This window comes from Caloranaerobacter sp. TR13, assembly GCF_001316435.1.
Lineage (GTDB): Bacteria > Bacillota > Clostridia > Tissierellales > Thermohalobacteraceae > Caloranaerobacter.
This window is the reverse complement of the sequence record NZ_JXLL01000001.1, coordinates 461,371-576,713: the sequence shown is the minus strand read 5'-3', so window position 1 is coordinate 576,713 and position 115,343 is coordinate 461,371. Positions and strand designations below refer to the sequence as shown.

Sequence of the window (115,343 nt, the reverse complement as noted above, 5' to 3'; positions counted from 1 at the left end):
ATGGGGATTTTTCAATTATAGCAGGACCGTGTGCGGTTGAAAGTGAAAAACAAATGGAAATGATCGGTAAAACATTAATGAGTTTAGGAATAAGATTGATTAGAGGTGGCGCTTTTAAACCTAGAACATCCCCATATTCTTTTCAAGGTTTAGGATTTGAAGGATTAAAAATTTTAAGAGAAATTGCTATTAAATATAATTTGAAAGTTGTTTCAGAGATTATGGATCCTCGTGATTTAGAAAATGCATTAGAATATATAGACATTATACAAATTGGCTCAAGGAATATGCAAAATTACTCTTTGTTAAAAGAAGTAGGAAAATTAAATAACCCTGTATTATTAAAGCGAGGAATGACAGCGACAGTAAAAGAATGGTTAATGGCAGCTGAATACATTGCTTTAGAAGGTAATGATAATATTATACTATGTGAGCGTGGTATTAGAACTTTTGAAAACTATACTAGAAACACTTTAGACTTAACAGTTGTACCAATTTTAAAAGCCCTAAGTAAATTACCAGTAATTGTAGACCCGAGTCATGGTACTGGTAGAAGGGATTTAGTTATTCCAATGACAAGGGGAGCTGTAGCAGTAGGAGCAGATGGTATAATGGTAGAAGTACATCCAAATCCTACTGAAGCTTTATCTGACGGTTATCAGTCACTTACTTTGGAACAACTAAAGATATTATATGATGAAATAGAAAGGATAAAAAAGTGTGTTAATAATTTATGATAATTAAAAGGTAAAAACCATTTTGGGTTTTTGCCTTTTTCTTTTAAAATTTAAAAGTAACTACCTATCAAGTTTTACATAATATATAATAGGATATAAAGATAGGAGTGGTAGTATGATAGATAAAATAAATAATTTAAATTCTGAAAATATTGATGTAAGTATAATAGAAAATGAATGTCATAAATATACAGATTATTTATTGTTTTTCTTTCTATTATTAGTTGAGTTATGGGGTGGAGTATTCAAAAAGAATAGTCTCTTATTTTTCTATTTATTGTTAGCTAAATATGGCCATTAAAAAAGGATAAATTAGTTAAATTAGAATAATTTTGAAAAATAATTAATAAACTCTTATTGAAAAATTATAAATAATGTACAATAAAATTGGGTAAATTATTTGAAAGGAGATTATTATGCAAGAAAAAGAATTAGAAAAAAAGATACACGAGATAGCTTTGCAGCTAGAAAAGGCAAAAATAGCCGAATATGTTGATATTTTAAATAACAGAAAAAGATTAATATATATTAATTTTATTGGAGGATTAGCAAGAGGATTTGGAATGGCTGTTGGTTTTACAATATTAGGAGCATTTGTGATTTATTTATTGCAGAAAATGATTTCTTGGAATTTACCATTAATAGGTGATTTTATAGCAGATTTAGTAAGAATTGTGCAAGAAAATTTATAAGGAGGGTATGATGGACAAAAGAAGATTAGAGTATTTTAAGAAGTTACTCTTAGAAGAAAAGGAAAAAATATTAGAAACAATAAGTAAAATGAATGAAAATGAGCCAAACACATCTATGAAAGATTATTTTGATGAACTGTCAATGTATGACAATCATCCAGCTGATATTGGAACAGAGACATTTATTGTAGGTCAAATGATAAATCTAAAAAATAATGAAGAGAATTTATTAATGCAAATTGAAGATTCATTAGATCGGATAGAAAACGGAATTTATGGAATTTGTGAAAAATGTGGCAAAAAAATAAATGAAGAAAGACTTGAGATAATACCATATGCAAAGTTTTGTATTGAGTGTGCAAATAAAGAAATTCCTTTAGAAAAAACGATGGATTATAGGCCAGTTGAAGAGGAAGTTATAGGATATCCTTTTGGTAGAAGTTATAAAGATATAACTATAGAAGATGAATTAGGATTCGACGGAGAGGATAGTTGGCAGGCAGTTGCCAGATTCAATGAGGTTAAAGGAGATCCATCATACAGTACAGGAGACAATCAAGGTGTATTTGATGAAAAAGAAGCAGGAATAGTAGAAGAGGTTGATAAAATATCGAACGATTATTACAAAGGTCAGTTAAAGAATTTGAATAGAGAGGACATACCTGAAAAACAAAAAGAGTAAGGTTAGGTGGATGCCTAACCTTTATTATTGAATTAGTATTGTAAAATTGATAATAATATTTTAAAATATTATATGTGAAATTATTTAAATATTATTGAGGAGGCGCAAATGTTTTATATAGTTACTATTATTCTTATTTTATTTGATCAATTGACTAAGTATTTAGCAGTTGAATTTTTAATGGGAAGAAGTCCTATTCCAATCATAAAAAATTATTTACAATTGAATTATGTTGAGAATTTTGGTGCAGCTTTCGGTATTTTGCAAAATAAACAACTATTTTTTATTGTCATTACTATTTCAGTGTTAATAGGAATTATTATTTATATGAAGAAATATACTAATCTTAGTAAACCGATGAAGATAGCTTTGACAATACTTTTTTCTGGTGCTTTAGGGAATCTTATAGACAGATTACGTGTAGGTTATGTTATAGATTTTATAGATGTTAAATTTGGAAAGTTATATGATTTTCCTGTGTTTAATGTAGCAGATTGTTTAGTAGTTATTTCAACTATTATTATTGCATATTTAGTATTGTATGATAAATATGAAATAAATACGGAAGAGTGATTTAATGGAGACTATAGAACTAATTGTAGAAGACAATATTGGTGAAAGAATAGATTCGTATCTGGCAAAAAAAATAGATGAAGCATCTAGGTCATATATTAAAAAGCTGATTAAAGATGGATATATAAAAGTTAATGATTTACAAATAAAACCTAGGTATGTAGTTAATAAAGGAGATAAAATAATTGTAAAACTACCAGAGCCTAAAGAACTTAAATTAATACCAGAGAATTTGCCGATAGAGATAGTTTATGAAGATGAAGATGTTGCTGTAGTAAACAAGCCACAAGGTATGGTGGTGCATCCTGCACCAGGAAATTATAGTGGAACTTTAGTTAATGCTTTGCTTTTTCATCTAGAAAGTTTATCTACGATAAATGGGGTAGTAAGACCTGGAATTGTACATAGGATTGATAAAGATACTTCTGGACTTTTGATGATAGCAAAGAATGATTTTGCTCATATGGAGCTTTCTAAACAATTAAAAGAGCATTCAATAACAAGGATATATTATGCTTTAGTTGAAGGTAATATAAAAGAAGACAGTGGTACAATAAATGCACCAATCGGGAGGCATCCTGTAGATAGAAAAAGAATGGCTGTAACAGATAGAAATAGTAAAAATGCGGTTACACACTTTAAAGTACTAGAAAGATTCAAACAATATACTTTAATTGAAGCAAAGCTAGAAACAGGGAGAACACATCAAATTAGAGTACATATGTCATATATAAAACATCCATTAGTTGGCGACTTAGTGTATGGAAGCAGAAAAAATAAATTTAAACAAGAAGGTCAATTATTACATGCAAAAGTTATAGGGTTTATTCATCCACGTACTAAAAAATATATGGAATTTGATTCTGAATTACCTAATTATTTTAATAAGATATTAAGTATATTAAGAGGAGAAAATTATAGACATAATTAAATTATTATGATATAATCAGAAAAAATAGTGCCCTTTAAATCTGCCCAGAGAGGTTGATAAGGATTTACAATTTTTTATTAAGGGATTATTGTAACTTCTTATCAACTAGATAAGAAGTTTTTTGTTTGCTTGGAGGTGATAGTTTGAAAACAAAAGCAGTTATAATGGATGAGAAAGCTATAATAAGAGCTACAACGAGAATTGCACATGAAATTATAGAAAAAAACAAGGGAGTAGAAGATTTAGTGCTTGTAGGTATCAAAACTAGAGGAATCCCTTTTGCAAAAAGGCTAGCAAAGAAAATTCTTGAAATAGAGGGTAAAATGGTTCCAGTTTTGACATTAGATATTACGTTGTACAGAGATGATTTAACTGAAATAGATGCAAATCCTGTTGTCCAAGATACTGAGTTTGAACTTGACATAACTGGTAAAATTGTTGTATTAGTTGATGATGTACTATATACAGGTAGGACAGTAAGAGCTGCACTAGATGCACTTGTAGATAAGGGAAGACCTAAAAAAGTACAATTAGCAGTGCTTATAGATAGAGGACATAGAGAATTACCAATAAGACCAGATTTCGTTGGAAAAAATGTTCCTACATCAAAACTAGAGTTAGTGAGTGTTAAATTTGAGGAAATAGATGGTGTTAATAAAGTTTTAATCGTTGAAAGGTAATAAGGGTAATATAATTTAATATATTAACCTTTTAATTCAGTCCAGTGAGGCTGAAAAAGGGAGATAGCCTTATCTCCCAAAATAAAAAAAGGGAGGTATTTTTATGTTCAAAAGTGTATCAGAAAGTAAAAAGGAAAAAGAAAAATTAAAAAGACTAGGAAGGAAGGGTGTTTTAGGGCTTCAACATGTTATTGCGATGTTTGGAGCTACAGTATTAGTGCCAATACTTACAGGCTTAAATCCAGCTGTTGCTTTGTTTTCTGCGGGAATTGGTACATTAATATTTCATTTTGTAACTAAAGGTAAAGTACCCGTTTTTTTAGGATCTAGTTTTGCGTTTATTCCTGTAATAAATGCAGTAGCAAATCAGTATGGAGATATTAGATATGCACAAGGTGGTATTATAGTAGCAGGTGCTTTATATTTGGTTCTTTCAATGCTTATATATATTTATGGAGTAGATAAAATAAAAAGCTTTTTCCCTCCTGTTGTAACAGGTCCAATGATTATTGTTATTGGCTTGATTTTGAGTCCTGTAGCTATACAAATGGCTTCAAAAAATTGGTTAGTAGCTTCTGTTGTAGTATTTACTGTTATAGGTGTTTCAATTTTTTCTAAAGGATTCTTTAAAGTAATACCTATATTATGTGGAGTTATTGTTGGATATATTTTCTCAGCAATTATCGGTATAGTAGATTTTAAACCTATATTAAACGCTAGCATAATAAGCGTACCAGAATTTACACTACCTAAATTTAGTATTAGTGCTATAGCAATGATTGCTCCAATAGTTTTAGCAGTTTTTATGGAGCATATAGGGGATATAACTACTAATGGTGCAGTAGTAGGTAAAAATTTCTTTGAAGATCCAGGACTTCATAGGACACTACTAGGAGATGGTTTAGCAACTATGTTAGCAGGTTTTGTTGGCGGACCAGCAAATACAACATATGGTGAAAATACAAGTGTATTAGCTGTAACTAGAGTATATGATCCATCAATTTTAAGACTTGCAGCTTTTATAGCTATAGGATTAAGTTTTATAGGGAAATTAGGTGCGATACTTCAAACTATACCTGAACCAGTAATGGGTGGAGTAAGTTTGATACTATTTGGGATGATTGCAAGTGTTGGAATAAGAACAATAACAAATGCAGAAGTAGATTTTTCAAGTAATAGAAATCTGATAGTATCATCGTTAATATTAGTTGCAGGAATAGGTACTGAGTTCTTAAGATCAAATCCAAGTTTTACAGGTGTTGTAGGAATTAAAATAACAGATAATATACAGATAGTTGGTTTGAGTTTAGCAGCTTTAATTGGCATAATTGTAAATAAAATATTACCTGAAACTGTTGTAGAGGAGTAGCAAAATGCTACTCCTTTTATGTGTAATATTTTTTATATAACTGGCATATAATGAAAAAGAATTTTATAATTAACTTTATAGAATGAATTGAAGTGGTGATTTTATGAGTATTAGAATTTTGCTTTTTTTTCAAGAAATAAGCAATCCAATTTTGGATAAAATGTTTATTTTTATAACTAATCTTGGAAGTGAAGCTTTTTATTTAATGTTTATTTCTTATATTTATTGGTGTATAAATAAAAAATTTGGAATAAAGCTTTTTTCTGTATTGACTATATCAATTTATAGCAATAACTTATTGAAAGTAATAATTCATACAGGTAGACCGTTTTTATATAGTAAAATTCAAACACCCTATATACAATCTGCACCAGGATATTCATTTCCTAGTGGACATACTCAAGGTGCTACTACATTCTGGTATTATATAATGAAAAAAATTAGAAAAAAAATTATTTATATTATTGGGTGGATTGTAATTATTCTGGTTGGTTTTTCAAGACTTTATTTGAGGGTGCATTGGCCTATAGATGTTGTAGGAGGATTAATATTAGGAATCTTAATTGTTTGGTTATTTCAATCCATATTAAACTATTTTAAAAAATTTGATAGTAATTTAATAAAAGTAGAACTAATTACAATGTTAGTTTTTATGCATTTTTTTGCAATAACAGAAAGTAATGTAAAAATACTAGCTTTACTTTCTGGTACTTTACTAGGCAGTTTTTTAGAAACTAAATACGTAAATTTTGAAGAATACAATTCATTTTTAAACCAGTTAGTAAAATATTTAATTGGACTTTTATCTATATTGTTAATTAGAAGCTTATTTTTTAAAATGCTACCTATGAATATTTATTTTGTATATTTAGGTCACTTTATACTTGGAATATGTTTAACATTAGTGGTACCTTTATTATTTGTTATATTAGGATTATCCAGAAAAAAAGGATAGAATGATTATTCTACCCTTTTAATTTTATTTATTTCTTCAACTTTAGGCGTTACATATAAAGTATTATTATTTACATAAATCACCATACCGGGTTTAGAGCCTTTTGGTTTTTTTACATTTTTTCTCTCTGTATAGTCAACAGGTACATTGCTTGACATTTTACCTTTACTATAGTAAGCCGCCAATAAAGCAGCTTCTAAGATAGTTTGTTCAGGTACATTTTCACCTTTAGATTTAATAATAACATGTGATCCTGGAATATCTTTTGTGTGAAGCCAAATATCATTTTTTTCTGCAAATTTTAAAGTTAAAAAATCATTTTGTTTATTATTTTTACCTACATATATATTATATCCATCTGAAGAAATATAATGATAAGGCTTAGATATAATTCGATTTGGCTTTTTATTATTTTTATTACTACCTTTAATATATCCTTCTTTTATCAGTTCATCCCTGATTTCTTCTAATTCATGTATATCAGAAGAATTTTCCATGCAAACCATGATGTTTTCTAGATATTTTACTTCTTCTTCAGCTTTATATATTTGTTCTTGTAAAGTTTTTTCTGCAACTTTAAGCTTGTTGTATCTTTTATAATATTTTTGCGCATTCTGCGCAGGAGTTAATTTAGGGTCTAATTTTATCTTTACTGTTGAATAGTCAGGAGTATAGAAGTTTTCTACTTCTATTTCATTTTGTCCTTTTTCTATTCTATATATATTAGCTGTAATTAGATCACCATAGATTTTATATTTATCTTTAGATTTAGCTTCAAGTAATTCTTCTTTTAGCTTTGCAAGTTTAGTTATATTTCTTTCTAGTTTAGTATTTATGATTTTTCTAAGGTCACTAGATTTTTGTTTTATCCTATCTAACTTATCTCTAGTTAAATAAAATTCTTCTAAAGCTTGACTGATAGAACTAAAATTTTTCTTTGTTAAATTTTTATATTGTGTTATATCAATAGAGGAAAAAGCAACAACTTTATCTTTTTTTGTATCAATAATGATATTTGGAGTGAAGATATCTTTATTTACTAAATCCATGACATACATGAATTCTCTTAACAGACTATTTATTTTTATTTCATCTAATTCACCTATTTTTGTACTGTCATCAATTTTAGCTCTATAACATATTTCTTTTGCAATTAGTGGGCTTATTCCCATATAATTTTTATATAAAAATTTATAAGTTAATTCTCCCAAATTAGTGTTATTAATGTTTTTGATAAAAGACTTTTTATCTATAGAAATTGGACTAATCTTATCTTGTGAAGGTGGTTGCGTATATTCACAACCCGGTAGTACAATTCTTTTTGAGCTAATATCTGTACTAATCCTTTTAATTGCATCAATGATTTTATTATTACTTTTACTTACTAAAATGATATTACTATGTCTTCCCATTATTTCAACAATAAGCTGTTTCACTGATTTTACACCTAATTCATCTAAAACTTCTATTTCTATAATAATTATTCTTTCTAAAAAAGGTTGATAAATATTAATAATTCTTCCGCCTTGAAGATGTTTTCTAAGAAGCATACAAAACATAGGAGGGTTAACAGGATTTTGTTTTGTATGTTGAGTTAAGTAGATTCTAGGATTATTACTGCTAGCTGAAACTAGTAGTTTATAGTTCTTATTATTTCTAATATTTATTAGAATTTCATCTTTTTCAGGTTGATATATTTTATCAATTTTTCCAAAAAGAATTGCTTCTTTTAACTCGTTAATAATTGCTTTTATAACGATACCATCTAGAGCCATATCAATTCCTCCACTTTATATAATAATATAAAGTATAACATTAAATATATTAAATATCAAAATCTGCAATGTATATGGTTAATTTATTATTTAAGTTAAATTATTGTAACAATTTAAAGGTAAAAAGTTAAATTAGTAATATAATATAATAATAAACTGCAGATTGAGTATGGAGGGGTATTTATGCTTAAATTTACGAAAATGCATGGACTAGGGAATGACTTTATTATATTTGATAGTACGAAGCAAGAGCTACTAAATCATAGTGAATTAGCAAAAAAGGTTTGTGATAGACATTTTGGAATAGGTGCAGATGGGATGATAGTAGTAGAATGTTCATCTAACTCGGATATTAAGATGATTTTTTATAATGCTGATGGTTCTCAAGCTCCAATGTGTGGAAATGGTATTAGATGTTTTGCTAAATATGCTTTTGATAAAAGACTAGTTAAAAATAGGGAATTTGATGTTGAAACATTAGCAGGAATAATGCGACCCAGGATCATATTATCTGAAGAGAAAGTTAGCTTTGTGGAAGTGAATTTAGGAAGGGCTTATTTTTCATCTGATATAATACATGCAAATACTGATAAAGAAAAAATCTTAAATGAAAGTATTGAAATAGATGGAGATATTTTTAAAATTTCAGCTGTTATGGTTGGCAGTGTTCATGCTGTTATATTTGTTGATGATTTAGATAAAATAGATATAAATACCATAGGTCGCAAAATAGAGAATCATCAATTATTCCCCAATAAAATCAATGTGAATTTTTGTAAAATAATTGATGATGCGAACTTAAAGGTATTAACTTGGGAAAGAGGAGTGGGACAGACACTTGCTTGTGGAACTGGTGCTGCAAGTACTGCTGTTATTAGTAATATTTTACATAACACTTCTAAGAAAGTTAATATTCATTTGCTAGGTGGTACAGTTCAAATAGAACAAAGGAACAATGAAGTATTCATGACTGGTCCAGCAGAAGTTATTTGCGAAGGAGTTTATTATGAGAAGTAGCAATTGATATAGATTGACAACAGTGTAATTTATGGTAAAATTGATTATAATAACTTAGGAGGATGATAAAGTGATAAAAAGCATGACTGGCTTTGGACGAGGTGAAAGCAGAGATAACATAAGGCATTTTATTGTAGAAATAAAATCAGTAAATCATAGATATAACGATATAATAATAAAAATGCCTAAACATTTGAATTATATCGAAGATAGAATAAGAAAACATATAAAAAGTAAGATAAGTAGAGGAAGAGTCGAAGTTTACATAAACTTAGAATATATAGACGAAAGTGGAATTAAAGTACAAGTTGATTTGCCTTTAGCAAAATCTTATAAAGAAGCAGTGGAAATCCTTAATGAGAATTTGTATATAAAAGATAAAATAACAATTGATTTAATAGCTAAATTTCCAGATGTAATAAGAGTTGAGAAGAAAGAAGATGATGAAGATGAAGTCTGGAATTGCTTAAAGAACGGACTTGAAGAAGCTCTTAATAAGTTGATTGAAATGAGAATTCGAGAAGGTCAAGAGCTAGCCAAAGACATAAGGTTAAGAGCGAAAAATATTGTAGATATAGTAAAAACTATAGAAACTAGAAGTCCTGAAGTTGTTTTAGAATATAAGAATAAATTAAGAAATAGAATAGAAGAGTTGTTAGGAGAGAGCTATGAACTAGATGAAAGCAGACTTGCAAACGAAGTGGCTTTTTTTGCTGATAAAGGCAATATAGATGAAGAAATAGTGAGGCTTTACAGTCATGTTAATCAATTGATTTCAACACTTGATGTAGATGTGCCGGTTGGTAGAAAACTAGATTTTTTAATCCAAGAAATGAATAGAGAGGCTAATACTATTGGCTCAAAGGCTTCTGATATTGTTATAACAAACAAAGTAGTGGAGTTAAAAAGCGAAATTGAGAAGATAAGAGAACAAATTCAAAATATTGAGTAGAGGAGGAGTTTTATGAGTATTACGTTAATAAATATAGGATTTGGAAATATAGTTTCAGCTAATAGAATTGTTGCAATTGTAAGTCCTGAATCAGCACCAATTAAGAGAATAATACAGGAAGCTAGAGAAAGAGGAATGCTTATTGATGCAACTTATGGAAGAAGAACTAGAGCTGTAATTATTACAGATTCAGATCATATAATATTATCTGCTGTTCAGCCAGAAACAGTTGCTCATAGATTAGAAAATAGAGAGGCACATGATGTAGATTCAATCAAGGAATAGAGAGGAGTAGACTATGAGTAAGGGGTTATTGATAGTTATATCTGGGCCTTCAGGGGCTGGAAAAGGTACTATATGTAAAGAGCTATTAAGACGTAATAAAGACATTAATCTATCTATATCAGCTACTACTAGAAAACCGAGAAATGGTGAAAGAGATGGAGTAAACTATTTTTTTATTACAAAGGAAGACTTTGAAGAAATGATTAAGAAAGAAGAATTTTTGGAATATGCAAATGTTTATGGGAATTATTATGGTACCCCTAAAAAGTTTGTATTAGATAAATTAGATGAGGGCAAAGACGTTTTGCTAGAGATTGATATACAAGGTGCTTTGTCAGTTAAAAAAATATATCCAGATGGAGTTTTTATATTTATTTTACCCCCTTCAATGGAAGAGTTAAGACAGAGAATTGAGAAAAGAGGTACAGAAACAGAAGAATCTTTAAAAACTAGATTTAATAGTGCATATAAAGAGATAGCATATGTGAATGAATATGAGTATGCAGTTGTTAATGATGAAGTAGATAAAGCTGTTTCAAAAATAGAATTTATAATTAAAGCAGAAAAATGTAAAGTTAAAAGACTTGGAGAAATAATAAAAAAATATGAGGAGGTATAGTATGTTATATCCTTCAGTTAATGACTTATTAAAGAAAGTAGACAGTAGATATACTTTAGTAATGATGATATCGAAAAGAGCAAGACAAATTGTAGATGGTGACGAACCATTAGTAAATACAGATTCGAATAAACCGGTTACAATCGCTGTTCATGAAATTTATCAAGGGAAAATTGAATATTCAAGACCAGATATAAAGGGCCTTAAATAACGGAGGGATGATATTGCTTTCGAATGTTAATATAGTTTTAGGTGTAACAGGAGGAATTGCAGCTTATAAAGCTGTGGACATAGTTAGTAGATTGAAAAAGTTAGGTGCAAATATAGATGTTATTATGACAAAATCAGCTACAAAATTTGTTACACCTCTAACATTTCAATCATTATCACAGAACTTTGTAACTGTTGATATGTTTGCCGAACCTAAAAAATGGGAAGTTGAACATATTTCATTAGCACAGAAAGCAGATATTTTCTTGGTAGCTCCAGCTACTGCAAATGTTATAGGTAAAGTAGCTAATGGAATTGCTGATGATATGTTGACTACAACTATTATGGCTACTAAAGCAAAAGTAATTTTTGCACCAGCTATGAATACAAATATGTATAAAAATCCAATATTCAAAGAGAATATGGAAAAATTAAAAGCTTTAGGTTATGAGTTTATTAAACCTGCTTCAGGAAGGTTAGCGTGTGGAGATTATGGTGAAGGTAAAATGGCAGAGCCTGTAGACATTGTAGAATATATAAAAATGCATTTTGAAAAGAAGACTTTAACAAATAAGAAAATTATTGTAACAGCAGGACCTACTATTGAGAAAATAGATCCTGTTAGATACATAACTAACTTTTCAAGTGGTAAAATGGGATATGTTATAGCTATTGAAGCTAAGAGAAGAGGTGCAGATGTAATTCTTATAAGTGGGCCAACTAATTTGGACAAACCAGAAGGTGTCAAAGTAGTAAATATAAATACTACAATAGAAATGTTAAAAGCAATTGAAGAGTATTTTGATGACGCTGATGTATTAATAAAAGCAGCGGCTCCATTAGATTATAGACCAGAAGTTGTAAGCGATAAAAAGATAAAAAAACAAGATGGGAATCTTAATATTAAATTTGTTAGAAATCCAGATATATTAGCTCATTTTGGTAAGTTAAAGAAAAAACAGATTTTAGTAGGATTTGCTGCAGAAACAAATGATGTAATAGAAAATGCAATAAAGAAAATAAAAGTCAAAAATTTAGATTTTATTGTAGCCAATGATGTTACAATGAAAAATGCAGGGTTTAGAAGTAATACTAACATTGCCACAATAATTGATAAGGAAGGTCATAAATATAGCTATCCACAAATGTCAAAAGAAGAGTTAGCAAAAATAATTCTTGATAAAGTGCAAGAATTGCTATCATGATATGTATTTAAGCTAGGTATTAGCTAAAAGCTATTTATCTAGCTTTTGTCCATTATATTATTTATATATTATCTTTTATTTTCTTTTTCTGAAAGGTTGATTATATATGCATAAAAGCAAATATGCTTTAATTATAGTTGATAATACAAGCACAAATACTGATAAAGTATTTACTTACATCATTCCTGAAGAAATAATTAACTATGTAGAAGTGGGAAAAAGAGTTTTAGTACCTTTTGGTAAAGGCAATAGGTTGTTAGAGGGACTAGTAATTGATATAGTGGATGATATAGATTTTATCCCTAATAAATTGAAATCAATTAAAAAAGTAATTGATGATACGCCAATAATACCAAAGAAACTCATAGAACTTGGATTATGGATGAGGGATAAATATCTAGCTCAGTATATAGAAGTATTTAAGACAATAATACCAACTGGTGTTAGTAATAAAGTTATAAAACATATTAAAATTACAGAAAAGTGTAAGCATATATATAGAGAGAGCTTAGATGAAAAACAGAAAAAAATTATTGAATATTTATTCGAGTTAAAAGAATGTGAATTAAGTAAGTTAAAGACTGACCTGCATATAAAAAATATTAATTTACATATAAAAGTTTTAGAGGAGAAAGGACTAGTAGAAGTATATGATAAAATTAGTACTGGCATAGGTAAGAAATATGAAAAGTTTGTAAAGAGGGTCTTTGATAAAGATAAAATTATTGAAATAATAGATTCTTTAAGTAAGAATGCAATTAAACAAATTGAAGTAATAAAAATATTAAAGGATATTGAGTATATAAAATTGAAAGAATTAATGATAATGGCTAACTGCAGTTATTCTACGATTAAATCTTTATATTCAAAAGGGCTAATTGAAATATTGGATATTAATGTTGATAGAAGTCCAATTAAAGAATATATTCCACCTTACAAAAAGGTGAGTTTAACTGAACATCAGAAATTATGTTTAGATACTATTATTAATGATATATCTAAGGGTAATATAAATAAATTTTTGATACATGGTGTTACTGGCAGTGGAAAAACTGAGGTTTATTTGCAATTGATTGAGAAAATGCTAAATCAAGATAAAGATTCAATTGTTTTAGTGCCTGAAATTTCTTTAACACCGCAAACTGTAGAAAGATTTGTAGGTAGATTTGGTGATAAGGTAGCAATTTTGCATAGTAGACTTTCTATTGGAGAAAGATATGATGAGTGGAGAAAGATTAAGGAAGGTAAGGTTAAAATAGTTGTAGGAGCAAGATCAGCTGTATTTGCACCTTTTAGCAACTTGGGGTTAATAATTATTGATGAGGAGCATGAAAATAGTTATAAATCAAGCATGAATCCAAAGTATAGTGCTATAGAAGTAGCAGAGAAAAGATGTGATTTAGAAAATGCTGCTTTAATTTTAGGATCTGCCACACCTTCGATTGAAACTTATTACAGAACTAAAAATGGCGATTTTAAGCTGTTAGAGATGCCTACTAGAGTAAACAAGATTAAAATGCCAAGTATCGAAATTGTTGATATGAAAGAAGAACTTGAAAAAGGTAATAAATCGATATTTAGCGAGTCTTTATTTTTAGCAATAAAAGACAATCTGTGTAATAAAAAACAAACAATTTTGTTTTTGAATAGAAGAGGGTTTTCAACTTTTATATCTTGTAGAAAATGCGGGTATGTTGTTAAATGTTCAGAATGTGATATTTCAATGACTTATCATTTGGATAATAATGTTTTAAAGTGTCACTATTGTGGATTATCTGTTAAACCACCAACTACTTGTCCTGAGTGTGGAAGTAGATATATAAAGTACTTTGGTATAGGAACACAAAAAGTTGAAGAATATATTAAAAAAATATTTCCATCAGCTAAAGTTGCTAGGATGGATGTTGATAACACTACTAAAAAAGGTAGTCATGAAAGAATTTTAAATGATGTAAAAAATGGAGAAGTAGATATTTTAATAGGAACACAAATGATTTCGAAAGGATTAGACTTTCCTAATGTAACTCTAGTTGGTATAATAGCTGCAGATATAAGTTTGAATTTACCAGACTTTAGAGCATCAGAAAGAACTTTTCAACTAGTTACTCAAGTGAGTGGTAGAGCAGGCAGGGGCGATGTAGAGGGTAGAGTTATATTACAGACTTATCAACCTCAACATTATAGTATTTTAGCATCAAAGGAACATGATTATAAGAAATTTTATGATATGGAAATAAAAATAAGAAAAGAATTTAAATATCCACCTTATACAAACATTATAAATATCGTGTTAGTGAGTAAAGAAGAGATTAAACTTAAAGAATTATCTAAAGAGTTTTATGTTTGCTTAATAAACGTATTAAAACAAAATTTTAGCGAAATAAGAGACGACTTAATTTTAGGTCCCAATCCAGCACCAATTTATAAAATAAGAAATAATTATCGTTATCAAATTATGATAAAATGTAGACAAGAAGAAATAAAAATTATTAAAAAAATACTTAAGGATTTAGTTGTTACTAAAAAAAATGATAGGGAATATAAAAATATAAAAATTAGCATTGATATAAATCCAATAAGTGTAATTTAGGAGGAATGATATTATGGCAATTCGTCAATTAAGATATATAGGCGATCCAATTCTTAGAAAAAAATCTAGAGAAGTAACAAAAATTGATGAGAGAATAAAAGTATTGTTAGACGATATGTTAGAAACAATGTATAAAAATGAAGGAGTAGGGTTAGCAGCTCCACAGGTAGGAATTTTAAAAAGAGTTATTGTTATAGATATTGGTGAAGGGCCTATTAAGTTAATAAATCCAGAAATTATATCAATGGAAGATGAAATTATTGATGTAGAAGGGTGTTTAAGTGTTCCAGGAGAGTCTGGAGAAGTTAAAAGACCCGGTAAAGTTAAAATTAAGTATTTAGATGAGAATGGAAAAGAGCTAATAATTGAAGGAACTGGTCTTTTAGCTAGAGCTTTATGTCATGAAATAGACCATTTAAACGGTATTTTATTTGTTGATAAAGTTGTTAAAAAGAACAGATAGAGGTGTTAGTATGAAAATAGTTTTTATGGGAACTCCAGATTTTGCAGTACCTACACTTAAAAGGATATATGAAAGAAAATATGATATACCTTTGGTAATTACACAACCTGATAGACCTAAAGGTAGAGGGAAAAAATTAACTTCTCCTCCAGTTAAGGTAGAGGCTGAAAAATTAGGCATTAAAGTATTGCAGCCAGAAAATGTAAATACAAAAGAAACTATTGAGTTACTAAAGAGTATATCACCAGATGTAATAGTAGTTGTAGCATATGGACAAATTCTAAAAGAAGAGATTTTGAAATTACCTAAATATGGATGTATTAACGTACATGCTTCACTACTACCATATTATAGAGGAGCTGCACCGATTAATTGGGCAATTATTAATGGAGAAAAGAAAACAGGAATAACAACTATGTATATGGATAAGGGATTAGATACAGGGGATATGCTTCTTAAAAGAGAAGTTTTAATAGGTGAAAACGAAACAGCTGGGCAATTACATGATAGATTAAAGGAAATTGGAGCTGAATTACTTATAGAGACCTTGTACTATATTGAAAAGGGACAAATAAAAAGTACTCCTCAGGATAATAGTATAGCCACTTATGCTCCAATTTTAAATAAATCTATTGGCAAGATAAATTGGGAAAAAACAGCTGTTGAAATTCATAATCTTGTAAGAGGCTTAAATCCTTGGCCTTGCGCTTATTTTGAATACAACAACATGAAAGTCAAAGTTTTTGTGACAGAAGTTTGTAAAGTAATTAAAGATGGTGATATAGGCCAAGTTGTAAAAGTAGATAATGAAGGAATTTATGTTAGCACAGCTAAAGATTGCTTAGTCATAAAAGAATTGCAGTTTCCAAACAAGAAAAGAATGAAAGTTTCAGAGTATCTAAAAGGCAATGAATTTTCTACAGGTATAATATTAAAATAATTTGGAAGTGAATTACATGAAAAAGGATAAGTTTAGTTTTATAAGTACATTATCAATATTATTTATAACCTTATTACTTATAATTTATTTTGGAATTTACCTGGCATTTAATAATTCAATTGATATATCAAGAATAGTATTGTTGGTTATTTCAATTGTTTTAATATTTTTTACAATCAATATTTTAGTAGGGATATTATTAATATATATCTTAACTACTGGTAGGAACTTATCAAATATAAGTTATCTATATTTAAAAAAAATGAATAAAACATTGTTTCCAGTTTTAGTCTTTATAGCTAAAATATTTAAATTGGACAAGGATAGTATTAGAAGAGTTTTTGCAGATATAAATAATTTATTAGTTAAGTCAAAAAATATTAATATAGATAATAGTGGAGACATTCTTATTCTTATACCACATTGTTTACAGAGTTCTGATTGTAAGCATAAAATTACTCATGATATAAATAATTGTACAATGTGTGGTAGATGTGATATAAGTGAAATATTAAGATTAAGTAAAGAATATAATGTAAAAACAGTTGTTGCTACTGGTGGGACTTTAGCTAGAGAATGGATCAAAAAGAATAGACCCAAAGCAATTATTGCTGTAGCTTGCGAAAGAGATTTAGCAAGTGGGATTAATGATGTAAGAAAAATACCAGTAATAGGAGTTATTAATGAAAGGCCTAATGGACCTTGTTTTGATACTAGGGTTAATATAAAAAAATTAGAGGAAGCCATAATACTTTACCTAAAGGAGGGCTAAAAAATGTATCATTATGGATACTATGGAATTGATCCAACTTTTATATTAGTTTTACCTGCGATAATATTTGCTATGTATGCTCAAACTAAAGTTCAAACAACTTTTAATAAATATCTTAGAATAGGAAATATTTCAGGATATACTGGAGCGCAAGTAGCAAGAATGATTCTTGATAAGAATGGTCTTTATGATGTGAGGATTGAATTGATTGGTGGAAGACTTACTGACCATTATGATCCAAGAAAAAAAGTTCTAAGACTTTCAAGAGAGGTTTATAGTGGAACATCAGTTGCTTCGATAGGAGTAGCTGCGCATGAAGTTGGCCATGCAATACAACATGCAAATGGATATTTCCCATTAATTCTGAGAAATAACATTGCACCTGTGGCGAGCTTTGGAGCTAGATTTGTTTGGATATTAGTTTTTGCAGGATTTATTTTACGTGCATATGGTTTGATTCAATTAGGGATATTGCTTTATTTAGCTGTAGTAGCTTTTCAGATTATTACACTACCTGTTGAGTTTAATGCAAGTCGTAGAGCTCTTATTCAGCTTCAAAATGGCATAATAACTTATGAAGAAGCAAGTCCAGTTAAAAAGGTTTTAAGAGCAGCTGCTTTAACGTATGTTGCTGCTACACTAGTTGCAATTAGTCAGTTGTTGCGATTATTAATATTAAGTAATAGACGAGATTAAAGGGGGCAGCCCCTTTAATTTTTTTGATGGAGGGAAAATACATTATGAGAAATTCAAGAGAAATTGCAATGAAAATACTATATGAAGTAAATGTAAAAAAAGCTTATTCTAGTATATCAGTCGATAAGAATTTAAGAGCAAATATAAATGAATTAGATGATTTGTTTATTAGAGAATTAGTATATGGTGTATTAGAGAATTTAATATTTATAGACTGGATTATTAAGCAATATTCAAAAGTTAGATTTAGTAAAATATCACCTATAGTGAAAGAAATTTTAAGAATGGGAATTTATCAGATAATTTTTATGGATAGAGTGCCAGATAGTGCTGCGTGTAATGAATCGGTTAAGCTAGCTAAAAAATATAGCCATAAGGGAACCATTGGTTTTGTTAATGGAGTATTACGTACTATTTCGCGAAACAAAAAAAATATTGAAATTCCTGATAAAAAGTTAGAGCCTATTAAATATCTTTCAATAAAATATTCACATCCAGAATGGATGATTAAAAGATGGATAGAAGAATTTGGTTTTGAATTTACTGAACAACTTTGTATAGCTAATAATAAAAAACCTAAACTAAATATAAGAGTAAATACACTAAAAATTAGCAGAGATGAACTTATGAAAAAATTCAGTAATAAAGGTATACAAGTTTATGAGACTAAATATGCAGATGATGGGATAATAGTTGAAAACCCAGTCAGAATTACTAATACAGAAGAATTTAACAAAGGATATTTTCAAATTCAAGACGAAAGTTCAATGCTTGTGGGACAGGTATTAAATCCTAAAGAAGATAGTTTAGTTCTAGATGTGTGTAGTGCGCCTGGAGGTAAAACTACTCATATAGCTCAGAAGATGAATAATAAAGGTAAAATTATTGCTAGAGATATACATGAGCATAAACTTAAGTTAGTTGAGCAAAATGCAAGAAGGTTAGGCATTGATATTATTAATACCGAAGTTTTTGATGCCTTAGTGTTAGATACTGATTTAGTAGGAAAAATAGATTATTGTGTAGTAGATGCTCCATGTACTGGGTTTGGATTGATAAGAAGAAAGCCAGAAATAAAATATAATAGGACTTTGGAAGATATAAAAGAGATTAATGAAATACAATATAACATTCTTAAAAATAGTAGTTGTTATTTGAAACAAAATGGTATTTTAGTATATAGTACATGTACAATAGAAAAAGAAGAAAACATAAAACTAATTAGAAGATTCTTATCAGAAAATCCTATGTATAAACTTGTTCCAATAGAAGAAATTAGGTGTGATGATATAAAAATTAGCAGCAAAAATGGATATATTGAGTTTTTTCCAAATATTCATGGTACAGATGGATTTTTTATAGCAAAATTGATTAAAATTTACTAGTAATCACTATACGATTAAATATGCTATAATAAAAAGATGGAGAGTAATATTAGGAGGGATTTTTTGGATAAAAAAGATCTAAAATCTTTAACATTAGATGAATTAAAGGATTTATTTAAAAATATTGGAGAAAAATCTTTTAGAGGTAAGCAAGCTTTTAGTTGGATTCATCACAGAATGATAGATTCAATAGATGATATAACCGAGTTTTCCAAAACATTAAGGGACAAGCTGAATTATGAGTATAAAATAACTAAATTACAAATAGTTAAAAGATTTGATTCAAAAATTGATGAAACAAAAAAATACCTTTTTTTATTAGAAGATGGTAACATAATAGAAAGTGTTATGATGAAGTATAAACATGGAATATCTGTATGTATTTCTACGCAGGTTGGTTGTAAAATGGGATGTTCATTTTGTGCTTCCACAAAAGGTGGTTTTATTAGAAACCTTACACCAGGTGAGATTGTTGACCAAGTATATCAGATACAAAAGGATTTAGATGTTAAAGTAAGCAATATAGTTTTAATGGGAAGTGGCGAACCTTTAGATAATTTTGATAATGTAATAAAATTTTTAGAACTTATACATTGTAAGAATGGACAAAATTTAGGATATAGACATATTACTCTTTCTACTTGTGGAATAGTACCAAAGATTTATGAGTTAGCGAATCTTAAGATGCCTATTACATTATCAATATCATTACACTCAGCATATGATAGCGAAAGAAAAAAAATTATGCCGATAGCTAATAAATATACAATTAAAGATATACTAGATGCTTGTAATTATTATGTTAGTAAAACAAACAGAAGAATTACTTTTGAATATACATTGATTAATGCTGTGAATGATTCTGCAAGGCATGCTAATGAATTAGCTAAACTACTATCAGGCATATTATGTCATGTGAATTTAATACCACTTAATCCAATAAAAGAGGCTAGTTTTAATACTTCAAAAGATGTAAATGTATTAAGGTTCAAAGAGATACTTGAGAGTAGAAATATAAAAACTACTATTAGAAGAGAAATGGGTAGAGATATCAATGCAGCTTGTGGCCAGTTAAGAAGAGATTATATGAACAAGAGTTAATGTTGATAATTAATAGTTAATTATCTATAGTCGGTAGTCAATAGATAATAGATATATGTTAAATTATTGTAAGCTGTTGACTTATTACTTAAAAGTGAGGGGATAATATGGATGTTGGTTTTTGCACTGATACAGGCATAGTAAGAGAGATTAATCAAGATTCATACTATTGTTCCGACATTGATGAGTTACCACTATTTGTTGTAGCTGATGGTATGGGTGGGCAGAATGCAGGTGAGGTTGCTAGTATGCTTGCAATAAGTACGGTGAAGGAAGTATTATATGAATTTAAAGATAAACTATTAAACAATGAAGTTGAGATACCTTATTTTATAAATTTGGCTTTATCAAAAGCAAATTATAAAATTTACAAACAATCTTTAGAAAATGAAAAGTTTTCAGGTATGGGAACAACTATTACATTGGCTTTTATTAATAATAATAATAAAATATATATTGGCCATGTCGGCGATAGTAGAGCTTACTTGATTAGAAAAAATAATTTAATCCAGTTAACACAAGACCATTCTCTAGTGGCTGAGCTAGTTAGAAATGGAAGCATAACGGAAGAAGAAGCGATTAACCATCCACAAAAAAATATTATAACTAGAGCTATTGGGACAGAAGAGAAAGTAAAAGTTGATATAATTAGTAGAGATATTTTAAGTGGAGATATTATTATTTTATGTACTGATGGTTTATTTAATATGGTTAGTAATGAAGATATTTTGAGAGTAATGTTATTATCAGAGAATATGCAGGAAGCTTGTGATAAATTAACATATATAGCAAATGAACATGGCGGTTTCGATAATACTACAGTTTTAGCAATAAGAATTGAATAGAAAAGAGGTGAGAGTAGTGAAAGGTAGACTTTTAGGAGATAGATATGAAATAGTTGAAAAAATTGGTGGTGGAGGCATGGCTTTAGTATACAAAGCTAAATGCAAACTACTAAATCGATATGTTGCAGTAAAAGTATTAAGAACTGAATTTATAAATAATGAAGAATTTATTAATAAATTCAGAAGAGAATCACAAGCAGCTGCAAGTCTTTCTCATCCTAATATTGTAAATATTTATGATGTAGGTGTCGAGGATGATATATATTATATAGTTATGGAGTATGTTAACGGCAAAACTTTAAAAGAACTTATTAGAGAAAAAGGAAAATTAAGTTATGAAGAAACTATTGATATAGCTATACAAATAGCGCGAGCATTAAGTCATGCTCATAAAAATCATATAGTTCATAGGGATATAAAACCTCATAATATTTTAGTGTCTGATGATGGAAGAGTTAAAGTGGCAGACTTTGGAATAGCTAAGGCAGCTACTACTTCTACAGTTACTAATACTAGTAATGTGATTGGTTCTGTTCATTATTTCTCACCTGAGCAAGCTAGAGGAGGATATACAAATGAGAAATCAGATATATATTCTTTAGGTATAGTAATGTATGAAATGGTTACAGGTAGGGTTCCTTTTGAAGGTGATAGTCCTATTTCAGTTGCTATAAAGCATATACAAGAAGATATTGTTACACCAAGACAATTTGTTGAGACTATTCCAGAAAGTTTAGAAAAAATCATTTTAAAGTGTGTAGAAAAGAACCAAAGTTTGAGATACGATAGTGCTGAAGAATTATTAAAGGATCTTGAAAAGGCTAAAGAGTCAAAAGATGGAAGTTATATAGAAATTAATAATTATGATGATTCACCAACACGAGTAATTCCAGCGATAAAGGATGATATGCTTATGAATAAAAGAAATAATGACAAGAAAAAAAGCAAAAAGAACAAGAATAAGAACAAGTCAAATAAAGTAATAACATTTTTTGCGATATTACTTGCATTAATTTTTACTACTGCTTTAGCTGTAGGGTTCTTATATATTAAAGATTATTTATTTGTTGAAGAAGTAAATGTACCTTTAATTATTGGTTTACATGAAGATGTTGCAAAACAGAAGATAGAGAGTTTAGGTCTAAAGTTTGTTGTTAAAAAAAGAATTTATAATAAGGATTACAAAGAAGGATATATAATATCTCAGAATATTGATCCTAAAGATAAAGTGAAAATAGGTTATCCAATAGAAGTGGTTGTAAGTAAGGGTGAGAAATTAGTAAGGGTACCTGATTTACTTAATAAATATTCTAGTGATATTGAAGTAGCTTTAAGCGAAGTTGGTCTTAGAAAAGGTAATATTGATTACAAGTTTAGTGATATTTATCCAGAGGGAATAGTAATAAGTCAGAAACCTGAACCATTGTCGATGGTTCCAGAGGGCACTGAAATAGATTTTGTAATTAGTCAAGGACCAGAAATAAGTTATGTAATTATGCCTAATTTAATTGGTTTAAATTTAGAAAATGCTAAGCGAGAGATTATATCTAAAGGATTTGTGTTAGGTGAAGTAAAGTATGAACCTAATAATGATATACCAAAGGATTTAGTTACATGGCAAAGCTATCCGGCAGGAGCTGAAGTTGAGGAGAATACAACAGTTGACTTGATTATAAGTAGCGGTCCGATTACAGTAGGACAAAATGATAATAACTTAATAGAGAATAATGAAGGTAAAAATGAACAAGACCAAATAACACAAAATGAACAAGATACCTTACAAGAACAAGAAAAAGTTTTGCAGTTAATTATTCCTCTTCCACAAGATAGAGAAAAAGTAGAAGTAAAAATATATAAAATACAAGGTCAATCTAAAGAAATTATATATAATAAAATTCATGAAACTAAAGAAGAGAGGATATCTGTAACTATTTCAGGAAAAGGTGAGGTTAAATATGAAATATACTATGATGGGGAATTTTATGAACAGAAAGTTATTAACTTCTAAGGAGGTTAGTTAATGCTAGAAGGGATAATTATTAAAGGGATAGGAGGTTTCTATTACGTAAAGGTTGGTAATAAAGTATATGAATGTAGAGCTAGAGGGGTTTTTAGAAAAAAGAAAATTACCCCATTAGTAGGGGATAGAGTAAAAATAAGAATTTCAAGCGAAGATAATACAGGTTTTATTGAAGAAATTTTCGAAAGAAGAACTGAGTTATTTAGACCTCCTGTTGCAAATGTAAATCAAGTTATAATAGTTTTTGCAGTAAAAAGTCCAGATCCAAATTTATGGTTACTAGATAGGTTTTTACTTCTAGCAGAATCTAAAGATTTAGATATAGTTGTTTGTTTTAATAAAATAGATTTAATATCAGAAGAAGAATTAAAGTTTCTAAATGGTATCTATTTGAATGCAGGATATAGAGTTATTAATACAAGCTGTATTTCAGGAGTAGGAGTTGATGAATTAAGGCAAACATTAGTAGATAAGATAACAGTTTTCGCAGGACCTTCAGGAGTCGGCAAATCAACTCTACTTAATAGCATACAGCCTGATTTGCAGTTAAAAACAGGAGAGGTTAGTCAAAAGACTAATAGAGGAAGACATACTACTAGGAGAGCAGAGTTACTGGAATTAAACGTAGGAGGTTGGGTTGTTGATACTCCTGGTTTTAGTTCATTAAATATTGATTTTATAAAAGAAGAAGACTTAGGTTTATATTTTAGAGAAATTAATGAGTTTAGTGGAAACTGTAGATTTGTGGGATGTTGGCATTATAAAGAACCAGATTGCTCTGTTAAGAAAGCAGTTGAAGAAAATAAGATTAGTAAGACTAGATATGATAATTATTTGATGTTTTTAGAGGAACTTAGGAATAATAGGAGGTATTAGATATGGTTAAAATTGCACCATCAATTTTGTCAGCAGATTTTAGTAGATTAGGTCAAGAAATAAAGAAGGCAGAAGAGGGTGGAGCTGATTTAATACACCTAGATGTTATGGACGGGAAATTTGTACCTAATATTACTATTGGGCCACCAGTTATTAAATATTTGAGAAAAGTAACTAAATTACCTTTTGATGTTCATTTGATGATTGAAGAACCTGAAAGGTATATAAAAGAATTTGTTGATTCTGGAGCTGATATTATTACTGTGCATCAAGAAGCAACAGTACATCTACACCGAACTATTCAACAAATAAAAAGTTATGGCATTAAAGCTGGTGTTGCATTAAATCCGTCTACACCTCTTTCTACTATTGAATATATTATCGAAGATATTGATATGGTATTGATAATGACTGTAAATCCAGGTTTTGGTGGACAAAAATTTATAAGTAATATGGAAACAAAAATAACAAAATTGAGAGATTTAATAAATAAAAAGAATTTAAATATTGATATTGAAGTTGATGGTGGTATAAAATTAGAAAATGCAGATAAAGCTGTTAAATGTGGAGCAAATATTTTAGTAGCTGGGTCTGCTGTGTTTAAATCAGATGATATTGTTGAAACGATTAGAAAATTTAAACAAGTTATCACTTTACAATATTAAATATTATTGTTATAATAAAAGCGGAAATTAAATATTCCACTAGGGGAGCCTTTTTGGCTGAGAGGAAACTTTGTGTTTCGACCCTTTAACCTGAACTAGGTAATTCTAGCGTAGGGAATGTGGTTAGCTTTAATATTACCCATGTGGTAATATTCTGTTTATTTGTATTTAAGGCTTCCATTATTTGCTATGGAAGTCTTTTATTTTTTTAAAATTAAAGGAGGTAGTTTTATGGAAAGAAATGTAAAAATTAGAATGCTAACTGAAGGAGGAGTTATGGTAGCACTTGCTTCAATTTTGAGTATGCTCAAAATATACGAAGCACCTTTTGGCGGTTCTGTAACTGCAGGTAGTATGATACCAATAATTATATTTGCTTTGAGATGGGGAATAATGCCAGGATTATTCGTAGGATTGGTTTATGGTATTATTCAGTCAATATTGGGTCTTTACTTTGTACATCCTATTCAATATTTATTAGATTATCCTATAGCTTTTGCACTTTTAGGGTTAGCTGGTATTTCAAAGTCTTTAGGTAATAAAATAAAAAATAAATATTTAAATCTATTTATAGGAGTTTTTATAGCTATATTTGGTAGATTTATAGCACATTTATTATCTGGTGTTATTTTTTTTGCAGAGTATGCACCAGAAGGCATGAATCCTTGGTTATATTCAGCAATATATAATGGAAGCTATTTAGGTATAGAGTTGATTATATCACTAGTATTAGTATTATTATTAAATAAACCAATCCAAAGATTAAATAGTTAACTTGGGAGGAAATATGAAAGCCTTAATAGTTTCAAGTGGGAATATAGAAAATCTTAATATAATAAAAAGAGTATGTGAAGATGTTGATTTAGTTGTTTGTGCTGATGGTGGGGCAGATTTAGTTGTAAAAGCAGACCGTATACCAGATATTGTTATTGGTGACTTAGATTCTATAGATAAAGATACATTGAAAAGGTTAAAAGAATATAAAGTTAAATTTATAGAATTTCCTACTAAAAAAGATAAAACAGATACTGAACTAGCAATTGATTATGTAATTGAAGAAAGTTTTAATGAAATAGTATTGGTTGGAGTTACAGGTACAAGATTGGATCATACTTTAGCTAACATCTTTTTACTATATTCTTTACTACAAAAAGGAGTTAAAGCTACTATAATAGATGACCATAATGAAATATTTATAACAAATGATGAATTAGTTCTTTATAAAGATGAGAAAAAATATGTTTCAATTATTCCGTTTAATGGAGATTTGTTAGGGGTTACATTAAAAGGTTTTGAATATGAAACAGAAAAAGAGAACATAAAATTTAGTTCAACGCTTGGTATAAGTAATACTTTGGTATCAGATAAAGGAATTATTAAAGTAGAAGAAGGAGTATGTTTAGTTATAAAGTCTATAGATTAAAAACAGTATGCGACCTTTGGTCGCATTTTTTGTTGTATAAAATATGTAGTAACATTATTTAACGTACTGAATAAAATATATTATAGTAGCCTTTAGGGAGTGGTTAGTATGAGAAAAATATTTCTTAAGAAAAATATAAAACAAATAATTGGCGTTTTACTTGCTGTAGTAGGCGCAATAATTGTAATTCAAGTTGTACCTATATCAGTATGGATTTTTTTCTTGGGTATTTTATTGATTTTGATTGGATGGGTATTCTATAGAATGCTATAGAGGTGGTACATTTGAAAAAAATAAAGAAAACGCTAATAATGGTTTTATTAGTTATTTTAATTAGTATGATTTTCTATATGTTACCGAGTTGGGTTATATTATCATTTATTGGAATCAGCCTAATATGGATAGGTTGGTATTTGTATAGTACTTAATAAAATTAAAAGGCTTCCAATATTTAGGAAGCCATTTAAACTATAAAGCTCTTTCAACTTTACCTGATCTTAAACATCTAGTACAAACTCTTATTCTCTTTGGAGTACCATTAACAATAGCTTTTACTCTTCTAATATTTGGTAACCAAGTTCTTTTATTATGACGGTTAGAGTGGCTTACTTTGAAACCTGCTACTTTTCCTTTACCGCATACTTCGCAAACTCTTGACATAAAAAACACCTCCTCAGTTCTAGTACTAAAAAGCCCCTATAAAAACATTACTATTTTAACATACCAAGGATTATTTTTGCAATAAAAAGATATAAATATACTAAGTTTAATATGGAAAAGTATTTTACTTAAGAGTTTATATTATAAATTATTTACAAAAATTTATTTAAATCGAAGTTTTTGTTATAATTACTTTTGAGTTATAAATGTCAAGTTGAATAAGGTGAAATAATAGGGTATTATATATATATAATAGTTCTAAAGGAGGATTATAATGCCAGGTAAATTAAGTAATAAGTTTGGTTCAATAAATATTGATGATAATGTGCTTGCTATAATAGCAGGTTTATCAGCAATGGAGTGTTATGGCTTAGTAGGTATGGCAAGCCGAAATGCAACTGAGGGTTTAGTAGAATTACTAAGAAGAGAGCATTTGACAAAAGGTGTAAAGGTTCATACTGAGGATAATAGAATTGTCATTGATTTGTATGTTATAGTACAATTTGGAACAAAAATTTCAGTAGTTGCAAACAACATAATAGAGAAAGTAAAATATAATATTGAGAGCTTGACAGGTTTGACAGTAGAAAAAGTTAATATTAATGTTCAAGGTGTCAGAGTACAAAAGTAGGTTAAGGAGGTACTAAGATTGAAAATTGAATACATAGATGGAGTTTTGCTAAAAAATATTTTTATAGGAGCAGCAAATAAATTAGAAAAAAATAAACAAGTAGTAGATTCTCTTAACGTATTTCCTGTGCCAGACGGAGATACAGGGACGAATATGTCGTTGACAATGCAATCAGCAATAAAGCAGGTAAAGAGCGTAAATAGTGAAAAAATCGAAGATATTGCTAAAGCTGCTTCAAATGGTTCTTTAATGGGAGCAAGAGGAAATTCAGGAGTAATATTATCACAGTTATTTAGAGGGTTTGCTAAAGGTTTAAAAGATGTTGAAAAAATCGATGTAGAAATACTAGCTAAAGCTTTTAAATCAGCTTCAGACACTGCTTACAAAGCTGTAATGAAACCTATAGAAGGTACTATATTAACAGTAGCGAGAGAATGCGCAGAAAGAGCTTTAGAAATAGCAAAAAAAGAGAGGGATATTAAAAAGTTTCTAGAAGAAGTGATTAAACATGGTGAAATAACTTTGAAAAAAACACCTGAGATGTTACCTGTATTAAAACAAGCAGGTGTAGTTGATGCTGGTGGAAAAGGATTAATATATATTTTATTAGGTGCTTTAGATGTTGTATCGACTGGTGATAGTACTTTGCTTGAAGACGATATATATATAGAAATAGAGGATAGTATTAATATTGAAAGACTTGATGAAGATATTAAGTTCGGTTACTGTACAGAGTTTATTATTAATAGTGAAAATGTGGATATAAATGAATTCAAGCAAGAAATTATGGGATTAGGAGATTCTTTACTTGTTGTAAATAATGATGAAGTTACAAAAGTTCATATTCATACAAATAATCCAGGGATTGTTTTAGAAAAAGCACTTGCAATAGGCGAATTAACTAATGTTAAAATTGATAATATGAGATACCAACATAAAAATAGAATAATGGAAGAAGAGAAAGCTATAGACTTGAGTAGAAAAAAATATGGTTTTATAGCTGTGGCTATGGGTGAAGGTATAGCAAATGTATTCAAAGATTTAAATGTAGACTTTATTATACATGGTGGTCAAACAATGAATCCAAGTACAGAAGATATATTAAAAGCAGTAAATAGTGTAAATGCAGAAAATATAATAATATTACCAAATAATAGTAATATTATTTTGGCAGCTAAGCAAGCTAAAGAATTAAGTGATGGAAATATAGAAGTGTTACCAACTAAGAGTGTACCTCAAGGAATTTCAGCTCTCTTAAGTTTTGATGAGGACTTGGAACTTGAAGAGAATATTAACAATATGATAAAATCTATTAAATCAGTAAAGACAGGACAAGTTACTTTTGCTGTAAGAGATACAGTAATTAATGATATAGAAATTAAAAAGGATGATATTATAGGAATTGGTGAAGGTGAGATCAAGTCAGTAGGAAATGATATTACTCAAGTTTCAATTAATTTATTGAAAGATATAGTTGACGATGATAATGATTTAATTACATTATTTTATGGAGAGGATATTTCTGAAGAAGAAGCAGAAGCTTTAGCAGAAATTATTGAGGATGAAATTGAAGATTGTGATGTAGAAGTTGTTTATGGTGGTCAACCTTTGTATTATTATATATTTTCAATAGAATAATTACAATAGCTAAGGTACACTTAGCTATTGTTTTTTCTTTACATCTATGATTTTGTTCTTAGTTCATATAGTTAGTAAAATTAGAGGTGAAAAGATTGAATAGCCTTAATACACCTATACAATTTATAAAAGGAGTAGGTCCTAAAAGAGCAAAACTATTAAAAAGGATTAATATAGAAACGGTGAAGGATTTACTTTATTATTTTCCAAGAACATATGAAGACAGGAGAAAAGCGGATAAAATAATAAATGTAAGAAATGGTGAAAAAGCTAATTTGAAAATCATTGTAGTGGGGTCACCTTCAGTAATGAAGCCAAGAAAAGGTCTTACAATTGTTAAAGTACCTGTTAGAGATGAAACAGGATTAGCTTTTTTGGTCTGGTTTAACCAAGAATATATTAAAAATCAGTTTAAAATAGGAGAAGTATTAAAGGTAAATGGAAAAGTTAAAAAAATATTTAATGAAATACAAATTCAAAATCCTGTATTTGAGAGAGAAGATGAAAATGATAAAATTGGTAAAATCATTCCTATTTATCCACTCACTAAGAAGCTAAAAAATAGTGATATGGTTAAACTAGTCAAGAAAGTTTTAGATGAGTATTTAAATTATATTGAAGATATAATGCCAGAGTATATTAAAAAGAAATATAATTTATGTTCAATTTACACAGCAATAAGTAATATACATTTTCCTAAAGATAGATATTCTTATATAGAAGCTAAGAAAAGGCTTGTATTTGAAGAGCTTTTTATTTTGCAATTAGGTTTAAGACTTATAAGAAATAGATATATAGAAAATGTACAAGGTATTAAATTTTCACAAGTAAAAGAAATAAATAAATTAATAGATTCTTTGCCATTTAAGCTAACTAATGCACAAAAAAAGGTTTATGAAGAAATATGTTTAGATATGGAGTCAAGTAGACCAATGAATAGATTAGTACAAGGAGATGTTGGTTCTGGCAAAACGATTATTGCAGTATTAGCAATGTTTAAGGCAGTTAAATCAGGTTATCAAGCAGTTATGATGGCACCTACAGAGATTTTAGCAACACAGCATTATGAAAATGTGAGTAATTTATTAGAGCAGTTTGACATTAAAGTTAGTTTGTTAGTAGGAAGTATGTCTATCAAGAAAAAAAAGGAAATATTAGACAAAATAAGAGGAGGAGAAATTGATATTGTAATCGGTACGCATGCGCTAATACAAGAAACTGTAGAGTTTCATAAATTAGGGCTTGCAATTACTGATGAACAACATAGATTTGGAGTTAGACAAAGGTCAGCTCTTTCACAAAAAGGACTAAATCCTGATGTTTTAGTTATGACAGCAACACCAATACCAAGAACATTAGCATTGATATTATATGGCGATTTAGATATTTCAATTATTGATGAGGTGCCACCTGGAAGGAAGAAAGTGAAAACTTATGTGGTAAATGCAAGTATGAAAGCTAGAGTATATGATTTTATCAAAAAAGAAGTAAACAAAGGCAGACAGGTTTATATGGTCTGTCCTTTGATAGAAGAGTCTGATGCATTAGATTTACAATCTGCTATAAAATTATATGAAGATCTAAAAGAAAATATTTTTAGAGATTTTAAGCTAGGATTGCTACATGGAAAATTATCAGCTATTGAAAAAGAAGAGATAATGACAAAATTTAAAAATGGAGATATTGATATACTTATTTCAACAACAGTTATAGAAGTAGGGGTAAATATTCCTAATGCTAATATTATGGTAATAGAAAATGCTGAGAGATTTGGACTTTCTCAACTTCACCAGCTACGTGGCAGAGTAGGGAGAGGTGAGCATCAATCATATTGTATTCTTATTAATGAAAGTAAAAGCAAGATTTCTATTGAAAGAATGAAAATAATGGAGAAATCCAATAATGGATTTGAAATATCAGAAAAAGACCTTGAATTAAGAGGACCAGGCGAGTTTTTCGGAACAAGACAACATGGGTTACCTGATTTAAAAATTGCGAATCTATTTACTGATATTAAAATACTGAAATTAGCACAAAAAGAAGTTTTTCAGATTCTAGAAGAAGATCCTTTTTTAGATTCATCTAAATATTCAAGTTTGAAACAAAAGATTTATGAAATATTCGAAGAAAAGTTAAATGATATTTCCTTAAATTAATAAAATAATCTATTAGAAAGATGCATTTAGCATCTTTTTTGTTTTAAGTAAGGATTTCAATAAAATCTACCTTAATTTATTTTGATATAAGATTTTATTCCTAAATTAGATAATTTTGTTTGTAAAAAAAATATAATATGCTAAAATATTATTATTAGAAGTAAGGAGGAATAATTTTGCGCGTAATTACAGGAACTGCTAAGGGGCATAAATTGAAGGTTCCTAAAGGTTTAAGTGTTAGACCAACTACAGATAGGATAAAGGAATCACTTTTTAATATTTTAGGTAATGATTTAGAAAATTGTGTAGTATTAGATTTATTTGCAGGCTCTGGGAGCATAGGCATAGAATTTCTGAGTCGTGGTGCAAAAAAATGTTATTTTATAGATAATAGTATTATAAGTATAAAAACAATAAAAGAAAATTTGATTAAAACAAATTTAATAGATAAAAGTTATGTTTATAAAAATATTGCTGAAAAAGCTATAAAAAAATTAGGAGCTAGAGGAGTAAAATTTGATTACATTTTTATGGATCCACCATATGAAAAAGGTTTAGTAATTCCGACTTTAGAAGTTATAGCAGCTGAGAATTTATTAGAAGAAGAAGGCGTAATAATAATTGAGCATGAGAGTAGTTTAGATTTATCAGATGAAATTATCTCGTTTGTAAAAGTTAGAGAAAATAATTATGGGAGTACTAAAATAACTTTTTATGAGCTTAGGAGGTAAATTAATGATCGTCGTATATCCTGGAAGTTTTGATCCTGTAACTAATGGGCATTTAGACATTATTGAAAGATGTTCTAAAAAGTTTGAAAAGGTTATTGTTGCAGTTTTAAATAATCCATCCAAGAAACCAATGTTTACAGTTGAAGAAAGAGTTGAACTTTTGGAAGTGGTTACTAAGGAATATAAAAATGTAGAGATTGATAGTTTTTCTGGATTATTAGTTGAGTATGTTAGAAAAAGAAATATATCATTCATTATAAAGGGCTTAAGAGCTGTTTCTGATTTTGAATATGAACTACAAATGGCAATGATGAATAGAACTCTTGATAATAATGTAGAGACTTTATTTCTTATGACTAATAGTAAGTATTCTTTTTTAAGTTCTAGTTTGGTAAAAGAGGTTGCAAAACTAAATGGTGATATTTCTAATATTGTTCCAAAAGAAGTAGAAAAAGCGATACTAAATAAGATAAAGGGGGCGTAGAAAATGGATGTTATTAAATTATTAGATGAGCTTGAAGATATTATAGATGGAAGCTCGTCAATTCCTTTTGCTGGAAAAGTTCTAGTTGATAAAGAGGAATTACTAGAAATTATTAGAGAAATAAGAATAAAATTACCCGACGAAATTAAGCAAGCAGAATGGATAAAAGAAGAGAGACAAAGAATTTTAGTAGAAGCTCAGAATGAAGCAGATACAATTATTGATGAAGCTAGATTACATATTGAAGAGATGATAGAAAAAGATGAGATAACTAAAAAGGCTCAAGAAAGAGCCGAAGAGATTATAAATAAAGCTAAATCAAATGCAAAAGAGATAAGAATTGGCGCAAGAGAGTATGCAGATGAATTGTTAAAAAATGTACAGGACAATCTAAAAACTATAATAACTACACTTGAAAAAAACAGAGAAGAATTAAGAGGGCTTAAATAAAGGCTTCTTTAAAGAGAAGCCTTTTGAATTTTTTAATTTATTTTTCTCTTTTGATAAATGAAAGGCTAATAAATAAAGATATTAATATAATTGTTGAAAGTATAGATATTTGTAATATAGTAGAAAATTTGAAAATTTCGAACCATTTTCTCCAAGAAGTAATATTAGTATAAGTATACGAAGCATAAACAGATGTATTTATTGGAAATTTTATAAAAATATTGCTTATTAAAACCGTATAAATACTAGCAAAGATACCGTGAAGTAGTTTTGACAATAGATATATACTGATTTTTAAGTCTGTTTTAGATATGAAGCTTGAAGCTTGACTATGTATTGATATGCCACTCCATGCAACAATAAAATTAATTGTTACTAGTTTTATTAAAATAGGAATAGTAGACATACTCGCAATATTTTTACATCCAACAGTCATTTCTATCAATCCTGAAATAAAAGCTTTAATTAGTTCTTTATTAGATATGAATGGTATAAAAGAAATTATGCTACTTAATAGATTAATAATACCAGTAATATCCAATATCTCAATAATAACCGAATATAAAATGATAAATCCACCTATAATTAGCATAGTATTAAAAGACTCTCGTACAGCATCTCCTAATATTAATCCAATACCTCTATTATCTTTTTTTCTAGCTAAAATTAACTCATCAAAAGCTGTTTTAATTAGATTTTTTGTATTGTTGTTTGTTTCTTTTGATTTATCAAGTTTAATACCATAATATCTAAAAAATAAACCTACTGTAATTGCTCCTAAATAATGTGGGATTGCAATCAAAAGTCCTAAATTTGGCATTTTTAACATGCCTACTGCTACAGCGCCTATCATAAATAATGGTCCCGAAGTACTAGCAAATGAAATAAGTCTTTGAGCTTCAATTCTTGTTAAAACTCCTTGGGTTCTAAGTTTTGTAGTTAATTTTACACCAACTGGATATCCTGAAGTAATACTCATTACAAATGGGAAAGCTGCTTCTCCTGGAAGATTAAAAATTGGTTTCATTATTGGACTTAAAAGAGTTCCTATAAAATTTACAACTCCCAAGCCTATCAAAGCTTCAGCACTTATGAAAAAAGGAAGTAATGAAGGTAAAACGATATAAAACCAGGTATTTAGACCATCTACTGCTGCATTGATCGTATTTTTTGGAAATATGACTAACGATATAATTATAAAGCTTATTATAAAAGCTGGCAAAATAGTTAATAAGTATTTAGATTTTTTAATTGTGATTAACGTTAAAAATAAGAATAAAAGAAAAAGTATTTGTGTCATAAATGACCTCCTATGAATGTTATGATATATATATATTTGTTATAATATATTAATATGATAGTAGCATTTTAATAGAGTGGGGTGAGAAATTTGGGACAAAAAAAGAAAATAGGTTTAGCTTTAGGTTCGGGTGCTGCTAGGGGGTTAGCCCATATAGGAGTATTAAAAGCTCTCGAAGAAAACAATATAGAAATAGACATAGTATCGGGAAGTAGTGCTGGAGCTTTGATTGGAGCAGTATATTGTTGTGGTGTAAAATCTAAAATGATTGAAAATATAGCATTAAATATAGATCGCAAGTTATGGGTTGATTTAGCTGTACCAAAAAGAGGATTCATAAAAGGAAAGAAAGTAGAAGAATTAGTTAAATTATTAACTAGAAATCAAAACATAGAAGATTTAGATAAAAAATTATCCATAGTGGCTACTGATTTAAAAACTTCTAGTGAATATGTTTTTACGAAAGGTCCAATTTATAAAGCAGTTAGGGCAAGTATATCAATACCGGGTATATTTGAGCCTGTAAGATATGAAAATATGATATTAGTAGATGGTGGTGTAATTGATAGAGTTCCAGCATCAGTTGTAAAAGATATGGGAGCGGATATAGTAATAGCAGTTGATGTTGGTTTTAGTGGTGAACCTGGTAGAATTAATCATATTTTTGATGTTATATTACAGTCAATAGATGTTATGTCAAGGCAGATATCAACAGATAAAATAATAGCGGCTGATATATTAATTGAACCTGATGTTTCACATATAAAGCCTTCGAGATTTGATATGGTTGAAGAATGTGTAGCTAAGGGATATGAAGCAACAATGGAAAAGATGGAAGAAATAAAAAGAATTATAGAAGGAAAATAGATGGAGATTATCCATCTATTTTTGTGTATTTATGTATGGGCTTATAAGATAGTCTAAATCAAATTTTTTACCGTTATAATTTGATAGCCCTAAGAAATAAATATCAGTTGCTCGTTTATCTATTTCTATAATTTTATTTAGATTATCATCTTTGATTTTTTTATAGTTAGCAAACTTTGTTATTATAGGAAATTTAGCTTTTTTTCTAGCTTTATTAAGTAAGATTTTTCCTTTTTGATTAAAACCTAGTACTCTAATATATAAATTATCTTCTAAATAAAGTTTTGAAAGAGTTTTTTTATCTAAGCCAATAATCATTTGCATAAGTAACCTTTGTAGTCTTGTGTATGTATATCTTTTAGTTTTGATGCAATCTAAGATACTTTTAACTGTTATGTTTTCTTTTATACAATTTAAAATTCTATTTTCAAGCCCGTTTTCAATATCAAATAGGTCTATTAAACTTTCTTTACTAAATCTAGCTATATGGTATTGAATAATTTGTATATAATTCTCAATGTTGTTGAAAGAACCATATTTATTTAAGAAATTTTTCAAATGAGAATATGTAGCAGTAGGAACGGCTGTTTTAATTTTTTCCATGCCAAATGAACCTTTAAAAATCTCATTACGAATTGCAGTAGCACTAGAAATTTTGCCTGTCATGTTAATATCATGATATTCTGCATTTATTCTTTTTATAGTATAAGGTTTTATATTACTGTTTATTTTCTTTAAGGCTTTTAAGTATTCTATTGCTAAAATATTATTTGGACTTGAAATAATTTTGTTTATATTACTTGGACAAATATTTTTTAATGTCAAATAATCAGATATAGCTAAACTTCTTGCTTTTGGATAAGTACATCCTGTTGATATATATTTTTTTAAGAAATATTTAAATTCTTTAGTTTCATCTACAAGAATATTCGAAATTATATCTAGTTCATTCAAATTACCTATTTCACTTCCGAAGCATAGACAGTCTACAATACCTAAACTATCTAAAATTTTAATTGAACCGTAAGCGAAAAATTCTGCGCTTTGAGATGAGTATATAGTAGGGAGCTCTATTACTAAGTCTACACCTGAGTCAATTGCCATTTTAGCTCTAGTCCACTTATCTACTAAAGCAGGCTCACCTCTTTGCACAAAATTACCACTCATTATACTTATTGAATAATCACAACCTGTTATTTCCTTGGATTTTTTTAAATGATAAAGATGACCATTATGAAATGGATTGTATTCTGTTATTAATCCTAGTACTTTCATAATATCCTCCACTTAATAATTTAAAATTAAATTTTATTTTAATATTTTAATTGTTAATAAATTATATCATACTTATTTTTTGAAAAAAATAGATATAAAAGTTCGAATTAAGTCAATAATATGAACAAAATCTTCGATTTGAATAAATTAAGGAAGATTTCGCTCGTATCCATAAATAGAAATTATATTTATAATTATCAGGTATATAATTTCCTATGGATTATAAAAATATAGCGCATTTGGTTGATTTTTTTCTTTAATTATAATAATATGAATATTGGTACAAAATCATTTTTAGGAGGTATGTTATGAAGATACTAGTTATAAACTGTGGTAGTTCATCTCTAAAATATCAGCTGATTGATATGACTAATGAAGAGGTTTTAGCAAAGGGTTTAGCTGAAAGGATAGGAATTGATGGCTCAAGAGTAAAACACAGAACAATAGGCAAAGAAGAAGTTATTATTGAAAAGCCTATGTCAAATCATAAGATAGCTTTAGAAATTGTACTAAATGCACTTACAAATTCTGAGCATGGTGCTATTAAATCAATGGAAGAAATAAGTGCTGTTGGTCACAGAGTAGTACATGGTGGAGAAAAATTCTCTGGGTCTGTAGTTATTGATGATGAAGTACTAAAAGTTCTAAGAGAATGTGCAGATTTAGCACCATTACATAATCCACCTAACATTATGGGAATTGAAGCATGCCAAGAATTAATGCCTAATACTCCTATGGTAGGTGTATTTGATACAGCATTCCACCAAACAATGCCAAAATCTTCGTACATTTATCCACTTCCATATGAGTTGTATGAAAAGTATGGAATAAGAAAGTATGGCTTCCATGGTACATCTCATAAATATGTATCAAATAGAGCTGCTGAAATTTTAGGTAAGGATATTAAAGAATTAAATATCATAACATGCCACTTAGGTAATGGAGCAAGTTTAGCTGCAGTAAAAAAAGGTAAGTCAATTGATACAAGTATGGGATTCACACCACTAGAAGGTCTTGCTATGGGTACAAGATGTGGCGATATTGATCCAGCAATAGTAACATTTTTAATGGAAAAAGAGAATATGTCAACTAGTGAAGTAAATAATCTACTAAATAAAAAATCAGGCGTTTTAGGTATATCAGGTGTAAGTAGTGACTTTAGAGACATAGAAGAAGCAGCTGCTAAAGGAAACGAAAGAGCACAGTTAGCATTAGATAAGTTTACAAGTAGAGTTAAAAAATATGTAGGTGCATATGCAGCTATAATGGGTGGGGTAGATGTAATTGTATTTACAGCTGGATTAGGAGAGAATTCACCTGAAACTAGAGAAGCTGTTTGTGAAGGATTAGAATTTATGGGTGTAGAAATAGATAAAGAGAAAAATAAAGTTAGGGGTAAAGAAACTATTATAAGTACTGAAAATTCTAAGGTTAAAGTATTAGTTGTACCTACAAATGAAGAACTTATGATAGCAAGAGAGACTAAAGCTTTAGTATAGGCAGGATTTACCTGCCTTTAACTTATATTAAAATACTGTAATATAGTTCTTGACAAATGAGGTTTACCTTTATATAATAAAATCTGGCAACATTCGAGAGGTGAACATAATGAAAGTAGATATCTCAAAACTTCTCGATGGAACTGTCGAAGCAATTGATTTTTATAAAGAAGTTGATATACCTAATTTATCAGTAAAAGGTAAAGAAATTCAATTATTAACTCCTGTAAATGTAGATGGTGGAATATACAGGGCTGATGAGGATTTATTTATAAATGCGACAATTGCTTATACTTATAAGGAGAATTGTGCTAGATGTCTAGAAGAGTTTAGTAATAAGGTAAGTACAGTTCTGTTGGGAAGACTTGTTGAACAAGATAATAGCATTTCAGAAGAGGAAACTGATGAAATCTTGGTTGCGTACAAAGAGAGCACAGTAGATTTACAAGAGTTTGTTGTTTCTGCTATTTTGCTTTCTTTGCCTATGAAGGCGCTTTGTGATGAAGCTTGTAAAGGGCTATGCCCTAAGTGTGGCCAAAATTTAAATTTACAAAAGTGTAATTGTGAAGATGATTTTATTGATCCTCGCTTTGCAAAATTAAAAGAATTATTGGACTGACTTAAGGAGGTGTTATTAATGGCAGTACCAAAGCGTAAAGTATCAAAAGCTAGAAGAGATAAAAGAAGAGCATCAAATTTTAAGGCATATGCACCAAATTTAGTTGAGTGCCCACAATGCCATGAACCAAAGTTACCACACAGAGTTTGCGGTTCATGTGGTTATTACAAAAATAAAGAAGTTATAGAGGTTGAATAATTAGGATAGTGATTTTAATCACTATCTTTTTTTTATAATACATATATTTTTTGAGCAATATAGAAAATCTTGTTTACAAGCTAAATTTTAAAAAAAGCTAATTTTTAAGATGGCAGCTTTTAAATTTGTATTTTTCTGTTAGCTAAAGCTAAACATAAAAATATATAAAATACTTGATTTTTTTTATACTATAATATATACTAACTATTAGTAATAGGTACTAAATTCAACTAATAGCTCGAGGTGAAAAGATGGCTAATAAAAGGCTACCTAAAAAAGAAAGACAGAAAAGATTAAAAGAAAAATTAAAAGAAGATCCTTTTTTGACAGATGAAGAGTTAATGCAAATTTTTAATGTTAGTATTCAGACTATAAGATTAGACCGTCTTGAATTAGGCATACCTGAGTTAAGAGAAAGAATAAAAAATGTGGCCGAACTTAACTATTCTAAAGTTAGGGCAATCGGAGGAACTGAAATAGTAGGAGAGTTAGTAGATTTAAAATTAGGGAAAAGTGGAATTTCAATTTTAGAAACTAATAATGAGATGGCGTTTAAAAAAACAAATATCATAAGAGGTCACCATATATTTGCACAAGCTGAATCTCTTGCTATGGCTGTTATAGATGCAGATGTAGCACTAACAGGAGTTGCTAATATTAAATACAAGAGTCCGGTTTATGCTGGACAAAAGCTTATTGCAAAAGCAGAAGTTGTAAGGATAAGAGGAAATAAATATTTTGTGCATGTTTTTACATATGTTGGTCAGGAACAAGTTTTTAGGGGTAAGTTTATTTTAGTATCGATAGAATAAGAAGGAGGGGGTAATATGAGAATAATAGTTGATGCAATGGGGGGAGATAAAGGCCCTGAAGTAACAGTAAAGGGGTGTGTAGATGCATTAAAAGAAGTAAATGTTGAAATTGTATTAGTTGGTAAAGAGGAAATGATAAAAGAGCAATTAGATAAACTAGAATATAACGGAGATAATATTAGCATTGTTAATGCTGATGATGTAATAACAAATGACGATAAACCTGTTATGGCGATAAGAAGGAAGAAAAATTCTTCAATGGTAGTTGGCTTAAAAATGGTAAAAGATAAAGAAGGAGATGTTTTTATTTCTGCAGGTAACACAGGTGCTTTGTTAACTGGAGGTTTATTAGTTGTAGGACGAATCAAGGGTATAGAGAGAGCGGCATTAGCTCCTGTTTATCCAACTAAAAAAGGAATTTCTTTATTAATAGATGCTGGTGCGAATGCAGATTGTAAACCCAAATATCTACAGCAATTTGCTTTAATGGGGAGTATATATGCAGATAAAGTTTTAAACAAAAAAAACCCAAAGGTTGGATTAGTTAATATTGGTGTAGAAGAAGGAAAAGGTAATGAGTTAACTAAGGAAGCTTTTGAGTTGTTATCAAAATCATCACTTATAAATTTCTATGGTAATGTTGAAGCTAGAGATATTCCAGAAGGTTTAGTTGATGTTTTAGTTTGTGATGGTTTTGTAGGTAATGTTATATTGAAACTAACAGAAGGATTAGCATATTCTATTTTTTCAGCACTTAAGGAAGAGTTTTTAAGAAATCCTATAACTAAATTAGGAGCACTATTACTTAAGCCAGGGCTTAAGAATTTTAAGAGTAAATTAGATTATACTGAATATGGCGGGGCACCTTTACTAGGGGTTAAAGGTGGAGTAATCAAAGCTCATGGTAGTTCTGATGCAAAAGCTATTAAGAATGCAATTAAGCAAGCAAAAGCTTTTGTAGAAAATGATGTTTTAAAGCTAATTGAAGAAAGCATATCTGATTTAGGGGGTAACAATGATTTTGAATACGAATAGATCAGTTGGAATAATTGGTACAGGGAGTTATATTCCAGAGAAGGTATTAACAAACTATGACTTAGAAAAAATTGTAGAAACTAATGACGAGTGGATTAAGACTAGAACAGGAATTATTGAAAGAAGAATTTTAGATGATGATAAGGCGACTTCATATATGGCAACTATAGCTGCAGAAAGAGCAATAGATGATGCTGGAATTAAAAACGAAGATATTGATATGATAATTGTAAGTACAGTAACACCAGATATGGCTTTTCCTTCAACTGCATGTATAGTTCAAGATAAATTGGGATGCACTAATGCAGCTGCATTTGATCTAGAGGCAGCTTGTTCAGGATTTTTATATGCATTATCAGTAGCTTATGCATATATTAGTTCAGGACTTTATAAGAATGTTTTAATTATTGGTGCAGAAACATTATCAAGAATTGTAGATTGGACTGATAGAAACACTTGTGTATTATTTGGAGACGGAGCAGGTGCAGCTGTTATGAGTATAGTACCAGAAGGCATGGGTATTTTGGGAATTAATTTAGGAGCAGATGGTAGTGGTGGAAAGTATCTTACACAACCTGCAGGAGGTTCTAAAATTCCTGCAACACATGATACAGTAGAGAAACGACTTCATTATATCAAAATGGAAGGAAATGAAGTATTTAAGTTTGCTGTTAGAGCTATGGAAGAAGCATCCAAAAAGGTGATAGAGATGAGTAATCTTAAGCTGGAAGATATAGATTATCTTGTTCCACATCAAGCAAATATTAGAATCATTGAATCAGCAAGAAAAAGATTAAAGCTTGCTAAAGATAAAGTATACGTTAACTTGAATAAATATGGGAATATGTCGTCGGCTTCGATTCCTGTTGCATTAGATGAAGCGATTAAAGCTAATAAAATAAAAAGAGGTGACAATGTCTTATTAGTTGGTTTTGGTGGAGGTTTAACTTGGGGTTCATGTGTTATTAAATGGCATAAAAACCAGGAGGTGCAAAATGTTTAAAACTATAATTTGTGATTTGTTAAATATTAGATATCCGATTATACAAGGTGGTATGGCATGGGTTGCAACATCAGAGCTTGCTGCTGCTGTTTCTAATGCCGGTGGACTAGGGATAATTGGATGTGGTAATGCACCTGTTGAAGTAATAGAAGAAGAAATATTTAAGATAAAAAAGATGACATCAAAACCATTTGGTGTTAATGTTATGCTGTTATCACCTTATGTTGATGAAATTATGGAATTATTATATAGAGAAAAAGTTCCTGTAATAACAACAGGAGCGGGAAATCCTGGCAAATATATAGGGAGATTTAAAGAGATTGGTACAAAAATACTACCTGTAGTTCCTTCAGTTGCTCTTGCAAAAAGAATGGAAAAAGTAGGTGCAGATGCATTGATTGTTGAAGGGACTGAAGCAGGTGGTCATATTGGAGAACTTACTACGATGGCTTTAGTACCTCAAGTGGTTGATGCGGTTGATTTACCTGTAATAGCAGCAGGAGGTATTGCTGATGGTAGAGGTTTTGTTGCAGCTTTAGCTTTAGGTGCAAAAGGAGTACAGATCGGTACAAGGTTTGTTTGTACTAAAGAGTGTATAGCACATGAAAATTATAAAAAAATGATACTTGAAGCTGGAGATAGAGATGCTGTAGTAACAGGTAGAGTTACAGGTCATCCTGTAAGATCTATCAAGAACAAATTGACTAGAAAGTTTATAAAGTTAGAAAAAGAGGGTGCAGATAAAGAGACGATTGAAAAGTTAGGGATAGGGACTTTAAGAAATGCTGTTTTAAATGGAGATATTAAAAATGGTTCTGTAATGGCAGGACAGATTAGTGGATTAATTAAAGAAATTAAAACTTGTAAAGAAGTTATAGAAGATATAATTGCCGAAGCAAAAAAAGTTAAACAGGCTTTGTAGGAGTGATAAAATGAGTAGAATAGCATTTGTTTTTCCTGGTCAAGGAGTTCAATATGTTGGAATGGGAAGCGATATTGTTAAAAATTATAAAGAGGCATCAGAAATATTTGATATAGCAAACGAAAGTTTGGGATTTGATTTAAAAAAGCTTTGCTTTGAAGGACCTAGTGAAGAGTTAGTTAAAACTGAGAATACTCAACCAGCTATTTTGACTACTTCAATTGCTATATTAAAAGTAATTGATAAATTGGGTTTAAAGGCTGAAATAACTGCTGGATTAAGTTTAGGTGAATATTCATCTTTGGTATATAGTGGAGCTTTTAAATTTGAGGAAGCAGTAAAGCTTGTAAAAATCAGAGGTAAACTAATGCAGGAAACAGTACCTTTTGGGGTAGGGACTATGGCTGCAATTATAGGTTTAGAAAGAGATGTAGTTGAAGCAGTAGTTAAAGAATCAAGCAATGTAGGTATAGTTGAATGTGCAAATTACAATTGTCCTGGTCAAATAGTGATTTCAGGAGAAGTTAAAGCTGTTGAAAGAGCGTGTGTTATTGCTAAAGAAAAGGGAGCTAAGAAAGCTTTGAAGTTATCAGTAAGTGCTCCTTTCCATTCAAGCTTATTGAAACCAGCCGGAGATAGGTTAAGTGACGAATTAAAAAATATTTCAATAGAAAAGATGCAAACAAGAATAGTTTCAAATGTAACAGCAAGTATTATTGAAAATGAGAATGAAATTAGAGAACTTTTATCAAAACAGATGTATAAGCCTGTATTGTGGCAAGATAGTATTGAGTTTATGATTAAGCATGGAATCGATACATTTGTAGAAATAGGTCCTGGTAAATCATTAAGCAGTTTTGTAAAGAAAACAGCAAAGAAATTAGGTATAAAGGTTACAACAATTAATGTCGAGAATATAGCAACACTGTCAAAATTAAATGAATTTTTAAGTTAAGGAGTTGAGCTTATGAATCTAAAAGGGAAGCTAGCGCTTATAACAGGAGGCTCAAGAGGAATTGGTAAGGCTATAGCAATAAAATTAGCTTCTCTAGGAGCCAATATAGTTATTAATTACACAAAGAGTGATACTAAAGCCAAAGAAGTAATAAAAATAGCAGAGAAAATGGGAGTTAAAGCTATGGCAATAAAGGCAGATGTATCAAATAAAGATGATGTAGAAAACTTTATAAATAGAGTTTTAGACGAATTTGGCAGAATTGACATTTTAGTAAATAATGCTGGAATAGCTAGGGATAATTTATTAATGAGAATGAAAGAAGAAGAATGGGATGATGTAATTAATATTAATTTAAAAGGAACATTTAATGTTACTAAGGCAGCGATTAGGACTATGATGAAACAAAAAAGTGGTAGTATTATAAATATAGCCTCGATAATAGGTGTTTCAGGCAATCAAGGACAATGCAATTATGCTGCTTCTAAAGCAGGAATAATAGGATTTACTAAGTCAATTGCTAAAGAAGTGGCTAAGAAAAAAGTAAGAGTGAATGCGATAGCTCCAGGTTTTATAAAAACTGACATGACAGATAAATTACCAGATAAAGTAAAAGATGAATACTCAAGTAAAATACCTTTGAGTAGATTAGGAGAACCCGAGGATATAGCTAATGCAGTTGCATTTTTAGCTAGTGATCTATCCTCTTATATAACAGGTCAAGTTTTAATTGTAGATGGAGGATTATTAATATAAACTATTGTAATAATAATTGAAGGGAGGTGTAAGTATGGTATTTGAAAAACTTAAGGAAATAATAGCTGAACAGTTAGAAGTTGAGGAAGATGAAATAAAAATGGAATCATCTTTTCAAGACGACCTTGATGCAGACTCTCTTGATGTAGTTGAACTTATTATGGCTATTGAAGATGAGTTTGATTTAGAAATACCAGATGAGGAAGCAGAAAAAATAAAAACTGTTAAAGATGCAGTTGAGTACATTCAAAATAATATGAAGTAATTATGAAATATAATGGTCCCGATTTTTCGGGACCTTAAAAATAGATTTTTTAATAGATATTTTAGGAGGTTAAACCATGATGAAAAGGGTGGTTATTACCGGTATAGGTATAATAAGTCCTATTGGGATTGGAATAGAGGAATTTTGGAGTTCTATTAAAGAAGGTAAAAATGGCGTTGATTATATAACAAGATTTGACACTGAAGGTTACTCTACAAAAATAGCAGCAGAAGTAAAGGACTTTAAACCTGAAGATTACATGGATAAAAAAGAATCAAAAAGAATGGATAGGTTTACTCAATTTGCAGTTGCTGCAAGTAAATTAGCTGTAGAAGATGCTCAGTTAAATTTAGATTCAATAAATAAAGAGAGGTTTGGAGTTATAATAGGGTCTGGTGTTGGAGGATTAGCTACACTTGAGGAGCAGCATGAAAAATTGTTAAAAAAAGGTCCTAAACGAATAAGTCCATTTTTTATACCTATGATGATTAGTAATATGGCAGCTGGACAAATAGCTATTTTATTAGGCGCCAAAGGTCCAAATGAAACTGTTGTTTCAGCGTGTGCTTCTTCGACAAATGCTATAGGAGATAGTTTTAAGATAATAGAGCGAGGAGATGCAGATGTAATTATTACAGGTGGTACTGAAGCATCAATTACTCCTTTAGCTTTAGCTGGCTTTTCCTCTATGAAAGCATTATCAACTAATAATGATAATCCTAAACTAGCTAGTAGGCCATTTGATAAAAATAGAGATGGTTTTGTAATGGGAGAAGGAGCAGCAATCCTTATTTTAGAAGAATTAAATCATGCTTTAAATAGAGGAGCTAAAATATATGGGGAAATTGTAGGTTATGGTATGACATGCGATGCTTATCATATAACTGCACCAGCAGAAAATGGAGAAGGAGCAGCTAGAGCTATGAAATTAGCTTTAGACGATGCTGGTATAAAGCCAAATATGATAGATTATATAAATGCTCATGGAACATCTACACCATATAATGATAAGTTTGAGACTGCAGCTATAAAAAATGTATTTGAAGAGCATGCTTATAAACTTAAAGTAAGTTCTACAAAATCTATGACAGGTCACTTATTGGGTGCTGCAGGTGGATTAGAAGGAGCTGTATGTGCTTTAACAGTGCTAACTGATTTTATTCCGCCGACAATTAACTATAATACTAAGGATGAAGAGTGTGATCTGGATTATGTACCTAATAAAGGAATAGAATACAAAGTAAATTATGCAATGTCTAATTCTCTAGGTTTTGGTGGTCATAACGCATCTATTATTATAAAAAAGTTTGTTAAATAATAGATTCTTATGTAAAAGGTTCTAACGTACCTAAACAAGATTTCCTATCTTGTAGAATTTTAGCTTAGCATTTATATTAAGCCTACGAATTTTTCTGAAATTCTTTATCAAGTTTTCTTTACTAAAGCTTTGTAATTATTCGCTTTTATATTTTTGAATCATTATAGTTTTATTTTGCCTACAGTGTGAGACTAGGTTTTTACCTAGTCTTTTAATATTAAACTTTAGATTTAAAAACTATTTGCATGAGAATAATAGTATGTAGTAAACTAATAAGAGAATAGAGGCAAATTGTTTTAAATTAATCTGGAGGTAAATTATGTCTTTAGATAGCGAAAGAATGAAATTAATAGATGAATTACAAGAAAAAATTGAATATAGATTTTATAATATAAATTTACTTAATAGAGCATTAACACATAGTTCATATGCTAATGAGCATAGAAGGTTGAAAATAAAATACAATGAAAGATTGGAATTTCTTGGAGATTCTGTATTAAGCTTGGCTGTAAGTGATTATATATTTGAAAAATATCCTAAATTTCCTGAAGGAGAACTAACGAAGTTGAGAGCTGTTATTGTGTGTGAAACTTCCTTGGCAACAGTAGCGAGAAAGCTGAATTTAGGTAAGTATCTTTTGTTAGGAAAAGGAGAAGAAGCTACTGGTGGAAGGGAAAGAGAGTCCATATTAGCAGATGCATTAGAAGCTTTAATAGGATCAATATATTTAGATGGAGGGCTTGGAAAGGCTAGAAAGTTCATATTAAATGTGCTAAAAAACACAATTCAAGATGCTGTAGAAGGAAAGATTCTGATTGATTACAAGACTCAATTACAAGAAATAATTCAAAAAAGTAATAAATCAAGCGTTTGCTATAATGTAATAAATGAATATGGTCCAGATCATAATAAAACTTTTCAAGTTAAAGTTTCTTTAAACAATGAAGTATTAGGTGAGGGCCTTGGTCGTAGTAAGAAGGATGCTGAACAGTGTGCAGCTAAAAATGCTTTAATAAAGTTGGGTGTTTTAAATGGGAACTAGTAAAAAAATAATTCCTATTTTTGTACCACATAAAGGTTGCCCTCATGATTGTGTTTTTTGCAATCAAAAGAAAATTGCAGGGCAAATTAAAGATGTTACTACTATAGAAATAGAAGAAACGATTAATAAGTTTTTAAAGACTATTCCTCTTAGTACAAAAGAAATAGAAGTGGCTTTTTTTGGTGGAAGTTTTACTGGAATTGATGTTGAGCAACAAGAAGAGTTTTTAAATATAGTATATAATTATAAAAAGAGGGGATTAATAGATAAAATTCGGTTGTCAACAAGGCCTGATTATATCAACAACTCTATTCTTGCATTATTGAAAAAGTATGATGTAGATATTATTGAGTTAGGTGTACAATCATTAGATGAAGAAGTACTAGTAAAAAGTAATAGAGGTCATACTATTAACGATGTAATTAATGCAGTTAATTTAATAAAAAGTTGGGATTTTGAAATAGGGTTACAATTTATGATAGGTTTACCAGGTGATACTAAAGAAAAAGCAATTAATACTGCTTTAAATATTATTAAACTTAAACCGAGTTTTGTTAGATTATATCCAACATTAGTAATTAAGGGCACTTATTTAGAATATATGCATTTTATAGGTAAGTATAAACCATTAACTTTAGAGGAAGCCATCGATATTTGTACAGACATATTAATTTTATTTAATTACTATAAAATACCCGTTATTAGAATAGGATTACAACCGACAGAAAATATTTCTTTAGAAGGAGATGTATTATCAGGTCCATATCATCCTTCAATTAGGCAGTTAATTGAATCAAATATATATAAAATCATTTTAGAAGAATTTGTGAAGGAGAACGAAATTAAAGATGTTTCAATGTTGATTGAGATTAATAGTAAATTAGTATCAAATTTAGTTGGACAAAAATCAAGTAATGTAAAATATTTTAAAGATAGATATAATATAATTATCAAACCGAGAAAATCCGAGTTGCCTTTAGAAATACTAAAGATGTATGTTGATGGAATGTGTTACGAAGTATTTGTTAAAAAGTATATGGAAAAATATCTTAAAAGAAAGGGTTTTACTCTAGTTAAGTAGAATATATCATATACTAGTGAAAACAGATATAATTATATGGGTTTCCGAATTTCTTGGAAACCTTTTATTTCTTATATGGTTTAACTTTAGTAAACTAAATAAAAGAGGTGTTAAACTTGTTTCTAAAAAGGCTGGAAATACAAGGTTTTAAGTCGTTTGCAGATAAAACTGAGATTGAGCTCAATGGTGGAATTACTTGTGTAGTTGGTCCAAATGGTAGTGGTAAGAGTAATATATCTGATGCTATCAGATGGGTTTTAGGTGAACAGAGTGCTAAAACACTAAGAGGCAGTAAAATGGAGGATGTTATTTTTTCAGGAACTTCTAAAAGAAGACCTCTTGGCTTTGCTGAAGTTACTTTAGTATTCGATAATAAGGATGGGAGTTTGCCTATAGATTATTCAGAAGTATGTATAACAAGGCGATTATTTCGTTCGGGCGAAAGTGAATATTATATAAATAAAAATTCATGTAGGTTAAAAGATATTAGAGAACTTTTTATGGATACTGGTGTAGGAAAAGATGGATATTCAATAATTGGTCAAGGTAGAATTGATGAAATACTAAGTTCCAAATCGGAAGATAGAAGAAATATTTTTGAAGAGGCAGCAGGAATAGTTAAATTCAAAACAAGAAAAGAAGAAGCAGAAAAAAAGCTTAAAAGAACTAAAGAAAATATTACGCGAATTGATGATATATTAAATGAGATCGAAAGTCAGTTATCTCCATTAAAGACACAAGCAGAAAAAGCTAAAGAATATATTGAGCTTGTAGAAGTGTTAAAAGACTTAGAGGTTAATTTATATTTAAGAGAGATAGATAGGTTAAAAGTACAAATAGATCATATAGAAAAACAGAAAAATGTAATTCAAGAGCAACTAAAATATAATGAAGAAAGAAGAGAAACATTAGAAGATAAGTATAATGAAGTAAAAAATGAAATTGAAAAAATGGACAAAAATATAGAAATTATACAAAATAATAGATATGATGTACAAAATCAAATTGAAAAAATTGATGGTGAGATAAGATTATGCGATGAAAAAACAGAAATTCTAAATGAAGAACAAAACAAGATAGGTAATAATATAAGTAAATTAGCAAAAAGACAAAACGAAATTGAAATAGAGAAACTTAAACTTGTTAATAACAAAGAAAAGCTAAATGAGAAGATTAACAACTTAAGACGTGAATTAGATGAACGTTTGAATAAATTGGACAAGCTAGATGATGAAATAAAAAGTAAAGAAAAAGGAATAGAAAATAAAAAGGATGTTATTATTCAATTATTAAATAATATTACTGAAATTAAAAGTAAAATAAATAGTACTAAGACTTTTATTATAAATATTGATAAAAGAATTAAACAGATTGATAAAGAAATTAATGAATTAGTTTATAAAAAAAGTGACACAGAAACTAAAATTGAAAATATTGATTCAGAAATACAAATACTTAATTATAAATTAAATGCAATAGCTGATTTAAAACATTCGTTAATTAATGATAAGGAAAAACTGGAAGGGAAAATTAGAAAAATTAATATGCAGTTGGAACAAATAAAAGGTCAAATTCAGACTAACGTATCTAAGTACAACCTTTTGAAAGAAATGAAAGAAAGTTATGATGGATTTTATAAAAGTGTGAAGAATGTGCTTAAAGCAATTAAAAAAGACAGGCAATTAGGAGAAGGAGTAAAAGGTGTAGTTGCTGAATTGCTAAAAGTTGATAAGAAATATGAGGTAGCAATTGAAATAGCACTTGGTTCAGCATTGCAAAATATTGTTACTAACTCAGAAAATGAAGCTAAGAAAATTATAAAATATTTAAAAGAAAATAAATTAGGCAGAGTTACTTTTTTACCAATGACATCTATTAAAGGTAAGGGATTAAAGTCTAATGAAGAAGAGATAATAAAAGCAAAAGGAGTTATTGGTATTGCTTCAAAGTTAATAGAAATTGATGAAGAATACAGGGATATCTTTGAATATCTACTTGGAAGAGTAGTTATTGTAAAAACAATTGATGATGGAATCATAATTTCTAAAAAATTAAAGTATTCAATGAAGGTAGTTTCACTAGATGGAGAAGTTATAAATCCAGGAGGTTCAATTACTGGTGGAAGTTTAAATTCTAAGAATGTAAGATTATTAAGTAGAGAAAGAGAGCTTAATGATTTAGATAAACAAATATTAGAACTTAAAGAAGTGTATAAAAGTTTAGAAATAGAATCTAAAAGCATAAATGATGAATTACTCAAGTTAAATTCCAAGTTGGAAAAAAATGAAAAAGACATCAATAGACTAAATTTAGACATTTCAAATTTCGAGAATAATAAACTTCAGAGAGAGAGAGAAAGACTAAATTTAATTGGTTTAATAGAAAAATATAATAACGAAAAGAAACAATTGTTAAATGAAATGATAGAACTGAATAAAGAAATCGAGAATTTGAGTTCAGATTTGAAAAGTAAAGAAAATAAATATAACTTAAGTAAAACAGAAGTTAATAATTTAGTAGATAATTTTGAAAAGAATAAATTAGAACGAGATGATATATCAAAACATTTAACTGATATTAAAGTGGATTTAGCTTCTTATAAACAAGAAATAAAAGGAATTAACGAATCGCTTTTGAAACTTGATGAGGAATATAAAAGAATTGCTAATGATATAGAAATTTTTGAAAGTGAGTCTAAAAAAATTAAAGAAAATATTGTGGAGTTACAAAGACAAAGGACAATGCTTATCGTTAAAAAGAATGAGTTAGCTCAGGAGCTTTTAGAATATGATATTAGGCTTAAAGATATAAAAAGTGATAAGAATAATTTTATGCAGTCATTTTATAAAGAACAAGAAAAGATAAAAGAAATGAATAAAAAGATAAATGATTTGCAGTCAAGTAAAAATACTCTAGATATTAAGCTTACGCGATATAATATGCAGCTTGAAAACTACACTAGTAAGTTATGGGATGATTATGAACTTTCATATCAAGTAGCTTTAAAGTATAAAAAGGAATTAGAAAATGTAACTAAAGTTCAGAACGAAATTAGAGAATTAAAAAGAAAAATAAAATCTTTAGGAGAAGTAAATATTAGCTCTATTGAAGAGTTTGAAAGAGTAAATGATAGATTTAAATTCCTTACTGAACAAAAAAATGATTTAATAAAAGCTAAGCAGTCTTTAAATAAAGTTATCAAAGATATGGAAAGAAAAATGGTAGAGCAATTTAGTATTAATTTTGAAAAGATTAGAAAAAATTTTAGTGAGGTTTTTGAAAAGCTATTTGGTGGAGGAAAAGCTGATATATATTTAGAAGATAAGGGAAATGTCTTGACAAGTGGAATAGAAATCATAGCACAACCGCCGGGTAAGAAATTACAGAGTTTATCGTTACTATCTGGAGGAGAAAAAGCTTTAACAGCAATTGCTTTACTTTTTGCTATATTAAAAACTAAACCAACACCTTTCTGCATTTTAGATGAAATTGAAGCTGCTTTAGATGAAGCAAATGTGTTCAGATTTGCTGATTATTTAAGAGATTTTTCAGAAAACACTCAATTTATTGTCATAACTCATAGAAAGGGTACTATGGAAGCAGCTGACTCTTTATATGGTGTTACTATGGAAGAGGAAGGTGTTACTAAATTAGTATCAGTTAAGTTATCAGAGAAAATTAACGAGAAAGCTAGCTAAGGAGGTTTCAAAATGTTAAAGAGATTTTTTAAAAAAAGTAAACAAGAAAATAGTTTAGATCAAAAAGAAAACAACATACAAGAGAAGGTAGTGTTGACTGAAAGTAACACAGAAGATGTAAATAGTGAAGAAAAATCAAAGTTGGGTTTATTTGGAAGATTAAAACAAGGGTTAGAAAAGACAAGAAAAGGTATTACTGAAAAAGTTGACTTTATACTAAAATCTTATCAAAAAATTGATGAAGAATTATTTGAGGAATTAGAAGAAGTATTGATAACTGCAGATATGGGAGTAAATACAACGATGAGGATAATTGAGGATTTAAAAGATAAAGTAAAGGAAAGAAAGGTAAAAGAAGTTTTTGAAATTAAAGAGTTACTTAAAGAAGAATTAAAACAAATTTTAACTGATATTGAGAGCGATAATAAAATTAATATAGAACCATCTCCAGCAATTATATTAGTTGTTGGAGTGAATGGAGTTGGTAAAACTACAACTATAGGAAAGTTAGCTTATAGATTAAAAAAGGAAGGTAAAAAAGTTTTAATTGCAGCAGGGGATACTTTTAGAGCTGCTGCTATTGACCAATTACAAGAATGGGCTAATAGAGCGGGAGTTGAAATAATAGCTCATAAAGAGGGGGCAGATCCTGCGGCAGTGATTTTCGATGGTATACAAGCAGCAAAAGCTCGTAAATCTGATGTGCTTATTTGTGATACAGCAGGCAGACTTCATAACAAGAAGAATTTAATGAATGAACTTAATAAGATTTTCAGGGTAGTAGAAAGGGAGTTCTCTGAAGCTACTAGGGAGGTTTTATTGGTCGTTGATGCTACAACAGGACAGAATGCGATTATGCAAGCTAAAGTATTTAAAGAGGCTTGCAATATAACTGGTATAGTATTAACTAAATTAGATGGAACTGCTAAGGGTGGCGTAGTTTTAGCTGTTCAATCAGAGTTGAATGTACCAGTAAAATTAGTTGGTGTAGGTGAAAAAATAGAAGATTTACAAGATTTTAACCCTCAGAATTTTGTTGAAGCGATTTTTGCAGAATAAGCTTGACAAATAAGGCTATGTATTATAAAATACAATCTGTCAAGTTTATGACTTTACATCTTATTAATATGGTGATTTAAATGTTTGAAAAAGCAGTGAAAATGGGGTTGTTATTTGACTTTTATGGGAAACTGCTTAGTGATAGACAGTATACAATAATTGAGATGTACTATATACATGACCTATCATTAAGTGAAATCGGAGAACAATTGAACATTAGTAGACAAGGTGTTCATGATATATTAAAAAGAGCAGAGAAAAGATTATTAAATTACGAAGAAAAATTAGGATTAGTTGAGAAATTTTTAAAAGATAAGGATAAAATAAAAATTATTCTTAAACGATTAAACTTAATAAAGAATGATTTAAAACTAGGTCGTTTAGAAGATATCAATTCTTATGTGATAGATATTGAAAATATTGCTTTGGATATTTTAGATAATGATCAGGAGGTCAAATAATGATTTTCGAAAGTTTAGCTGAGAAGCTTCAAAAAACTCTGGGTAAATTAAAGGGCAAAGGAAAGCTTTCAGAAAAAGATGTTAGCGATGCAATGCGAGAGGTAAAACTTGCATTACTAGAAGCAGATGTTAACTTTAGAGTTGTTAAAAAATTTATTAATAATGTAAAAGAAAGAGCTGTTGGCCATGAAGTAATGGAGAGCCTTACTCCAGGGCAACAGGTAATAAAAATAGTAAATGACGAGTTAACTAAGTTGATGGGAGAAACCCAGAGTAAAATAGAGTTTGCATCTAGCCCACCTACAATTATAATGTTATGTGGTCTGCAAGGTGCAGGTAAAACCACTACGTCAGGTAAATTAGGTGGCTTACTCAAAAAAAATGGAAAATCTCCTCTATTAGTAGCTTGTGATGTCTACAGACCAGCTGCTATTAAGCAATTACAAGTAGTTGGTAGTAGTATTGGAGTACCAGTTTTTTCAATGGGTGATAAGCAGGACCCAGTTAACATAGCTAAGGCTGCGATTGAGTATGGCAAAAGGAATGGAAATGATGTTATTATTATAGATACGGCAGGTAGGCTTCATATAGACGAAGATTTAATGGATGAATTAGAAAATATAAAAGCTGAAGTAAAGCCGCATGAGATTTTACTTGTTGTAGACGCAATGACAGGACAAGATGCGGTAACAGTAGCTAAGACTTTTGATGATAGATTAGGTATTAATGGAGTTATTTTAACTAAACTTGATGGTGATGCAAGAGGTGGAGCAGCTTTATCGATTAGAGCTGTTACTCAGAAACCTATAAAGTTTGTTTGTATGGGTGAAAAGCTAGACCAGATAGAACCTTTCCATCCTGATAGAATGGCTTCAAGGATTTTAGGAATGGGAGATGTTCTGAGTCTTATTGAAAAAGCTCAAGCTAGTTTAGATGCTAAAAAGGCAATTGAATTAGAAAAGAAATTAAGGAATCAGCAATTTACTTTTGAGGATTTCCTTGAGCAATTACAGCAGATGAGAAATTTAGGGCCATTAGATCAGATATTAGAAATGATACCAGGTATGGGGTCCAAACAATTAAAAAATTTGAAAGTTGATGAAAAAGAGTTAGTTAAGATTGAGGCTATAATACAGTCAATGACAAAAGAAGAAAGACAAAATCCATCTATTATAGATGGTAGCAGAAGGAAAAGAATTGCTAAAGGCAGTGGTACATCAATTCAAGATGTAAATAGACTTTTGAAGCAATTTAAGGAAACTAAAAAGATGCTTAAGAAGATGGGTGAAATGGAAAAAGCAATGAAAAAAGGTAAGTTTAAAATTCCATTTTTTAGATAGATAAAACTTTAGAAGGAGGTGAAAACATGGCAGTAAAAATCAGACTAACAAGAATGGGATCTAAAAAGAAGCCTTTCTACAGAATAGTAGTAGCTGATTCACGTGCTCCTAGAGATGGTAAGTATATTGAGCAAGTTGGATACTATAACCCTGTTTCAAATCCAAAAGAGATTAAAATAGATGCTGAAAAAGCAATTAAATGGTTAAAAAATGGAGCTAAACCAACAGATACAGTTAATGATTTATTTAAGAAAAATGGTATTTATGAGAAATTAGAAGAGATTAAGAATGCTTAATTCAATCTTGGGGGGTGTAAACAAAATGGGTGAGTTAGTTGAAGTAATAGCTAAAGCTCTTGTAGATAGACCAGAAGAAGTACAAGTAAATGAAGTAGAAGGTACACAATCAGTAATTATCGAGTTAAAAGTAGCCCCAGAAGATATGGGAAAAGTTATAGGAAAGCAGGGTAGAATAGCAAAAGCTATAAGAACTGTTGTAAAAGCAGCAGCTACTAAGGAAAATAAAAGGGTTGTAGTTGAAATTATACAGTAAAGGGATTAGTTCATCTAGTCCCTTTATTTCAATTTTAGAATGAAAATATTTTTAATGGATAGACTAAATTAAAACATTTAAAGGAGTATTGACTATGATAGATTTTATTAAAGTAGGTAAGATAGTAAATACTCATGGCATTAAAGGTGAATTAAAGGTGTTGCCATTAACGGATGATATGACTAGATTTGAAGAATTGGAATATGTTTATGTTGAAAAACAAAAAATTGAAATAGAAAATGTTTGGTATAAGAAAAATTTAGTTATATTGAAATTTAAAGGTTTAGATAATATTAATGAAGTTTTATGCTTAAAAGGTAAGTATGTATATATAGATAAAGAAAACGCTATAGAATTACCAGAGGATACATATTTTATATTTCAGATTATTGGCTTAAATGTTTATTTAAAAAACGGTAATTTTCTAGGTGTAATTAAAGATGTTATACAGACAGGTAGTAATGATGTTTATGTAGTAAAAAATGATAATAGAGAATATCTTATACCAGCTATAAAGGAAGTTATCAAAGAGATAAATCTTGATGATAATAAAGTAATTATAGACCCACTAGAAGGAATGATAGAATGAAAATAGATATTTTAACGCTGTTTCCAACTATGTTAGAGGGAGTTTTTGGTTATAGTATAATAGGTAGAGCGATTAAAAATAAATTAATAGAAATAAATTATATTAACATAAGAGATTTTTCTGAAGATAAGCATAGACGTGTTGATGATTATCCTTTTGGTGGGGGACCTGGAATGGTTATGAAACCTGAACCAATTTATAAAGCTATTGAGAGTGTAAGGAAAACTAATTCAAGGGTTATTTATCTTACACCAAAAGGGAAAGTATATAATCAAAGTTTAGCAAAAGAATTATCAAAAGAACAGCATTTAATATTGCTCTGTGGTCATTACGAAGGAATTGATAATAGGATAGTAGAAAATTATGTAGATGATGAAATTTCAATAGGAGATTATGTTCTAACAGGTGGAGAAGTATCAGCTATGGTTGTAGTTGATTCAGTAGCAAGATTAATTCCTGGAGTTTTAAGTAGTGAAGAATCATTTGAAGAAGAATCACATTATAATGGACTTTTAGAATATCCTCAATATACAAGGCCAAGAGTATTTAGAGGACATAAAGTGCCTGATGTTCTTTTATCTGGAAACCATAAAAAGATAGAAGAATGGAGACAATATCAATCATTAAAGCTTACTTATTTAAGAAGACCCGATTTAATCGATAAAGTAGAATTGACTGATGAACAAAAAAAAGTATTAAATAAAATAAAGCAAGAAATAAATATTTTAAAATAAGTTGTATTTTATATATATTTATGCTATAATAACATGTGGCAAAACGGGCGGTCCTCTGCTAAAGTGGCACGAACGTCTAGGAAGAAGGGAGGGGAAACCATGGACATAATTAAACTAATAGAGCAGGAACAAATCAGAAATGATATCCCTCAATTTAACGTTGGGGACACAGTTCAAGTACACTATAAAGTAAAAGAAGGAAACAGAGAAAGAATTCAGGTATTTGAAGGTATTGTACTTAAAAGACAAGGTGGAGGTTCAAGAGAAACTTTCACTGTAAGAAGAATATCTTATGGTGTAGGTGTACAAAGAACATTCCCTGTTCATTCTCCAAGAGTTGAGAAAATTGTTGTAACTAGAAGAGGTAAAGTAAGAAGAGCTAAACTAAATTATTTAATAGGTAAGACTGGTAAAGCTGCTAGAGTTAAAGAAAAAAGAGATTATTAATGAGGGACTGAATTTCAGTCCCTATATTTATTTTAGTAGATTATGAATACTAGATAAAATTTGAGTGATAATAGTTAACAAGTAATTTTGAAGAGGGCGATGATGTATGAATATAAATTGGTATCCAGGTCACATGAAAAAAACAAGAGAATTATTAAAATCAAACCTAAAGCTTGTTGATATAGTTTTTGAATTGCTAGATGCTAGAATACCTATTAGTAGTAAAAATCCTGATATAGAAAGGATTATTGGGAATAAACCTAGAGTAGTAATATTAAATAAATGTGATTTAGCAGATGACATAGCAAATGAGAAGTGGATTAGTTATTATAGAGAAAAAAATATAACAGCTATTTTAATAAATGCTGCAAGAAATATTGGGACTGAAAAGATTATTGAAGAAGCAAACAAAATATTGAGAGAAAAATTACAAAAATTAAGAGCCAAAGGGATAAAGCAGAAGCCTGTAAGAGCTATGATTGTAGGAATACCTAATGTTGGAAAATCTACCCTAATAAACTCATTATCTGGTAGAAAAAGTGCTAAGACCGGTAATCGTCCAGGTGTAACTAAAGGCAAACAATGGATAAAATTAAAAGGTAATCTTGAACTATTAGATACACCTGGCATACTATGGCCAAAGTTTGAAGATCAAAATGTAGGACTTAATTTAGCTTTTACAGGAGCAATTAAAGATGAGATTATGGATATTGAGACTTTAGCATTGAGACTAATAGAAAGACTTATTGATGTAGCACCAAGTAAATTAAAAAATAGATATGATATTAAATTAGAAGAAAAAACTCCACTACAAGTAATGGATGAAATAGCTTTGAAAAGAGGTTGTATTTTAAAAGGCAGAGATATTGACTATTCAAGAGTTGCTCATCTAATTTTAGATGAGTTTAGAAAAGGGACTATTGGAAAAATAACATTGGAATATCCAGAAAAATAGCCTTCCATAAAGGAAGGTTCATTTTTTAGAATCTTTATAAGAATAGTGAAGGATTTAGAAAGAAAGAATAGAATTTAAGTATTATGGAGGGATAATATGTTGACCATTGAAAGAGAACTATGGGAAAAAGGTTATGAGTATATTGCCTGTGTTGATGAAGTTGGGAGAGGATGTCTTGCTGGCGATGTGGTAGCTTGTGCAATAATTATGCCTAAAGATTTGGTTATTGAGGGTGTAAATGACTCAAAAAAACTTTCTTCTAAAAAAAGAGAAGAACTTTATGATGTTATACTCGATAAAGCAATAGCAGTAGGAATTGGATCAGTAGACTCTAAGACAATCGATAAGATAAATATAAAAAAAAGTGCCAGGTTGGCAATGAAAAAGGCATTATTGTCATTAAGAGATAAAAATAATAATATTATAAAGCCAGATTTTATTCTAGTAGATGCAGAAAAAATAGATATTGGCATACCTCAAATGAGTATAATAAAAGGAGATGCAAGATGTCACGGAATAGCAGCTGCTTCGATAATTGCTAAAGTTTATAGAGATAGGAAATGTAAAGAATGGGCTGAAAAATATAAAGGTTATGGCTTAGAACAACATAAAGGATATGCAACTAAAAAACATAGGGAAGCAATAAGAAAACTAGGCCCTTCACCAATACATAGGTTAAGCTTTCTTAAAAATATTTTAGAAAAAGAAAAGCAACTTGATTTATTTGGTGATGTTTATGAGGATAGATAAACAAACGCAAATTTTTATTAATACGAAAATTACTAATAAATTATATAAAAACAGCATCATTAGAGGTAAAATAATAAAGATATCAGAAAATATTGTATATATTGATTTGGGTAATGGGGATATTCTTAAAGCAAACACTTTAATCCCTTTAGAAAGGTATAAAAATCAAGTTCTAAACTTTCTTGTTAAGGACTTAATGGATAACAATATAGTATTAACACCTTTAGAAAAGGAAGATACTTTTATAAATGATAAAGAAACATTTATTAAAGGATTATTAGAAAGTAACAATTTAAATACGAACCACGAAAATTCAGAAATTATTGAGAATTTAATCAGATTTAAGATGCCAGTAAATAAAGAAATGATAGAAAAAGTTATAAAAATACTAAATAAAATAAGGAATTTGATAAATACTGAAGAAAATGAAAATATAAAATATATGGGTACTGATAATGACATAATGTCAGATGATATACTTAAATTTTTAAAGGAAAGTACTGAGTCTGAAAAAAAATTATATGACAATAATATTTCTAAAAGTAATATAATAACTGATAAAATTCAAGGTGAATTAATGAAAATCTTAAAAGGTAACAAAATTACACCTGATATTATTAAAAAGGTGATTTTTCTTTTAAAATCAGAAATAAAGATTAGTTTAAACAATTTAAAGTTTTTAAGCGAATTAGTTAATAATGACAGTTTTATTAGAAGTGATTTAGAAGAATTTTTAATTACTTTACATGAAAAGAATGTTATCAGCGATAAAGAATTTAACAACCTAAGAATTAATTTGAATAATTTGGTTATTAAATTTAATGAAGAAGATAAAGAATTATTAAGAGCTTATTATAATAATTTCAAACAATTATTTGAAAAATTTGAATTAATATTAAGTGAAAGGGATAAAGTATCAGATGAAGTTCTTGATAAATTTCAGATTCTAAAAGACAAAATTATTTTTTTGAATAAACTTAATGAAAATGCTACTTTTTTATACTATCCATTGTACTTTACAGATAGAAATGAATTAATAAATAAATTTTATATTTTAGATAAAAGAAAATTCAAAGGTAAAAGAGAGAATTTAAATATAATGATTTCCTTACAAACTAATAAATTTGATAAAGTAAAAATATTAGCCAATATAGTTAGGAATAGCATTACGGTTGATTTTTATATGGATAAGCATAGTTATATAAAAATTTTTAGGAAAAGTGATTATAAGTTAAAAGATAGTCTAATTAATTGTGGTTATAATAAAGTATTAATAAATTATGTAATTGGAGAAGATGTTGATCCACTTGATGTACTATCTGATAGAGATGTTGGGAATTATTTATTAGACATAAGGGTGTGATATATTTGAAAAATAAAAACATTAAAACTGCTGTTGCACTTAAGTATGATAAGAGTGATATTGCACCTAGAGTTATTGCTAAAGGTAGAGGGGAAATTGCTGAAAAAATTATTCAAAAAGCCGAGAAGGAAGGTATTAAAACAATTCAAAATGAAAACCTTGTTAAAGATTTAATTAGTCTGGAAATAGGACAAGCCATACCAGAAAAGCTATATATGGCCGTAGCTGAAATATTAGCTTTTGTATATCAGTTAGATAAAGAAAAAGGTGAGAAATTTGAAAAATAAAATTACTGGAGTTATAGGAGAAAAATTAGCGGTTAATTATTTAAATAAAAACAAATATAAGATAATAGATAGAAATTTTAAATGCAAGTTAGGCGAAATTGACATAATTGCTGCTATAGATGATATTATAGTATTTGTAGAGGTTAAAACTAGAAAAAGTTCTGCTTATGGATATCCATATGAAGCAGTTACGATAAACAAACAACAGAAGATAATAAAAACTGCCTATACATACATAAAATTAAAAAAAATAGTGAATAAGCAATATAGATTTGATATTATAGAAATATTTCTAGATAAAAATATCAGAATAAATCATATACAAAATGCTTTTTGGATATAAGTGCACAGTTTATTGTGCATTTTTTTTGTATTTTATTAAATTGTAGATTATGTTCTTTGTATTATCATCTTTTGTCGTTTGTTGTCGGTATTTAGGTATTACCCAGGTAATAGGTGTTAAAATAAAAATCTTACAAGATATCATATCTAATTTTATCATAAATGATAATATAATTTAAAAGGAAATTTAATTAATTTATTGAAGTATATAAGCATAAGAAAATAAAGGGGAGATTGGAAAAAATGCTGTCAAAAGTTAAAACTTGTGTATTGCATGGACTAAATGGTTATATTATTGAAGTAGAAACTGATATTTCTAGAGGAATGCCGGTTTTTAACATTGTAGGTTTGCCAGATACTTCTATAAGAGAATCGAAAGAAAGAGTAAGAACTGCAATAAAAAATTCTGGTTTTGAATTTCCTTTAAACAGAATTACTATTAATCTTGCACCTGCTAGTCTTAGAAAAGAAGGTTCTCAGCTTGATTTATCGATAGCAGTAGGAATATTATTAGCAACTGGAACTATCAAAAACAAAGATTTAAGTAAAATGTCTTTTATAGGAGAATTATCTTTAGATGGTAATATAAATAAGATAGATGGTGCTCTTCCGTTAATTATATCACTTAAAGATAAAGGAATTGAAAAGGTTATAGTACCTTACGAAAATAAAGATGAGTGTAGTATAGTAGAAAAAATAGATGTCATACCAGTAAAAAATTTATATGAACTTGTAATGCATTTAAATGATGAGATAAGCATAAAGCCTTGGAAAATTGATATATCAAAACTATTTAAAAACGAAAATGAATTATATGATGATTTTAGAGACATTAAGGGGCAAGAATCATTAAAAAGAGCAATGGAAGTTGCTGCAGCTGGTGGGCATAATATATTGATTATAGGTCCACCTGGTTCTGGTAAGACGATGATTGCTAGGAGATTACCTTCTATATTACCTGAATTAACATTTGATGAATCATTAGAAATTACTAAAATATATAGCGTTGCAGGCTTATTAAAAAATAATTTTTTAATTACTAGACGCCCTTTTAGAGCACCCCATCATACGATATCTAGTGCATCTTTGGTAGGGGGAGGTAGAATACCCAAACCTGGAGAAGTATCATTAGCACATTACGGAGTACTTTTTTTAGATGAGTTACCTGAGTTTCAAAAAAACGTTTTAGAAGTTCTTCGTCAACCAATGGAAGATGGTCATGTAACAATTTCGAGAGTTAATGCTACTTTAACATATCCGGCTAAATTTATGTTTGTAGCAAGTATGAATCCATGTCCGTGTGGTCATTATGGCGATCCAATACATGAATGCACTTGTAGCGAGAGAGAAATAAATAGATACTTGGGTAGAATTAGTGGACCATTATTAGATAGAGTTGATATACATATAGAGGTTGCACCTGTAGCTTATAAAGAATTAGGTAGTAATGTTATGTCTGAAACTTCAAGAAGTATTAGAAAAAGGGTTAATGAAGCTAGAAAAATCCAGATTAATAGGTATTCTAAAGAAAAAATATTTTGTAATGCGCAATTAACATCAAAAGATATAAATAAATACTGTAAATTAGATAATAAATGTGTTAAATTGATGGAGGAAGCATTTGATAATTTAGGTTTAAGTGCTAGAGCATATAATAAAATTCTAAAATTAGCTAGGACAATTGCTGATTTAGATAAAAAAGAATTAATAGAAGTACAACATTTAGCTGAAGCTATTCAATATAGGAGTTTAGATAGAAAGTTCTGGCGTTAAATCAATAATAGAATATGAAAGTAGGTAATACTATGAATAGTAGGGATATTTTAATTTGGTTAAATAGTATTAATATAAACAGTAACACAATTGAAAAACTTGAAGAGTATTTTGGAGATTTTTATTTATTATGGGAAGCATCAGCAGATGTTATTAATAAAATAAGGTTTCTAAGTGAGTATACAAAAGCTATTCTAATTAAATATAAAGATAAACACTATTATGAAGATTACAGATCTAAAGTTGAAAAAAGTGAAGCAAAAGTAATAACAATTTTTGATGACGATTATCCTAGACATTTAAGGAACATTTATAATCCACCAAAAGTAATCTACATTAAAGGTAGTTTAGAGGTTAAGGATGAAATTTCTATAGCTATAGTAGGTTCTAGAAAAGCTACTGCATATGGTAAATGGGTTGCAGAAAAATTTGCTAAAGAATTATCTGAGCTAGGGATCACTATAGTAAGTGGTTTAGCACGTGGGATAGATACCAAAGCTCATGAAGGAGCACTCATAGCTAATGGAAGAACTATTGCTGTTTTAGGAAATGGAATAGATTCAATATACCCTAAAACTAATAAAACATTATTTGATAAAATACAAAATAACGGAGCAATTATTACTGAATATCCTTTAGGAGTTCAGCCATTACCATATAATTTTCCTATGAGAAACAGAATAATCAGCGGACTTTCTTTAGGCGTTTTAGTTGTTGAAGCTAGTGAAAAAAGTGGTTCTTTGATTACAGCACAAATAGCTTTAGAACAGGGGAAAGAAGTTTTCGCAGTACCAGGGAATATTAATAGTGTTTATAGTAAAGGTACAAACTTACTTATTAAAGATGGTGCAAAACTTATTACAGATATTAATGATATTATTGAAGAGATTACTTTACTAAAAGAAATAATTAAGAAAAAAAGAGTTAAAGAAATATCTTGTTTGAATTTAGGAAAAGATGAAATTAAAATAGTTAGATGTATTAAAGAATATCCTAAACATTGTGATGAAATATCTTATCAAACAGGATTGGATATAATGAAAGTGAATAGTATATTGACAATTTTGGAATTAAAGGGAATTGTAAAACAATTACCAGGGAAGACCTTTCAATTAAATGATTTTTAAAAGTAGACTTAATATATAGTTTTTGATATAATAACAAACATTATGAAAGTTGGAGGTGTATGACTTGGCAAAGTTCCTTGTTATAGTAGAGTCACCTGCTAAGGCTAAAACTATAGGGAAATTTCTAGGTAGTAATTATAAAGTGAAAGCATCTGTAGGACATGTTAGAGATTTACCCAAAAGCAAATTGGGTATTAAAATAGAAGAGAATTTTGAACCTGAATACATAACAATAAGAGGTAAAGGCCCTGTAATAAATGAGATAAAAAAAGAAGCAAAAAAAGCTGAAAAGATCTATTTAGCAACAGACCCCGATAGGGAAGGTGAAGCAATTTCATGGCATTTATCACATATATTAGGTCTTTCAAAAGATGATAAAGTTAGAATAGAATTTAATGAAATTACTAAAAATGCTATTAAAACTGCAATTAAGAAACCTCGACAAATCAATCAGAATCTAGTAAATGCACAACAAGCTAGAAGAGTATTAGATAGACTTGTTGGATATAAAATTAGTCCTTTATTGTGGAGAAAAGTAAAAAGAGGATTGAGTGCTGGTAGGGTACAGTCTGTTGCAACAAAACTTATTTGCGATAGAGAGAAGGAAATTGAAAACTTTAAACCTACTGAATACTGGACTATAGATGTTTTTCTTAAAAAAGATAGTCGAATATTCAAAGCGAATTTTTATGGTGTTAAGGAAGAAGGGAAAGAAAAGAAGTTAGACTTAAAAAGTAAAGATGAAGTTGAAACTATTATCAGAGGAATTAAAACAAGTGATTTTATTATTGATGAAGTTAAAAGAGGAAATAGAAAACGTAATCCTAATCCTCCTCTTACTACAAGTACTTTGCAACAGGAGGCATCTAAACGTTTAGGTTTTTCGACTAAAAAGACGATGATGGTAGCTCAACAATTATATGAAGGTATTGATGTTAAAGGCGAAGGAACTGTTGGTCTTATTACTTACATAAGAACTGATTCGGTAAGAATATCTGATGAAGCATTAAAAAAAGCCAAAGATTTTATAGCAGAAGTCTATGGAGAAAAATATACTACAGGATTTAGAAGATTTAAGTCAAAAAAGAAAAATGATATTCAAGATGCTCATGAAGCGATTAGACCTACTTTAGTAAATAGAACACCAGAGAAAATAAAAAACTCTTTAAGTGCTGATCAGTATAAATTGTATAAACTCATTTGGGAAAGATTTGTTGCAAGTCAAATGAGTCCTGCATTATACGAAACGTTATCAGTTAAGATTAATGCTGGAAATTATATTTTTAGAGCTTCGGGCTCTAAAATAGTATTTAATGGTTATTTAAAAATACTTAAAGATGATAAACAAGAAAAAGAAATAGAGATTCCAAATCTTGATGAAGGTGAAATTGTAAATATTAAAGACATACAGTCTGAACAACATTTTACACAACCACCAGCAAGATATACTGAATCTACTTTAGTTAGAACTTTAGAAGAGCTAGGAATAGGTAGACCTAGTACGTATGCACCTACAATTAGTACTATTTTGAGTAGAGGCTATGTAGTTTTAGAAAAAAAATATTTTAAACCAACAGATTTGGGTATTTTAGTAACAGAGTTACTTCAAGAATATTTTACAGATATTATTAATGAAGAGTTTACTGCAGATATGGAAAATAAGTTAGATAAAATTGAAGAAGGTTTACTGAATTGGAAAGATGTAATAAATGAATTCTATAAAGAATTTAAAATAAGTCTTGAAAAAGCAGAAAATGAGATTAATAAGATAGAGATTCAGAATGAGATTACTGATATAAAATGTGAGAAGTGTGGCAGGTTTATGGTAATCAAACATGGAAGATATGGGAAATTTTTAGCTTGTCCTGGATATCCAGAATGTAAAAATACGAAACCAATTGTGAAAGAATTAGGTATAAAATGTCCAGAATGTGGAGGGGAATTGATAGAAAGAAGCACTAAAAAAGGCAGGAAATTTTATGGATGTAGTAACTATCCTGAATGCTCATTTGTTTCATGGGATATGCCAACTGGAGATAAATGCCCTGAGTGTGGAGGAATATTAATAAAGAAAAAAAATAAAAAAGGTAATTATATAAAATGCTCTAATAAGGAATGTAAGTATAAAAAAGAAACAAATGAAAAGTAAAGGGTGATATTATGCAAAATGAAGTAATGGTTATTGGTGGAGGTCTAGCAGGATGTGAAGCAAGTTGGCAATTAGCTAGTAGAGGAATTAAAGTTAAACTGTTTGAAATGAGACCTGTTAAAAATACAGAAGCACATCATACAGATAAATTAGCCGAGTTAGTGTGTAGTAATTCACTAAAATCAGATAGTATAGAAAATGCAATAGGATTGCTTAAAGCCGAAATGCGAATGTTAAATTCATTAATTATGGAAGCTGCTGATAATAATAGAGTACCAGCAGGAGGGGCTCTTGCGGTTGATAGAGAAAGATTTTCAGAAGAGATAACTAACAAAATTTGTAATCATCCTAATATAGAGCTTATAAGAAACGAAATAACTGAAATACCAACTGATAGTTTTGTAATTATAGCTACGGGGCCATTAACCTCTAAAGGCTTAACAGATCATATTTCTAAATTAACTAAAGCTGAACACTTATATTTTTATGATGCGGCAGCTCCAATTGTTACTTATGAATCAATTAATATGAAAAGAGCATTCAAGGGATCGAGGTACAATAAAGGAGAAGCTGATTATATAAACTGTCCTATGAACAAAGAAGAATATGAACGTTTTTATCAAGAACTTATAAAAGCAGAAGTTCATCCATTGAAAAATTTTGAAAAACAGATTGTTTTTGAAGCTTGTATGCCAATAGAAACAATGGCCAAAAGAGGTAAAGAAACTTTATTATATGGTCCATTAAAGCCTGTCGGCTTAGAGAATCCAATTACAAAAGAAAAATACTATGCAGTCGTTCAATTAAGACAAGATAATAAAGAAGGAACTTTGTATAATATGGTTGGTTTTCAAACTAATTTAAAATGGGGTGAACAAAAAAGAGTATTTAGTTTAATTCCTGCTTTAGAAAATGCAGAATTTGTCAGATATGGCGTGATGCATCGCAATACTTATATTGATTCACCAAAAGTTTTAAAACCAACTTATCAATTAAAAGAATATGAGAATATAATGTTTGCAGGTCAAATAACAGGTGTTGAAGGATATGTTGAGTCAGCTGCTTCTGGACTAGTGGCAGGTATAAATATGTCAAGGATTTTACTAGATAAGCAGCCACTAATATTTCCAATAGAAACAGCACTTGGCTCTTTGAGTAATTATATTTCTGATGGAAGTATAAGTAATTTTCAGCCTATGCATATAAATTTTGGTATAATGCCTGCATTAGAACATAGAGTAAAAAACAAAAAAGAAAGAAACAAGTTAAAATCCGAACGAAGTTTAAAAGTTTTACAAAAATTTATCAAAGAGAATAAAATATTAGTTGATTGATGTGTTAAAATATGATAACATTGATTGTTGCGGATAGGGGTGAGATTGTGTTTAGGGGAACTACAATTATTGCTGTAAAGAAAGATAATAAGGTAGCAATAGCTGGAGATGGTCAAGTTACTTTTGGAGATAAAACTATTATGAAACATACAGCTAAAAAAGTGAGAAAACTATATAATAATACTGTAGTAGTTGGGTTTGCAGGCTCTGTAGCTGATGCGATGACTTTGTCTGAGAAATTAGAAGAAAAATTGGAACAATTTAGTGGAAATCTTAAAAGAGCAGCTGTAGAGTTAGCAATGGATTGGAGAAATGATAAAATTTTAAGAAAACTTGAAGCTATGTTAATAGCAGGAAATAAAGATATTTTATTAGTAATATCAGGTAATGGTGAGGTTATAGAACCTGAAGATGGTATAGTTGCTATAGGTTCAGGTGGTAGTTATGCATTTGCGGCTGGTAAAGCTTTAGTAAAGCATTCCCGTCTTTCGATTGAAGAAATAGTAAAAGAGTCGCTCTTGATAGCTTCATCCATATGCGTGTATACTAATAGTAATATTACTGTAGAAGTGATTTAAAGGAGTGTTTTTGATGAATGAATTAACTCCAAAACAAATAGTTAAAGAATTAGATAAATATATTATAGGACAACAAAAAGCAAAAAAATCTGTTGCAATTGCCTTAAGAAATAGATATAGAAGAAATTTGTTAGATGATGAGTTTAAAGAGGAAGTTAAACCTAAGAATATATTAATGATAGGACCAACCGGTGTAGGTAAAACTGAGATTGCGCGAAGGCTAGCTAAATTAGTAAATGCACCATTTGTAAAAGTAGAAGCAACAAAATTTACAGAAGTAGGTTATGTAGGTAGAGATGTAGAATCAATGGTGAGAGATTTAGTTCAAACTTCAATTCGAATGGTTAAATCAGAGAAAATTAGAATGGTATATAATAAAGCACGTGATGTTGCTTTAGATAGAATTGCTGAGATTATAGTTCCATTACCTAAAAAAACAGAAGATTTTATTAATCCACTAAATGTTTTTTTTGGTACTAGTAAAAAGGAACAATGTGATAACGATAATACTATTGAAAATGAAAAAATTCTACAACAAAGAAAAGAAATTAGAAAAAAACTTATTGGCAATGAGTTAGATGATAAAGTTATTGAAATAGAAATTGAAGAAAGTAAAAACTCTACTATAGAAATGTTTAGTGGAATTGGGATTGAAGAATTAAATATTAATGTAAATGATTTATTAGGTGGAATAATTCCGAAGATGACTAAGAAAAGAAAAGTTCCTATTAAAGAAGCCAAGAAAATTTTAACTTCTCAAGAAGCTCAAAAACTTATAGATATGGATGAGGTTATTAATGAGGGAATTAAAAGAGCTGAAGAAAATGGAATAATCTTTATTGATGAAATAGATAAAATTGCTGGAAGAAATTTTGGCTCTGGTCCCGATATATCAAGAGAAGGAGTACAAAGGGATATTCTACCTATTATTGAGGGTAGTACTGTTATGACGAAATACGGTCCTGTTAAAACTGACCATATTCTTTTTATAGCAGCTGGAGCTTTTCATATTACAAAAGTTACGGATTTAATACCAGAAATACAAGGTAGATTCCCTATTCGAGTAGAATTAGAAAATCTTACTGAAGATATTTTTAAAGAAATATTAACGAAGCCACAAAATGCGCTTATCAAACAATATCAATTATTGTTAGAAACAGAAGGTATAAAAGTAACATATACTGAAGAAGCTATTAATGAAATAGCAAGAATTGCATATCTTATTAATGAACAATCAGAGAATATAGGAGCCAGAAGACTGCATACTATATTAGAAAAATTGCATGAAGATATATCTTTTGAAGCGCCAGATATTGAAGAGAAAAAAGTTGAAATAGATGTAAATTATGTTAGAGAAAAATTGAGTGACATTATAAAAGAAAAAGATATGTCAAAATACATAATCTGATGAAGGAGGATTAATATGGGTGAAAGTTTATTAAAGAAGACAAGGAGACTTAATAAAATTTTGCAGAATTCAGGTAGTAGACCTGTTTCTTTTTCAGAATTAAGTACAACTTTAAGTGAAATTCTTGAGGCTAATGTTTATATAGCTAGCAAGAAAGGAAGAGTATTAGGATTTGCTTTATCTTTAGGTTTTGAATGTAATATCATACAAAGTGAAGTTGTAGAAGAGAGAAGGTTTCCTAAAGAATATAATGAGGAATTGTTGAGGATTAATGAAACTAGAGCAAATACGAAAGAAGTTGAAGAGTGTGTGTTTGATCAAGTGTCTAAATGTGACTATCCTAACAAGTTGAGTACGGTTGTACCAATAATAAGTGGTGGTGTTAGATTAGGAACTTTAGTGCTTGCTAGATTTGGTAGAGAATTTACTGAAGAGGATTTAGTTTTAGCTGAATATAGTGCAACAATAGTTGGAATGGAAATTTTAAGAGCTAAAAATGAAGAAATAGAAGAAGAAGCACGTAAAAAAGCAATAGTTCAAATGGCAATAGGCACTTTATCATATTCTGAATTAGAAGCAGTAGAACATATTTTTAATGAATTAGATGGGGATGAAGGATTGCTTGTTGCTAGTAAAATTGCAGATAGAGTAGGTATTACAAGGTCTGTAATTGTAAATGCACTTAGAAAATTTGAAAGTGCTGGAGTAATTGAGTCTAGGTCACTTGGAATGAAGGGGACATATATAAAGATTTTAAATGACAAATTAATAGATGAACTTAAAAAAGTGAGAAGTTAAAAATAAAAGGTATGACACATAGTGTCGTACCTTTTTTTAACCTATTAGGACTTATTGACCATTTAAACAAAATTGTAAAAAAACATAAAATAGAAGAAGGAAATATTTAAATTGAAGAAGAAAATTAATATTATATAGTGTAAAAAATAAAAATATGAAGGATTTTGCATATTTTTATCGAATAATTTATAGATATTTGATTTAAGAGGTGAGTTTATGTTGGATCGAGTGTTTTCAACAGTTAATTTTTTGAAGTTTGCACTTAATGGGACTTGGTTAAGACATGAAGCTATTTCAAATAATATAGCTAATGTGGATACACCTGGATATAAAAGGATCAAAGTTGAATTTGAAGATATATTAAATGAGAGTCTAGAAAATAAATCAGTAAAGCTGAAAGTGACAAATAGATTGCATATTAAGTCACAGCATAGTAACTTAGAGCCAAGAATAGTTAAACAAGTAAATACTTCTACTAGATTAGACGGAAATAATGTAAATATTGATACTGAAATGGCAGATTTAGCAAAGAATACGATTATGTATAATGCTTTAATCCGGCAAACAGCGTCAGAATTCAGTAGAATTAAGTCAGTTATTAATGACGGGAGGAGATAATAATGGGAGTTTTTAATGCTATAAATATTAGTGCTTCAGGAATGAGTGCAGAAAGAATAAGGATGGATATTATTTCAAAAAACATAGCTAATGCAAATACAACTAGGACAAGCAATGGACTTCCATATAGAAGAAAAATGGTAGTGTTTAAAGAAAAAGATAATAAACCTTTTTCATATTATTTGACTGAATATTCACGTAAGAGCTTAAATAAGCAAGGTGTTAAGATTAGTGCAATAATAGAAGATAAAAGTCCATTTAAAAAAGTATATGAACCAGGTCATCCTGATGCAGATAAAGATGGATATGTTTTAATGCCAAATGTAGAAGTAGTTAAAGAAATGGTAGATATGATATCTGCTTCTAGAGCTTATGAAGCAAATATAACAGCAATTAACTCATCTAAAACTATGGCAATGAAAGCTCTAGAAATAGGTAGATAAGGAGGATAATATATGAGAATTAATAATATAAGTAAAATAGAAAATTCAAATTTTGTAAATAAGAGTGATTCTATAAGTAGGAATAATAAAGATTCTTTTGGAAGTTTATTGAAGGAAGCATTAGACAAAGTAGATAGTTTACAAAAAGAAGCTGATCGTTATAATAGATTGTTAGCAACAGGACAAGTAAATAATATACATGAAGTAATGATAGCTAGCGAAAAAGCAAATATAGCCTTGCAACTTACATTGAGTGTTAGGAATAAGGTCATAGATGCGTATAGGGAGATAATGAGGATGCAAATTTAATATTCAGTCGTAGCAAGAAATGAGGTGATTAAGTGTCTGAAACTATAAATAAAATTAGAAACCAGCTTAATGATTTTTGGAGTGGACTTGATAAAACAAAAAAAATCAAGTTAACAGTTAGTGTTTTTTTAGTTATTATTAGTGTTAGTTTAATTACATATTATTTTACACGTACAGAATATGAAATCCTTTATAAAAACTTGAGTTTAAAAGATGCAGGACTTATAACAGATAAATTGGATGAAATGGGCATACAATGGAAAAATGCAGATGAAGGTACAACAATTTTAGTACCAAAAGGATATAAAAATAAGGTAAAGATTCAATTAGCAACTGAGGGCTTACCTAAAGACGGTTATAGTTTTTTAGATGCATTGAATGATAGTAGTTGGACTATGACAGATTACGAAAAAAGACAGAGATTAGAATATGCTTTAGAAAGTGAACTTGCAAGCACTATAGCAGAAATTGATGGAATAGAAGGTGCTAAAGTATATTTGGATATACCAGATGAAAGTAGTTTTGTATTAAAACAAAGTGAGGAAGCTACAGCATCAGTTTTTATTAAACTAGCTAGAAATCAACCTTTATCACAAGAAAAAGTACTTGCTATAAGAAATTTAGTAGCTGGAGCTGTCAAGGAAATAAAGTTAGAAAATGTTTCCATTATTGATGACACAGGTGAGTTGCTTACATCAGATGAAGGTATTGAGAAATACAGTTATAACAAACAACTAGATGTACAATGGAGTATACAAAGAAGAATCGATAATAGTATAAAAAGGTTTCTAGAAACCATGTTTGGATATGGAAATGTTGATGTTAGATCAAGCGTAAAGATGAATTTCGATAGTGAAGTTACAAGAATTGTACAATTTCAACCACCAGTAGAAGGTAGTGATGAAGGTCTAATACGTAGTATGGAACAATTAGAAGAAAATATGGTTAATGGACTAGATGGAGGAGTGCCTGGAGTTGATTCTAATTCTGATAATGCTGTTGATTATGTACAGTCTGATAAAGACAACTCTAAGTTTTATAAAGCAAGTAAGACAATTAACTATGAGTTAAATGAAATTAATAAGCAAATTGAAAAAGCACCTGGTAATATTGAATCTATAACTGTTGCAATTTTAATTAATAAAGATGCGATTGCAGATGGTGAACTTTCAGCTGAAGAAAAGAAGGAAATTGTTAAACTTATATATGCAGCTACTGGATTAGATACAAAACAAGTACAGGTAAATACAGCAAAATTTAATAAGTCATTATTAGATAACACAGATTATGTTTCCAGTGAAGTGAACAATAAAAATAATAATTTAATTTTAATATTATCATTGATTTTTATTGCATTAGCCGGATTGTTTGGGACTATTTACTATAGGCGTAGAAATGAAAAATACGATATCAATGAAGTGTTAGAACAGAAATCAACGCAGTTTGAACAGATAGAGGAGATAGATTTAGACAATAGTGGTAAATCTGAAATTAAGAGTCAAATCGAGAAGTTTATTGATAAAAAACCTGAAGCTGTTGCACAGTTACTAAGAACTTGGTTAAATGAGGATTAAGGAGGGAGAGCCATGTCCAAATTACAGCAATTGACTGGGAAAGAGAAAGCTGCAATATTATTGATAACTTTAGGACCACAAAAATCGGCAGAGATATTTAAACATTTAAACGATGAAGAAATTGAAGAACTTACTTTAGAAATTGCAAATATTAGAATGGTTTCTCCTGAGGAAAAGGAAAAAGTATTAGAGGATTTTTATCAATTATGTTTAGCTCAAGAGTATATTTCTGAAGGTGGAATAAATTATGCTAAGGATGTTTTAGAGAGAGCTTTAGGATCGCAAAAAGCGATTGATATAATTAATAAATTAACGGCTTCATTACAAGTAAGACCTTTTGAGTTTATAAGAAAGGCAGATCCTAATCAATTACTGAATTATATACAGAATGAACATCCGCAGACTATAGCTTTGATATTGTCATATCTTAAACCTAGCCAAGCAGGACAAATTCTGTCAAGCTTACCTCAAGATAAGCAAGCTGAAGTAGCAAAAAGAATTGCCACAATGGACAGAACATCACCTGACATAATTAAGGAAATAGAAAGAGTGTTAGAAAATAAATTCTCAAATTTAGTTACTCAAGACTATACAAGTGTAGGTGGAATTGAAACAATAGTATCTATACTTAATACTGTTGATCGTGGAACTGAAAAACATATTATGGAAGAATTAGAAACACAAGATGCTGAATTAAGTGAAGAGATAAGAAGAAGAATGTTTGTATTTGAAGATATTGTAACTTTAGATAGTAGATCAATACAAAGAATCATTAGAGAAATCGATAATAACCAATGGGCAATTGCCCTTAAATCAGCAAGCGAAGAAGTTAAACAGGTTATTTTTGCAAATATGTCTAAACGTTTAGCAGAAATGATAAAGGAAGATATGGAATTTATGGGTCCTGTTCGACTGAAAGATATAGAAGAAGCTCAGCAGAATATTGTTAATGTTATAAGAAAGCTTGAAGAAGAAGGCGAAATAGTTACTCCAAGAGGAGGGGACGAGATAGTTGTCTAATGTTATTAAATCGCATCAAGTAATTGTAGAAACAACTATTAAAAATGATAATGTAAAGACTGATAGTAAAAATAATATTGAGAAAGTCATAAAAGATGCTTGGGAAAAACATGATGAAATTATAAATAGGGCAAAAATTGAAGCAGAATCAATTATTAATGAAGCAAGAGAAAATGCAGATATTATAATGGAAAAAATGTACAAAAAATCTCAGTTGATGATTGAGGAATCAAAACAAAAAGGTTATGAAGAAGGATACAAAAAAGGCTATGAAGAGGGATGTATATCAGCTGAGAAAATTATTAAAGAAGCAAATAATATAAAAAGAGAATATTTACAAAAAAAAGCTCTATATTTGAAGCAATTAGAAAATGATATTATAGATTTAGTAATTAATATAAGCGAAAAAATAATTAATCAAAAACTAGATGATGATAGAGAAGTTATTATATCGATCATTTTAAAAGGCTTAGAAAGTCTGCTGGTAAGTGACAAAGTTATTATTAGGGTTTCTAAAGATGACTATGGTATTGTTGATCTTGCTAAAGAAAGATTATTAGCAGAAGCAAGTTTAATTGAAGATATTGAAGTAAAAATTGATAACAACCTAGAAAAAGGTGGTTGTGTTATAGAGACCGAAAGAGGATGTGTAGATGTTAGTATAAAAACTCAAATTGAAGCGATGAAAAAAACTTTAAAAGACATTTTAAATAGTGAGTGATATATATGGAAGTAATAGATATAAAAAAATACGTCGATGCAGTTAAAAATATCAAATTAATTAAATATTTTGGTAAAGTAACCAAAGTTATCGGTCTTACTATCGAATCAAATGGCCCACAGGCTAGTATAGGAGAATTATGTTATATATACCCTTTCAGTAGCAAAGTTGCTATACCAGCTGAAGTAGTAGGGTTTAAGGAAGATAAGCTTCTATTAATGCCTTTAGGAGATATGCAAGGGATAGGACCTGGTAGTATTGTTGTATCAACAGGAAATTCTTTAAAAGTTAATGTTAGTGAAGAACTAATTGGACGAGTTTTAGATGGACTAGGTAAACCAATTGATGGTAAAGGACAGATAAGTAACAATAAAACTTATTCAGTTATGAATAATCCACCAAACCCCTTGCAAAGAGAGAAGATAAGAGAAATTCTACCATTGGGCATAAAAGTGATAGATGGATTATTGACTTGTGGAAAAGGGCAAAGAATAGGTATTTTTGCAGGAAGTGGTGTTGGTAAAAGTACTACATTGGGAATGATTGCAAGGAATGTAAAAGCAGATGTTAATGTAATTGCACTTATAGGTGAAAGAGGTAGAGAAGTAAGGGAATTTATAGAAAATGATTTAAAAGAAGAGGGATTAAAAAAGTCTGTTGTTGTCGTTGCAACATCTGATAAACCTGCTCTTGTAAGAATGAAAGGAGCTTTTTTAGCTACAGCAATTGCAGAATATTTTAGAGATAAAGGTAAAAATGTAATGCTTTTGATGGACTCACTAACTAGATTTGCGATGGCGCAGAGAGAAGTTGGTTTAGCAGTTGGGGAACCACCAGTTACAAGAGGATATACGCCATCTGTTTTTGCTTTACTACCTAAGCTTTTAGAAAGAGCAGGAACATCAGATAAAGGTACAATTACAGCTTTATACACAGTTTTAGTTGATGGTGACGACTTAAATGAACCAATAACTGATACTGTAAGAGGTATATTAGATGGACATATAGTTTTATCAAGAAAGTTAGCAAATCAAAATCACTATCCTGCAATAGATGTATTAGCAAGTATTAGTAGAGTAATGCCTAACATATGTGACCAAGAACATATAAACCTTGCAAATAAAATAAAAGATATAATATCAACGTATAAAGAAGCAGAAGATCTAATAAATATTGGCGCTTATAAACAAGGTACTAATGAGAAAATTGATACTGCTATTAATGTTATAGAAAAGATCAATGTTTTTTTAAAACAAAATATAATGGAAAAATATACATTAGAAGAAACAATAAAAATGATGAAGGATATTGTATCAAAAATATAGGATGTGGTTTGAGTGCAAAGTAGATTTAAGTTTAAATTTCAGAAGGTTTTAGAATACAAGGAAACTATTGAAAATTTAAAATTAGCTGATTATAACAAAGCAAAAGAAATTTTAAATTTAGAAGAAGATAAACTTAAAAGCTTAATAAATTACAAAAGGAATGAACTAGCTATAAGAAATAAAAATGTAAAAAACATGACTATATTTGATTTAAAAAACTACAATACGATAATAGATTATATTAATAAGGAAATAGCAAGACAAGAAATTAGAGTTGATAATGCTAGAGGCATATTAGATAGCAAGAAAAAAGTTTTATTAGAAGCTTTAAAGGAAAAAAAGATAATGGAAAAGATCAAAGAAAAGCATTACAATGAGTTTATTTATCAAATAAAAAAAGAAGAAGATAACTTAATAGACGAAATTGTAAACTTCAGAAGTAGTAAAAACTAACGGGGGTTTATTATGACAAAAGAAAAAAAAAGTGGTAACAAAGTTATTTCAATTGTTATTGTAATATTTTTGATATTAACAATACCGATTGGGGTTTTAGCTGCAATTTATTATAATGTGGATTCTTTTAGAATATTAGTTAATAATCAGTTGAAAAATGCTCCAGGTTTTGTAGGAGAATATTTCAGTAGATATCCGACTGAAGAAGAAATTAAAGCTAAAAAAATATTTCTCGTTGAATATCTCAATAAGATTGATACAAATAATGCAGCTGATAAATTGTATATTATCAAGAAGGATGATAAAGAACTTTATAATGACATAATAAAATTGATGAATAGTAGATATCCAGATAAGACAACTAATATAGTTAAATTGATTAGAGAGATAGAATTAAGAAAAAATTTACTTTTTTCACTGTATGATGAAATACAAAAAGAAGAACAAGACAACATCAAGAAAGAAGCAGAAAGACTTCAGAAAATGGACAATTATTTAGCCTTAAAAGAGATTAAAGAAAAAATTAATAGTAATACAGATGAACAGAATAGAGTTGCATATATAATTAGTACTATGAATGAAAAGAAGGCAGCAGACATTATATTTTATCTGAACGATGATGAAAAAAAATTAATATTATCTAAGTTATTATCAATTAATAAAGATAAAATGTATACATTAAGGTCATATCTATTAGAAAAAGAGAAAAGTTATGAAGAGTTTAAAAATTTAGCAAAAATTTATGAAGGTAAGAATTCATATGAAGCTTATAAAATTTTAGGGAATACAGAGAAGTATTCAAGTAGTGATTTAGCTAAAATATATATGAATTTATCTTTAGAGAAAGCTGCAGATATTCTTAAATACTCACAAGACAAGGATTTTGTTGAAGAGTTATTTTATAATATTAGGCGTGAAGAATTATTAACAGGTTCAAAAGAAAATATTACAATTAAATTAAGCCGAATTATTGATTATATAAAAGAGTATGAAGAAAAATTAAATAATTTAGTTTTGATTTATGAAAAAATGGATGCTAAAGACATAGCAAACATTATTGAAAAATTGATTGTAAACGATAAAGAATTAACAGCACTTAAAATAGATTCCAACAATTACTATTCTGTTTCTGATTCAAAATTGGCAATAGATATATTAAGAAAATTGAAAAAATCAACTGTGTCAGAAGTATTAAAAAATTTAAACAATAGAAAAGCAGTTGAGATCACTAGAAAATTAGCTTTACAATGATGAAAGGAGGTGAGTTAATGAGCAATATTGTTGCAGCAGATTTTATTAGTGCTAATATTGAAGTAGATATAAAGCGCAATTTAAAACCGAAATCAAAGAATAACTTTTTTGAAAATATATTAAGTGATAAGTTGAATAATAACGAGAGCAAAGGAGTTGATGACAGGAAAGTCGATTCAACTAGAAACTACAGTAAAGATAAAGAACAAAAAAACGAAAAGATTAATTTGAAAAGAAAAGGTAATGAAAGTGAACAAAGACCAAAAAGCAAATCTATTAATCATGAGGAAAAAGAAAATATTGAATTTGTTGATGAGAGAAATGATATAAGTTTTATGTTGGAAAATATTGAAGAGATAATAGATGATATTAAAAAGATATTATCAGATGATAAAAGCCCTAAATTAAATAACGATTTTAACAGTTTATTGATTCAGCTTGAAAATATTAAAGAAGAGAATGTTTTAGACCTAAAATTAGAAAAAGATATTATAAACTTAACAGGTTTAATAATAACTAAACTACAATCGTACGAAGAAAATAAAGGAATAAAAATGGATAAGGAACTTAGTGAATTATTTAGTAAATTAAATTATTTAGTAAATGAATTGTTAAATCAAAATGAGCTTAATGAAGATTTTAAGTTAATTGAAGAGTTCGCAGACAAGAAAGACAATATAAAAAAGCCTAATATATATAAAGAAGCAAGTGAAAATAAACAAAAAAGAGAGGTAAGAGAAATAAGATTAGTAAATAGTATAAAGAATGAACATTATAATTCAATTGCTAAAGTAGATTTAAAAGAAGATGAAGTAAAAGAAGATAAACTTGTAGTTGGCAAAAACGTAAGAATTTTAACAGTTAATAATCAAACAAACAGTTTAATTGAAAAAATTAATAATGCTAAAGAAAATATTTTAAACAACTACGAAAACAACTTGACTAATGAGAGAACTTTATTACAGAATCTGGATAAAAATATGTTGATGAAGCAGATTATTGAAAAATTGAGTTTAAATAATAAAAAAATAAATCCAGAGGTAAGAATTAAGTTAAAACCAGAGATTTTAGGTAATTTGTTTCTAAATATTACAACAAAAGATAATTTAGTCTTAGCCCGAATTACTGTAGAAAACTACCAAGTAAAACAAGTAATAGAAGCAAATTTAGATGTTTTAAAGGACAATCTTAAAGAACAGGGATTGGAGATTTATGAATTTAGTGTAGACATAGGACAAAGTGCGAATTTTGATAATTACAATTCACAATCTAGATATAACAGAAATTATTTCATGAAACAAAAGGTAAGTAGATTAGCAAATCAAGGTGTTGAGGAAGAATTTTTATATAGTAATGAAGTGTTAAATAGTTTTATGGATAGCAGTATTGATTTAAAAGCATAGGGGTGATGATTTTATGAGTATTAATGAGGTAAACACTCAAAATTTCTATAGCTTTACAAAAGATAATTCAAAGCCGTCTAAAAATAATATAGACAATAGTACTTTAGGTAAAGATTCTTTTTTAAAGTTATTAGTAACACAGTTAAAAAATCAAGATCCATTAAACCCTATGGATGATAAAGAATTCATTTCGCAAATGGCTCAATTTAGTACGTTAGAGAAAATACAGACTTTAGATGAAAACTTACAAAAGTCTCAAGAAAATATATTAAAAGAAATTAAAAATTTTAATAGTTATCAGAAAGAAATTAAAAATTTAGTTGATGGTTTCAAAAAAGAAAATGCTGAAAAATTATTGGAAATTAAGGCAGTTTTAAATTCTATTGAAACAAATTTGGAGTGATATAGATGAATGTTTCTTATGAAAATATAATAAAAAAAACCAGGATCAATTCTAGTGGTTATATAAAAAAAGGAATAAATGCAAATCAAAACTGCAGTTTTGATGATATATTGAGAAGGATTGAAAAAAAAGGTAGTGCATTAAAATTTTCAAAACATGCAGTTGAGCGAATGCAGCTAAGAAATATAAAGCTTAACAAAGAAGATTTGAAAAACATAGAATATGCAGTTGATAAAGCAGAGAGTAAAGGTGTTAAAGAAGCTTTAATTCTTTTAAATAATACAGCTTTTATAATAAGTATCCGAAATAGAACTGTTATTACAACTGTAGCTCAAGAACAGCTAAAAGAGAATGTGTTTACAAATATTGATGGGGCTGTGATTATATAGCTGGACCTATTTAGGAAGCTATTTATGCCTGACTGACAGAAGGCATAATGAAGAACAGAGGAGGTTTTAATTATGATGAGATCGATGTATTCAGGTGTATCTGGATTAAGAGTTCACCAATTAAAAATGGATGTAATTGGTAATAATATAGCGAATGTAAATACAATAGGTTATAAAAGGTCACAAGTTACTTTTCAAGAAGTTTTCAGTCAAGTTGTAAAGGGTGCTGGAGCTCCTCAAGGTGGAAGAGGAGGTACAAATCCACAGCAAATAGGTTTGGGATTAAAGATAGGATCTATTAATACAATTTTTTCAAAAGGAGCGTCACAAAGAACGGATAATCCAACTGATTTGATGATTGACGGAGAAGGGTTTTTTATGGTTACTGATGATCCTAAATATGAAAATATTTATTATACAAGAGCAGGCAATTTTGTTTTAGATAAAGAGGGCTATTTAGTAACGCCTGATGGGTTTAAAGTACTAGGGATAAACGAGAGCGGTGAATATGCTCCTATTAAAATTAATCGCTCAGAAACAGCACCACCAAGCGCATCTACCACAATTGAATTTATAGGAAATTTAGATTCCAGAATGCAGGCTAATGATGAATTTTTAACAGATACAATAGTAAAAGACAGCTTAGGTAATTCATATAAGGTTAATTTTAAATTTACGAAAGCTACAAATGCTAATGAATGGGATTTAGATGTTGTTAATGTAATAGATTTAGCTACAGGTAATGCAGTTAATCCAGCACCAACAAGTTCAACACAAAAGTTAACTTTTGATAGCAGTGGATTTTTAAATAGTGCAACAAAAACTTTTGAAATAACTTTTACAGGAATGCCAACATATTTTGGTTCAGACAGTGGAAATAGTAAACTAGTAGTAGATTTTTCCAAAATCACACAGTTTGCGAATGAAAATGACGTAAAAGGATTCGATGTTCCAGATCAGAATGGACAGTATGGTAAAAGTGCGGGCTCTTTAACTGGTTTTGCTGTTGATGCTTCAGGAGTCATTACTGGAAGCTTTACGAATGGTGAAAAGAAGCCATTAGGACAATTAGCGTTAGCGAAATTTGATAATCCTATGGGATTACAAAAAGTAGGTAGTAACTTTTTTGAAAGCACACCAAACTCAGGTGAACCTCAAATTGGAAAACCTAGTTCAAGTGGTTTTGGTTCAATAAATCCAGGAGCTCTAGAAATGTCAAATGTTGATTTATCAATGGAGTTTACAGAAATGATTACAACACAAAGAGGTTTCCAAGCGAATTCAAGAGTTATAACTACAACTGATGAAATGCTACAAGAACTAGTTAATATGAAAAGGTAACTATTAGGGTAGCTTTCTACCCTAATAGTACTTGTAGATGGAGATGATTATATGGTAATATTGAAAAGGATAAATGGTAAAGAATTTGTGTTAAATAGTGATTTAATCGAATTTATTGAAGCAACACCTGATACAATAGTAACATTAACTAATGGTAAAAAAATTGTTGTAAAAGAAACAGTAGAAGAAGTAATAGATAAAGTTATAAATTATAAAAGAGAAATTTACAAAAGCTTATTAAACATAGGAAATGAGGTGTAACTATTGGATTTAGCAACTGCCATTGGTTTTATAGCAGGTATCGTATTTATTGTATGGGGAATTTCACTATCAGGTAGTATAAAAACTTTTATTGATGCTCCTTCTTTAGTTATTGTTCTTGGAGGAACTATAGCTGCTACTTTTATTAGCTATCCTCTGTCTAAAGTATTTAAAACGTTAAAAGTTGTAAAAAATGCATTTATGACAAAAAATGTTTTACCAATAGAGATAATAAATGAAATAATTAAATTAGCTAATATAGCTAGAAGAGAAGGACTTCTTGCATTAGAAGAAGCAGCAGAAAATATAGAAGATATGTTTTTGAAAAAAGGAATTGTTCTAATAGTTGACGGTACTGATCCAGAGCTTGTTCGCAATATATTAGAAACAGAACTGTCTTTTACTGAGGAAAGACACGCAGAAGGACAAAGTGTTTTTGAGGCTATGGGTAGTTATGCTCCTGCATTTGGTATGATAGGTACGTTAATTGGACTTATTAATTTGCTTAAAAATTTAAATGATCCTGCTAGTGTAGGGCCGAATATGTCTGTAGCTTTGATCACAACTTTTTATGGTTCTTTATTTGCTAATTTAATTTTTATTCCACTTGCTAATAAACTTAAAGGTAGAAGTCGTGAGGAAATACTTATAAAAGAATTAATTGTTGAGGGGCTTTTATCAATTCAAGCAGGTGAAAATCCTAGGATTATAGAAGAAAAATTGAAAACCTTCTTGCCACCTGAAATGAGAAAAGCTATGGAAAAAGAAACTGAAGGTGAGGAAGCATAATGAAGAAGAAACGAAAAAGCCAGGAAAAAAAAGGTGCTCCTGAATGGATGACTACATATGGTGATTTGGTTACATTACTTCTTTGTTTCTTTGTGTTATTATTTTCTTTTTCCGAAATTAATGTACAGAAATTTGAAGCTATTATGAAGTCATTCCAGGGGTCACTAGGGGTTTTGAAAGGTGGGAAGACAATTCAAGATGTACCTTTTGTGAATACTGGTAATTTACCTCAAGATAAATCTACAAATGAAAGAAAAGAGATTGAGGATTTTCGCAAATTAAAAGTTCTAATTGAAGAATATGCAAAAGAAAAGGGGTTAGAGACTAAAGTAATAGCTAAAATTGAAGAAAGAGGTTTAATTATTAGAGTTTTAGATAATGTCTTCTTTGATTCTGGGAAAGCAGAGATAAAACCAAAAGCAAAAGAAATTTTAAGATACATAGGGGATATACTTAATAGAAAAGAATTTAAATCCAAACATATAAAAATAGAAGGACATACGGATACAGACCCGATAAGAACATCTAAATTTCCATCAAATTGGGAATTATCTGCTATTAGGGCTACTAATGTTTTAAGATTTTTAATGGAAGAGAAAGGCATAGAAGGTAATAGAATTTCTTCAGCTGGATATGCTTATTATCGGCCTGTAGCTCCTAATGATACTCCTGAAAACAAAGCAAAAAATAGAAGGGTTGATATTGTAATTTTAAAATCATCTTATGCAAAATGGGAGCCAGATTAATAAAAGGGGTTGTAAATATGAATAGTAAGAAGATTTTAATTATAGCTGTTATAGTATTAACAGTTTCATTAGTTTTAGTAGCTATTTTCTCTTTTTTATACGTTAAAAGTAAGGCAGATGCTAATAAACCAAAAGAAAAATTTTACTTTGATATAGGTCAGATGTATAGTAATGTAAAGGATAGTAGCAGTATCGTCAAAGTTGATATTACTATAGAAGTAACGGATAAAGAGTTATTAAGCATTTTAGAGAAAAAGAAATTCCTAATAAATAATCAGATTAATGAGATTATTAGAAGCAAAACAGAAAAAGAGTTAGAAGGTAGTGATGGACAAGTTTTGCTTCAGAAAGAAATCACAGCAAAATTAGCAGAATTATTCAATACTGAAGATATAACAAATATCTATTTTAAAGAATTAATTGTACAGTAGGGAGGTATAACTATTGTCTGAAGTTCTTTCACAGAGTGAAATAGATGCCCTACTCAAGGCTTTAACTTCTGGAGAAGTTGATGTTAAAGAAATAAAAGAAGAAGCAAAAGAAAAGAAAATAAAAAAATATGATTTTAGAAATCCACAAAAAATAGCCAAAGACCAGATGAGGACATTGGGCATTATTCATGATAAGTTAGCTAGATTATTACAAACATTTTTATCAGGTTATTTAAGAGCATCTGTAAATGTAGAAGTTTTAACTATTGATCAATATGTTTTTAGTGAGTTTAGTAATGCAATTTCAAATCCTGCTTTTCTTTCAATCATCAATTTTAATCCATTATCGGGACAAGTTATTTTAGATATTTCTCCCAATATTGCATATGCTGTTATAGATAGGCTATTAGGTGGAAATGGTAGTAATATTGATTTGAATCGTAGTTTTACTGAAATAGAGTTAGTATTATTGAAGCAAGTTTTTTATCGAATTAGAGATATAATAACGCAAGCTTGGGAAAATATATTAGAATTGAAACCATCTTTGGAGAAAATAGAAACTAATTCACAATTTATACAGATAGTTTCTCCTAGTGAAACAATAGTATTAATAACATTGAACATAAAAATAGGTGAAACTGAAGGAATGGCAAATATATGTATTCCGCATTTGACAATAGAACCTATTTTAAACAAATTAAGCACTAAGCTTTGGTATTCAACAAACAATAAAGATATTGATTCAACCGAAATGGAGATCGTTGAAAAGAGAATAAAAAAAGTAAAGGTACCTTTGATAGCAGAAATAGGTAGTACTATGATTACAGTTAAAGATTTATTGGATTTACGAGTAGGTGATGTTATAAAGCTTAATAAAACGAGAAATAGCGAATTAGATATTAAAGTGGGTTCAAAAACGAAGTTCTACGGGGTACCTGGAACTAAAAATAATAAAATGGCTGTTAAGATTACCAGAGTCAAAAAGGATGGTGAAGATATAGATGACGAATAATATGCTTTCACAAGAGGAAATAGATGCTTTACTAAGAGGAGAGCTAGTAGATAACAACAATGAAGTAGTTGCGATGAAAGAACAATTAAGTGAAATAGAAAAGGATGCACTTGGAGAAATAGGAAATATTAGCATGGGAACAGCAGCGACAACTTTATATACTTTACTTGGTAAAAAGGTTACTATTACAACACCTAAAGTAGAAATAACTAATACAGAAGAGCTTTCAAAAAAATATGTAGTACCATTTGTAGCTGTAGATGTAAAATATAAATTAGGACTTGAAGGCTCAAATCTGTTAATATTAAAAACAGACGATGTAAAAGTTATTACAGACCTTATGATGGGTGGTGATGGTACAAATACAGATAGAGAGTTAAATGAGATGGATTTAAGTGCTATAAGTGAAGCAATGAATCAAATGGTTGGCTCGTCAAGTACTTCACTATCAGAGATGTTTTCTACAGTCATTGATATTGAGCCCCCTAGAGCTTTTTTAATAAAATTGAATGAAGATAATATAGATTTAGATATATTTAAGAATAAAAATATTGTTAAGATATCTTTTAGAATGGTTATTGGAGATTTGATCGATAGTGAAATAATGCAGCTTTTACCAATTGATTTTGCAAAGAATATGGTAAGTAGGCTATTAGGGCAAGGATCTGATTTTGATAATGCAAATAATAATATAGATTTAACTAATCAGAAAGAAGATGAGAAGCCAAAATCTGATAATGACTCTATATCTATGAATAGTATAGAAAACTTAAGCTATAATGTGAATAACAAAGAAATTAAGAAACAAGAACCTGTTAATGTGAAAAAAGCAGAATTTCAGTCCTTTGATGACAACAAAAAAATAGAATATAATGAAAGCATTGATTTGATACAGGAAATACCTGTAGAAATTACTGTTGAATTAGGTAGAACAACTAAAAAGATTAGTGAAATTTTAGAATTTGGTCCTGGAACAGTTATAGAACTGGACAAGCTAGTTGGAGAACCTTTAGAGATATATGCAAATGGTAAATTTATTGCAAAAGGTGAAGTTGTAGTAATTGATGATAATTTTGGTGTTAGAATAACAGATGTTGTAAGTCCGTCAAAAAGAATAAGTAAAATTTAAAAAGAAATAATATAAGGAGGAATTAATATGGGTAAAGGAATACTTATTGTTGATGATGCTGCTTTTATGAGAATGATGATTAAGGATATTTTAAATAAGAACGGATATGAAGTTATAGGTGAAGCAGATAATGGAGCTAGAGCTATTGAGAAATATAAAGAGCTTAAACCAGATTTAGTAATAATGGATATTACAATGCCAGAAGTAGATGGAATTCAAGCTGTAAAGGAAATTAAAAAGATTGATGAAAATGCAAAGATAATAATGTGTTCAGCTATGGGACAACAAGCTATGGTTATTGAATCAATTCAGGCTGGGGCTAGAGATTTCATAGTGAAGCCATTTCAAGCAGATAGAGTTCTAGAAGCTGTAAAAAAAGTGTTAGGTTAAAAATGAAGGATATTTATTTAAAAATATTTTGTTTTTTTGGTTTTCTGTTTATTAATGAGTATGCTTTTAGCTCCAGTTATACTGATAGTAACAATGGTTATTCTTTTATTAACTTGATTAGTTTCATTTTCGGTTTTATTCTAATTATTTCAGCTATATTATTTCTGAGTAAAATATTGAATTTTAAATTAAATTCAGTAGGGAGAAAACACAGAATTAAGATTATTGATGTCTTAAATATAAGTGGTATTAAAATTTTAATATTAGAAATATACGATAAATACTATGTATTAGCCTATAATAACAATAGTATAACTTTAATTGACGAATTGGATAATATTGAATTATTAGAATTTAATGATAGTATAACTAATAAGTCTAGTTTTAATAAATATTTAGAGAAATTTTTTATGAAAAATGATTTTAAAAACAAATCTAAGGATTAATGATATTATTATGAACTATAAGTGAATAGGATGAATAATATGACTAAGATATTAAAAGTTGTTATAATAGCAACTGTATTAATATTACTTTTTAATTCTATTGCATATGGGGCACCTGAGGTTTCTTTATTTGGGAAAACAGTATCTTTGAAAGATACAAATGACCCAAATGACTATGTTATAAGTATACAAATATTAATTTTGCTAACTATATTAACCTTGGCCCCTTCTATTTTAATAATGGTTACAAGCTTTACTAGAATCATTATTGTACTTTCATTTATGCGTAATGCTTTAGCAATACAACAGACGCCACCAAACCAAGTTTTAATTGGTTTAGCGTTATTCTTAACATTTTTTATTATGAGCCCAACTATAGAGCAAATTAATGAACAAGCTATTCAACCTTTTTTAAATGGAGAGATTAGCCAAGAAGAAGCTTTTAATAATGCATTAGAACCAATTCGTGAATTTATGTTTAAACAAACAAGAGGGAAAGACTTAGTTTTGTTTATTAAAGCATCAGGCATTAAACAAACAAACGACTTGAAATTAGAGGATATACCAACAAGAGTATTAATACCTGCTTTTATGATAAGTGAATTAAAGACAGCATTTCAAATGGGATTTATATTATTTATACCATTTTTAGTAATTGATATGGTGGTTGCAAGTACGTTAATGTCAATGGGTATGATGATGCTACCACCGGTTATGATATCTTTACCATTTAAAATACTACTTTTTATTATGGTAGATGGATGGAATCTGGTTATTAAACAGTTATTATTAAGCTTTAATTAATAGGAGTGATATACATGAGCCAAGGGGATATTATAAGTTTAGCTCAAGATGCGATGAAGATGGTTTTAATGCTATCTTCTCCAATGCTAATTTTTGGTTTATTAATAGGGTTAGCTGTTAGTATATTTCAAGCAACAACACAGATACAGGAAGCTACATTAGCTTTTGTTCCTAAAATAATAGCTGTGATGATTTCATTTTTAATATTTTCGCCTTGGCTATTAAGTCTTATTTTGGATTTTACTAACAAACTTTTTGAAAATATGAATACATTTATAAAATAATTTAAATGGTGAATTTTATGATAGATATTATACAATTTATTATAAATAAATACATAGTGTTTTTGCTAACATTTATTAGACTAAGTGGGATTTTTATTATCACTCCAATATTCAGTAGGAGGAATATACCTACAATATTCAAAATAGTTTTTACTTTTTTTCTTACATTGATAATAATTAGTATGATTGATTTCAATCAAACACATTTAGATGTTTATCTTTTTATAATTTATATATTAAGAGAATTATTTTTAGGTATATTTATCGGATTCATAATGTATTTATTTTTCTCTTCGTTATATTTAGCTGGAAAGTTAGTAGATATGCAATTAGGTTTTAGTATGGTTAATGTGCTAGATCCTAACAGTAATATACAAGTGCCCATAACGGGGAACTTTTATTACATTTTAGCTTTATTAACTTTTTTAGTTGTTGATGGGCATCATGTATTAATAAAAACTTTATTAGATTCGTTTACAATAGTTCCTTTAGGAAGTTATGTTGTCAAAACGACTGTTTATAAAGAAATACTTACAATTACTAGTAATATATTTGTTATAGCTTTCAAACTTAGTAGCCCTATATTGGCTACTATATTTATAACTAATATTATGTTAGGGATATTAGCGCGAACTATGCCACAAATGAATGTTTTTGTAGTAGGAATGCCTCTAAGGATTGCAGTAGGAATTATTACTTTGATACTAACTATACCTTTTATTATTGCTTTTATATGTAATTTATATGAGCGAATTTTTCGAGTATATTCTTTTTTAAAGTAGAATAAGGAATGATCATAAATGCTGAATAGTATAAATTTGCAGTTATTTGCAGGTGGGGAGAAAACAGAAAAACCTACTCCAAAACGAAGAAAAGAAGCAAGAGAAAAAGGACAAGTACTACAGAGTAGAGAATTAACTTCGGCATTGTTGTTGTTATTTATATTTTTGTCTTTGAGAATTTTTAGCAATTATATGTTCAATAGTTTAAAAGGACATATAAGCTATGTTTATAGTGAATATTTAATTTATGATGATTTTTACTCGAAAAAAGAGATTATTTTACTATTAAAATATATGATTTTTAAAACAATTGAAATTGTTGCACCAATATTAGGAGCTGCTTTTATATTTGCATTAATTATTAATTATTTTCAAGTAGGTTTTTTATTTACAACAAAAACTTTACAAATTAAATTTAGTAGAATAAATCCTATAGAAGGTTTTAAACGTTTATTTTCAAAAAGAGCGCTTGTTGAATTAGTAAAATCTTTCTTAAAGATAATATTAATTAGCTATATTGTGTATTTTTATATTTTGAGACAAATTGGTATTATTATACAATTATCAAAAAAAAATATATCTAATATTGTATTTTATATAGCTAAAACATCATTTGAAATTGCTATTAGAATAGGATTGGTTTTGTTTGTGTTGTCTGTGTTAGATTATGCATATCAGTGGTGGGAATATGAAAAAAATCTAAGAATGTCAAAACAAGAAATTAAGGAAGAATATAAACAAACAGAGGGCGATCCTAATATTAAATCAAAAATAAAAGAGAAACAACGCCAAATATCTATGCGCAGAATGATGCAGGATGTACCTAAAGCAGATGTTATTATCACTAACCCAACACATTATGCAATTGCTATGAAATATGATAAAGAAAAATATGATGCACCATATATAATTGCTAAAGGCAAAGATATAATTGCTGAAAATATTAAAAAGGTGGCACGAGAATCTTCTATACCAATTGTTGAAAACAAATGGCTAGCAAGACATTTATACAATAATGTTGAAATAGGACAGGTGATTCCAGAAGAACTTTATCAAGCAGTAGCTGAAATACTTGCATATGTTTATAGCCTTAAGAAGGGTTAATAAGTTAGGAGGACAATTATGAAATTTGGAGATATTATAGTAGCAATATCTATCATTGCAATAATTTTGATAATTATTATACCTGTTCCTAAAGGTGCTTTAGATATACTTTTAACTCTAAATATATCTTTTGCATTATTAATTCTTCTGATTGCAATGTACACTGAAGAAGTTTTACAGTTTTCAGTTTTTCCGTCTTTATTATTAATTACTACGCTTTATAGACTTTCTTTGAATATATCAACAACAAGATATATTCTAACAGATGGAGATGCAGGAAGTGTTATAGAGACTTTTGGGAACTTTGTAATCAAGGGAAATCCTATAGTAGGTTTTATCATATTTTTAATAATTGTTATAATACAATTCATAGTAATTACAAAAGGAGCTGAAAGAGTAGCAGAAGTAGCTGCCAGATTTACTCTTGATGCTATGCCAGGAAAGCAGATGGCTATAGATGCAGACTTAAATTCAGGACTGATTACTGAGCAGGAAGCTAAAAAAAGAAGAAGCGAAATACAAAAAGAAGCTGATTTTTATGGAGCAATGGATGGTGCTAGTAAGTTTGTTAAAGGAGATGCAATAGCTAGTATTATTATTACTATAATAAACATTTGTGCAGGTTTTATTATAGGAATTTTAACTAAAAATTTAACATTTATAGAAGCACTTCATAAATACACATTATTAACGGTAGGAGATGGCTTGGTTAGTCAAATACCAGCTCTTATTATATCAACTGCTACTGGTATAGTTGTAACTAGAGCTGCTTCAGAATCGAATCTTGGACAAGATGTTATTAAACAGCTCTTTAATAACCATCCTAAAATCATGTATATTATTGGAAGTGTTCTATTTTTATTAGGTGTTGCTACTCCATTACCGTCTTTGCCTTATATATTTTTATCAAGTATATTCTTCTATTCAGGCTACAATATGCAAATAAGTATTAAAAAAAGTGTTGAAGAAGAAAAAGAAATGGCAGAAGAAGTAGAAGTGGAAGAAGTGAAGAAACAAGAAAATGTAATGTCATTATTAAAAGTAGATGATATAGAACTGGAATTCGGTTATGCAATTATACCTTTAGCTGATGTGAATCAAGGTGGAGATTTACTTGATAGAATTGTACTAATTAGGAGACAAATTGCACTAGAACTTGGTATTATAGTTCCTATAGTCAGATTAAGAGATAATATACAACTAAATCCGAATGAATATGTAATTAAAATAAAAGGTGTAGAAGTTTCAAAAGGAGTGTTATTATTTGATCACTATTTAGCTATGAATCCAGGAACGGCTCAGGAAGAGTTATCTGGAATAGATACTATAGAACCTGCATTTGGCTTGCCAGCTAAATGGATAACCGAAGAAGAGAGAGAAAGAGCAGAAATATTAGGTTATACTGTAGTAGATCCGCCATCTATTATAGCAACTCATTTGACTGAAATAATCAGAAAATATGCTCATGAGTTACTTGATAGACAAGCAGTTAAAGTTTTAATAGATAATATAAAAGAAGAATATCCTGCTTTAGTAGAAGAGCTTATACCAAATATTCTTTCTATAGGTGAGATACAGAAAGTTCTTGCCAATTTATTAAAAGAGCAAATTTCAATTAGAAATATGGTTTCTATTTTAGAAGCTCTTGCAGATTATGGAACGGTTACGCGAGATACAGATTTATTAACTGAATATGTGAGACAGAGATTATCAAGATATATAACAAAAAAGTATGTACAAAACAATAAAATAAAAGTGATTACATTAGAAGGTGAGCTAGAACAATTAATAATGGATTCTATAAATAAATCAGAAACAGGTTCATACTTAGCTTTAGAGCCAGTCAAAGTTCAGAGGATTCTTCAAAGTTTGTCGAAAAATATAGAAAAAGTATCTTCAATAGGAGAACAACCAATAGTTTTAACAGCTCCTATAGTTAGAATATACTTTAAGAGATTGACTGAACAATTAATAAAAGATCTAGTAGTACTGTCTTATAATGAGATAGAACCTACAGTTGAAGTTCAGTCATTAGGGATGGTGACATTATAATGAAAATAAAACGATATATTGGTAGAACAAATAAGGAAGCTATGGATAAAGTTAAAAGGGAATTAGGGACAGAGGCAGTTATACTTCATATAAGAAAAATAAAGCAAACAGGTTTTTTTGGCTTTTTTAAAAAACCTTTAATTGAAGTAGTAGCTGCAGTAGATGAAAACTATGATGTGAAGAATGTTATGGTAAATCAAACCAATAAAAGTAAGGGTGTAAATAATAATATCAAGTCATTTGATGATGAAACAAATAATGTACAGAAAGAACTTAATAAAGAAATTAAAAAATTAAGACAGCTAATGGAAGATATGATTATGAGTACCGACAAAAAAGAAAAGAGTAATTTTTCAGAAAAACTAATAGTATATAAACATATTCTTATTGAAAGAGGAGTAGAAGAATATATAGCTAATGAAATATTAAAAAAAATTGACCAAAGGTTTAATATTGAAGATAAAGATGATAAATCCATTAGAGATATAATTAGATATCATTTGATTGAATATTTAGGAAATCCTGAGCCTATAGATTTGTCAAAATCGAATAAAACTATATTTTTTATTGGTCCAACTGGTGTAGGGAAGACTACTACTTTAGCCAAGATTGCTTCTAAAATATGTTTATATGAGAATTTAAAAGTTGGAATTATTAATGCAGATACATACAGAATAGGTGCTGTAGAACAGATAAAAACTTATGGAGAGATACTGAATATTCCAGTAAATAATATTTACGACATAGAGGATATTTATAAAGTTATGTCGAAATTAGAAGATAAAGAGATTATTTTAATAGATACTGCTGGAAGGAATCATAAAGATAATGAAAAAATTGAAGAAATTAGAAAATTAATCAGTTCTGTTAATAACAAGGAAGTTTATTTGGTGTTGAGTGCAACATCTAGTATGGATACTATTAAATCTATTATTGATAAACATAAAAATATCCCAGAATATAAAATTATTTTTACTAAGTTAGATGAAGTTGATAATTTGGGAATTATTTTAAATACTAGATATTATTCAAACAAACCATTGTCTTATTTCACTACCGGTCAAAATGTTCCTGATGATATTGAGATTGCTGATGTAAACAAATTAAGTAAATACTTGATTGGAGAGTTACAATATGAGAGACCAAGCGTATAGATTGAGACAAATGGTAAATAAATATAAAGCGAATAAAGCAACAATAGAGAATAAAACCAATAATAAAACTAGAGTTTTAGCTATAACTAGTGGTAAAGGTGGAGTTGGTAAAACTAATTTCACTATTAATTTAGCAATCTCATTAAACAAACTTGGTTATAGAACAATTATTTTTGATGCAGATATAGGGTTGGCAAATGTTGATATAGCTTTAGGAATTATGCCTAAATATACTATAGCTGATGTTATAAAAGGGAAAAAGGATATTTTAGAAATTATAACGGAAGGTCCTTGTGGATTAAAAATTATAGCTGGAGGATCGGCATTAGAGGAGTTAATTGATATTAAAGAAAAAGAATTGTATGAATTGACTAGTCAGCTTGAAAAATTGTCTGAAATTGCGGATTTTATATTAATTGATACTGGAGCAGGCATATCGAGAACTGTATTAAGTTTTATTGAAGCCGCTAATGAAGTTATATTAGTTACTACTCCTGAGCCCACTTCTTTAACAGATGCTTATGCATTAATTAAAATGTTAATAGTGTCTAGTTGCAATTATAATAAAATTAACTTAGTAGTAAATCAGGTTGATAATTATTATGAGGCTAAAGAAGCATATGAAAAGTTGAATAGAGTTACTAAAAGATTTCTAAATTTTGAGCTTATTAATTTAGGGTATATACAAAATAGTAAATTACTAATAGAATCTGTAAAGCTTCAACAACCAATAACTATATCACATCCAAATTCTTCTTTTGTTAAAAGGATAAATACTATTGCTTTAAAGATTGTCGGAAAAGAAAACGCTAATAACAACGATTTTAAAAAATTCATTGAAAAATTTAAAAATTATTTTTTGATTTATAATAAATAATGATTTTATTGAATATTTCAAAAATTTAAATCTTACAGATAAAAGATTTGTCTCAAAAGGAGGACCATATTTAATGCACAAAAAGAAGACGTTAAGTGAAAACCCGGTTATAGGTGATAAAATAGAAATTAGAGAAACCAATACGAAAACAAATAATAAGTATGCAAGCCAAATACTCGATATTATTGATGAAAATATTTACATAATAAGCGGTCCTATACAAAAAAGTGCATTAATACCGTTACATGTTGGAAGTTTAATTGAGATTACATATTTTCGAGAAGATAAAGGAAGGTTTATATTTAAAGCTAGAATTATTGAACGTGAATATAAAAAAATATATAAATTAAAAATCGAGAAAATAAGTTGTATTACGAAATTACAAGAAAGGAATTATTATAGACTATCAGTAAAATTAGATGTACAAAAAAAATATAATTTAAAACTTGATGATAATGAGAAAGAAGTAGTTGAAAATTGTATAGTGAAGGATATCAGTGGTGGTGGTATAAGAGTATTATGTAATTTTAAACATTCTGTAGGAGATTTGATAAAATTACAAGTTTCAATATCAGATTTTAGTATAATTGCTTTAGGAACTGTTGTAAGAGTTCACGAGATAGAAAATAATAATTTTAAATTTTCTTTAGGAATAAAATTTATTGAAATTGAAGATGAAGATAGAGAACGATTGATTAAATATATTTTTGAACAACAAAGAAGATTAAGAAAAAAAGGACTGATCTAAATGATAAAGGTTCTAGTTGTAGATGATTCAGCATTTATGCGTAAAATAATAAGTGATATTTTATCTAGTGATGAAATAATTGAAGTGATAGGAACTGCTAAGAATGGTAAAGATGCTTTAGACAAAGTATCTTATTTAAATCCAGATGTTATTACATTAGATATTGAAATGCCAGTTATGGATGGTATTGAAGCATTAAGAGAGATTATGAAAAAATTTAGAAAACCAGTTGTAATGCTCAGCAGTTTGACTAGCCAGGGAGCTGAAGCAACTTTGAGAGCTTTAGAATATGGAGCTGTTGATTTTATTACAAAGCCAACTAATATTTTTAAGGTAGGAAGTCAAGAAAAAAAAGAAGAAATTATAAAGAAGGTTAAGGTAGCTGCAAATGCTGTGTTACTAAATACTGTAATAGACAATCATATAGTTTCAAAAAATAATTCTATAGCTATAACTAATAAAGAAGAGAAAATGGATTATATAGTTGCTTTAGGAACTTCTACTGGTGGGCCAAGAGCACTTCAGGCAATAATACCGGCTTTACCAAATGAAATCAATGCAGCTTTAGTTGTTGTGCAGCATATGCCACAGGGTTTCACTAAATCGCTAGCTAATAGATTAAACTCTATGTCACATATTGTAGTAAAGGAAGGTGAAGATGGAGAGCTTGTAAGAAGAGGACATTGTTATATTGCTCCAGGTGGTTACCATATGACATTAGATGAAGTAGGCGTTAATAAAGTTTATATAAGATTAAATAAAGAAAAACCTGTTTCAGGACATAGACCATCTGTAGATGTTTTAATGGAATCAGTTGCGAAAATTAAATATCTAAAAAAAATAGGTGTAATATTAACTGGAATGGGGTCTGATGGGAGTCAGGGTATAAAGCATATTAAAGAAAATAATGGTTTTACTATTGCACAAGATGAGAAAAGTTGTGTTGTTTATGGAATGCCAAAGGCTGCAATAAATATTGGGGGCATAAGTAAAGTATTATCTTTAGAGTCAATTCCAAATGAAATTTTAAACAAATTGGGGGTGTTATAATTGGATATTAGTCAATATCTTGATATATTTATAGACGAATCTAAAGAACATTTACATAATTTAAATGGGAGTTTATTAAGTTTAGAAAAAAATCCAGATGATAAAGAGCTGATTAATGAAATATTCAGAGTAGCACACACTTTAAAAGGTATGTCTGGGACAATGGGATTTAACAAAATAGCAAATTTGACACATGAGATGGAAAATTTACTAGATGCAATAAGAAATGATAGATTAGCTATTAATACAGATATTATTGATTTATTATTTAAGTGTTTTGATGCTCTCGAAGAATATATTAATATTATAGCTACTGAAGGTGAAGAAGGCGAACAAGATAATAGAGATTTAATTATTAAATTAAATTCTGTTTTGAATAATAATGAAGGATGTCGATCCGAAACTAGCATAAAAACAGAGCAAGCTGATAATTTAAAAAATCTTAGTCAATATGCTATTAATATTGTAAAAAAGGCACAGGAAAAGGGATTAAATGCTTATACGATTGATATAACATTAAGAGAAGATTGCATGTTAAAAGCTGCAAGAGCATTTATTGTATTTAATACATTGGAGAAATATGGAGAAATAATTTATTCAAAACCTTCAGTTGAAGATATAGAAGATGAAAATTTTGATTTAAGTTTTTCGATAACCATTTTAAGTAAAAATGATAAAAATACTATTTTAGATGAACTTAATAAGATAAATGATATTGAAATGATTGAAATGAGAAAACTTGAGAATATGAATAGCATGAGTAATGACAAGATTATAGATGAGACTAATAATATACATAATAAAATTCAAAAAAGAACAGAGAAAAAAACTAAAAAGAAAAATAATATAGTAGGAAAAACTGTTAGAGTTGATATTGATAGACTTGATAATTTGATGAATCTTGTAAGTGAACTAATTATTATTAAAACAAGGATGGAAGAAGTTGGTGGTCGTTCTGAAAATCATAACATGAATGAAGCAATTGAATATTTAGAAAGAATTACTACTAGTATACATGATGCAGTTATGAAAGTAAGGATGGTACCCATAGATAGAGTTTTTAACAGATTTCCTAGAATGGTACGGGATTTATCAAAAGAGTTAGGGAAAGATATTAAACTAATTATGTCTGGTGAAGAAACAGAAGTAGATAGAACTGTAATTGATGAGATAGGGGACCCTTTAATACATTTAATTCGAAATTCAATAGATCATGGAATAGAAAGTCCAAAAGAAAGATTAAAAATTGGCAAGAAGGAATTTGGCTCTTTATATTTAAGAGCTTATCCTGACGGTAATAATGTAGTTATAGAAGTTGAAGATGATGGTAAAGGTATTGATTTGGAAAAAGTTAAACGAAAAGCGGTAGATAAAAAACTAATAACCGAAGAAATAGCACATAATATGTCTAAAGAAGAGATAATTTCTTTGCTTTTTAAAGCTGGCTTTAGTACAGCTGAACAAATATCAGATGTTTCGGGTAGGGGTGTTGGTTTAGACGTAGTCAAAAATAAAATTGAATCCATAGGTGGTAATATTGAAGTTGAAACTGCAAAAGGGAAAGGTACTAAATTTACAATAAGAATACCGCTAACATTAGCAATAATTCAAGCGTTGTTAATAAAACTACAAGATGAAATTTATGCATTACCTTTAAGTTCTATAAAGGAAATTACAACTATTAAGAGTCAAACTATTAGAAAGGTACAGAATCATGAAGTAGTTCTATTTAGGAATAAAACATTACCAATAATCAGATTAGGTCAAGTCTTAGGAATTGAAAAGACAGATAAAATAGATAAAAACGAAGAATTAATTACAGTTATTGCAAAAAAAGGAGATAAAGAGGCTGGGCTGATTGTAGACAAGCTTATAGGGCAACAAGAGATAGTAATAAAGTCATTAGGAAAATATTTATCTGGAACTAGGTATATAGCAGGAGCGACAATTTTAGGAGATGGTAGCATATCTCTTATACTTGATATAAATTCTTTATTTTAAGTAGGAGGTGAGACTTTGAATTCTATAGAAAGTGTAAATACAAATCAATATGTTTTGTTTAAATTAGAAAATGAAAGTTATGGAATTGAAATTGAGTATGTTAAAACAATTGAGAAGATTACAAATATAACAAGGGTGCCAAATACAAAACCTTATGTTAAAGGAGTTATAAATTTACGTGGGGAAGTTATTCCAGTTATTGATTTAAGAGAAAGATTTGGGTTATCAATAACGGATTATAATAATGAGACTAGAGTTATAATTGTTTCAATAAAAGATTTTGTAATTGGGTTGATAGTTGATTCCTCTTCAGAAGTAATTCATTTGAATGATAATGAAGTGGATAATCCTCCTACGATAGGAGAGACAAATACGGTTGAATTTATTAAAGGTATAGGAAAAAAAGACGGAAATTTAATTATGCTTCTAAATCTGAAAAAAGTTTTATAGACAATATTACAAATATTTAGAGGTGTTAATAATGGATATAAATAATTTAAATATTATGTTACTGGATGTATTAAAAGAAATAGGTAACATAGGTTCTGGTAATGCAGCAACTGCATTATCAAGTATAATAAATAAGAAGATAGATATGAATGTACCCCAAGTAAAAATTTTAGACTTTGATGAAGTAGCAAATGTACTAGGTGGAGCAGAGAAACCAGTTGCTGGTATTTATTTTGAGATGAATGGAGACATAAAGGGCAATATTATGTTTATTTTGGATATAGATTCTGCACGCTGTTTACTAAATTTACTTTTTAAAAACAATAATGAAAGTAGAGAATTTACAGATATGGATATGTCGGCTTTATCTGAAGTTGGTAATATATTAGCTGCTTCTTATATTAATTCTTTGAGTATGCTTTCTAATATGGTTTTGAAGATCTCAGTTCCATCAATAGCGATTGATATGGCCGGAGCTATTCTAAGTGTACCTGCTATACAGTTTGGATATATCAGTGATAAAGTTTTATTTATCGAAACTCAATTTAAAGAAGGTAATAACTTGGTAACTGGAAATTTATTTTTAATACCAGAATTAGATTCTTTTGAAACAATGCTAAAAAAATTAGGAGTAGTTGAAATATGAAAGTAGTAAAAGTAGGCATGGCAGATTTAGCAGTTTCTAAATCACCTTGCATAATCACAACTTTAGGGTTAGGTTCATGTGTAGGTATTGCTCTATATGATAGAATAAATAAAATTGGCGGTTTAGCTCATATAATGTTACCGTCTAGTCTAGATATAAAAAATAATTCGAATAAGGCAAAGTTTGCAGATACTGCGATTGAAATATTAATTGATAAAATGATAAAAATTGGAGCGAATAAAAATAATATTGTAGCTAAGTTAGCTGGCGGTTCACAGATGTTTAAATTCAGTACTCAAAATGAGATGCTAAGAATAGGTGACAGAAATGTGATAGCATCAAAAAAGAAATTAAAAGAATATGGTATTCCAATAGTAGCTGAGGATACAGGAGGAAATTATGGTAGAACTATTGAATTAAACTGTGAGGATGGTACTTTAATGGTAAGAACAATTGGTAGAGGATGTAAATATATTTAATAGCAGCCTTGACCACAGTTGACATAACACAATTATAGCAACCTGTTTACAGGAGGATTTTAATATGACCATTGAAGAAATTTGGGATAGGTACAAATCTACCAATAATATTGAATTTAAACAAAAATTGATTGAAGAATACGTGTATTTAGTTAAAATTGTGGCTGGAAGGCTATACAATTATTATAACGGTAATATAGAGTTTGATGATTTATTGAGTTACGGAGTATTCGGTTTAATAGATGCTATAGAGAAGTTTGACATTAATAGGGGATTAAAATTTGAGACATATGCACAGATTAGAATAAGAGGTGCAATAATAGATAATTTAAGAAAATTAGATTGGATTCCTAGATCTTTAAGAAAAAAAGCTAAAGCACTAGAAGAAGTTGTTAGAGAATTAGAGAATAATTTAGGAAGAACAGTTACATATAAAGATGTTGCTAAGAAGTTAAATATTGATCAAAAAGAAGTGGAAGAATTGTTTAAAGAAATTTCGATCTATAATATTGTTTCACTAGAAGATATTTTTGCTTCAGGAAATGATATAGTATTTAGAGATAGCTATGATACTCCAGAAGGACAATTTGAAAAAAAAGAAATAAAATCTATAATTAGAGAAACTATTGATAAATTGCCAGAAAAAGAAAAATTAGTTATATCACTTTATTACTATGATGAACTAACTTATAAAGAGATAAGTGAGATCTTAGGTGTTTCTCAATCACGGATTTCACAATTGCATAGCAAAGCTCTGACTTCAATCAAAAGTAAGTTAAAACATATAGGAATATTAAGTTGATCAGGTGGTGAGTAAATGGTTTTTAGAACTGATAAGGATTTTGAATTTAAGTTTTTAGAAGATGGTGTTTACATTTGCATAAATAATATGGCAAGAAATGCAATTAGTTTATCTGATGTTTTAGAAAGGATTAATAGAAAGCAGATAAAAGAATATGATTTAGATATAATTGTTGATGTAATAAATGGATCAAAAAGTGGATTTGTTCGATTTGCACCAAAACAAGAAGAAATATTGATTAATGAAGAAGTTTTAATTGATATTTCGAAAGATAAAATGTATGGTTATGTAACTTTGTTACCACCTGATGGAGGTAAAAATATTGAGTTTGATGAATTTGTAAATAAAGTAAAAGAAATAATAAAATATGGGCTGAATTATGAAAAACTAAGAGAAATTTTTGAAAATAAAGTTTATAACAAAAAAATTTGCATTGCTAAAGGTAAAAAGCCAGTGCAAGGGAAAGATGGTTATATCGTATGGCATTTTAATATTGAAAATAAACATAAACCAAAGATTTTAAAAGATGGCAGTGTGGATTATAGAAATTTAAATATAATAAATAATGTTAAAAAAGGTCAGTTGTTAGCAGAAAGAATTCCTGCTACAACTGGTGAAAATGGTGTTGCAGTAACTGGTGAAATCATACCTTCTATTAAAGGCAAAGAAAAAATTTTGAAAGCAGGTAAAAATGTAGTTTTATCTGATGATGGAAACTCAGCTTACGCATTGAAAGATGGACAAGTTATATACCAAGATGAAAAAATTGTTGTTTATGAAGTATATGAAATTATTGGAAATGTAGATAATGCAACGGGTAATATTTATTTTAACGGTACGGTAAAGATAAAAGGAAATGTTATTACAGGATTTTGTGTTAAGGCAATGAGTGATATTGAGATAAATGGAGTAGTTGAAGGAGCTATTGTTGAAAGCAATGGTAATATCATAGTTAAAAGAGGTATACAAGGCTATCATAAAGGGAAACTAATATCTAAGGGTAATATTTATACCAAATTTATTGAAAATAGTAATATCTATGCTAATTTAGATATACATGCAGAAGCAATAATGCATAGTAAAGTAATTTCTGGCAATAATATAGAAGTAAATGGTAAAAAAGGTTTAATTGTTGGTGGAGTTTGTAAAGCAAAGAATGAAATTAGAGCAAAAACGATAGGTTCTCAGATGGGAACTATAACGGTATTAGAGGTAGGAATAGATCCAGAATTAAAACAAAAACATACAGAATTAAAAAATAGAATAAATGAAATAAGGTTAAATATAGAAAAGGTTGATAAAACGATAAAAGTATTTACTAGATTAGTGAAAAACAATAGTTTACCTGATGAAAAAAAGGAATTACTTGTAAAAATAATAGATAGCAGACAAGTTTTGACTAATGAATTAGAAACTTTAAAAGAACAGTTGATTAATATTGAAGAAAAAATTAAATTACAGACTAATGGTAAAGTTAAAGTAGAAAAAGAAATATTCCCAGGTGTTAAGATTGCGATTGGTAACAGTGTTATGTTTGTAAGAGAGAGACTTGGACCATGTACCTTTATGAATGTTGATGGAGAAATAAGAATTACTTCGTTTGAAAAATAATTAGGAGGATATTTATGAAAATTAATACTGCTGATTTAAGGTTAGCAATTTCAAAAACGCAGATGCTCTCTAAGATTCAGCAGTCTGAAAATAATAAAGCATTTACTAATTTATATAATGAAATACTTGAAAATAAGAAGAATATAGAGAAAGAACAAAAAACTATTAATAAATCTAAAGAAACTTACAAATCAAAAATGGATAATGATAGAAATAAAAAAAATCAAGATTTTAATAATAAAAGTAAAAAAAGAAAAAATGAAGATAATAAAGATAATGACATTAAAAAGAATTATTTAGGTAGTAGATTTGATGTTAGAATTTGATAAGGGGTTGTAATATGACTTCAATATTACTAATATGTTTAGGTATTGTGTTAATTATATTGTCTTTGATTGTTTGGATAAAAAATGAAAAAAAATTTGAATATTTTAATGAAGTTGAATATAGGAATTCTGAAATTTTAGATTATACTAAGTATTTTGAGCAAAAAATTGATGAATTTGAACAGATGATATTTGATTTAGAAGAAAAAATAAAAGAAATTCATGATTACATAAAACTTGAAAATATAGGTAAAATACAGGTTGTTGATAAAGTTTTAACCGATAATAATTTGTCAAACGAAGTAATTAAAAATAATGATTTCAAGAATTGGGAAGACATAGATTTAGTAAATGAAGTTCAAAAACTAAAATATGATGGATTTAGAAACATTGAAATTGCAAAAAAGTTAAATAGAAGTATAAGAGAAGTTGATATGATATTAAAATTAAAAAAATTAAATAAATAAATTTGAATTTTTTTAAATTAGTTATATATCTTCAAGAAAAATATTGTCAAATTTAAAAAGGTATGATATACTACTAAAAGTGAAATTACACACACTTGATGATTCCTTGAAATGTGCCCTATTGGGTCTTCTTGGGATATGATTCAGGTGGAGGAATAAAACAATGGAGGTGTATTGATATGGCAGTAATTACAATGAAGCAACTTCTAGAAGCAGGTGTTCATTTTGGACATCAAACTAGAAGATGGAATCCAAAAATGGCAGAGTACATTTTTACTGAAAGAAATGGTATTTACATTATTGACCTTCAGAAAACAGTTGGGAAAATTGAAGAAGCATACAAGTTTATAAAAGAAATTGTTGAAAATGGGGGTCAAGTACTTTTTGTTGGTACTAAAAAACAAGCACAAGAATCTATTAAGCAAGAAGCAAGTAGATGTGGTATGCATTACGTAAATCAAAGATGGTTAGGTGGTATGCTTACTAACTATAAGACAATTAAAAAGAGAGTGGACAGATTACATGAGTTAAAGAGAATGGAAGAGGAAGGTACTTTTGATGTATTACCTAAGAAAGAGGTAATTAAATTAAGACATGAAGCTGAAAGATTAGAGAAATTTTTAGGTGGAATTAAGAATATGAAAGGCCTTCCAGATGTATTATTTGTGGTAGATCCAAGAAAAGAAAAGATAGCAGTTAAAGAAGCTAGAACTCTTGGTATACCAGTTGTAGCTATTGTAGATACTAATTGTGATCCAGATGAAGTGGATTACGTGATTCCTGGTAACGATGATGCGATTAGAGCAGTTAAGTTACTAACACAAACAATAGCAAATGCTGTACTAGAAGGAAAGCAAGGAGAACAAGATAACGAGTAAATGTAAGGTAAGGGTTGGAAGGGAGCTTATCCCTTACTGCTCTTACCTTTTTAATTATTAATAATTAGGAGGGGATAAAATGGCTGTAACAGCTTCTATGGTAAAAGAGTTAAGAGAAAGAACAGGAGCAGGTATGTTAGATTGTAAAAAAGCTTTAGTTGAGGCAAATGGCGATTTAGAAAAAGCAGTTGAGATATTAAGAAAAAAAGGTTTATCAAAAGCAGCTAAAAAAGCAGGAAGAGTAGCTGCTGAAGGAATTGTGGATTCTTACATACATGGTGGAAGAATAGGTGTACTTGTAGAAGTAAATAGTGAGACTGATTTTGTTGCAAAGAATGAAGAATTTAGACAATTTGTACGTGATATAGCTATGCAAATTGCTGCACAAAATCCTAAATATGTATCAAGAGAAGAAGTTCCGACAGAGGTAATTGAAAAAGAAAAAGAAATTTTAAAGCAACAAGCTTTAAATGAAGGTAAACCTGAACACATTGTTGAAAAAATGGTAGAAGGACGTTTAGAAAAATTCTATAAGGAAGTATGTTTATTAGAACAACCTTTTATAAAAGACCCAGATGTAACAATTAAGGATTTAGTAACAGAGAAGATAGCAAAAATAGGAGAAAATATAAAAATAAGAAGATTTGTTAGATATGAAGTAGGAGAAGGAATTGAAAAGAAACAAGAGAATTTTGCAGAAGAAGTAGCTAAACAAATTAAGATGTAATTTTTATGGAGAACACTTAGTGTTCTCCATTTGAGTACTAATGTTTCTAATAATATTTTTGTATATTTTTTTGAATTTGAAGGATTATATAGAATAATATAGAATAAAATATATAGGAGTGTTCAAATGAAAGAAGTTAAATATAAAAGAATTATACTTAAGTTAAGTGGTGAAGCTTTGGCTGGTGATAAGGGCTTCGGTATTGATAAAGCTACAATAATGAATATAGCAAAGCAAATTAAGATTTTAAATGAGCTTGATGTAGAAACTTCTATAGTAGTAGGTGGAGGTAATTTTTGGAGAGGCAAAAAAAGTGGTGTAGGAATGGACAGGACGACTGCTGACTATATGGGTATGTTAGCAACTGTAATAAATGCTTTGGCTATGCAAGATGCACTAGAAAGCTTAGGGGTATATACTAGAGTTCAAACAGCAATTGAGATGCGACAAATAGCTGAGCCTTACATAAGGCGAAAAGCAGTGAGGCATTTGGAAAAAGGTAGAGTAGTGATTTTTGCAGCGGGTACAGGAAATCCATATTTTTCAACAGATACTACAGCAGCTCTAAGGGCAGCGGAAATCGAAGCAGATGTAATTTTATTGGCTAAAAAAGGTGTTGATGGCGTATATGATTCAGATCCATTGTTGAATCCAGATGCAAAGAAGTTTGAAGTAATTGATTATAAAGATATCTTAAACTTAGGATTAGGAGTTATGGATTCAACAGCAGCATCATTATGTATGGATAACCAAATACCAATTATAGTTTTTGGTATTGAGCAACCGGAAAACATTGTTAAAGTAGTTATGGGTGAAAAAATAGGTACTCAAGTAAAGGAGGTTTAAATATGTATTTAGAAGTTCATAAAACGACAGAAGAAAAGATGAAAAAAACTTTAAAAGTTTATAAAGAAGAACTTGTGGGTATTAAAGCTGGTCGAGCTAATCCAGCTTTGTTAGATAGGATTATGGTTGACTATTATGGTACATCTACGCCTCTTAAGCAAATAGCTAATATATCAGCTCCAGAACCTAGACTATTAGTTATTCAAGCTTGGGATGCAAATGCAGTTCCAGCTATTGAAAAGGCTATTATTAAATCCGATTTAGGATTAAATCCATCAATTGATAATAAAGTTATAAGACTAAACATACCACAACTTACAGAAGAAAGAAGAAAAGAATTAATAAAACATTTGAAAAAACTTACAGAAAATGCAAAGGTAGCAATAAGGAATGAGAGAAGAGATGCAAATGATCATTTGAAAAAGATGGAAAAAACCGGAGAATTAACTCAAGATGATTTAAGAAAAGCTGAAGAAGAAGTTCAAAAACTAACTGATAGGTATATTGAAGAAATTAATAAATTATTTGAAAAGAAAGAAAAAGAATTGTTGGAGGTATAGTTATAAGTTGAAGTATAGCAATTTATTGGGGTATAACTTAATAGATGCAATTAAATTCATAGAATTGGATAAAAAAATAGAAATAAGAAATACATATGGGCTGAATAAAAGATTAAATGTAAATCTTGAAGATATAAGGATAGTAAAAGTGTTAGAAGAAAATGATTGTTTAGTTTTAAAAGTAGGATTTTTTTAGTCCCCTTCTTTATAGAGAAGGGGTTTTTAATGACTGAAAATGGAGGTTATTAGATGTTTGGGAATACGAGTGAAGAAGTTTTGAAAAAAGAAAAACTTAAAAGTTTAATAAATAGAAGTAAATTACCAAGACATATTGCGATAATAATGGATGGAAACGGAAGGTGGGCTAAAAAAAGATTTTTACCAAGGACCGCAGGACATAGAGAAGGAGTTGAACGAGTAAAAGAAATAGTTAAAGCATGTGGAAACTTAGGGATTAAATATTTAACTCTATATACTTTTTCAACTGAAAATTGGGCAAGGCCTAAAGATGAAGTGGATACTTTAATGAAATTATTAGTAGAATATTTAAGAAAAGAACTAGATACACTACATAAAAACAATGTAAGAATTAAGGTTTTAGGTAATATTGATGAATTGCCGAACTTACCTAAAAAAGAAATAATTAAAGCTATTGAGAAAACTAAAAATAATGAAAAGCTTATTCTAAATATTGCATTAAATTATGGGTCAAGAGATGAAATTATACAAGCTGTTAGAAATATAATATTTGATGTAAAACACAATAAAATAAGTGTTGAAGAAATAAATAAAGAGAATTTTAAAAAATATTTATATACAAGCAATCAACCAGACCCAGATCTTTTGATAAGGACTAGTGGAGAACAAAGAGTAAGTAATTTTTTACTATATCAAATTGCTTATTCAGAGTTTTATTTTACAAATACATTATGGCCAGATTTTAAAGAAGAACATTTGTATAAAGCAATACTTGAGTATCAAAATCGAGAGAGAAGATTTGGAAAAATATAGGATGGTGATATTTTGAAGAGTAGAATTATTAGTGGAGTAATTGGGTTACTATTACTTATTAGTATAGTTTTAAAAGGGGGTCCTTTATTAAATTTTTCAGTACTTATTATAGGTCTTATTGGTCTATTTGAGTTTGATAAGACAGTAAGGAAAATAGATATTAGGCCATTAGTATTTTTGAATTATTTTATAACAATTTGTTTATTTATTTTAATTAATATTAACGCTCAATCATATATACCTTTTTTATTGATAGTTTATTTTTTTTCAGTAATGTTACTTTTTGTATTTAATAAAAATTTAAATATGAATGATATTAGTGCTACTGTTTTTAGTGAAATATATATAATATTTTTATTATTTCATATTATACTGTTAAATGGAAATATCATGATATGGTTAATTTTTATTACTGCTTGGGCAACAGATACGTTTGCTTATTTTACAGGGATGATGTTTGGTAAAAGAAAACTATGTCCGAATCTTAGCCCTAAAAAAACAGTTGAAGGTGCTATTGGTGGAATTTTAGGTTCTTTAATTGTAACTTTATTATTTGCTAAATACATTGGATCAACTGATTTTGTAAAATTTACTTTGTTAGCTGTTATAGCATCATTATTTGCTCAGATTGGAGATCTTACTGCATCTAAAATTAAACGGCTGTGCGGTGTAAAAGATTATGGGAATATTATGCCAGGTCATGGGGGAGTACTGGATAGATTTGATAGTATTTTATATACAACGCCTATTGTATATTATTTTATTAAATTATTGTTATAATAAATGGTAGCAAAAAGATAATTTATATTGTTATTATTTAATTAAGTATACTTATATTAATTTGAAATAAACATAATAGGAGTGATAGCTTGAAAAATGTAAGTATATTAGGATCTACAGGTTCGATAGGAACACAAACTTTAGAAGTTATAAATGAATTAGAAGATTTTAATATAGTTGGTCTATCTGCAAATAAAAACATTGATTTGTTAGAAAAACAAGCTTTAAAATACAAACCTCAAATTGTAGCAGTTTATGATGAAAATAGAGCAAAATTGCTTAGAGAGAAGCTAAAAATACATAATATTAAAGTAGTAAGTGGTATGGAAGGGTTAATTGAAGTTGCAACTGAAAAACAATCTGATATTGTGTTAACTTCAGTTGTTGGAATGATTGGACTTTTACCTACATTAGAAGCAATAAAATCTGGTAAAATAATTGCTTTAGCAAATAAAGAGACATTGGTAACAGCAGGAGAAATAGTAATGGCTGAAGCAAAAAAGAATAACATAAATATTATACCTGTTGATAGTGAGCACTCTGCTATTTTTCAAAGTTTGAGATCAGGAGCAAAAGAAGAAGTCTCAAAAATAATTTTAACTGCTTCAGGAGGACCTTTCAGAGGCAAAAAATTAAATGATTTAAAAAATGTAAGTGTTTTTGATGCTTTGAAACATCCGAATTGGTCTATGGGTAGAAAAATTTCTATTGATTCAGCGACTTTGATGAATAAAGGGTTAGAAGTTATAGAAGCAAAGTGGTTATTTGATGTTAATATAGAAAATATTGAAGTCGTTGTACATCCACAAAGTATAATTCATTCAATGGTAGAATTTATAGATGGTTCAATAATAGCACAATTAGGAGTACCTGATATGAAGATACCAATACAATATGCTTTGACTTATCCAGAAAGAAAATATAGTAACATAAAAAAATTAAAATTAACAGAGATTAAAGAGTTAACGTTTGAAGAACCTGATTTAGATACATTTCCTTGTTTGAAATTTGCATTTGAAGCTATAAAACATGGAGGGACAATGCCGAGTGTTTTAAATGCAGCTAATGAAATAGCTGTGGAACTGTTTTTAGAAAGAAAGATACAATTTTTAGATATACCTAAATTAATTGAAAAAGCAATGTCAAAGCATAAAATAATATATAGACCTAATTTAGATGATATAATAGAAAGTGACAAATGGGCAAGAGAATATATTATTTCAGAATATAATAGATAGGTGGTGTTGGTAATTGCTTACAGCTATTGCGGCTATATTAGTTTTTTTTCTAGTAGTTATTTTTCATGAGTTTGGACATTTTATAGTAGCTAAAATGGTAGATATAAAAGTTCATGAATTTTCAATAGGTATGGGACCAAGATTAACAAGTATAAGAAAAGGTGAGACTGAATATTCAATACGTATATTGCCAATAGGCGGATATGTTAGGATGGAAGGCGAAGATGAAGTTTCAAATGACCTGAGAAGTTTTAATAATAAACCTATATTATCAAGAGCTGCTGTATTATTTGCTGGTGCATTTATGAATTTTGTTTTGGCTATTTTAGTATTTAGTATTATAGCTTATGTTATAGGTATGCCAACTACGACTATTGAAAAAATCACTCCTAATTTTCCAGCAGAAAATTCAGGCTTAAAAAAAGGGGATAAAATTGTTCAAATTAATGATAAAACAATTACAAAATGGGAAGAAATAGTTACTGAAATTAATAAAGGGGAAAATAAGAAATTAGAAATTATAGTATTAAGAGGAAATGAAAAAAAGAAATTTATCGTCAAACCTATGTTAAATAAAGAGTCAAATAGATTTATGATAGGTATAACACCAAAGGCTAAAAAGTCGATAATATATTCAGTAGAAGTAGGAATTAAACGTACTATTTTCATTATTAGTATGATGTTTAAGTTTTTTGAAATGCTTTTTAAAGGCAATATAAATACTAAAGATATAGTAGGCCCGGTTGGTATCATATATATGGTTGGGGAAGCAGCAAAAGTAGGAATATTAAGTGTATTGTCATTAACAGGGTTAATCAGTGTGAATTTAGGATTTTTCAATTTGTTACCAATACCAGCTTTGGATGGAAGTAGGTTGATGTTTCTTTTTATAGAATCTATAAGGAAAAAGCCAATAGAACCTGAAAAAGAGGGCTTTATTCACTTTATCGGATTTGTTTTTTTAATGATACTTATGGTAATTATTGTATATAAGGATATTGTTAGATTTAATGTTTTTAGGTAGGTGTTATTATGAGAAGGAAAACACGAAAAATATTTTATGGTAATGTAGCAGTAGGTGGAGATTCACAAATTACTGTTCAGTCTATGACTAATACTGATACAAGAGATATAAATAGCACAATTAAACAAATAAAAGAGCTAGAAAGAGAAGGATGCGACATAGTAAGAGTATCCGTTAAGGATATTGAATCAGCTAATGCAATAAGAATAATTAAAAAGCAAATAAACATACCTCTGATAGCAGATGTACACTTTGATTATAGGTTAGCAATTCAATCTGTGAAAAATGGTGTAGATGGTTTAAGGATAAATCCAGGGAATATTGGATCTGAAGATAGGATAAAAGAAGTAGTAAAAGCTTGTAAAGATTATAATGTACCTATAAGAATTGGTGTTAATTCTGGCTCTATAAGTAAAGAATATATTGATAAATTTGGTGGAGTAAATGAGGATGCTATGGTATATAGTGCATTAGACCATATTAGAATACTTGAAAATATGGATTTTAGAGACATAGTAATTTCTCTAAAATCTTCTGATATACTTTTGACAATAAATGCTTATAAAAAAATGGCAGAAATAGTGGATTATCCTTTTCACCTTGGAATAACTGAAGCTGGTACCGTTTGGAAAGGAACTATTAAATCATCAATAGGAATTGGTACCCTTTTACTCATGGGAATAGGGGATACAATACGAGTATCATTAACAGGTGATCCAGTTGAAGAAGTAAAAGTAGGAAAACAAATTTTAAGATCTATTGGATTACTTAAAGATAATGTGGAGATAATATCATGTCCTACTTGTGGAAGGACTGAGATAGATCTTATTAAATTAGTAACAGAAGCTGAAAAAAAGTTGAAAGACATCAATAAACCTTTTAAAATAGCAATAATGGGCTGTGTAGTGAATGGACCTGGTGAAGCTAGGGAAGCTGATTTTGGAATAGCAGGTGGGAAAGGGAATGGACTAATTTTTAGAAAAGGAGAAATTATAAAGAAAGTTAAAGAAAGTGAGCTGTTAAATGAACTTATTAAAGAGATTAGTCAATCATAAATGTTAGGGGGAAAACTTATGGAGATAATAACTACTATTATTCCAGCTTATAATGAGGAAAAAACTATTGGGAATGTTTTAAGTGTAGTTAAAGAAATAGATTTGATTGATAGGATTATAGTAGTTAGTGATGGTTCAAAAGATATGACAGCACAGATAGCAAGAGATTTTGGTGTGGATGTTATAGAATTAAAAGATAATGTTGGTAAAGGTGGAGCTATAAAAAATGGAATAGATAGAACAAATGGAGAAATTATATTATTCTTAGATGCAGATCTTGTCGGACTTAAACCAAATCATATATTAGATTTACTAATGCCAGTTATTAGTGGAGAATGTGATATGTCAATTGGTATATTTAATAATGGAAGATTTGCAACAGACTTAGCTCAAAAATTAACACCTTACTTGTCTGGCCAAAGGGCTATAAAGAGATACATAATTGAAGGAATTTCTAATATTGATGTAACGAGATATGGAATTGAAGTAGCATTGACAAGATATGTTTCTAAAAATAATATAAAAACTAAAGAAGTTTATTTAGATAATGTAACACATGTTATGAAAGAAGAAAAGTTAGGAGTTGTAAAAGGTTTTACAGCTAGGTTAAAGATGTATAGAGATATAGCAAAATATATTAGTTTAGTAAATTTAAAGAAATAGGTGTATGATATGTTAACAATTAAGCAAATTTTTATTAGGCTTTTTTTATCAATTCTACTTTCGGGATTAATTGGAATGGAAAGAGAAAGTATACGGAGACCTGCTGGTTTTAGAACACATATTTTAGTATGTGTAGGTTCGACTTTAGTTATGTTAACAGGAATATATATAGTTGATTTATATAATTACAAAAGTAGTTTGGATGTAACTAGATTAGGAGCACAAGTGATTAGTGGTATAGGTTTTCTAGGAGCTGGAACAATTATTAGAGAAGGAACAACTGTTAAAGGATTAACTACAGCTGCTGGTTTGTGGGCAGTAGCATGCATTGGTTTAGCTATTGGAGCTGGCTTTTATCTAGCAGCTATTTTAACAGCATTGTTAGTATTTATTACTTTATTAGCTTTTACTAGAGTTGAAAAGCATATTAAAGTGAGAAGAAATTATATGTGTATCAAAATAGTTTCAGTTAATCAACCTGGGCAGCTTGGTAAAGTAGGATCAATTACTGGAAAATATGGCGCAAATATTAGAAATATTGAATTAGAATCACAGGATGATAATATAGTAGTGATTACTTTACTTATACAAATACCGAATACCTCTATTAAACTTGACTTATTGAACGAATTAAGTAGAATTGAAGATATATTAGAGGTATATGAGTGTTAGAATATAAGGAGGCAGCAGTTTAAATGAACTCTTTTGAAGATAAATATTTTGGAAAGAAAATAGCTAAAGTTAATATTACAGTTCCAGACTCTGTTTATTTTGCTATCATAGAAAAAGCTCGATATAATTTAAAAGATAATTCGTTAGATATAGTTTTAAGCTCTAAAGAAATATTAAGTTTTAATGAATTAGAAAAAATTAAGTTAGATTTGAAAGACAAAATTGAAGGTTTGAAAAAAATCAATATTTTGGTTGAATATAAAGAACAATATAATAATTTAAAAGTAATTATTGAAAAGTTTTGGGAAAATATTATTTACATAATTCATAAAGAAATTCCTTCAAGTGTAGGTTGGACAGATAGTTTAAAGTGGAGTGTAGAAAAAGAGATATTATATTTATATATAGAAAATGAATTTATTTATCAGTCATTAATCAATAAAAGGATAGATGAAATAGTTAGAAAAACATTATTCAATAGTTTTAGATTAGAGATAAAAGTTAATTTTATTTATAAGAATGAAAGTGTTAATGTTAAAATACACAATGAATTGAAAGAAAAAGAAGAAAAAAACTTTATTATAAAACTAACAGAAAAGCGAAATAATGAAGAAAATAATAGAGAACAAGTTGTGAAAAAAAATGATAGTAGTTTGATTTATGGTAAAAACTTTGATGATGAAATTGTTAGAATTTCTGATATTAATACTAATACAGGTTCAGCTACTGTGGAAGGGGAAATTTTTGATTTAGAAATAAAAGAGTTAAAAAATAATAAAAAACTTTATGTCTTCAATATAACAGATTATACAAATTCGATAACTGTGAAAATTTTTGCTAATGATAAAGTTCAGGAAAAACTAAATTCAAGTATAAAAAATGGGATTTTTATTAAACTAAATGGGGATATTGTTTATGATACTTTCTTAAAACAGATGATAATTATTGCTAAAGCTATTAAATTGGCTAAAAAAAATAAGAGATATGATACGGCAATTGAGAAAAGAATAGAATTACACGTACATACACAAATGAGTGCAATGGATGGAATGTCAAGCTTTAATACTATAGCTAAAAGGGCAAGTGAATGGGGACATAGGGCTATAGCTATAACAGATCATGGCGTAGTTCAAAGTTTTCCTGATGGCATGGAAGCTTCTAAAAAATATGGCATAAAAGTACTGTATGGAGTTGAAGGTTATTTAGTAAACGATAGTAAATTGATAGTTTCAAACTATAATAAAGAAAAGTTAGATTGTGAATATGTTGTTTTCGATATCGAAACAACAGGCTTATCACCTTTTAATGATAAGATTACTGAAATAGGAGCAGTAAAGATTAAAGGGAACCAAATTATTGATAGATTTAGTCAATTGATAAATCCAGAGATTAAAATACCTGAAAAAATTGTACAACTTACCGGTATAAGTAATGAAATGGTAGCTGATAAACCAACTATAGAAAAAGTTTTACCAGAATTTTTGAATTTTATAAGTGGATGCGTTTTAGTTGCTCATAATGCTTCTTTTGATGTAGGCTTTATTAGAGTGAATTGTAATAAATATGGATTTAAACTTGTTAATCCAATTTTAGATACTTTAGAGCTGTCTAGAAATTTATTTCCTAAACTTAAAAGCCATAAATTAAATGTTTTAGCTAAACATCTAAATATAAAACTAGAGAATCATCATAGAGCAGTGGATGATTCAGAAGCAACTGCTAAAATATTTTTAAAATGTTTAGCAATATTGAAGGAGAAAGGCGTTTCAGAATTATCACAGATAAATACTATATTTAACAATAATAGTTTTAATACTAGTGAGACTTATCATATTGTCATTTTTGCAAAAAATCAAAGCGGATTAAAAAGTTTGTATAAGATAATATCAGAATCACATTTAAAATATTTTCACAGGAAACCTAGAATACCTAAATCCTTACTTGCAAAATATAGAGAGGATTTAATACTTGGAACAGCTTGTGAAGCAGGTGAACTCTATAAAGCTTTGTTGAAAGGAAAAGATTTTAATGAAATTAGAGAAATTGTTAATTTTTACGATTATCTGGAAATACAACCAATAGAAAATAATTTACATCTTATTAGAAATGGAGTAGTAAAAGATATAGAAGAGTTAAAATTGATTAATAAGAAAATAGTAGAACTTGGAGAAAAATTCAAAAAGCCAGTAGTTGCTACTGGAGATGTACATTTCCTAGATCCGTATGATGAAGTATATAGAAGGATATTGATGCATGGACAAGGATACTCAGATGCAGATAATCAAGCTCCTCTATATTTTAAAACTACTGACGAAATGTTAAAAGCATTTGAGTATTTAGGAGAAGACAAAGCTAAAGAAGTAGTTGTATATAATACAAATTTAATTGCTGATATGATAGAAGATATTTTGCCTATACCGAATGGAACTTTCCCACCTAAAATTGAAGGGGCCGAAGAAGAATTAAGGCAAATGACCTATAAGAAAGCTAAGCAAATATATGGAGACAACTTGCCTAACATTGTAAAAGATCGTTTAGATAGAGAACTTAATTCGATTATTAGTAATGGATATGCTGTTATGTATATTATAGCTCAAAAATTGGTAACTAAATCTTTAAGAGATGGCTATTTAGTAGGTTCAAGAGGGTCTGTTGGTTCATCTTTTGTTGCTACAATGAGTGATATTACAGAAGTAAACCCTTTACCACCTCATTATGTGTGTCCTAATTGTAAAAATAGTGAATTCATTACTGATGGTTCTGTCGGTTCAGGAGCTGATTTACCAGATAAGATATGTCCAAAATGTGGAACAAAATATAATAAAGATGGGCATGATATTCCTTTTGAAGTGTTTTTAGGATTTGAAGGTGATAAAGAACCAGATATTGATTTGAATTTTGCTGGTGAATATCAACCAATAGCGCATAAATATACAGAACAACTTTTTGGTAAAGGTTATGTTTTTAGAGCAGGTACAATAGGTACTATAGCAGAAAAAACTGCATACGGTTTTGTAAAGAAATATTTTGAAGAAAAAGGCATAGCGGTTAATAGTGCAGAAATAAATAGATTGGTTAAAGGTTGTACAGGCATAAAAAGGACTTCTGGACAACATCCAGGTGGTTTAATGGTTGTACCAAGTGATAAGGAAATCTTTGATTTCTGCCCAATCCAATATCCTGCAGATGATAAAAATTCAGGAGTTATAACTACGCATTTCGATTATCATTCTATAAGTGGTAGAATTTTAAAGCTTGATATTTTAGGTCACGATGTTCCTACAATAATTAAGATGTTAGAAGATTTAACAGGAGTAGACCCTCAAAGTATACCTCTAGATGATAAACAAACTATGAGCATTTTTACTAGTACCGAACCGCTTGGGATATCTAAAGAAGATTTAGAATGTGAAGTAGGTACTTTAGGCATACCAGAGTTTGGTACTAAATTTGTTAGACAGATGTTAATTGATACTAAACCAACTACTTTTGCTGAATTGGTAAGAATTAGTGGATTGTCTCACGGCACTGATGTTTGGCTTAATAATGCACAAGATTTAGTAAGAGATGGAATTGCAAAATTAAGTGAAGTAATTTCAACTAGAGATGATATTATGCTTTACTTAATCTATAAAGGATTAGATAAAAAAAGATCGTTTAAAATAATGGAAAAAGTTAGGAAAGGCAAAGGTTTATCACAAGAAGATGAAGAGTATATGAGGGAAATGAATGTGCCAGATTGGTATATTAAGTCATGTAAAAAAATAAAATATATGTTTCCAAAAGCACATGCTGTAGCATATGTAATGATGTCGTTTAGAATAGCTTATTTTAAAGTTCACTATCCAGAAGCTTTTTATGCTACTTATTTTACTTCTAAAGCAGCTGACTTCGATGCA

Annotated in this window: 125 protein-coding genes and 1 riboswitch (2 of these 126 only partly in view); of the genes, 121 read left to right on the top strand and 4 right to left on the bottom strand. The window is 28.9% G+C overall.

The genetic code is table 11. The annotated features are described in order from the left end of the window. From TR13x_RS02850 to TR13x_RS02810, 9 genes are all read left to right on the top strand, one after another. On the top strand, positions 1 to 737 hold the 3' portion of the coding sequence (locus tag TR13x_RS02850) for a bifunctional 3-deoxy-7-phosphoheptulonate synthase/chorismate mutase (RefSeq protein ID WP_054870361.1). The gene continues 76 nt to the left of window position 1, outside the view; only the last 737 of its 813 coding nucleotides appear in the window; its start codon lies beyond the left edge, outside the window; its stop codon occupies positions 735 to 737. 115 nt (positions 738 to 852) lie between these two features. Further along, positions 853 to 1,038 carry a hypothetical protein gene (locus TR13x_RS02845; protein WP_054870360.1) on the top strand — a complete coding sequence of 62 codons (186 nt, stop codon included), beginning with the start codon at positions 853 to 855 and terminating at the stop codon, positions 1,036 to 1,038. A gap of 115 nt (positions 1,039 to 1,153) precedes the next feature. Continuing rightward, the gene (locus TR13x_RS02840; RefSeq protein ID WP_054870359.1) at positions 1,154 to 1,429 is read left to right on the top strand and encodes a DUF5665 domain-containing protein; all 276 of its coding nucleotides are present in this window, start codon (positions 1,154 to 1,156) and stop codon (positions 1,427 to 1,429) included. A 10-nt stretch (positions 1,430 to 1,439) separates the two neighbouring features. Then, positions 1,440 to 2,111, top strand: a complete 672-nt coding sequence (locus TR13x_RS02835; RefSeq protein WP_054870358.1) for a TraR/DksA C4-type zinc finger protein — start codon at positions 1,440 to 1,442, stop codon at positions 2,109 to 2,111. A 108-nt stretch (positions 2,112 to 2,219) separates the two neighbouring features. Further along, a complete protein-coding gene (lspA, locus tag TR13x_RS02830; protein ID WP_054870357.1) occupies positions 2,220 to 2,684 on the top strand; it encodes a signal peptidase II in 465 nt (154 codons plus the stop codon). Between the two features lie 4 nt (positions 2,685 to 2,688). Beyond that, the gene (locus tag TR13x_RS02825; RefSeq protein WP_054870356.1) at positions 2,689 to 3,615 is read left to right on the top strand and encodes an RluA family pseudouridine synthase; all 927 of its coding nucleotides are present in this window, start codon (positions 2,689 to 2,691) and stop codon (positions 3,613 to 3,615) included. A 143-nt stretch (positions 3,616 to 3,758) separates the two neighbouring features. Beyond that, positions 3,759 to 4,295, top strand: a complete 537-nt coding sequence (gene pyrR, locus TR13x_RS02820) for a bifunctional pyr operon transcriptional regulator/uracil phosphoribosyltransferase PyrR (RefSeq protein WP_054870355.1) — start codon at positions 3,759 to 3,761, stop codon at positions 4,293 to 4,295. Positions 4,296 to 4,398: 103 nt separating this feature from the next. Then, on the top strand, positions 4,399 to 5,664 hold the full coding sequence (locus TR13x_RS02815; protein ID WP_054870354.1) for a uracil-xanthine permease family protein: 1,266 nt from the start codon (positions 4,399 to 4,401) through the stop codon (positions 5,662 to 5,664). Between the two features lie 103 nt (positions 5,665 to 5,767). Continuing rightward, the gene (locus TR13x_RS02810; protein ID WP_054870353.1) at positions 5,768 to 6,619 is read left to right on the top strand and encodes a phosphatase PAP2 family protein; all 852 of its coding nucleotides are present in this window, start codon (positions 5,768 to 5,770) and stop codon (positions 6,617 to 6,619) included. A gap of 5 nt (positions 6,620 to 6,624) precedes the next feature. Here the strand turns inward: TR13x_RS02810 and TR13x_RS02805 are convergent, their stop codons facing one another. Beyond that, entirely contained in the window at positions 6,625 to 8,394 is a 1,770-nt protein-coding gene (locus TR13x_RS02805; protein WP_054870352.1) for an NFACT family protein, read from the bottom strand. 183 nt (positions 8,395 to 8,577) lie between these two features. Between TR13x_RS02805 and dapF the strand changes: the two genes are divergently transcribed. From dapF to TR13x_RS11105, 20 genes are all read left to right on the top strand, one after another. After that, entirely contained in the window at positions 8,578 to 9,411 is an 834-nt protein-coding gene (gene dapF / locus TR13x_RS02800; protein WP_054870351.1) for a diaminopimelate epimerase, read from the top strand. A 70-nt stretch (positions 9,412 to 9,481) separates the two neighbouring features. Continuing rightward, entirely contained in the window at positions 9,482 to 10,363 is an 882-nt protein-coding gene (locus TR13x_RS02795) for a YicC/YloC family endoribonuclease (RefSeq protein ID WP_054870350.1), read from the top strand. Positions 10,364 to 10,375: 12 nt separating this feature from the next. Then, complete coding sequence (gene remA / locus TR13x_RS02790; RefSeq protein ID WP_054870349.1) at positions 10,376 to 10,648, top strand: extracellular matrix/biofilm regulator RemA; 273 nt, start codon at positions 10,376 to 10,378, stop codon at positions 10,646 to 10,648. A gap of 13 nt (positions 10,649 to 10,661) precedes the next feature. Continuing rightward, complete coding sequence (gmk, locus tag TR13x_RS02785) at positions 10,662 to 11,267, top strand: guanylate kinase (protein WP_054870348.1); 606 nt, start codon at positions 10,662 to 10,664, stop codon at positions 11,265 to 11,267. Position 11,268: 1 nt separating this feature from the next. Next, complete coding sequence (gene rpoZ / locus TR13x_RS02780; protein ID WP_054870347.1) at positions 11,269 to 11,478, top strand: DNA-directed RNA polymerase subunit omega; 210 nt, start codon at positions 11,269 to 11,271, stop codon at positions 11,476 to 11,478. 13 nt (positions 11,479 to 11,491) lie between these two features. Next, complete coding sequence (coaBC, locus tag TR13x_RS02775) at positions 11,492 to 12,682, top strand: bifunctional phosphopantothenoylcysteine decarboxylase/phosphopantothenate--cysteine ligase CoaBC (protein WP_054870346.1); 1,191 nt, start codon at positions 11,492 to 11,494, stop codon at positions 12,680 to 12,682. Between the two features lie 106 nt (positions 12,683 to 12,788). After that, positions 12,789 to 15,272 (top strand): primosomal protein N', encoded by a 2,484-nt coding sequence (gene priA, locus TR13x_RS02770; RefSeq protein WP_054870345.1) that lies wholly within the window; start codon positions 12,789 to 12,791, stop codon positions 15,270 to 15,272. Positions 15,273 to 15,285: 13 nt separating this feature from the next. After that, entirely contained in the window at positions 15,286 to 15,735 is a 450-nt protein-coding gene (gene def / locus TR13x_RS02765) for a peptide deformylase (protein WP_054870344.1), read from the top strand. A gap of 10 nt (positions 15,736 to 15,745) precedes the next feature. Beyond that, positions 15,746 to 16,675, top strand: a complete 930-nt coding sequence (fmt, locus tag TR13x_RS02760; protein ID WP_054870343.1) for a methionyl-tRNA formyltransferase — start codon at positions 15,746 to 15,748, stop codon at positions 16,673 to 16,675. 16 nt (positions 16,676 to 16,691) lie between these two features. After that, positions 16,692 to 17,447: a DUF116 domain-containing protein gene (locus tag TR13x_RS02755; RefSeq protein ID WP_054870342.1), complete on the top strand. Its 756-nt coding sequence runs from the start codon at positions 16,692 to 16,694 to the stop codon at positions 17,445 to 17,447. Positions 17,448 to 17,450: 3 nt separating this feature from the next. Next, positions 17,451 to 18,143, top strand: coding sequence for a zinc metallopeptidase (locus TR13x_RS02750; protein ID WP_054870341.1), 693 nt, complete (start codon positions 17,451 to 17,453; stop codon positions 18,141 to 18,143). A gap of 44 nt (positions 18,144 to 18,187) precedes the next feature. Next, a complete protein-coding gene (gene rsmB / locus TR13x_RS02745) occupies positions 18,188 to 19,528 on the top strand; it encodes a 16S rRNA (cytosine(967)-C(5))-methyltransferase RsmB (protein ID WP_242851707.1) in 1,341 nt (446 codons plus the stop codon). A 36-nt stretch (positions 19,529 to 19,564) separates the two neighbouring features. After that, complete coding sequence (rlmN, locus tag TR13x_RS02740; RefSeq protein WP_054870339.1) at positions 19,565 to 20,629, top strand: 23S rRNA (adenine(2503)-C(2))-methyltransferase RlmN; 1,065 nt, start codon at positions 19,565 to 19,567, stop codon at positions 20,627 to 20,629. A gap of 107 nt (positions 20,630 to 20,736) precedes the next feature. Next, complete coding sequence (locus TR13x_RS02735; protein ID WP_054870338.1) at positions 20,737 to 21,474, top strand: Stp1/IreP family PP2C-type Ser/Thr phosphatase; 738 nt, start codon at positions 20,737 to 20,739, stop codon at positions 21,472 to 21,474. Between the two features lie 16 nt (positions 21,475 to 21,490). After that, on the top strand, positions 21,491 to 23,482 hold the full coding sequence (gene pknB / locus TR13x_RS02730; RefSeq protein WP_054870337.1) for a Stk1 family PASTA domain-containing Ser/Thr kinase: 1,992 nt from the start codon (positions 21,491 to 21,493) through the stop codon (positions 23,480 to 23,482). A gap of 12 nt (positions 23,483 to 23,494) precedes the next feature. After that, positions 23,495 to 24,370 (top strand): ribosome small subunit-dependent GTPase A, encoded by an 876-nt coding sequence (rsgA, locus tag TR13x_RS02725; RefSeq protein WP_054870336.1) that lies wholly within the window; start codon positions 23,495 to 23,497, stop codon positions 24,368 to 24,370. A gap of 2 nt (positions 24,371 to 24,372) precedes the next feature. Continuing rightward, the gene (gene rpe / locus TR13x_RS02720) at positions 24,373 to 25,035 is read left to right on the top strand and encodes a ribulose-phosphate 3-epimerase (protein ID WP_054870335.1); all 663 of its coding nucleotides are present in this window, start codon (positions 24,373 to 24,375) and stop codon (positions 25,033 to 25,035) included. A 31-nt stretch (positions 25,036 to 25,066) separates the two neighbouring features. After that, a riboswitch (TPP riboswitch) is annotated at positions 25,067 to 25,170 on the top strand. Between the two features lie 96 nt (positions 25,171 to 25,266). Further along, positions 25,267 to 25,809, top strand: a complete 543-nt coding sequence (gene thiT / locus TR13x_RS02715; RefSeq protein ID WP_054870334.1) for an energy-coupled thiamine transporter ThiT — start codon at positions 25,267 to 25,269, stop codon at positions 25,807 to 25,809. Between the two features lie 13 nt (positions 25,810 to 25,822). Then, complete coding sequence (locus tag TR13x_RS02710) at positions 25,823 to 26,458, top strand: thiamine diphosphokinase (protein WP_054870333.1); 636 nt, start codon at positions 25,823 to 25,825, stop codon at positions 26,456 to 26,458. Positions 26,459 to 26,566: 108 nt separating this feature from the next. Continuing rightward, entirely contained in the window at positions 26,567 to 26,731 is a 165-nt protein-coding gene (locus TR13x_RS11105; protein ID WP_161802922.1) for a hypothetical protein, read from the top strand. Between the two features lie 195 nt (positions 26,732 to 26,926). Here TR13x_RS11105 and rpmB read toward each other — a convergent pair whose 3' ends face one another. Continuing rightward, a complete protein-coding gene (rpmB, locus tag TR13x_RS02705) occupies positions 26,927 to 27,118 on the bottom strand; it encodes a 50S ribosomal protein L28 (protein ID WP_054870332.1) in 192 nt (63 codons plus the stop codon). A 274-nt stretch (positions 27,119 to 27,392) separates the two neighbouring features. On the opposite strand from rpmB, the gene TR13x_RS02700 reads away from it, so the two are divergent. The 6 genes from TR13x_RS02700 to TR13x_RS02675 all read left to right on the top strand — a co-directional run bounded on the left by TR13x_RS02700 (position 27,393) and on the right by TR13x_RS02675 (position 33,208). Continuing rightward, a complete protein-coding gene (locus TR13x_RS02700) occupies positions 27,393 to 27,749 on the top strand; it encodes an Asp23/Gls24 family envelope stress response protein (protein WP_054870331.1) in 357 nt (118 codons plus the stop codon). An 18-nt stretch (positions 27,750 to 27,767) separates the two neighbouring features. Continuing rightward, complete coding sequence (locus tag TR13x_RS02695; protein WP_152912097.1) at positions 27,768 to 29,387, top strand: DAK2 domain-containing protein; 1,620 nt, start codon at positions 27,768 to 27,770, stop codon at positions 29,385 to 29,387. Between the two features lie 95 nt (positions 29,388 to 29,482). Further along, positions 29,483 to 31,543, top strand: a complete 2,061-nt coding sequence (gene recG, locus TR13x_RS02690) for an ATP-dependent DNA helicase RecG (RefSeq protein ID WP_054870330.1) — start codon at positions 29,483 to 29,485, stop codon at positions 31,541 to 31,543. Between the two features lie 176 nt (positions 31,544 to 31,719). Further along, positions 31,720 to 32,274, top strand: coding sequence for a 16S rRNA (guanine(966)-N(2))-methyltransferase RsmD (rsmD, locus tag TR13x_RS02685; RefSeq protein WP_054870329.1), 555 nt, complete (start codon positions 31,720 to 31,722; stop codon positions 32,272 to 32,274). Positions 32,275 to 32,278: 4 nt separating this feature from the next. Then, a complete protein-coding gene (gene coaD, locus TR13x_RS02680; protein ID WP_082394756.1) occupies positions 32,279 to 32,758 on the top strand; it encodes a pantetheine-phosphate adenylyltransferase in 480 nt (159 codons plus the stop codon). Positions 32,759 to 32,761: 3 nt separating this feature from the next. Next, a complete protein-coding gene (locus tag TR13x_RS02675) occupies positions 32,762 to 33,208 on the top strand; it encodes a hypothetical protein (protein ID WP_054870327.1) in 447 nt (148 codons plus the stop codon). Positions 33,209 to 33,245: 37 nt separating this feature from the next. Here the strand turns inward: TR13x_RS02675 and ylbJ are convergent, their stop codons facing one another. After that, a complete protein-coding gene (gene ylbJ / locus TR13x_RS02670; RefSeq protein WP_082394755.1) occupies positions 33,246 to 34,508 on the bottom strand; it encodes a sporulation integral membrane protein YlbJ in 1,263 nt (420 codons plus the stop codon). A 90-nt stretch (positions 34,509 to 34,598) separates the two neighbouring features. On the opposite strand from ylbJ, the gene TR13x_RS02665 reads away from it, so the two are divergent. Then, complete coding sequence (locus TR13x_RS02665) at positions 34,599 to 35,375, top strand: patatin-like phospholipase family protein (protein ID WP_054870326.1); 777 nt, start codon at positions 34,599 to 34,601, stop codon at positions 35,373 to 35,375. A 15-nt stretch (positions 35,376 to 35,390) separates the two neighbouring features. Here the strand turns inward: TR13x_RS02665 and TR13x_RS02660 are convergent, their stop codons facing one another. After that, complete coding sequence (locus TR13x_RS02660; RefSeq protein ID WP_054870325.1) at positions 35,391 to 36,650, bottom strand: nucleotidyltransferase; 1,260 nt, start codon at positions 36,648 to 36,650, stop codon at positions 35,391 to 35,393. 308 nt (positions 36,651 to 36,958) lie between these two features. Here TR13x_RS02660 and TR13x_RS02655 point away from each other — a divergent pair, with 308 nt between their 5' ends. From TR13x_RS02655 to TR13x_RS02235, 85 genes are all read left to right on the top strand, one after another. Then, complete coding sequence (locus tag TR13x_RS02655) at positions 36,959 to 38,149, top strand: acetate/propionate family kinase (protein WP_054870324.1); 1,191 nt, start codon at positions 36,959 to 36,961, stop codon at positions 38,147 to 38,149. Between the two features lie 109 nt (positions 38,150 to 38,258). Next, positions 38,259 to 38,768 (top strand): DUF177 domain-containing protein, encoded by a 510-nt coding sequence (locus TR13x_RS02650; RefSeq protein WP_054870323.1) that lies wholly within the window; start codon positions 38,259 to 38,261, stop codon positions 38,766 to 38,768. Between the two features lie 18 nt (positions 38,769 to 38,786). After that, a complete protein-coding gene (gene rpmF, locus TR13x_RS02645) occupies positions 38,787 to 38,966 on the top strand; it encodes a 50S ribosomal protein L32 (RefSeq protein ID WP_054870322.1) in 180 nt (59 codons plus the stop codon). Between the two features lie 251 nt (positions 38,967 to 39,217). Next, entirely contained in the window at positions 39,218 to 39,778 is a 561-nt protein-coding gene (gene fapR / locus TR13x_RS02640) for a transcription factor FapR (protein WP_054870321.1), read from the top strand. Positions 39,779 to 39,793: 15 nt separating this feature from the next. Then, on the top strand, positions 39,794 to 40,813 hold the full coding sequence (plsX, locus tag TR13x_RS02635; RefSeq protein WP_054870320.1) for a phosphate acyltransferase PlsX: 1,020 nt from the start codon (positions 39,794 to 39,796) through the stop codon (positions 40,811 to 40,813). Beyond that, complete coding sequence (locus TR13x_RS02630) at positions 40,794 to 41,816, top strand: beta-ketoacyl-ACP synthase III (RefSeq protein WP_054870319.1); 1,023 nt, start codon at positions 40,794 to 40,796, stop codon at positions 41,814 to 41,816. The genes plsX and TR13x_RS02630 overlap by 20 nt, the downstream gene beginning before the upstream one ends. Beyond that, entirely contained in the window at positions 41,809 to 42,738 is a 930-nt protein-coding gene (gene fabK, locus TR13x_RS02625; protein WP_054870318.1) for an enoyl-[acyl-carrier-protein] reductase FabK, read from the top strand. Before TR13x_RS02630 ends, fabK begins: the two co-directional genes overlap by 8 nt. A 10-nt stretch (positions 42,739 to 42,748) precedes the next feature. Beyond that, positions 42,749 to 43,693 carry an ACP S-malonyltransferase gene (gene fabD / locus TR13x_RS02620; RefSeq protein WP_054870317.1) on the top strand — a complete coding sequence of 315 codons (945 nt, stop codon included), beginning with the start codon at positions 42,749 to 42,751 and terminating at the stop codon, positions 43,691 to 43,693. Between the two features lie 12 nt (positions 43,694 to 43,705). After that, entirely contained in the window at positions 43,706 to 44,449 is a 744-nt protein-coding gene (gene fabG, locus TR13x_RS02615; RefSeq protein ID WP_054870316.1) for a 3-oxoacyl-[acyl-carrier-protein] reductase, read from the top strand. 34 nt (positions 44,450 to 44,483) lie between these two features. Then, the gene (acpP, locus tag TR13x_RS02610) at positions 44,484 to 44,714 is read left to right on the top strand and encodes an acyl carrier protein (protein WP_054870315.1); all 231 of its coding nucleotides are present in this window, start codon (positions 44,484 to 44,486) and stop codon (positions 44,712 to 44,714) included. Positions 44,715 to 44,790: 76 nt separating this feature from the next. After that, positions 44,791 to 46,032 (top strand): beta-ketoacyl-ACP synthase II, encoded by a 1,242-nt coding sequence (gene fabF, locus TR13x_RS02605; protein ID WP_200905805.1) that lies wholly within the window; start codon positions 44,791 to 44,793, stop codon positions 46,030 to 46,032. Positions 46,033 to 46,351: 319 nt separating this feature from the next. Next, positions 46,352 to 47,074, top strand: coding sequence for a ribonuclease III (gene rnc / locus TR13x_RS02600; protein ID WP_054870314.1), 723 nt, complete (start codon positions 46,352 to 46,354; stop codon positions 47,072 to 47,074). Further along, positions 47,064 to 48,155, top strand: a complete 1,092-nt coding sequence (locus TR13x_RS02595) for an elongator complex protein 3 (RefSeq protein WP_054870313.1) — start codon at positions 47,064 to 47,066, stop codon at positions 48,153 to 48,155. The genes rnc and TR13x_RS02595 overlap by 11 nt, the downstream gene beginning before the upstream one ends. 116 nt (positions 48,156 to 48,271) lie before the next feature. Further along, positions 48,272 to 51,853, top strand: coding sequence for a chromosome segregation protein SMC (gene smc, locus TR13x_RS02590; protein WP_152912096.1), 3,582 nt, complete (start codon positions 48,272 to 48,274; stop codon positions 51,851 to 51,853). A gap of 12 nt (positions 51,854 to 51,865) precedes the next feature. Then, complete coding sequence (gene ftsY / locus TR13x_RS02585) at positions 51,866 to 52,912, top strand: signal recognition particle-docking protein FtsY (RefSeq protein ID WP_082394753.1); 1,047 nt, start codon at positions 51,866 to 51,868, stop codon at positions 52,910 to 52,912. Positions 52,913 to 52,992: 80 nt separating this feature from the next. Continuing rightward, positions 52,993 to 53,373, top strand: coding sequence for a YlxM family DNA-binding protein (ylxM, locus tag TR13x_RS02580; RefSeq protein ID WP_054870312.1), 381 nt, complete (start codon positions 52,993 to 52,995; stop codon positions 53,371 to 53,373). Beyond that, positions 53,373 to 54,713 (top strand): signal recognition particle protein, encoded by a 1,341-nt coding sequence (gene ffh, locus TR13x_RS02575; protein WP_054870311.1) that lies wholly within the window; start codon positions 53,373 to 53,375, stop codon positions 54,711 to 54,713. The genes ylxM and ffh overlap by 1 nt, the downstream gene beginning before the upstream one ends. A 26-nt stretch (positions 54,714 to 54,739) precedes the next feature. After that, positions 54,740 to 55,009, top strand: a complete 270-nt coding sequence (gene rpsP, locus TR13x_RS02570) for a 30S ribosomal protein S16 (RefSeq protein WP_035162839.1) — start codon at positions 54,740 to 54,742, stop codon at positions 55,007 to 55,009. Positions 55,010 to 55,034: 25 nt separating this feature from the next. After that, a complete protein-coding gene (locus TR13x_RS02565) occupies positions 55,035 to 55,265 on the top strand; it encodes a KH domain-containing protein (RefSeq protein ID WP_035162837.1) in 231 nt (76 codons plus the stop codon). A gap of 94 nt (positions 55,266 to 55,359) precedes the next feature. Further along, a complete protein-coding gene (rimM, locus tag TR13x_RS02560; protein ID WP_054870310.1) occupies positions 55,360 to 55,854 on the top strand; it encodes a ribosome maturation factor RimM in 495 nt (164 codons plus the stop codon). Continuing rightward, on the top strand, positions 55,851 to 56,588 hold the full coding sequence (gene trmD, locus TR13x_RS02555; RefSeq protein ID WP_054870309.1) for a tRNA (guanosine(37)-N1)-methyltransferase TrmD: 738 nt from the start codon (positions 55,851 to 55,853) through the stop codon (positions 56,586 to 56,588). The genes rimM and trmD overlap by 4 nt, the downstream gene beginning before the upstream one ends. A gap of 99 nt (positions 56,589 to 56,687) precedes the next feature. Continuing rightward, positions 56,688 to 57,035, top strand: a complete 348-nt coding sequence (gene rplS / locus TR13x_RS02550) for a 50S ribosomal protein L19 (protein ID WP_054870308.1) — start codon at positions 56,688 to 56,690, stop codon at positions 57,033 to 57,035. 106 nt (positions 57,036 to 57,141) lie between these two features. Next, positions 57,142 to 57,990 carry a ribosome biogenesis GTPase YlqF gene (gene ylqF, locus TR13x_RS02545; protein ID WP_054870307.1) on the top strand — a complete coding sequence of 283 codons (849 nt, stop codon included), beginning with the start codon at positions 57,142 to 57,144 and terminating at the stop codon, positions 57,988 to 57,990. Between the two features lie 96 nt (positions 57,991 to 58,086). Continuing rightward, positions 58,087 to 58,740: a ribonuclease HII gene (locus TR13x_RS02540; protein WP_054870306.1), complete on the top strand. Its 654-nt coding sequence runs from the start codon at positions 58,087 to 58,089 to the stop codon at positions 58,738 to 58,740. Then, on the top strand, positions 58,727 to 60,103 hold the full coding sequence (locus tag TR13x_RS02535) for a hypothetical protein (RefSeq protein ID WP_054870305.1): 1,377 nt from the start codon (positions 58,727 to 58,729) through the stop codon (positions 60,101 to 60,103). Before TR13x_RS02540 ends, TR13x_RS02535 begins: the two co-directional genes overlap by 14 nt. Positions 60,104 to 60,108: 5 nt before the next feature. Further along, positions 60,109 to 60,390 (top strand): EscU/YscU/HrcU family type III secretion system export apparatus switch protein, encoded by a 282-nt coding sequence (locus tag TR13x_RS02530; protein WP_152912095.1) that lies wholly within the window; start codon positions 60,109 to 60,111, stop codon positions 60,388 to 60,390. After that, positions 60,380 to 60,733, top strand: coding sequence for a YraN family protein (locus tag TR13x_RS02525; RefSeq protein WP_054870304.1), 354 nt, complete (start codon positions 60,380 to 60,382; stop codon positions 60,731 to 60,733). Before TR13x_RS02530 ends, TR13x_RS02525 begins: the two co-directional genes overlap by 11 nt. A gap of 242 nt (positions 60,734 to 60,975) precedes the next feature. Next, positions 60,976 to 62,505 carry a YifB family Mg chelatase-like AAA ATPase gene (locus tag TR13x_RS02520; protein WP_054870303.1) on the top strand — a complete coding sequence of 510 codons (1,530 nt, stop codon included), beginning with the start codon at positions 60,976 to 60,978 and terminating at the stop codon, positions 62,503 to 62,505. Between the two features lie 32 nt (positions 62,506 to 62,537). Further along, positions 62,538 to 63,632, top strand: coding sequence for a DNA-processing protein DprA (gene dprA / locus TR13x_RS02515; protein ID WP_054870302.1), 1,095 nt, complete (start codon positions 62,538 to 62,540; stop codon positions 63,630 to 63,632). Positions 63,633 to 63,696: 64 nt separating this feature from the next. Continuing rightward, positions 63,697 to 65,781 (top strand): type I DNA topoisomerase, encoded by a 2,085-nt coding sequence (topA, locus tag TR13x_RS02510; protein WP_054870301.1) that lies wholly within the window; start codon positions 63,697 to 63,699, stop codon positions 65,779 to 65,781. Between the two features lie 11 nt (positions 65,782 to 65,792). Beyond that, on the top strand, positions 65,793 to 67,115 hold the full coding sequence (gene trmFO, locus TR13x_RS02505) for a methylenetetrahydrofolate--tRNA-(uracil(54)-C(5))-methyltransferase (FADH(2)-oxidizing) TrmFO (protein WP_054870300.1): 1,323 nt from the start codon (positions 65,793 to 65,795) through the stop codon (positions 67,113 to 67,115). Positions 67,116 to 67,162: 47 nt separating this feature from the next. After that, positions 67,163 to 67,693, top strand: coding sequence for an ATP-dependent protease subunit HslV (gene hslV, locus TR13x_RS02500; RefSeq protein ID WP_054870299.1), 531 nt, complete (start codon positions 67,163 to 67,165; stop codon positions 67,691 to 67,693). Between the two features lie 13 nt (positions 67,694 to 67,706). After that, positions 67,707 to 69,101 (top strand): ATP-dependent protease ATPase subunit HslU, encoded by a 1,395-nt coding sequence (gene hslU, locus TR13x_RS02495; protein WP_054870298.1) that lies wholly within the window; start codon positions 67,707 to 67,709, stop codon positions 69,099 to 69,101. A 15-nt stretch (positions 69,102 to 69,116) separates the two neighbouring features. Next, complete coding sequence (gene codY / locus TR13x_RS02490; RefSeq protein WP_054870297.1) at positions 69,117 to 69,899, top strand: GTP-sensing pleiotropic transcriptional regulator CodY; 783 nt, start codon at positions 69,117 to 69,119, stop codon at positions 69,897 to 69,899. Between the two features lie 216 nt (positions 69,900 to 70,115). Further along, positions 70,116 to 70,517, top strand: coding sequence for a flagellar basal body rod protein FlgB (gene flgB / locus TR13x_RS02485; RefSeq protein ID WP_054870296.1), 402 nt, complete (start codon positions 70,116 to 70,118; stop codon positions 70,515 to 70,517). Between the two features lie 2 nt (positions 70,518 to 70,519). Next, positions 70,520 to 70,960 carry a flagellar basal body rod protein FlgC gene (gene flgC / locus TR13x_RS02480; RefSeq protein WP_054870295.1) on the top strand — a complete coding sequence of 147 codons (441 nt, stop codon included), beginning with the start codon at positions 70,520 to 70,522 and terminating at the stop codon, positions 70,958 to 70,960. 12 nt (positions 70,961 to 70,972) lie between these two features. After that, positions 70,973 to 71,269, top strand: a complete 297-nt coding sequence (fliE, locus tag TR13x_RS02475) for a flagellar hook-basal body complex protein FliE (RefSeq protein ID WP_054870294.1) — start codon at positions 70,973 to 70,975, stop codon at positions 71,267 to 71,269. Between the two features lie 32 nt (positions 71,270 to 71,301). Beyond that, positions 71,302 to 72,843 (top strand): flagellar basal-body MS-ring/collar protein FliF, encoded by a 1,542-nt coding sequence (gene fliF, locus TR13x_RS02470; RefSeq protein ID WP_054870293.1) that lies wholly within the window; start codon positions 71,302 to 71,304, stop codon positions 72,841 to 72,843. 12 nt (positions 72,844 to 72,855) lie between these two features. After that, positions 72,856 to 73,863 (top strand): flagellar motor switch protein FliG, encoded by a 1,008-nt coding sequence (fliG, locus tag TR13x_RS02465; RefSeq protein WP_054870292.1) that lies wholly within the window; start codon positions 72,856 to 72,858, stop codon positions 73,861 to 73,863. Beyond that, positions 73,856 to 74,584 (top strand): FliH/SctL family protein, encoded by a 729-nt coding sequence (locus TR13x_RS02460; protein ID WP_054870291.1) that lies wholly within the window; start codon positions 73,856 to 73,858, stop codon positions 74,582 to 74,584. Before fliG ends, TR13x_RS02460 begins: the two co-directional genes overlap by 8 nt. Positions 74,585 to 74,589: 5 nt before the next feature. Then, the gene (gene fliI, locus TR13x_RS02455) at positions 74,590 to 75,909 is read left to right on the top strand and encodes a flagellar protein export ATPase FliI (protein ID WP_054870290.1); all 1,320 of its coding nucleotides are present in this window, start codon (positions 74,590 to 74,592) and stop codon (positions 75,907 to 75,909) included. 12 nt (positions 75,910 to 75,921) lie between these two features. Further along, a complete protein-coding gene (gene fliJ, locus TR13x_RS02450; protein WP_054870289.1) occupies positions 75,922 to 76,362 on the top strand; it encodes a flagellar export protein FliJ in 441 nt (146 codons plus the stop codon). Between the two features lie 12 nt (positions 76,363 to 76,374). Then, positions 76,375 to 77,613: a hypothetical protein gene (locus TR13x_RS02445; protein ID WP_054870288.1), complete on the top strand. Its 1,239-nt coding sequence runs from the start codon at positions 76,375 to 76,377 to the stop codon at positions 77,611 to 77,613. A 17-nt stretch (positions 77,614 to 77,630) separates the two neighbouring features. After that, positions 77,631 to 79,016: a flagellar hook-length control protein FliK gene (locus TR13x_RS02440; protein WP_054870287.1), complete on the top strand. Its 1,386-nt coding sequence runs from the start codon at positions 77,631 to 77,633 to the stop codon at positions 79,014 to 79,016. 13 nt (positions 79,017 to 79,029) lie between these two features. Continuing rightward, positions 79,030 to 79,419 carry a flagellar hook assembly protein FlgD gene (locus TR13x_RS02435; RefSeq protein ID WP_054870286.1) on the top strand — a complete coding sequence of 130 codons (390 nt, stop codon included), beginning with the start codon at positions 79,030 to 79,032 and terminating at the stop codon, positions 79,417 to 79,419. A 5-nt stretch (positions 79,420 to 79,424) separates the two neighbouring features. After that, positions 79,425 to 79,808 (top strand): TIGR02530 family flagellar biosynthesis protein, encoded by a 384-nt coding sequence (locus TR13x_RS02430; protein ID WP_054870285.1) that lies wholly within the window; start codon positions 79,425 to 79,427, stop codon positions 79,806 to 79,808. 72 nt (positions 79,809 to 79,880) lie between these two features. Beyond that, positions 79,881 to 81,149: a flagellar hook protein FlgE gene (locus tag TR13x_RS02425; protein WP_054870284.1), complete on the top strand. Its 1,269-nt coding sequence runs from the start codon at positions 79,881 to 79,883 to the stop codon at positions 81,147 to 81,149. Positions 81,150 to 81,200: 51 nt separating this feature from the next. Continuing rightward, positions 81,201 to 81,410, top strand: a complete 210-nt coding sequence (locus tag TR13x_RS02420) for a flagellar FlbD family protein (protein ID WP_054870283.1) — start codon at positions 81,201 to 81,203, stop codon at positions 81,408 to 81,410. Positions 81,411 to 81,413: 3 nt separating this feature from the next. Beyond that, positions 81,414 to 82,199, top strand: coding sequence for a flagellar motor protein (locus TR13x_RS02415; RefSeq protein WP_054870282.1), 786 nt, complete (start codon positions 81,414 to 81,416; stop codon positions 82,197 to 82,199). Further along, entirely contained in the window at positions 82,199 to 82,945 is a 747-nt protein-coding gene (locus TR13x_RS02410) for a flagellar motor protein MotB (protein ID WP_054870281.1), read from the top strand. The genes TR13x_RS02415 and TR13x_RS02410 overlap by 1 nt, the downstream gene beginning before the upstream one ends. Positions 82,946 to 82,962: 17 nt before the next feature. Continuing rightward, entirely contained in the window at positions 82,963 to 83,376 is a 414-nt protein-coding gene (gene fliL / locus TR13x_RS02405) for a flagellar basal body-associated protein FliL (protein ID WP_054870280.1), read from the top strand. Between the two features lie 13 nt (positions 83,377 to 83,389). Further along, a complete protein-coding gene (fliM, locus tag TR13x_RS02400; RefSeq protein WP_054870279.1) occupies positions 83,390 to 84,388 on the top strand; it encodes a flagellar motor switch protein FliM in 999 nt (332 codons plus the stop codon). Then, positions 84,378 to 85,517 carry a flagellar motor switch phosphatase FliY gene (gene fliY / locus TR13x_RS02395; RefSeq protein ID WP_054870278.1) on the top strand — a complete coding sequence of 380 codons (1,140 nt, stop codon included), beginning with the start codon at positions 84,378 to 84,380 and terminating at the stop codon, positions 85,515 to 85,517. Before fliM ends, fliY begins: the two co-directional genes overlap by 11 nt. 27 nt (positions 85,518 to 85,544) lie before the next feature. Continuing rightward, complete coding sequence (locus tag TR13x_RS02390; RefSeq protein ID WP_054870277.1) at positions 85,545 to 85,907, top strand: response regulator; 363 nt, start codon at positions 85,545 to 85,547, stop codon at positions 85,905 to 85,907. 176 nt (positions 85,908 to 86,083) lie between these two features. Next, positions 86,084 to 86,353: a flagellar biosynthetic protein FliO gene (locus TR13x_RS11015; protein ID WP_152912094.1), complete on the top strand. Its 270-nt coding sequence runs from the start codon at positions 86,084 to 86,086 to the stop codon at positions 86,351 to 86,353. A gap of 39 nt (positions 86,354 to 86,392) precedes the next feature. Beyond that, positions 86,393 to 87,157: a flagellar type III secretion system pore protein FliP gene (fliP, locus tag TR13x_RS02380; RefSeq protein WP_054870275.1), complete on the top strand. Its 765-nt coding sequence runs from the start codon at positions 86,393 to 86,395 to the stop codon at positions 87,155 to 87,157. A 14-nt stretch (positions 87,158 to 87,171) separates the two neighbouring features. Further along, complete coding sequence (gene fliQ / locus TR13x_RS02375) at positions 87,172 to 87,441, top strand: flagellar biosynthesis protein FliQ (protein WP_054870274.1); 270 nt, start codon at positions 87,172 to 87,174, stop codon at positions 87,439 to 87,441. A gap of 17 nt (positions 87,442 to 87,458) precedes the next feature. Further along, the gene (fliR, locus tag TR13x_RS02370) at positions 87,459 to 88,223 is read left to right on the top strand and encodes a flagellar biosynthetic protein FliR (RefSeq protein ID WP_054870273.1); all 765 of its coding nucleotides are present in this window, start codon (positions 87,459 to 87,461) and stop codon (positions 88,221 to 88,223) included. An 18-nt stretch (positions 88,224 to 88,241) separates the two neighbouring features. Next, entirely contained in the window at positions 88,242 to 89,327 is a 1,086-nt protein-coding gene (gene flhB / locus TR13x_RS02365) for a flagellar biosynthesis protein FlhB (protein WP_054870272.1), read from the top strand. An 18-nt stretch (positions 89,328 to 89,345) separates the two neighbouring features. Then, a complete protein-coding gene (gene flhA, locus TR13x_RS02360) occupies positions 89,346 to 91,379 on the top strand; it encodes a flagellar biosynthesis protein FlhA (protein ID WP_054870271.1) in 2,034 nt (677 codons plus the stop codon). Next, complete coding sequence (gene flhF / locus TR13x_RS02355; protein WP_054870270.1) at positions 91,379 to 92,533, top strand: flagellar biosynthesis protein FlhF; 1,155 nt, start codon at positions 91,379 to 91,381, stop codon at positions 92,531 to 92,533. Before flhA ends, flhF begins: the two co-directional genes overlap by 1 nt. Next, the gene (locus tag TR13x_RS02350) at positions 92,514 to 93,410 is read left to right on the top strand and encodes a MinD/ParA family protein (RefSeq protein WP_054870269.1); all 897 of its coding nucleotides are present in this window, start codon (positions 92,514 to 92,516) and stop codon (positions 93,408 to 93,410) included. The genes flhF and TR13x_RS02350 overlap by 20 nt, the downstream gene beginning before the upstream one ends. A gap of 73 nt (positions 93,411 to 93,483) precedes the next feature. Next, entirely contained in the window at positions 93,484 to 94,158 is a 675-nt protein-coding gene (locus tag TR13x_RS02345; RefSeq protein WP_054870268.1) for a flagellar brake protein, read from the top strand. Further along, positions 94,159 to 95,208, top strand: coding sequence for a chemotaxis response regulator protein-glutamate methylesterase (locus TR13x_RS02340; RefSeq protein WP_054870267.1), 1,050 nt, complete (start codon positions 94,159 to 94,161; stop codon positions 95,206 to 95,208). Continuing rightward, the gene (locus TR13x_RS02335) at positions 95,209 to 97,209 is read left to right on the top strand and encodes a chemotaxis protein CheA (protein ID WP_054870266.1); all 2,001 of its coding nucleotides are present in this window, start codon (positions 95,209 to 95,211) and stop codon (positions 97,207 to 97,209) included. Positions 97,210 to 97,224: 15 nt separating this feature from the next. After that, positions 97,225 to 97,659, top strand: coding sequence for a chemotaxis protein CheW (locus TR13x_RS02330; protein WP_054870265.1), 435 nt, complete (start codon positions 97,225 to 97,227; stop codon positions 97,657 to 97,659). A gap of 31 nt (positions 97,660 to 97,690) precedes the next feature. Next, the gene (locus TR13x_RS02325; protein ID WP_054870264.1) at positions 97,691 to 98,305 is read left to right on the top strand and encodes a chemotaxis protein CheC; all 615 of its coding nucleotides are present in this window, start codon (positions 97,691 to 97,693) and stop codon (positions 98,303 to 98,305) included. Then, complete coding sequence (locus TR13x_RS02320) at positions 98,302 to 98,784, top strand: chemotaxis protein CheD (protein WP_054870263.1); 483 nt, start codon at positions 98,302 to 98,304, stop codon at positions 98,782 to 98,784. The genes TR13x_RS02325 and TR13x_RS02320 overlap by 4 nt, the downstream gene beginning before the upstream one ends. A 64-nt stretch (positions 98,785 to 98,848) precedes the next feature. Continuing rightward, positions 98,849 to 99,586, top strand: coding sequence for a sigma-70 family RNA polymerase sigma factor (locus TR13x_RS02315; RefSeq protein ID WP_054870262.1), 738 nt, complete (start codon positions 98,849 to 98,851; stop codon positions 99,584 to 99,586). Positions 99,587 to 99,601: 15 nt separating this feature from the next. After that, positions 99,602 to 101,197, top strand: coding sequence for a DUF342 domain-containing protein (locus TR13x_RS02310; RefSeq protein ID WP_054870261.1), 1,596 nt, complete (start codon positions 99,602 to 99,604; stop codon positions 101,195 to 101,197). Between the two features lie 14 nt (positions 101,198 to 101,211). Then, positions 101,212 to 101,523, top strand: a complete 312-nt coding sequence (locus TR13x_RS02305; protein WP_054870260.1) for a hypothetical protein — start codon at positions 101,212 to 101,214, stop codon at positions 101,521 to 101,523. Between the two features lie 14 nt (positions 101,524 to 101,537). Further along, on the top strand, positions 101,538 to 101,990 hold the full coding sequence (locus tag TR13x_RS02300) for a hypothetical protein (protein WP_054870259.1): 453 nt from the start codon (positions 101,538 to 101,540) through the stop codon (positions 101,988 to 101,990). 179 nt (positions 101,991 to 102,169) lie between these two features. Continuing rightward, positions 102,170 to 102,868, top strand: a complete 699-nt coding sequence (rpsB, locus tag TR13x_RS02295) for a 30S ribosomal protein S2 (protein ID WP_054870258.1) — start codon at positions 102,170 to 102,172, stop codon at positions 102,866 to 102,868. A gap of 79 nt (positions 102,869 to 102,947) precedes the next feature. Next, on the top strand, positions 102,948 to 103,595 hold the full coding sequence (gene tsf / locus TR13x_RS02290) for a translation elongation factor Ts (protein ID WP_054870257.1): 648 nt from the start codon (positions 102,948 to 102,950) through the stop codon (positions 103,593 to 103,595). A 126-nt stretch (positions 103,596 to 103,721) separates the two neighbouring features. Next, positions 103,722 to 104,441: a UMP kinase gene (gene pyrH, locus TR13x_RS02285; protein ID WP_054870256.1), complete on the top strand. Its 720-nt coding sequence runs from the start codon at positions 103,722 to 103,724 to the stop codon at positions 104,439 to 104,441. A 2-nt stretch (positions 104,442 to 104,443) separates the two neighbouring features. Next, on the top strand, positions 104,444 to 105,001 hold the full coding sequence (gene frr / locus TR13x_RS02280; protein ID WP_054870255.1) for a ribosome recycling factor: 558 nt from the start codon (positions 104,444 to 104,446) through the stop codon (positions 104,999 to 105,001). A gap of 7 nt (positions 105,002 to 105,008) precedes the next feature. Then, positions 105,009 to 105,197, top strand: a complete 189-nt coding sequence (locus tag TR13x_RS02275; protein ID WP_054870254.1) for a hypothetical protein — start codon at positions 105,009 to 105,011, stop codon at positions 105,195 to 105,197. Between the two features lie 53 nt (positions 105,198 to 105,250). Next, entirely contained in the window at positions 105,251 to 106,012 is a 762-nt protein-coding gene (locus tag TR13x_RS02270) for an isoprenyl transferase (protein WP_054870253.1), read from the top strand. Positions 106,013 to 106,024: 12 nt separating this feature from the next. Beyond that, positions 106,025 to 106,792 carry a phosphatidate cytidylyltransferase gene (locus tag TR13x_RS02265; protein WP_054870252.1) on the top strand — a complete coding sequence of 256 codons (768 nt, stop codon included), beginning with the start codon at positions 106,025 to 106,027 and terminating at the stop codon, positions 106,790 to 106,792. An 89-nt stretch (positions 106,793 to 106,881) separates the two neighbouring features. Continuing rightward, positions 106,882 to 108,030 (top strand): 1-deoxy-D-xylulose-5-phosphate reductoisomerase, encoded by a 1,149-nt coding sequence (locus TR13x_RS02260; protein ID WP_054870251.1) that lies wholly within the window; start codon positions 106,882 to 106,884, stop codon positions 108,028 to 108,030. A 13-nt stretch (positions 108,031 to 108,043) separates the two neighbouring features. Then, positions 108,044 to 109,054 carry an RIP metalloprotease RseP gene (rseP, locus tag TR13x_RS02255; RefSeq protein WP_054870250.1) on the top strand — a complete coding sequence of 337 codons (1,011 nt, stop codon included), beginning with the start codon at positions 108,044 to 108,046 and terminating at the stop codon, positions 109,052 to 109,054. An 8-nt stretch (positions 109,055 to 109,062) separates the two neighbouring features. Continuing rightward, positions 109,063 to 110,109 (top strand): flavodoxin-dependent (E)-4-hydroxy-3-methylbut-2-enyl-diphosphate synthase, encoded by a 1,047-nt coding sequence (gene ispG, locus TR13x_RS02250; RefSeq protein ID WP_054870249.1) that lies wholly within the window; start codon positions 109,063 to 109,065, stop codon positions 110,107 to 110,109. An 18-nt stretch (positions 110,110 to 110,127) separates the two neighbouring features. After that, the gene (locus tag TR13x_RS02245) at positions 110,128 to 110,772 is read left to right on the top strand and encodes a glycosyltransferase family 2 protein (RefSeq protein WP_054870248.1); all 645 of its coding nucleotides are present in this window, start codon (positions 110,128 to 110,130) and stop codon (positions 110,770 to 110,772) included. Positions 110,773 to 110,781: 9 nt separating this feature from the next. Continuing rightward, positions 110,782 to 111,444 carry an MgtC/SapB family protein gene (locus TR13x_RS02240; RefSeq protein WP_054870247.1) on the top strand — a complete coding sequence of 221 codons (663 nt, stop codon included), beginning with the start codon at positions 110,782 to 110,784 and terminating at the stop codon, positions 111,442 to 111,444. A gap of 23 nt (positions 111,445 to 111,467) precedes the next feature. Beyond that, positions 111,468 to 115,343, top strand: partial view of a PolC-type DNA polymerase III gene (locus TR13x_RS02235; RefSeq protein WP_082394750.1) — the 5' portion only. 408 nt of this gene lie beyond the right edge of the window; the window shows 3,876 of its 4,284 coding nt (coding positions 1-3,876); its start codon is at positions 111,468 to 111,470; its stop codon lies off the right edge, out of view.

Excerpts from the sequence above, each read along its gene's own strand:
- TR13x_RS02340 (WP_054870267.1), top strand. The coding sequence starts at position 94,159 with ATGATAAAGGTTCTAGTTGTAGATGATTCAGCATTTATGCGTAAAATA.
- rpe (WP_054870335.1), top strand. The coding sequence starts at position 24,373 with ATGGTTAAAATTGCACCATCAATTTTGTCAGCAGATTTTAGTAGATTA.
- rpmF (WP_054870322.1), top strand. The coding sequence starts at position 38,787 with ATGGCAGTACCAAAGCGTAAAGTATCAAAAGCTAGAAGAGATAAAAGA.
- TR13x_RS02655 (WP_054870324.1), top strand. The coding sequence starts at position 36,959 with ATGAAGATACTAGTTATAAACTGTGGTAGTTCATCTCTAAAATATCAG.
- TR13x_RS02845 (WP_054870360.1), top strand. The coding sequence starts at position 853 with ATGATAGATAAAATAAATAATTTAAATTCTGAAAATATTGATGTAAGT.
- TR13x_RS02810 (WP_054870353.1), top strand. The coding sequence starts at position 5,768 with ATGAGTATTAGAATTTTGCTTTTTTTTCAAGAAATAAGCAATCCAATT.
- acpP (WP_054870315.1), top strand. The coding sequence starts at position 44,484 with ATGGTATTTGAAAAACTTAAGGAAATAATAGCTGAACAGTTAGAAGTT.
- fliR (WP_054870273.1), top strand. The coding sequence starts at position 87,459 with ATGATAGATATTATACAATTTATTATAAATAAATACATAGTGTTTTTG.
- TR13x_RS02350 (WP_054870269.1), top strand. The coding sequence starts at position 92,514 with ATGAGAGACCAAGCGTATAGATTGAGACAAATGGTAAATAAATATAAA.
- hslU (WP_054870298.1), top strand. The coding sequence starts at position 67,707 with ATGAATGAATTAACTCCAAAACAAATAGTTAAAGAATTAGATAAATAT.
- coaD (WP_082394756.1), top strand. The coding sequence starts at position 32,279 with ATGATCGTCGTATATCCTGGAAGTTTTGATCCTGTAACTAATGGGCAT.
- lspA (WP_054870357.1), top strand. The coding sequence starts at position 2,220 with ATGTTTTATATAGTTACTATTATTCTTATTTTATTTGATCAATTGACT.
- ffh (WP_054870311.1), top strand. The coding sequence starts at position 53,373 with ATGATTTTCGAAAGTTTAGCTGAGAAGCTTCAAAAAACTCTGGGTAAA.
- ispG (WP_054870249.1), top strand. The coding sequence starts at position 109,063 with ATGAGAAGGAAAACACGAAAAATATTTTATGGTAATGTAGCAGTAGGT.
- rnc (WP_054870314.1), top strand. The coding sequence starts at position 46,352 with ATGTCTTTAGATAGCGAAAGAATGAAATTAATAGATGAATTACAAGAA.
- TR13x_RS02410 (WP_054870281.1), top strand. The coding sequence starts at position 82,199 with ATGAAGAAGAAACGAAAAAGCCAGGAAAAAAAAGGTGCTCCTGAATGG.
- TR13x_RS02435 (WP_054870286.1), top strand. The coding sequence starts at position 79,030 with ATGAGTATTAATGAGGTAAACACTCAAAATTTCTATAGCTTTACAAAA.
- TR13x_RS02445 (WP_054870288.1), top strand. The coding sequence starts at position 76,375 with ATGACAAAAGAAAAAAAAAGTGGTAACAAAGTTATTTCAATTGTTATT.
- gmk (WP_054870348.1), top strand. The coding sequence starts at position 10,662 with ATGAGTAAGGGGTTATTGATAGTTATATCTGGGCCTTCAGGGGCTGGA.
- frr (WP_054870255.1), top strand. The coding sequence starts at position 104,444 with ATGTATTTAGAAGTTCATAAAACGACAGAAGAAAAGATGAAAAAAACT.
- flhF (WP_054870270.1), top strand. The coding sequence starts at position 91,379 with ATGAAAATAAAACGATATATTGGTAGAACAAATAAGGAAGCTATGGAT.
- TR13x_RS02700 (WP_054870331.1), top strand. The coding sequence starts at position 27,393 with ATGCCAGGTAAATTAAGTAATAAGTTTGGTTCAATAAATATTGATGAT.
- fliG (WP_054870292.1), top strand. The coding sequence starts at position 72,856 with ATGTCCAAATTACAGCAATTGACTGGGAAAGAGAAAGCTGCAATATTA.
- TR13x_RS02805 (WP_054870352.1), bottom strand. The coding sequence starts at position 8,394 with ATGGCTCTAGATGGTATCGTTATAAAAGCAATTATTAACGAGTTAAAA.
- TR13x_RS02650 (WP_054870323.1), top strand. The coding sequence starts at position 38,259 with ATGAAAGTAGATATCTCAAAACTTCTCGATGGAACTGTCGAAGCAATT.
- fliL (WP_054870280.1), top strand. The coding sequence starts at position 82,963 with ATGAATAGTAAGAAGATTTTAATTATAGCTGTTATAGTATTAACAGTT.
- TR13x_RS02420 (WP_054870283.1), top strand. The coding sequence starts at position 81,201 with ATGGTAATATTGAAAAGGATAAATGGTAAAGAATTTGTGTTAAATAGT.
- TR13x_RS02315 (WP_054870262.1), top strand. The coding sequence starts at position 98,849 with ATGACCATTGAAGAAATTTGGGATAGGTACAAATCTACCAATAATATT.
- remA (WP_054870349.1), top strand. The coding sequence starts at position 10,376 with ATGAGTATTACGTTAATAAATATAGGATTTGGAAATATAGTTTCAGCT.
- TR13x_RS02755 (WP_054870342.1), top strand. The coding sequence starts at position 16,692 with ATGAAAAAGGATAAGTTTAGTTTTATAAGTACATTATCAATATTATTT.
- flhB (WP_054870272.1), top strand. The coding sequence starts at position 88,242 with ATGCTGAATAGTATAAATTTGCAGTTATTTGCAGGTGGGGAGAAAACA.
- TR13x_RS02310 (WP_054870261.1), top strand. The coding sequence starts at position 99,602 with ATGGTTTTTAGAACTGATAAGGATTTTGAATTTAAGTTTTTAGAAGAT.
- TR13x_RS02565 (WP_035162837.1), top strand. The coding sequence starts at position 55,035 with ATGGGTGAGTTAGTTGAAGTAATAGCTAAAGCTCTTGTAGATAGACCA.
- thiT (WP_054870334.1), top strand. The coding sequence starts at position 25,267 with ATGGAAAGAAATGTAAAAATTAGAATGCTAACTGAAGGAGGAGTTATG.
- tsf (WP_054870257.1), top strand. The coding sequence starts at position 102,948 with ATGGCTGTAACAGCTTCTATGGTAAAAGAGTTAAGAGAAAGAACAGGA.
- TR13x_RS02430 (WP_054870285.1), top strand. The coding sequence starts at position 79,425 with ATGAATGTTTCTTATGAAAATATAATAAAAAAAACCAGGATCAATTCT.
- TR13x_RS02390 (WP_054870277.1), top strand. The coding sequence starts at position 85,545 with ATGGGTAAAGGAATACTTATTGTTGATGATGCTGCTTTTATGAGAATG.
- rimM (WP_054870310.1), top strand. The coding sequence starts at position 55,360 with ATGATAGATTTTATTAAAGTAGGTAAGATAGTAAATACTCATGGCATT.
- ylbJ (WP_082394755.1), bottom strand. The coding sequence starts at position 34,508 with ATGACACAAATACTTTTTCTTTTATTCTTATTTTTAACGTTAATCACA.
- rpoZ (WP_054870347.1), top strand. The coding sequence starts at position 11,269 with ATGTTATATCCTTCAGTTAATGACTTATTAAAGAAAGTAGACAGTAGA.
- plsX (WP_054870320.1), top strand. The coding sequence starts at position 39,794 with ATGAGAATAATAGTTGATGCAATGGGGGGAGATAAAGGCCCTGAAGTA.
- TR13x_RS02520 (WP_054870303.1), top strand. The coding sequence starts at position 60,976 with ATGCTGTCAAAAGTTAAAACTTGTGTATTGCATGGACTAAATGGTTAT.
- TR13x_RS02440 (WP_054870287.1), top strand. The coding sequence starts at position 77,631 with ATGAGCAATATTGTTGCAGCAGATTTTATTAGTGCTAATATTGAAGTA.
- fliP (WP_054870275.1), top strand. The coding sequence starts at position 86,393 with ATGACTAAGATATTAAAAGTTGTTATAATAGCAACTGTATTAATATTA.
- TR13x_RS02270 (WP_054870253.1), top strand. The coding sequence starts at position 105,251 with ATGTTTGGGAATACGAGTGAAGAAGTTTTGAAAAAAGAAAAACTTAAA.
- fliE (WP_054870294.1), top strand. The coding sequence starts at position 70,973 with ATGAGAATTAATAATATAAGTAAAATAGAAAATTCAAATTTTGTAAAT.
- TR13x_RS02535 (WP_054870305.1), top strand. The coding sequence starts at position 58,727 with ATGAGGATAGATAAACAAACGCAAATTTTTATTAATACGAAAATTACT.
- ftsY (WP_082394753.1), top strand. The coding sequence starts at position 51,866 with ATGTTAAAGAGATTTTTTAAAAAAAGTAAACAAGAAAATAGTTTAGAT.
- TR13x_RS02300 (WP_054870259.1), top strand. The coding sequence starts at position 101,538 with ATGACTTCAATATTACTAATATGTTTAGGTATTGTGTTAATTATATTG.
- trmD (WP_054870309.1), top strand. The coding sequence starts at position 55,851 with ATGAAAATAGATATTTTAACGCTGTTTCCAACTATGTTAGAGGGAGTT.
- dapF (WP_054870351.1), top strand. The coding sequence starts at position 8,578 with ATGCTTAAATTTACGAAAATGCATGGACTAGGGAATGACTTTATTATA.
- TR13x_RS02630 (WP_054870319.1), top strand. The coding sequence starts at position 40,794 with ATGATTTTGAATACGAATAGATCAGTTGGAATAATTGGTACAGGGAGT.
- fliQ (WP_054870274.1), top strand. The coding sequence starts at position 87,172 with ATGAGCCAAGGGGATATTATAAGTTTAGCTCAAGATGCGATGAAGATG.
- fmt (WP_054870343.1), top strand. The coding sequence starts at position 15,746 with ATGAAAATAGTTTTTATGGGAACTCCAGATTTTGCAGTACCTACACTT.
- fliI (WP_054870290.1), top strand. The coding sequence starts at position 74,590 with ATGGAAGTAATAGATATAAAAAAATACGTCGATGCAGTTAAAAATATC.
- TR13x_RS02815 (WP_054870354.1), top strand. The coding sequence starts at position 4,399 with ATGTTCAAAAGTGTATCAGAAAGTAAAAAGGAAAAAGAAAAATTAAAA.
- dprA (WP_054870302.1), top strand. The coding sequence starts at position 62,538 with ATGAATAGTAGGGATATTTTAATTTGGTTAAATAGTATTAATATAAAC.
- trmFO (WP_054870300.1), top strand. The coding sequence starts at position 65,793 with ATGCAAAATGAAGTAATGGTTATTGGTGGAGGTCTAGCAGGATGTGAA.
- codY (WP_054870297.1), top strand. The coding sequence starts at position 69,117 with ATGGGTGAAAGTTTATTAAAGAAGACAAGGAGACTTAATAAAATTTTG.
- TR13x_RS02750 (WP_054870341.1), top strand. The coding sequence starts at position 17,451 with ATGTATCATTATGGATACTATGGAATTGATCCAACTTTTATATTAGTT.
- TR13x_RS02735 (WP_054870338.1), top strand. The coding sequence starts at position 20,737 with ATGGATGTTGGTTTTTGCACTGATACAGGCATAGTAAGAGAGATTAAT.
- TR13x_RS02835 (WP_054870358.1), top strand. The coding sequence starts at position 1,440 with ATGGACAAAAGAAGATTAGAGTATTTTAAGAAGTTACTCTTAGAAGAA.
- TR13x_RS02425 (WP_054870284.1), top strand. The coding sequence starts at position 79,881 with ATGATGAGATCGATGTATTCAGGTGTATCTGGATTAAGAGTTCACCAA.
- TR13x_RS02245 (WP_054870248.1), top strand. The coding sequence starts at position 110,128 with ATGGAGATAATAACTACTATTATTCCAGCTTATAATGAGGAAAAAACT.
- TR13x_RS02240 (WP_054870247.1), top strand. The coding sequence starts at position 110,782 with ATGTTAACAATTAAGCAAATTTTTATTAGGCTTTTTTTATCAATTCTA.
- rsmB (WP_242851707.1), top strand. The coding sequence starts at position 18,188 with ATGAGAAATTCAAGAGAAATTGCAATGAAAATACTATATGAAGTAAAT.
- TR13x_RS02345 (WP_054870268.1), top strand. The coding sequence starts at position 93,484 with ATGCACAAAAAGAAGACGTTAAGTGAAAACCCGGTTATAGGTGATAAA.
- priA (WP_054870345.1), top strand. The coding sequence starts at position 12,789 with ATGCATAAAAGCAAATATGCTTTAATTATAGTTGATAATACAAGCACA.
- TR13x_RS02325 (WP_054870264.1), top strand. The coding sequence starts at position 97,691 with ATGGATATAAATAATTTAAATATTATGTTACTGGATGTATTAAAAGAA.
- rsgA (WP_054870336.1), top strand. The coding sequence starts at position 23,495 with ATGCTAGAAGGGATAATTATTAAAGGGATAGGAGGTTTCTATTACGTA.
- TR13x_RS02675 (WP_054870327.1), top strand. The coding sequence starts at position 32,762 with ATGGATGTTATTAAATTATTAGATGAGCTTGAAGATATTATAGATGGA.
- pyrH (WP_054870256.1), top strand. The coding sequence starts at position 103,722 with ATGAAAGAAGTTAAATATAAAAGAATTATACTTAAGTTAAGTGGTGAA.
- ylqF (WP_054870307.1), top strand. The coding sequence starts at position 57,142 with ATGAATATAAATTGGTATCCAGGTCACATGAAAAAAACAAGAGAATTA.
- rpsB (WP_054870258.1), top strand. The coding sequence starts at position 102,170 with ATGGCAGTAATTACAATGAAGCAACTTCTAGAAGCAGGTGTTCATTTT.
- TR13x_RS11105 (WP_161802922.1), top strand. The coding sequence starts at position 26,567 with ATGAGAAAAATATTTCTTAAGAAAAATATAAAACAAATAATTGGCGTT.
- fapR (WP_054870321.1), top strand. The coding sequence starts at position 39,218 with ATGGCTAATAAAAGGCTACCTAAAAAAGAAAGACAGAAAAGATTAAAA.
- TR13x_RS02825 (WP_054870356.1), top strand. The coding sequence starts at position 2,689 with ATGGAGACTATAGAACTAATTGTAGAAGACAATATTGGTGAAAGAATA.
- flhA (WP_054870271.1), top strand. The coding sequence starts at position 89,346 with ATGAAATTTGGAGATATTATAGTAGCAATATCTATCATTGCAATAATT.
- def (WP_054870344.1), top strand. The coding sequence starts at position 15,286 with ATGGCAATTCGTCAATTAAGATATATAGGCGATCCAATTCTTAGAAAA.
- TR13x_RS02540 (WP_054870306.1), top strand. The coding sequence starts at position 58,087 with ATGTTGACCATTGAAAGAGAACTATGGGAAAAAGGTTATGAGTATATT.
- rpmB (WP_054870332.1), bottom strand. The coding sequence starts at position 27,118 with ATGTCAAGAGTTTGCGAAGTATGCGGTAAAGGAAAAGTAGCAGGTTTC.
- fabG (WP_054870316.1), top strand. The coding sequence starts at position 43,706 with ATGAATCTAAAAGGGAAGCTAGCGCTTATAACAGGAGGCTCAAGAGGA.
- fabD (WP_054870317.1), top strand. The coding sequence starts at position 42,749 with ATGAGTAGAATAGCATTTGTTTTTCCTGGTCAAGGAGTTCAATATGTT.
- TR13x_RS02840 (WP_054870359.1), top strand. The coding sequence starts at position 1,154 with ATGCAAGAAAAAGAATTAGAAAAAAAGATACACGAGATAGCTTTGCAG.
- ylxM (WP_054870312.1), top strand. The coding sequence starts at position 52,993 with ATGTTTGAAAAAGCAGTGAAAATGGGGTTGTTATTTGACTTTTATGGG.
- TR13x_RS02320 (WP_054870263.1), top strand. The coding sequence starts at position 98,302 with ATGAAAGTAGTAAAAGTAGGCATGGCAGATTTAGCAGTTTCTAAATCA.
- flgB (WP_054870296.1), top strand. The coding sequence starts at position 70,116 with ATGTTGGATCGAGTGTTTTCAACAGTTAATTTTTTGAAGTTTGCACTT.
- fliY (WP_054870278.1), top strand. The coding sequence starts at position 84,378 with ATGACGAATAATATGCTTTCACAAGAGGAAATAGATGCTTTACTAAGA.
- fabF (WP_200905805.1), top strand. The coding sequence starts at position 44,791 with ATGATGAAAAGGGTGGTTATTACCGGTATAGGTATAATAAGTCCTATT.
- rlmN (WP_054870339.1), top strand. The coding sequence starts at position 19,565 with ATGGAGAGTAATATTAGGAGGGATTTTTTGGATAAAAAAGATCTAAAA.
- TR13x_RS02595 (WP_054870313.1), top strand. The coding sequence starts at position 47,064 with ATGGGAACTAGTAAAAAAATAATTCCTATTTTTGTACCACATAAAGGT.
- fabK (WP_054870318.1), top strand. The coding sequence starts at position 41,809 with ATGTTTAAAACTATAATTTGTGATTTGTTAAATATTAGATATCCGATT.
- TR13x_RS02305 (WP_054870260.1), top strand. The coding sequence starts at position 101,212 with ATGAAAATTAATACTGCTGATTTAAGGTTAGCAATTTCAAAAACGCAG.
- TR13x_RS02710 (WP_054870333.1), top strand. The coding sequence starts at position 25,823 with ATGAAAGCCTTAATAGTTTCAAGTGGGAATATAGAAAATCTTAATATA.
- TR13x_RS02660 (WP_054870325.1), bottom strand. The coding sequence starts at position 36,650 with ATGAAAGTACTAGGATTAATAACAGAATACAATCCATTTCATAATGGT.
- flgC (WP_054870295.1), top strand. The coding sequence starts at position 70,520 with ATGGGAGTTTTTAATGCTATAAATATTAGTGCTTCAGGAATGAGTGCA.
- rpsP (WP_035162839.1), top strand. The coding sequence starts at position 54,740 with ATGGCAGTAAAAATCAGACTAACAAGAATGGGATCTAAAAAGAAGCCT.
- rplS (WP_054870308.1), top strand. The coding sequence starts at position 56,688 with ATGGACATAATTAAACTAATAGAGCAGGAACAAATCAGAAATGATATC.